This is a genomic window from Methylobacterium brachiatum, from assembly GCF_020523825.1.
Classification (GTDB): Bacteria; Pseudomonadota; Alphaproteobacteria; order Rhizobiales; family Beijerinckiaceae; genus Methylobacterium; species Methylobacterium brachiatum.
Genome location: NZ_JAJALK010000005.1, coordinates 56,373 through 166,198 on the forward strand (window position 1 = coordinate 56,373; position 109,826 = coordinate 166,198).

Here is a 109,826-nt window from a genome sequence, read left to right on the forward strand (position 1 = left end):
GCCTTGATCCGGACGATTGGAAGCCGATGCCGACCATCGGTTCAGGCGCCCGCGAGATCCGTATCAGGGAGCCGGATGGCGCGTTCCGGGTGATCTACGTGGCGAAATTCCCCGGCGCAGTGGTCGTCCTGCATTGCTTCCGCAAGACGACCCAAAAAACGGCTCTTGCCGATATCGCCACGGCCAAACGCCGCTACGCCGACTTCGTGAAGGAGTTACAACGATGACCGAAAGATATTTCGACAGCGTCTGGGACGCGATCGAAGATACGCCGGCGGAGGCCGCGCATATGCGCCTCCGCTCGCAACTGATGATGGCCCTGCGCAATCACATCGAGCAATCCGGCCTGAACCAGTCCCAGGCGGCGAAAGTCTTGGGCGTCACGCAGCCGCGCGTCTCGGACCTGATGCGTGGCAAGATCGACCTGTTCGCGATCGACACGCTGGTCGCGATGCTCGCCGCGGCCGGACTCCAGGTTGAGCTGCGCATCGCCGCGGCGGCCTGATCTCTGATGTCCTTCACACCCTTCGATGCCTCGGAATTCCTCGACAGCGAGGGGGCGATCGCCGAATATCTTGCCGCTGCGCTCGAGGATCCCGATCCCGAGCTGTTCGTGGCGGCACTCGGCGATGTCGCCAAGGCTCGCGGCATGAGCCCGATCGCCCGGGAGGTCGGCCTCGGGCGGGAGAGCCTGTACAAGGCGCTCACCCCGGGCTCGAAGCTGCGCTACGAGACGGTCCGCAAGGTCATGGACTCCCTCGGCGTCAAGCTCACCGTGGCGACGGGCTCTCCGTAAGGATCCTCCGGGAACCGGAACACACCCGTCAGGTGCCGCCGCCGCCAGGCGGTGAGCGCGACCTCGGCGACGGCGGCGTGGTCGTGGGCGTGAATCATGGCGCCGTCGCCGGTGGCGATGGCGCAGTGGCGGGCCGGAAGATGGGACCGGAAGGCGAAGAGCAGCACGTCCCCCGGCCGGGGCACGGAGCCGGCCACCGGCACGAGGTGGCGCATCGCCGCCGCGGTGAGCGGGTCGGTGCCCGGAGGGGCGGATTCCGCCCAGGTGGCGGCGTAGGGCGGCACCGGCTCCGGCTCGGCACCGTAGAGCCCGCGCCAGACCCCGCGCAGCAGCCCGAGGCAGTCGCAGCCGACGCCGCGCAGGGAGGCCTGGTGCCGGTAGGGCGTGCCGAGCCACAGCCGCGCCTCGCCCAGCGCCGCCACGCCGATGTCCCGCGGCATCGCGCTCATCGGAACAGGCTCCCGCCATCGAGGACGGGCTCCGAGCCCGGCACCGCCCGCATCACCGCATCGTTGCCCGGCATGTGCGGAAAGCCCTGAAAGTTCACCGCGTTGGCGAACCGGTCCCGGCATGTGGCGAGCCGCTTGTCGCAGCCGGCGGTGAGGCTGAACGCATCCCCCACCGCCGCCGGTCGGGGCGGGACAGTCCAGAGTTCGAGGAGCGTGCCGAGCTGGAGCCGCACATCGGCCTTGAGCCCGGCATTGGCGCCCTCCGTCCAGGTGAGCGTTCCGCCGGTGAACAGCCCGTCCGCGAAGCCGCCCGCCAGGGTCACGCCCAGGGTCGCGGGTTCGGGCAGGCCGGTGACCCGGCCGGTGGTCCGCCAGGCCGCGAGGTCGACCCGACAGCGCCCGTCTCCGAGATCGGCGCCGCAGGTCGCCCGGAAGGTCCGGCCGCGCTCCGCCCCGAGCCGGTGGGCGAGGCCGCGCAGCTCCGCCACGAAGGCGTCGCCCTCGCGCCGTACCTCGCCGATCGTGCCGACATCGATGAGCAGGCGCGTCTCCGGCTCGGTCCAGTCGACCAGCCAGGTCTCCACCGTCGCGCCGTCGTAGAGGCCGCCGGCGATGTCGGCCTCGGTCAGCCCGAGGGAGCTCAGCGCCCCGGCGACGTCACCCCCGGAGACCGCGAAGCCGGATTCGGCACCGGCCTCGGCGGCCTCCAGCCCGGTGCGGGCGGCGTGGACCAGCCCCGCCAGGGTCAGGTCGCGGTCATGGTCGGTGAAGCCCAGCGCCACGCCGTCCTGCCGACGCAGGGACCAGCAGCGGCACAGGGTGGTGACGCCGCCCGCGAGATGGGCCGCGAAGGCATTTGGGATATCGCGCATCGTCACTCCTCACGGCACGATCTCGACGAGGGGCACCTTCGGGATCTCGCCGGCCGTGAAGGCGGCGAGGTCGATGGTGAGGTCGTCGGTGTCGAAGCGGACCGGCACGTCGAAGGCGAAGCCCGCCGTGACGGCGGCGCCCTGGGGCGGGACATGGCCGGCCGCGAAGGTGACCAGCCCGGTGGCCGGGTCGCACGCGAAGGCGTCGGCGCCGACCTCCCGGCCGGCCACCGCCACCCGGACGCTGCCCGCCACCGGCTTGGCGATGTGCCGGCGATAGGGCGCGAAGCCGGAGCCGTAGGTCTTGATCAGCGGGAAGGACGCGGTGGCGCCGTCGCCGGTGCCGAGCGCCTGGTCGAGGGGGCCGATCGCCCGGCCGGGTGGCCCGGAGCGGAAATCGACCCGGTCGCGGTAGCGGAAGCCGTAGAGCCGGCCGCGCCGCTCCTCGAAGAAGGCCAGCACCGCGTGAAGGGACTCGAGCCCGCGCAGTCCGAACCCGGCATCGTAGCGGCGGCGGGAATCGGCCCAGCGGCCGTTGCGGTGCTCCCGCCCCGAGGCCAGCGTGACGATCTCGGTGAGCCGCTGCGGGCCGCCGCTGCCGCGCAGCGACACGTCGAGGGGAAACAGCACCTCGTGGAAGGCGTCGGCCATGGCGCGATGATCCCGGAGAGGGGGCCGGAGAAGGCACGTCCTCCCGGCCACCGCCGGCCGGAAAGAGTTTTTTCGGAACGGGCGAAACTTCGGAAATGCCGTTCATCGACAACCGGCCGCGACCGGGCGAAGATCATCGAAGACGACGGATGCTCATCCGAAGAACCTGATCTTCTAAAGATCTCAGAAAATCTTGCTGGAGGGTCGTGCGTCGTCGGCGAACCACCGAGGAGCCTTACGATGAGCGCCGTCCCGCAGCCGCTGCACCCCAGTCTCGACATCCGCCGGGTCGCCGGCCGCATCGGCGCGGAGATAAGCGGCGTCGCGCTCTCGGGTGACCTCGACGCCGCGACGGTGGCGGCGATCCGCCAGGCGCTGGTCACCCACAAGGTCGTGTTCTTCCGCGACCAGGATCTCGACGAGGCGGGCCAGGAGGCGTTCGGCCGGCGGCTCGGCGACCTCGTCCCGCACCCGACCGTCCCGTCGCTCGCCGGCACCGCGGGCGTCCTCGACCTCGACGGCAGCCGGGGCGAGCGGGCGAGTTCCTGGCACACGGACGTGACCTTCGTGCCGGCCTATCCGGCGATCTCGATCCTGCGGGCCGTGACCCTGCCGGACTATGGCGGCGACACCCTTTGGGCCAACACGGCGGCGGCCTATGCGGAGCTGCCCGAGCCCCTGCGGGAGCTGGCCGACCGGCTCTGGGCCCTGCATTCGAACGTCTACGATTACGTGGGCGGGCGCGTGAACGCCCCGGAGGCCGGCCGCCAGCGCTACAACGAGGTGTTCACCCGGACCGTCTACGAGACCGAGCACCCGCTGGTGCACGTGCATCCGGAGACGGGCGAGCGCTCGTTGATCGTCGGGCATTTCATCCAGCGCATCCTCGGCCTCACCACCGCGGATTCGCAGCACCTGCTCGCGATCTTCACCGACCACGCGACCCGGCCGGAGAACACGGTGCGCTGGTCCTGGCGGCTCGGCGACGTGGCGATCTGGGACAACCGGGCGACGGTCCACCGGGCCGTGGACGATTACGGCGACCAGCCCCGGGTTGTCCGCCGCGTCACCATCGAGGGCGTCGCCCCCGTCAGCGTCGACGGACGCCGCAGCCGGGCCCGCGAGGCGGCGGCCAGCAAGGCGGCGTGATGGGGCGCTTACGTCGCCCGCTGCCCCCGGGCCACGGCGCGGGCGAGGCTCGCCGTCACCTGGGCTTCGGAGCGGCGGAAGGCGCCGGGGTCCGGGGTGGCGATGTTGACCGTGACGGCGACCGGGCGGGACGCGGCGCCGCCGGCCGCGACGCCGAGTCGGCCGTCCGGGCCGCGGTTGAGCGGTAGGATCGCCTCCGGACCGGCCTCGCCCATCAGGCCGGTGCCGCCGGCCATCGGGAAGTAGGTCGGCGCGGCCACCACACCGCCTGAGGCGAAGGGCTGGACCCGCCCGCCACGGAGCATCGCGCCCCGGGCGAAGCCGGTGTCGCTGCCGGCGCCGGCCCCGAGCACAGCGTTGACCAGGCCGGTGATGCCGGAGCGGATCGGGCCCGAGGCCGCCCGGGCCGCCGCACCGGCCAGCTTGCTGCCAATGGTGCCGAGCACGCCGTCGAGGCTGCGCCCCGAGGCGGTGCCCCGGGTGAGCGCCGCATCCAGGCTGCGGCCGAAATTCTTGGCGAGCCGGTCGAGGGTCTCCAGCTGCTTGATCCGGGCAGCATCCTGCGGATCGGGATCAGCGTCGTTCATCGGACGGCCCTCCTGCATGGTGGGTCTCGGCAGGTGCGAAACCCGGGCTCCCAAAGGGCTCAGCCCTTTGGCGGGGTGTCGGGGCGGAGCCCAACGCGGCTCAGCCGGTCGGGCCCGGATCCGGATAGGCGGCGAGCAGACGCTCGAACGCGTCGCGGCTCAGGGGCTCCGGGCCGCGACGCCGCCCCAGGGCGGCAGCGAATTCGCGGGGCGTGGCCGCCCAGAAGGCGGCCGGGCTCCAGCCGAGCGCGCCGAGCCCGAGCGCCAGGGCGTCATCCCAGGGGAAGGCGGACGGCCGAGCCGGCGCCGACGCAGAACCGTCGGGCACCGGCTCTACCGAGGGTTTGCGGGGCCCGGCGCCTCCCCGAAGGCGGCGGCGAGGACCTCGCCAAGCGCGGTGGAGACCGCCTCCAGGCCGCCGGCCAGGGGCAGGCGTGCCACCGCGTCGTCGTCGAGGGCGTGGCCGCCGCCGCGCAGGGCCGCGCCCAGCAGGGCGATCAGGTCCCGGGCCGAGACCCGGCCGCCGTCGAAGCGCTCGGCCAGGCCGACGAGGTCGCCGGCCTGGAGCGCCCCTTCCAGCTCGGCCAGCGCGCCGAGCGTCAGGCACAGGGTGTAGCGCCGGCCGGCGAGCTGGAGCGGCACCTCGCCGCGGATCCGGTTGGCCATGGCTCAGGCCGCCGTGAAGGCGAGCACGCCCGCCGAGTCGAGGCTGATGTCGAAGGTGACCTCGCCGGCATGGTCGCCCCGGTATTCGAGGCTCGCGATCTGGAACGGCCCCTCCAGGGTCCCGAAAGCCGGCACGACCACCTGGAAGGTCTCGATCGCGCCCTCGAAGAAGATCAGCCGCAGCCGCAGGTCCGAGGCCTGGTCGCGGAACACACCGGAGCCGGCGATCGCGGCCCGGCGCACGCCGGCACCGGCCAGCAGCTCGCGCCAGCGGCCGGTGGAATCGGCGTTAGTGACGTCCACGGTCTCGGCGTTGAGGGTGATCTGCCGGGTGCGCAGGCCCGCCACCGCCAGAAAGCCGCCCGCGCCGTCGCCGGCCCGGAGCAGCAGGTCCTTGCCCTTCTGTGCGCCCATCGGGCCCTCCTCTCACTGGGTTTCGGTGACGGCCTCGAGCGTCAGGGTGGCGCGGGCCTCGCCGGTGCGGGCGTCGCGGGTCGCCTTGATCGCCCGCACCCGCAGGGTGACGAGGCGGCAGCCCTGGAGCGGCAGGGCGGCGTCCGTGAGGAGCGCGGCCATGCGCGCGGCGGCATCGAGCGCGGTGCGGACCGAGCCGGGCTTGGCGATCACCGCGATGGCGTGGCTGTGGCGATGGCGCTCGGCGCCGTCGACGGAATCGTCCAGGATCTCGGCCTCGCCGAACAGGGCGTAGACCGGCAGAGAGCCCCGGGGCGGCTCGTCGTGGAGCCGGACCTTGCCGCCGAGCAGGGCCGCGAGGGCGGCGTCGCCGGAAAAGCGGGCGATCAGGCCGGCCCGCAGGGCCAGGAGCGGGCTCGGGTCGCTCACGACGCGCTCTCCCGGGCCAGTTCCTCGACATGGCAGACCAGGTCGCGGCCCTTCGCGTCGGGCTCGCTGACCGCGCGGATCGCGAAGCGGCGGGGGCCGGCGGCGAGCCGCATGGTCGGGTCGAGGGCGACCCGGGCGCGCAGGGTGACGCGATATCCGGGCAGCGTGTCGGTCCGGCCGCCCTCCGGGCGGTCGGCGAGGCCGGACGGGGCGATCGCGCCCCACAGGACCGGGCCGGCCACGTAGCGGCGCAGCACGCCGCCGAACCCGTCAGGCTGCTCCAGGGGGCGTTCGAGGACGAAGCGGCGGCGCCGGGCGCCGAGCGGCGGATGATGCGGGTTGGTCGCCATCGGCGAAGCTCCGGTCGGGCGCCATCGGAGGGGAAGCCGGCTCACAGGCGCATCCGGCGGAAGGGCGCGGCGAGGTCGGCGGCGTCGGTGCGGGCGGCATCGGGCTCGTCACCGCGATGCTCGTAGCGGGCGGCGGCGAGCCGCAGGATCGCGAGCCGGAGCGGCGCCGGCAGCGGCGGCCCGTCGCCCCCGAACCCGGCCGCGACCTCGATCAGGATCGTGCGGCCGGCCGGGTCCGGCACCGCGGGGTCGATCAGCAGGCCCGGCGCCTCGATCGGGTCGGGTCCGAGCCGGACGAGGCCGGCGGCGAGCGTGGTGACGCCCGTGGCGTCGGACAGCCCGGCGCGGACCAAAGCCACCAGCGGGCTCAGCGGCAGGGCCAGCCGGCCGTTCGCGGGCCAAGCATCGAGGGCGATCCGGTAGCGGCCCGGCACCAGGATCCGGCGGGCCTCGATCTCCAGGCTCGCCCGGGCGGCGGTGATCAGGGCCGCGAGCAAGTCATCCTCGGTTCCGCCGTCGTCGGAATCGAGCCGCAGATAGGTGCGCAGCTCCGCCACGCTCACCGGCTCGACCACGGCCTCGTCGGCGCGTATCGGGATCATCGCGTTGCCCCCTTGCTGGATGTCTCGAATGCCGGTCCCGAAGCGCCGCCGGGCGGCCCTCACCGTCCTGGCGGCGGCCCTGTCGCTCGCGGGCCGTCCGGCCGGCGCGATCGTGGGCGGCGCGGAGGCGCCGGCCGGCGGGGCCGTGATGGTCCTGTCGTCGAATGGCGGCGTCTGCACCGGCCTGGTGCTCGCCCCCGATACGGTGCTGACCGCCGGCCATTGCGTCGTCGCCGGGCGGGAGCACCGGGTCCATTTTCGCGATGACGCGGGGGCGCCGGTCCTGGTCGAGGTCTCGGGCCGCGCGATCCATCCGGGCTACGATGCCGGCGCTGCCTCCGGCCGGCGCAAATCCATCGACCTCGCGCTCCTGCGCACCGCGACGCCGCTGCCGTTGCGCTTCGCCCCGGTCACCTTGAGCGCCGCCCTCCCCCGGGCCGGCGAGCGCCTGACCCTGGCGGGCTACGGCGCGGCCAGAGCGGGCGACCCGCGCTCGACCGGCACCTATCGCAGCGTCGGCCTGCCGGTGATCGAGCCGTACGGGCCGAGCCGCATCCTGGTCTGGCTCAAGGGCGACGCGGCCGGCGGCTGCCAGGGCGATTCCGGCGGCCCGATCACCGGCCCGGACGGTGCCGTGCTGGCGCTCGCCGCCTGGATCAGCGGGACCTGCGGCGGCCTCACCCAGGGGGTTCTGGTGGGGCCCCAGCGCGGCTGGATCGACCGGGTTCTGGATGGATGGGGCCGCGGCGCGCGCTGGGGCGGCTGACGGGCCGTCACCGGGTGAGGCGATGGCGAGAGCGCAGCCGAATGATGGTCCATCCCGCTCCGGGTCGCTTCACGCACGCCGCCATGGCGAGCGCAGAGACGGAAGACCCGTCAAACAGGCCGTTCGGGCCGTCTTCTCCCCCAGCATCGCCCCGCCGGTTCGGAACCGCAGCTTGGCCGGGTCATTGCCTTGCTCTAGGCTCCCTCAGCGCCGCGCCCTCGCCGCTGCGTCCCCCCTTGCGCCGTGAGCGCCCCCGGAGTGTCCGATGTCCCGTCGCCCGATGCGCAAGGCCGGCCCCCGTGAGCGTCTGCGCGGCCTGGGGCTCGGAGCCGGGCTTCTCGGCGGCGCCCTGCTCGGCGCCCTGGCCGGCCTCATGCCGGCCCCGGCGGCGGCGGTGATCAACGGCACCACCACGCGCGATCCCGACGGCGCGCGCAGCTTCGCGGTCCGCATCGAGAGCACGGAGGGCGAGATCTGCTCGGGCACCCTGATCGCCCAGGATCTCGTGCTCACCGCCGCCCATTGCGTGATGCGGCCGGCCGGCTACACGATCATCAGCGTCGACCGGGGCTTCCGCCAGCGCCGCACCCAGGTCATCGCCGCGACCATGCACCCGGATTTCGTGCCCGGCACGACGCCCGAGGACCAGCCCGGCGTCGACCTGGCCCTGCTCAAGCTCGAGGCGCCGCTCGGCGCCGACTACGTCCCGCTCGATCCCCGCGGCGCCGCCTCGATCGATACCGGTGCGGCGGTGGACATCGCCGGCTTCGGCGTCGTGGCCGAGAACCGGCGCGACACGGCCCGCACCCTGCGGCTCGCGCATCTCGTGTCGATCGGCTCGCTGCAGGTCGCCAACCGGGTGACCGTGGTGACCGACCGGCGGCGCATGGCCGAGACCTCGGGCGCCGGCGCGTGCCTGGGTGATTCCGGCGGCCCGATCCTGGTCGGCGGCCCCGGCGGCTACCGGATCGTCGGCGTGGTCAGCTGGTCGAGCGGCGCCCTGCAGCAGGGGGCCCGCCGGACCGCCTGCGGCGGCTTCACCGCGGTGACCCCGGTGGCCGAGCATACCGGCTGGATCGCAACCCGGTCGGCGGAACTCTCGCGGATCCCGGTCGGCGAGGCCCTGCCCCGGGGCAACCGCTCCGACTGGATGGCCAAGCCCGGCCGGCGTCGCTGAGCCGCGCCCGAAGGCCGTCGGGACGAGACGACGCGCCCGGACGTGTCGGCGCCGCTCGGAACACCGGACCCGCTGTCGCGTTTGTGCAACGCAATCGCGTTAGGCGAAGATTCGCGGCCGTATCGGCATGTTCGCGACCGTCCGCACGCAAATTTACGGAGCAGATTTCATGGCTGAGACCGGCAAGGGCAATACCGTCCGCTCGCACAAGACCCGTAACAACACCGACTCGAACGCCAAGCAGGTCTCGGTCGAGGCGCTGAACGCCCGGCTGGCGGACGGCATCGACCTCGCCCTGGCCATCAAGCAGGCGCACTGGAATCTGAAGGGTCCGCAGTTCATCGGCATCCACGAGATGCTCGACGGCTTCCGCACCGAGCTCGACGACTTCAACGACAAGGTCGCGGAGCGCGCGGTGCAGCTCGGCGCCACGGCGTTCGGCTCGACCCAGGCGGTCGCCGCGAAGACCAAGCTGCCGGCCTACCCGACCGACATCTACGCCATCGCCGACCACGTCGCGGCGCTGATCGACAGCTACGCCGCCTACGCCAACGCGGTGCGCGAGAACATCGACGAGACCGACGAGGCCGGCGATGACGGCACGTCCGACCTGTTCACCGAGATCTCGCGGGCGGTCGACAAGCACCTCTGGTTCCTCGAGGCCCACGTCCAGGAGCCGACCGGCACCCTGCGCGACGGTAACGAAGGCCGCTGAGCCCAGCTCGCCGACCTCTGGTCTGAAGCGTTCGAACATCGATCGCCCTCCCCGCTCGCGGGGAGGGCGATCGCGTTTTGATAGGTCGTTTCCCCAAGGGCTTGAGAGTTTTCTCGCCGCCCGCTGCACCTCCCCGTCATCCCGGGGCCGCGAAGCGGAGCCCGGGATCCAGACACGTCGGTGCAGCATGGTCCTGCACCGTCCGCGGTTCTGGGTTCCGGGTTCGCCTGCGGCGTCCCGGAATGACAGGGTGATTTGGAGCCTCTCTGAGCGCTCTTGCGCCGTCTGAAGACGGGAAGCCGGCCCGGACGTCAGAGGCGACCGGGCCGACGCCCGAAAACCAGCCTCACCCGAACTTCAGCACCTTGATCGCGTCGAAATCCTGTACCCCGCCGCCGACGCGCTTGGTGACGTAGAAGAGCACGTAGGGCTTGGCCGAGTACGGGTCGCGCAGCACTCGCAGGCCGGTGCGGTCGACCACGAGATAGCCCCGGCGGAAATCGCCGAAGGCCACCGACAGGCTGCCTGCCGCGATCTCGGGCATCGCCTCCGCCTCGGTCACGGGGAAGCCGATCAGCGTCGCGGAGCGGTCGGCGGTGAGCGGCGGGTGCCAGAGGTAATTGCCCTGCGCGTCCTTGAACTTGCGGATCGCGCTCTGGGTGCGCCGGCTCATCACGAAGCCGGCATTCTGGCGGTAGGCGGCCCGCAGGGCGTAGACCAGATCGAACAGCACGTCGGACGGGTTGCTCTGCGGGAACGCCCCGGCCGCGCCGGTGGCGACGAAGCCGAGCTTGCCCGGGACCCAGGCGGCGTTGGCCACCGTGTCGTAGCTCAGGAAGCCGCGCGGGCGGCTGGCGCCGTCCCCGGTGACGAAGGCCACCCCCTCCTGCTCGGCGAAGGCCATCTCGACCTCGGCCGAGAGCCAGGCGTCGAGATCGACGACCGCATCGTCCAGCAGCGTCTGGGTCGCGGCCGGCATGGCGTAGAGCTCCATGGCCGGGAAGGCGATCTCGGCGAGCACCGGCCCGTCGGTGCCGGGGCGCGGCGCGGTCTCGGCGACCCAGCCGGTCGCCGGAGCGCCGACCGAGGCGGCGCGCTTGTACTGGGCGCCGGAGATCTGCTGCACGCTGGCGATGGCCCGGATCGGCGAGACCTGCGCGAGCCGGGCCAGCACGGTCCGCTCCAGGGTCTGCGGCACCAGGTAGCCGCCATCCGGCCCCGATCCGGCCGACAGGGCCTTGGCCTCCAGGCGCTTCAGCCCCGCGCTCTCGCCGGCCCGGACATAGAGGTCGAAGGCTGCCTTGTGCTCCTGCGCAGCCCCGTCCTCCCGGGGGCCCGGCTGGCCGAGCGGCGGCCGGGCGCGGTCGAGGCTGATCCGGTCGAGCCGGGTCCGGGCAGCGTCGAGCGCCGCGTCGATCCGGGCGAGCTTCTCCTCGGTGAGCACGTCGGCGCCGAGCCGGCCCTCGATCTGGGCGATCCGGCTGTCATTGGTCTCCTTGAAGGCCTCGAACGCGGTGGCGAGTTCGTCGAGCGCCGGCTGGACCGGCTCGGCCCCGGGCCGGCCGGCCTTGTTCTCCAGGCCGGGCAGCGCGCCTTTGGTCTCCGGGGCGGGGCTCGACGGGGCGACGGCATGGGACATCATCGGGCAACCTCGTGGCTGGGGTGGGTGAAGCGGGACCGGACCGCCGGCTTCAGGCCGGCGGTGGGTTTGGGGGCGATCCTCCGGGCGAGCCCGCGGATCTCCTCGGCGGACGGCACGCGATCCGGGCTAGCCCGGGCCCCCGGCTGCAGCGGGAAGGTCACCAGGGAGATCTCCCAGAGGTCGATCCGCTGGAGCCGGCGCTCCCCGCCCGCGCCCTTGCGCGCCAGCAGGGTGCGGAAGCCGATCGACAGCCCGTCGAGGCCGCCGCCGCGCAGCAGCGCGTCGACCTCCCGGGCGCGCTGGACCGCGAGGTTGAGCTGCCCCTCGGCGAACAGGCCGCGGGCATCCTCGCGCAGGGACAGCCAGCGCCCGATCGGCTCGGCCGGATCGTGCTGGAACAGCAGCCGCACCCCCGCGGCCCCCCTTCGCGCCAGGCTCGCCGCAAAAGCCCCCGGCACCACCACGTCGCGGCCGAGATCGGGCACGCCGAACACGCTGGCGTAGCCGGAGAAATGGCCATCCATCGGGAGAATCCTCGGTCGGTTTTTATTTGGACAGGGGCGGAGCGCCGGAGCGGCCTGACGGGCGTGGGCGGGATGATTCAGCGGCCCGAAGCGAGGCCTGTCCGGACATCACACGCCCCCTCGCGAGGCGGTTACGATGTTCACGCGGCGCGCTCCGCCAGGCGCGCCGGCCCCCTCTCCCGTGCGGGAGAGGGGGCCGGCGCCTCGATCGGAACCATGCGAGGCCGATGATCCTCACCCGCCCGCTTCCGGCTCCGGCGGGTAGCCCACCGCCGCGCGCTTCTCGGCGACCGACAGGAACCCGGCGGCCTCGACCCGCCGCCACAGGGATTCCCGCTCCCCCGCCAGGGCCTCGATCCGGTCGAGGTCGGGCTCCAGGTCCACCAGGCCGAAGGCGGGTTCCAGCCAGCCGGCCAGCGCCTGGGCGGTGCGGGCGGCGAGCGGGATCAGGGTCTGGCGGTAGAGCGCCCGGTTGGCCTCGGCGTAATTCGCGTGGGTGCTGTCGCCCGGCAGGCCGAGCAGCAGGGGCGGCACCCCGAAGGCCAGGGCGATCTCCCGGGCGGCCGCGTTCTTGGCCTCGACGAAATCCATGTCCCTCGGCGACAGGGCGAGGGGCTTCCAGTCGAGGCCGCCTTCCAGCAGCAGCGGCCGGCCGGCATTGGCGGCGCCCTGGTAATTGGCCTCCAGCTCGGCCTTCAGCCGGTCGAATTGCGGCTCGGTGAGCGCCGCCCCGGCGAAGACCAGCGCCCCCGACGGCCGGGCGGCGTTGTCCAGCAGCGCCTTGTTCCAGGCGCTGGCGGCGTTGTGGATGTCCAGCGCGGTGGCGGCCGCCTCGATCGGGGCGAGGCCGGCATAATCGTCGTCCGGATGGAACAGGGACAGCGCCAGGATCGGCGCCACCTCGGGCGCACCCGGGGCCGGCAGGTCGAACCGGCGGCTGGTCCCCCCGACCGTGTAGACATAGGCCGCCGGCCAGCCGTCCGGGCCGGGCAGCATCCGCATCCGCCCCGGCCGCAGGGCCTGCAGGGCGGCGATCCGCCCGTCGAGGCTCACCGCTTCCAGGTAGCCGGTGCCGCCGAGCAGGAGGTCGGCATAGACGGTCTCCAGGAGGCGCGTGCCGCTCTCGCGCGGGTTCGGCCGGGCGAGGAGCGCGAGCAGGTCACCCGCCCGCGCGGCGCCGGGCCCGGTGGCGGTGAGCGGCAGGCTCGCGGCGCCCTCGGCGACCAGCCGGATGGCCCGGTGCACGATCGGGTTGCCCTGGTAGCCGGCCCGGGCCAGCGCCGCCGGATCCCGGGGCGTCCAGCTGGCCCGGCCGTCCGCGTAGAGCGCGAAGGCCGGGGCGGCCTTGGTGACGAGATCCGGCCCAGCCGGACGGGTGGCCCGGCGCGCGACCCGCGCCAGCCGATCGAGGAGGTTCGCCATGCCTGTCCGGTCCTGCGCGAGAGCGCCCGCCGCGGAAATGGACGCCGGTTCGGCGCCAGCGAGCGTTTTGTGTGAACGGCTGAGAGCCGGGCCCGACGGCTGCGCGAACGGGTCCGGTCAGGGATGCGCGGCATCGATCCGCCCGCCGGAGCCGCGCCCGGGCCGCGCATTCATCGACGCCGTTAGGGAAGCCGAGTTGTGCTGAGCCGTTCGGTCGGTGCGGCGGATACACCGCACCCGGCGTCACGCCGTGGCGACACCGCTACAGCCACGGACCGCCGATTCATGTATGCAGGATACAGTGCGTTCCAGAGACCACGAACCGACTCCCGGCGCGCTTCCCGCAGAGGCGCGCCGTATTGTTTTGCGGATGCGGTGCCGCTCGCGGAGGCTTCTCCGTCGCGGGCAAACCTATTCCACCAGGATGACGGGAGAGACCGGGCATCCCGATCTCGGACCTCTGGAAGAACTTGGGTCCGGTCGCGGTCAGGCCCGCTCGACCGCGCGATTGACCGAACCGGCGACGTCCCGGGCGCAGCGGAGGACAGTGGCACGGTCGGTCTCGTTCGTGATCGCGTGCCAGAGGCGCAGCAGTTCCACCGTGGCGCTCAGGTCGGTGCGGATCGTCGGGGGGCCGAAGAAGTCGCCCACCGGGCAACCGAGGGACTCAGCGATCAGCCGCAGGCGCCGATGGGCGCCGTCGGGCAGACAGTTCTCAGGATCAAGATCCGAGTCCACGGGCCGCCCTCCGATGTACGGCCAATCATAACAGCCACCCCGCGTGTATGCAATTTAAGGATGAAGGCGCATCTCACTTTCCCGTGTGGTGCCGCACGCGTGACCGTCAAAGCCGGCGGATCCGCGGTTCGCGCGCGCCGTCGAGGAGCAGATGCGTCACCGCCCAGACCAGGGCGTCGAGCCGGTCGGGCGAGGCGCCGCTCGACAGGCCGTCCGGGCCGAAATCGCACAGCTCGTCCTCCAGGGCCGGGAACGGCCCGACATGGTGGACCAGGCCCTGCGCGTAGAGCAGCGAGACCGGCTCGGCGCGCAGGTACTTGCCCCGCATGGCGCGGACCGGGGTGACCGGCACCGCCGGGTCGCACTGGGCCAGCACCGCGGCGGCCATCTCGCCGCCCTGGTTGACCTCGACCACCAGGGCGTCGGCCCCGAGCCGGTGATAGAGCGCCAGCGCGGCCCCGGCCCAGGCCTGGGGGCTCGCCCGGGACAGGCTGGCATCGGCCAGCACGTAGGCCCGGGCGCCGGCCCGCCCGGCCGCCACGATCCCGCAGGCATCCGAGCGCGCCCCCGAGGTCGCGGGCGGGTCCACCGCCACCACGATCCGGGCGAGTTCCGGTGCGGCGGCGACCCGGCCGGCTTCCAGGGCGGCGCGATCCCACAGGGCGTCGTCCCGGTCGGCGATCAGCTCGCCGTCGAGTTCCTGGCGGCCCAGCCGCGTGCCGGCATAGCGCCCGACCACCAGCTCCAGGAAATCCGGGGCGAGGTGCCGGGCGTTGTCGTGGGTGCGGGCGCGGCTGACCACGGTGCGCGGGTCGGCGAGCAGGCGCCGGATCAGCGGCACCGGCCGCGGTGTCGTCGTGACGAGGTTGCGCGGGCGAGCGCCCAGCCGCAGCCCGAATTGCAGCATGTCGAAGGCGGCCTCGGGCCGGCGCCACTTGGCGGCCTCGTCGCACCAGGCGGCGCCGAATTGCGGGCCGCGCAGCGCGTCGGGCTCCTCCGCCGAGAAGGCCAGCGCCACCGCGCCGTTGTCCCAGGCCAGCCGGCGCAGGCTCGGCGACCAGCGCGGGCGCGCCCGTCCCCGCGCCGGCAGGTTGAGCAGGCCGGACGGGCCCTCGACCATCACGTCGCGCACGTCGAGATGGGTCTCGCCGACGAGCGCGATGCGCCCGACCGGCTCGGGCGTGAAGGCCGGATCGCCCCGGGCCAGGGCATCGACCCATTCGGCGCCGGTGCGGGTCTTGCCGCTGCCGCGGCCGCCGATCACCGCCCACGTCGTCCAGGATTCGGTCCGGGCGGTCCCGGTATCGGCCGGCGGAAGCTGGTCGGGCCGGGCCTGGTGCAGCCAGTCGTCCGCGAGGGCGCAGACCAGCGGGGCCGGCAGGGTCGCGAGAAAATCAGGCAGCCGTCCGGCCGCGGACAAAGCCAGCATAGCGGCGCGCGATTTCCGCGCGGAGTGCCGGCAGGTCGGGCTCGGTGTCGCCATCCCCGCCCTCCCGCCCGTCGTCCGGGGCCATCTCGTCGAGCAGCCGCTTGAGGCCGCCGAGGTCGCGCAGCACCCGGGCGGAATCGAGCACCGCCGCCCCCTCCCCGTTCAGGGCGGCGTCGAAGGCGGCGATCTGCCGGGCGATATGGGCGCGCAGATGCGCCCGCAGGGTCGGCGGGTCCGCCGCCGCCTCCGGATCGAGACGGCCGGGCTCGGCACCCACATCCGGTTCGGGGCGGGCGACGCCGCAGCCGGCCAGGAGCCGGTCGGCGGCGGCGCGCCCGACGCCCGCAGCCTCGGCCACGTCGCCGGGATCGTTCCGTGTGTCGCTCAGGAGCCGCGCGAGGGCCGCCCGACGGGTCTCCGGCCAGCGCGCGGCGATGTCATGCCGCCGGCGGCGCGGCCGCAGCCAGCCGGACCGGGCGTTCCAGCTGAGGATCGTGGCCGGCTTGACGCCGGTGCGGGCGCTGATCGCGGCGACCGACAGCTCGGTCTCGCGCAGGAGCTGCTCGACCGCGGCGCGCTGCTCCGGCGGGAGTGGATCGAGAGACCGCATCGCCGCCGCTCCGCATACGTATCGACCGTGCCTGGTATGTACCCGAGCAGCGCGCCGGTGTCAACCTAAAAATTCCTATTCTTGGATTTTAGGCGGATCTCTTCCGCGCGTGCGCGATGCCTTACCCCTCCCAATGGGCCACGCCGCCATGGCCGGAGCAGGTGCCGCGGCGGGTGTGGCTGAAGCTCCAGGTGTCGTCCCGGCACTTGGCCGTGGCCCCGGCCGGCTTGGCGCCGTCGCGGGTCTTGGCCGGGCGGTGGACCTCGGAGCCGTCATGGCTGCGATAATGGCCGTGCCGGTCGAGGATCGATTCGTCGGGCTCGCGGTAGTCCCGGGCTGAGGCCCCACCGGCGAGGCCGAGGAGCACGGCCCCGGCGAGCGCGAGCCGGGCAAGGCCCGTGCAGATGGGACCCATCACCGGGCGGCACCGCATGTGCCGAAATTGTCACGCGCGGCGCCGTTCGGGCTGGTCGCCTCGCCCGGCGCCCGGGAGGTCGCGCGCGCCGCGGTACCGTCCGCCAACGCATGGCTCGCACCGCCCGGGACGGCGCCCCCCGGGCCGTCGCCGCCCGCGCGGGCGGCGGCACCGCCGGCCGTGGGCAGCAGGACGGCCACGAACGGGATCGGTCTCACGGCGCCACCTCAAGGTTGTGTTGATTGGCATCAAGCACAACCCAAGCGGGGCCGTCACGCGCTATTTCAGGTTAGGATTAAGGCTCATCGCGGTTGCGGCCCGGCCGCCCGGCGAAGGCCCCGGCAGCAATGCGCGGGCCTGCCGTCCGGCCCCGCCGAGATGAAGTGGCCGACTCTCCAGGCAAACTGCAAAGCTCGGCCCGGAATCCGAAATCGTCCTGCGTATTGCGCATGGATTCGGCGGTCTTCGTGGGGAGTCCCGCAAAAAAACCGGGCTTGCTTGGGCTGTGTTCGGAGCGCTAACCAGAGGCAGCCGCGCGTCGGCAACGCGATCGAACGGGAATACGGGGGCGAAGTGTTCGTTCTGGTGCTGGCGACCCTGGCGGGTGGCATCCTGACATCTGTGTGCGCGTGGCCCTGGCTCGGCCTCGGCGCGCTGCTCCTGGCCCCGTTCGGGGCCGGCAGCGCGGCGGTGTTCGCCGGACTCCTGCTCGCCGCCCTGCGGAGCCGGCGTTCCGCCGGCACGCACAAGCCGGTCCTGGGCACGCCGCCCGAGGCGCCCGCCACCATCGCCAACGACACGCTGTCGGCTCACCGCCGACGGGCGTGACCCGCCTCCGGGCGGGCGCGGCCGGAAACCGGCCGCCCTGCTCCACGGCAGAGGCCGGGCGCGATCCCCTGCGGCCGCCGCACCCCGCCTTCCGAATGCCGGCAGCCGCCGTTCAGGACCGGACGCTAAGGCCCGCCGGCGCCCGGCGCCGCCGCGACGGTCGGGATCCGGCCGGGTCCGCGGAAGAGCGCCAGGCCGATCACGTGCCGGACCAGGGTCGCGAGACCCAGCGCCAGGAAGCCGGCACTGCCGGTCAGGACCACGCGCTCGATCCCGTCCGTGTGGATGATGTGGTCCGGCACCTCGACGCATTGGAGGAAGATCTCGGCCATCAGGCCCAGCACCAGCAGGGCGAGGCCGACATGATGGCAGAGCGCGTCGAGGGCGGCCTCGTAGTCCGGTTCTTCCGTCGGCAGGCCGCCCAGCAGATGGCTGACGCCCGCCCGCTCCTCCAGGACGACACCCCAACCGATCAGGATCACGCCCATCCCCTCGATGATGTGCCCGGCCTCCTGGATCGATTCGTGGTGCCCGAAACCCGCCCCCCACAGCAACGATACGACCTCGTAGAGGGCCAAGGTCAGCGGCATCAGGATCACGACGTTGAACGCGACGATCGACCAGCGGCTGAGAAGCATCGTCGCCAGCATCGTGTGGAATCTCTTCGCCCAGGACATCGATGAAACGACCCGCCCCTCGGCACAGGCCTGGGTGTAATCGGAGATGTGCAGGAAGGATCGCGCCCGACCAAAGTCAACGGGCGCGCGAAACTTGGGACGCGCGCGCCTGTGATTGAGACGGAGCGGCGCGGTCGCCGGTGCCGATCGCCCCGAGATGGGTCATGCCGAAGCCGGCCCGGTATTTGAGGCCGTAGCCGAGGGCGCGGTCGAAGCCGATATGGGCGGCCCAGATCAGGCCCGCCGCCAGGATCTCCGGCGCCTGTGCGAGCACGCCCCAGGCCACACAGGCCGCGGGCAGACCGTACCAGTGGCCGGCATTGTAGAGGGCCGCCCCGGCCGCACGCCCGGCGCCGTAGCCGAGCAGGGTCAGGTCGGGGGCGAAGAACAGCAGCGCGAACGGCCACCAGCCCGCCTCCAGGCGGCCATACGTCACCGATGCGGCGACGAGGACGAGCAGGCCTTCGAGGCGCAGCAGCTGCCGCGGCGCCCCCGTCACCGTTCCGGTCATCGCGTGTTCTCCTGAGGGAATGCCGTGAGACTCGCCCATTCATCGCTGCATGGCGAGACAGGATTTCCGCATGCTATTCCCTCACAAATGAATACCCCGGACTGGACCCTGCTGCGCTCCTTCCTAGCGGTGGTCGAGATGCGCTCGCTGTCGGCGGCCGCCACCCGCACCGGCGCGACCCAGCCGACCCTGAGCCGCCATATCCGTGCGCTGGAGACGGCGCTCGGCGTCACCCTGTTCACCCGCACGGCGCGGGGGCTCGAACCGACCGAGGCGGCCCTGGGCCTGATCGACGACGCGCGCGCCATGGGCGAAGCCGCCGATGCCCTGGCGCGCAAGGCGCGAGGGCGGGCGCAGGGCCTGAGCGGGACCGTGCGCATCACCGCCTCGGTAATCGTCGCCAACCTGCTGCTGCCACCGATCCTGGCGGCCTTGCGGGCGGACGAGCCGCGCATCGAGATCGAGCTCGTCGCCTCGGATCAGCCCCAGAACCTGCTGCGCCGGGATGCCGACATCGCGATCCGCATGTTCGACCCGACCCAGAACGCCCTGATCGCCCGCAGGCTCGGGGAGGCGCCGCTCGGGCTGTTCGGCGCACAGAGCTATTTCGCCCGTCGCGGCCGGCCCCGCACCGTGGCCGACCTGGCCGAGCACGACGTCCTCGGTTTCGATCGCAGCGACGCGCTGCTGCGGGCCTATGCCGCCCACGGTCTCCGGGCGGCGCGCACGGATTTCCCGATCCGCTGCGACGACCAGATGGTCTACTGGAACCTGATGCTGGCCGGGGCCGGCCTCGGCTTCGCGCAGGTGCTGCTGGCGGGGCGCCACCCCGAGCTGGAGCGGGCGGAGATCGGCCTGACCCTCGCGCCGCTGCCGGTCTGGCTGGTTCTGCACGAGGAGGTGCGCGGCAACGCCCGGATCCGCCGGGTCGCCGATCGCCTCACCGAGGCGCTCGGCGCCCTGCTGCGCGGCGCCTGACGGGGATCGCGGCGGATCCCCGCCTCACGCCGGCTGGCGCAGCACCGGGGCGAGGCCGAAGCGGATGATCTCGTGGGGGAGCCGGTCGAGCGGCAGGACCTTGGCGGCAGCGCCGCGCTCGATCGCCTCCTTGGGCATGCCGAACACCACGCAGCTCTCCTCGTCCTGCGCCACCGTGAGCGCGCCGGCCCGGCGCATCTCCAGGAGGCCGTTGGCGCCGTCGTCGCCCATCCCGGTCATCAGGATGCCGAGGGCGTTGGCGCCGGCGCATTGCGCGGCGGCGCGGAACAGCACGTCCACGGAGGGGCGGTGGCGCGAGACCAGCGGGCCGTCCTTCACCGCCACGGTGTAGTGGTTGCCGCTGCGCTGGAGCAGCAGGTGACGCCCGCCCGGAGCGATCAGGGCCCGACCGGGGGCGACCGCATCGCCGTCCTCGGCCTCCTTGACCGCGATGGCGCAGAGCCCGTCCAGCCGCCGGGCGAAGGCGGCGGTGAAGTATTCGGGCATGTGCTGGACGATGACCAGGCCCGGGCAATCGACCGGCAGCACCTCCAGCACGTCGCGCAGGGATTCGGTCCCGCCCGTGGAGGCGCCGATGCAGACGATCGGGTCGGTCCCGGCCACGCTGCGGATGCGGGTCGTGGGCGGCAGCACGGCGTCGGCGGTCAGCTTCGCCTCGACCGCCCGGAGCGGCGGCCGGCTCGGGCGCAGCTTCGCCCCGGCCGCGGCCCGCACGGCGTCGCAGACCCGGACGGAGGATTCCATCAGGAACTGTCGGGTATCCACCCGGGGCTTGGGCAGGACGTCCACCGCCCCCGCCTCCAGCACCTCGAACAGGCTCCGGGAGCCCTGGTCGGTGAGCGTCGAGCAGATGATCACCGGGATCGGCCGCTGCGCCATGATCTTGCGCAGGAAGGTCAGCCCGTCCATCCGGGGCATCTCGAGGTCGAGGATGATGACGTCCGGCACCTCCTCGTGAATGCGCCGGGCCGCGATGAACGGATCGGCCGCCGTGCCGAGCACGGTGATGTCGGGGGCCGCGTCCAGGATGCCCACCAGGGTCTGCCGGACCGAGGCGGAATCGTCCACGATCAGCACGCGGATCGGCGGCTTGCGCGTCATCCGATGGCGCCCTCGACCCGGGTGAAGATCGTCGAGGAGACCTGCGCCAGGCCCGGCACACCGGCCCCGGCCATCGATTCCGAATGGCCGACCACCAGGAAGCCGCCGGGCCGCAGATGCGTGGCGAGCCGGGACAGGACCGCCCGCTGGGTGTCCTTGTCGAAATAGATCAGGACGTTGCGACAGAAGATGATGTCCACGTCGCGATCGACCGGATACTGGGCATTCATCAGGTTCAGGTGCTTGAAGCGCACCCGGGCGCGCAGCTCCGGGACGATCCGTCCGACCTTCCAGGCCGGGTTGCGGGCCTGCATCACGTAGCGTCGGCGGAAATGCTGCGGCACCGCCTGCAGCACGTCCTCCGGGTAGATGCCGTCCGCGGCGACCCGCAGGACCTCCGTGGAGACGTCGGTGCCGAGGATCGCGTAGTCGAGCGCGTGCCCGGCCATCGCCATGTCGTGCAGCACCATCGCGAGCGTGTAGGCCTCCGCCCCCGTCGAGGCGGCGGCGCTCCACAGCTTGAGCCGCGCCTGGGTGATGCCGTTCCGGCGCAGCATCGGGATCAGCTCGTCCCGGAGCTGGTCGAAATGCGCCGGCTCGCGGAAGAAGTCGGTCTTGTTGGTGGTGACGCAATCGATGATGTGGACGAATTCCTCGGCGAGGTGACCCTCCTCGAAGACGTGCCGGCCGTATTCCGTCAGCGTCTCGATCTCGAGCGCGCGCATGCGCTTGCGCAGCCGTCCCTCCACCATGGTGCGCTTGGCCGGCGGGATCTGGATCCCGACGCGTTCCTGGATCAGGTCGGCGACCGTCTCGAAATGGCGGTCTTTGAGGCGCGGCATGAAATCGGTCCTTGCGCGGCGATCAGGCCGCGAGCGACGGCATCAGAAGGGCGGGGTCGTCGCCCGCCATCAGCGCCTGCAGATCGAACACCACCACGAAGGCCTCGCCCTTGCGGCCGATGCCGGCGATGTAGGTCGAGCGCCAGCGGCCCCCGACATCGGGGGCGGGCTCCAGCTCGGCGCTGTCGAGCTCGGTCACCTCGATGACCCGGTCGGCCACGAAGCCGACCCGCATCGCCCGCTCGCCCATGGCGATGTTGAGCAGGATGATCCGCGTCGCCGGGGTCACCGGAATCGCCGGCAGCCCGAGCTTGGTGCGCAGGTCGACCACCGGGTAGCTCTGGCCGCGCACGTCGATCATGCCGACCAAGAACGGCGGCGCGTGCGGCAGGGCCGCGGGCGGGCGGTAATCCAGGATCTCATGCACGGATTCGATGTCGATCCCGAAGATCTCGCGATCGAGGCCGAGGGTCAGGTATTGCCACACGCTGGACATGCTGGTCTCCGGCTGGGCCGGCTGCCGGTCGCGTCCCGCCCGAACCGGGGGGCACGGGCCATCGCCGCGGCAGCATAGGGATCGGTGATTTCAGGGAGAGACACCGCGCGGGGAACGCCCGCGCGGTGCGGGGCCGCTCAGGCGGCGCGGATGAAGTCGGCGTCGCGGGAATCGCCCTCACCCATGTCGAGGGCGAAGCCGCCGCCGCCGCCGCCGCCGCCGGCCAGGGTGCGGCGGCCGGCGCGGGTCTTGTCGGCGGGCCTGACGCTCGCCTTGGCCGGGGCTCCCATCCGGGCCGCCGTCGCCCGCAGCTGCGTCGCCGCCACGTCGAGGCGCGACTCCGTCTCGTCGAGGCGGAAATACGCGATGGTGGCCTGGAGTCGCTCGGCCTGGGTGGCCAGCTCCTCGGAGGTGGCCGAGACCTGCTGGGACGCGCTGGCGTTCTGCTGGGTCACCTTGTCGAGCTGCTGGATCGCCAGGTTGATCTGCGCCGAGCCGACATCCTGCTCGCGGCAGGCCGCCGAGATCTCCTCCACCAGCAGCGCGGTCTTGCGGATGTCGGGCACCAGCCGCCCGAGCATCTCGCCGGCCTGCTGGGCCGCCTTGACCGTGTCGGAGGACAGCGTACCGATCTCGGCCGCGGCCGCCTGGCTGCGCTCGGCGAGCTTGCGCACCTCCGAGGCGACCACCGCGAAGCCGCGGCCGTGCTCGCCGGCGCGCGCCGCCTCCACGGCGGCGTTCAGCGCCAGCAGGTCGGTCTGGCGGGCGATCTCCTGCACGATGGTGATCTTCTGGGCAATGGTCTGCATCGCGTCCACCGCCCGGCCGACGGCGGCGCCGCTGGCCTCGGCGTCCTGGGCGGACTGCCGGGCGATCGCCTCGGTCTGGCTGGCATTCTCGGCGTTCTGCTTCACGTTGGCGGCCATCTCCTCGACCGAGGCCGAGGCCTCTTCCGTGGAGGCCGCCTGCTCGGTGGAGCCCTGCGACAGCTGCTCGGCAGAGGAGGACAGCTCCTGCGAGCCCGCCGACACGTTGCTCGAGGCGAGGATGACCTGGCCCACCACCTCGCGCAGCTTCAGGTTCATCGCCTGGACGGCGCGCAGCAGGTCGGCGATCTCGTCGCGACCGGACGTGACCACGTCCTGCTTCAGGTCGCCGGCGGCGACGCGGCTCGCCGCATCGACGGCCCGCTGCAGGCCCCGGGAGATCGAGAGCGACAGCCAGATCGCCATGGCGAGCCCGATCGCCACCGCGCCGGCGATGACGCCGATCAGGAGCAGGCGGGCGGTCTCGTAGGCGGCCTGCGTCTCGCGAACGAAGGTCTGGGCCAGGCTCTCCTCGTAGGCGCGCAGCTTCGCGGCCTCGTTGATGACCGCCGTCCGCGCCTGGGTGAACGGCCCCACGAGGATCTGCATTGCCTTGGCGTCGGTGTTGGCCAGGCCGAGGGCGAAGATGCGCTCACCGATCGGCTCCCAGGCCTTGATCGCGACGGTGACCGCCCGGGCCCCGTCAAGGAAGCCGGCGGCGCGGCCGGCCTCGGTGAGGCGGGCGAGATCCTGGTCGAGCTGGCGGCGATGCTCCTGATACTCGGCGGCGAACTTCGCCAGCAGCGCGTCGTCGCTGATCATCACCTCGCGGTAGATTTCGGCCAGGAGATGCGTCACCCGCAGGTCGATGGCGTCGATGAGGCGGCGGTTCTCGTTGGACAGGTCCGGCCGGGCGGCCAGCTCCTCGATCCGGGTCGTCACGACGTTGTAGGCGGCCAGCTGCTCGCCGCCGACCAGCGCGATGGCGGTGTTGTTGCCGTTCTTGACGGCGAAGTCCGTGCCCTTGGCCACGATCTCGGCCAGCCGATCCCAGCCGTCCTTCAAGGGCTGGACCCGGGCCCGCTCCTCCGGCGAGGTCTGCTCCAGGAACTCCTTCAGGAGGGCCCGGAACCGCTCGTCCTGGGCCTTGATGTCGGCCGCGACCTGGGCCCGCCCGGCATCGGCCGGGTCGAGCATCGCCCGGGCGTAGAGGCGCGCCGTGTCGACCGTCATGGTCTCGAACCGGAGGGCGCGCTGGACCTGCGCGAACGGGCCGGCCGCGAAGGCCTGCATCCGCGCGTTCGAGGCGCCCAGCCCCGCGATGGCGAGATACCCGGCTCCGCCCAGCAGGGCGAGCATCAGGCCGAAACTCAGGGCCAATTTGGCCCGGATCGTGAAACGCATGGGTCTGACCTGTTCAGGGGGCTCAATCTGTCCGCGCGGGGCGATCCCCGCGCGGGGAACTGTCTTGCTCAAGCGGCGCGGATGAAATCGGCGTCGCGGGCGTCACCCTCGCCCATGTCGAGGGCGAAGCCGCCGCTCGGGGTCGCGGCCGCCCGGGCGCCGCGGGCCTTGAGCCGGGCCGGACCGGCCGCCGGGGTGCCCATCCGGGTCGCCGTCGCCCGCAGCTGCGCGGTCGGATCCACGGCCGCGTCGTCGACGCGGAAATACGCGATGGTGGCCTGGAGCCGCTCGGCCTGGGTGGCCAGTTCCTCGGAGGTGGCCGAGACCTGCTGGGAGGCGCTGGCGTTCTGCTGGGTCACCTTGTCGAGCTGCTGGATCGCCAGGTTGATCTGTGCCGAGCCGACATCCTGCTCCCGGCAGGCCGCCGAGATCTCCTCCACCAGCAGCGCGGTCTTGCGGATGTCGGGCACCAGCCGCCCGAGCATCTCGCCGGCCTGCTGGGCCGCCTTGACCGTGTCGGAGGACAGCGTGCCGATCTCGGCCGCCGCCGCCTGGCTGCGCTCGGCGAGCTTGCGCACCTCCGAGGCGACCACCGCGAAGCCGCGACCGTGCTCGCCGGCGCGCGCCGCCTCCACGGCGGCGTTCAGCGCCAGCAGGTCGGTCTGGCGGGCGATCTCCTGCACGATGGTGATCTTCTGGGCAATGGTCTGCATCGCGTCCACCGCCCGTCCCACCGCGGCGCCGCTGGCCTCGGCATCCTGGGCCGATTGCCGGGCGATCGCCTCGGTCTGGCTGGCATTCTCGGCGTTCTGCTTCACGTTGGCGGCCATCTCCTCGACCGAGGCGGAAGCCTCTTCCGTGGAGGCCGCCTGCTCGGTCGAGCCCTGCGACAGCTGCTCGGCCGAGGCCGACAGCTCCTGCGAGCCCGCCGAGACGTTGCCGGCGGCGGTGGCGGCCTCGGTCACCACGGCGCGGAGCTTGGCCAGCATCTGCTCCAGGGCGGTGCCGAGGACGTCCTTGTCGGACAGGCGCTTGGCCTCGATGGTCAGGTCACCCGCGGCGATCGACTGCGCGACCTTGGCCAGAACCTGCAGGTTCTAGGTGGTGGCGCGCAGGTTGGCCTGGACCTCGCTGCTGAGGCCGCCGAAATCCTTCGACAGGGTCTTGGTGAAATCGCCGATCGAGACGGCGACCAGCACCTCCGAGATCTCCCGGAAGGCCTGCTCCACCGCCTGGGCGGTGCCCTGGATCCGGCCGACCTCGTCGAGGCGCCCGGTCTCGAACGGCGTGGCCAGGGTCGCCAGGCGGGTGCTGATCGCGGTCACGGGCTTCGCCACGGTGCGCACCAGCAGCAGACCGATGGCGACGGCGATCACCAGGTTGGCGACGATGCCGAGCAGGATCATCTGCGTGGTCGTGTCGAAGGCGGCGTTCTGCGCGTCCTGGCGGGTGCGCATCAGCGTGTTCTCGACATTGACCAAGTCGGCGATCTCGGCGCGCAGGCCGTCCATGGCCTCCTTGCCGGCGCCGGCGATCTCGGTCTGGCGCGCGGCCTCGCGGGTCTCGGGATTGGCCATCCCGGCGATGCCCTTCTCGGCGACGCCGGTGTGCCAGGCCTCGGCCTGCTTGCGGATCTTCTCGAGCCGCTCCTGCTGGGCCGGGTTGTCGGAGGTCAGCTCCTTGGCCTGCCGCCAGGCGGTGTTGAAGCTCTCCCAGCCCTTCTGGTAGGGCGCCAGGAACTTGGCGTCCCCGGACAGCAGGAAGCCGCGATAGCCGGTCTCCTGGTTGACCATGCCGGCGAGCGAGCGGTCGGCGGCGTCGATCACCTTGATGGTGTGGTCGGTCCAGTTCACCGACTGCCGGATCTCCGAGGATTTCCAGTAGACCACGCCGTTGATGCCGAGGCCGACGAGAAGCATCAACGTGAAGGCCAGGAACAGCTTTCGCGGTATCGAGATGTTGTCGAGCAAGTTCATGGTCTTATCCTTCACGTCGATGGAGCGGGCGGGGATCTCGATCGGGAGCACCCTGCGGCTGGTGTGGTCCGGGCGGGCCCGGAGGGCGGTTTGATCCGAGGACGCACCCCAGGGGGCGGGACGCTCGGCTTGGGGACGCTCAGGCGGCGCGGATGAAGTCGGCGTCGCGGGAATCGCCCTCGCCCATGTCGAGGGCGAAGCCGCTGCCCGCCGCCAGGGTGGGCCGGCCGACGCGGGCCTTGGCGGAAGTCTTGTCGGCGGCCTTGGCCGACGTGCCCATCCGGGCCGCCGTCGCCCGCAGCTGCGCCGCCGCACCCGTGCCTGCATCCGCCGCGCCGAGGCGGAAATAGGCGATGGTCGCCTGCAGCCGCTCCGCTTGCGTGGCGAGCTCGTCCGAGGTCGCCGAGACCTGCTCGGATGCGCTGGCGTTCTGCTGGGTCACCTTGTCGAGCTGCTGGATCGCCTGATTGATCTGCGCCGAGCCGACATCCTGCTCGCGGCACGCCGCCGAGATCTCCTCCACCAGCAGCGCGGTCTTGCGGATGTCGGGTACCAGACGCCCGAGCATCTCGCCGGCCTGCTGGGCCGCCTTGACCGTGTCGGAGGACAGCGTGCCGATCTCGGCCGCCGCCGCCTGGCTGCGCTCGGCGAGCTTGCGCACCTCCGAGGCGACCACCGCGAAGCCGCGGCCGTGCTCGCCGGCCCGGGCCGCCTCCACGGCGGCGTTCAGCGCCAGCAGGTCGGTCTGCCGGGCGATCTCCTGCACGATGGTGATCTTCTGGGCGATGGTCTGCATCGCGTCCACCGCCCGGCCGACGGCGGCGCCGCTGGCCTCGGCATCCTGGGCCGACTGCCGGGCGATCGCCTCGGTCTGGCTGGCATTCTCGGCGTTCTGCTTCACGTTGGCGGCCATCTCCTCGACCGAGGCCGAGGCCTCTTCCGTGGAGGCCGCCTGCTCGCTGGAGCCCTGCGACAGCTGTTCGGCCGAGGCCGACAGCTCCTGCGAGCCCGCCGAGACGTTGCCGGCGGCGGTGGCGGCCTCGGTCACCACGGCCCGGAGCCGGCTCAGCATCGTCTGAAGGGCGAGACCCATCGTGTCCTTGTCGGACAGCGGCTTGGCCTCGACGGTCAGGTCGCCCCCCGCGATCGCGTTGGCGAGGGCGGCGGTCTCCCTCAGGTTGTCGGTCATCCGGTTCATGGCGGTCACCAGATCGCCGACCTCGTCGTTCGAGGTCACGGCGATCTTTTGGTCCAGGTCACCGGCCGAGACGGCCTCGGCGAGCGACACGGCCCGGGCCAATCCCCGGGAGATCGAGACCGCGAGCCAGCCGGCGATGCCGAGGCCGAGGAGCAGCGCGCCCGCCAAGGTCGCGAGCATCAGCGTCTGGCTGTCCTGCGACGCCGTCTTCGAGCGCTCGACCGCCTCCGCCATCTGACGGCCCTGGTAATCGGTCAGGAGGTCGAAGGCCTTGTTGGTCGCCACGGACGCGACGCTGTACTCGCCTGCCACGAGCTCGATCGCGTGGATGGGCGCGCCCGGCTCGATCGTGGCAAGGGCCTTCTGGAACGAGGCGAACCAGGTCTCGAAGCTCTGCCGGACCGCCTCGGTGGGAACTTTCGCGGCGGCGCCGACCCGGAGCAGGTTCTCCAGGCCGCGGGCGATCTCATCGCGCATCTGCTTGGTCGCGGTCACATGCTCCTCGAGCCGGGCAACGCTGACCGCGCCGGTGGCGGCCTGTAGCCGGCCCCAGGCCCGTTCGAGGGGGATCTGGAACGCCATCACCGCCTTCATCAGATCGAGGGCGTTCGCGTCGGCCTTGGTTGTGAGCGCCGCCAGCTCCGTGCGCAGGACGGCGATGGCGGGACGACCCACGCCCACGATCTCGGACCAGGCCCGGGCGTTGGCGTTCATCTTGGCCAGCTCGACGATCTTGTTGCCCAGGGCAACCTGCGTCTCGTATTTCTGGTCGAGGTCCTGGACGAGCTGGCCGGCCTCCCCGGTCAAGGGACTGGCCTTGATCTTGGCGATGGCTTCCTGGGCGCGCTTGCGCATGTCGAGGGCGCGCTTGAGGGAATCGGCGATCTGGGCGTCGTTCACGGTGATCACCGCCGTGCGGAGGTTGGCGGTGCTGCGGATGGCGTTGGCCTTGGCCTCCAGCATCTGGGCTTGCGTCGCCGCGCGGTCGCGGAGGAACGCTAGGCTCCTGTCGGATTCCATCAGGCCCCGATAGCCGACGCCGCCGGCCAGACCGGCGAGCACGAGCATCGCGCCGAACCCGGCGGCCAGCTTGGCCTTGATTGAAATCCGCATATTCTCGACTCCTAAAATTAATTTAAAATTGCTGGCATGTCTGGAATAATGACAAAATCTTCGGCAGATTTCACAATGGAGCGAATGTATTCAGGCCGCCATGACGTGCCGATCTTCGGCGCCGGCTGGCGGCTCTCCAGGGCGACCGCGGTCACCTCGAACACCTTGTCGGCCACCAGCGCGACCAGGGTCGGGTCGCCGTCGAGTTCGAGCTCGATCACCACGAAGCGGGTATCCGGGGTCGCGGCGGTGATCGGCATGCCGAAGCGCTCGCGAATATCGGCCAGCGGCACGACGTTGCCGCGCACGTTGACCACGTGGCCGAGATGCGGCCGCGCCCCGGCGACCCGGGTGGTCGGGATCGGGTCGATGATCTCGCGCACCATCCCGGCCCCGAGCGCGAAGGTCTCGGTGCCGATGCGCATCATCACGGCCTGGAGGGCGTGGCCCTGCTCGATGGCTTCGACGAAATCGGTCATCACGCCACCTCACGGAATTCGCGCAGCCCGTCCGCGGCGGCGCCGATCTGCCCGCCGGCCATCAGCTGGGCCGGGTCGATGATGAGCGCCGCGGTGCCGTCACCGAGGATCGTGGCGCCCGAGAAGGTCGTGACGTCGGCGTGCAGCTTCGACAGCGACTTGATCACCGTCTGGTGGTTGCCGAGGATCTGGTCGGCCACGAGCCCGAACCGGGTCTCGCCCACCGACACGATGATCACCTTCTGGTAGGGGTCCGGCTCGCCGGCCGCCTCGAACAGGCTGCGTAGGCGCAGGAACGGCACGAGGTCGCCGCGGATGTTGAGGAAGTCCCGGCCGCGCTCGCCGCGCCCGCTCTCGGGCAGCTCGACGCATTCCTCCACGGCCGAGAGCGGCAGCACGTAGCGCCCCTCCCCGACCCGGATCAGCAGGCCCTCGATGATCGCCAGCGTCAGCGGCAGGCGCAGCACGATGGCGGTGCCCGCCCCCGGCTCGGTGGTGATGTCGATCGAGCCGCGCAGGCCCTCGATGGTCTTCTTGACCACGTCCATGCCGACGCCGCGGCCCGAGAGCGCGGAGATCTGCTGCGCCGTGGAGAAGCCCGGCGCGAACAGGAACTGGTAGACCTGCTGGTCGGTGAGCGGGGTGCCGGGCGCGACGAGCCCGCGCTCCTCGGCCTTGGCCCGGATGCGCGTCACGTCGAGCCCGGCGCCGTCGTCGCGCACGGTCACGAGGACCTGGGCGCCGACATGCTCGGCGGAGAGCGTGATGCGCCCGGTGGCGTTCTTGCCGGAGGCGCTGCGCCGGGCCGGGTCCTCGATGCCGTGGTCGATGGCGTTGCGGATCAGGTGCACCAGCGGATCGGCCAGCCGCTCGATCACGGTCTTGTCGAGCTCGGTCTCCTCGCCGTCGGTGACGAAGGTGACCGGCTTGCCGAGATCCCCCGACAGGTCGTGGACCAGGCGCCGGAACCGGCTGAACAGGGCGCCGATCGGCACCATGCGGATGCTCATGGTGGTGTCGCGCAACTGCGCCGAGAGCCGCTCGATCTCCTCCGCGATGGTCTGGAGCCCGCCATCGGCGTGCAGGCCGGCGAGCTGGCTCAGCCGGGCCTGGGCGATGACCAGCTCGCCGACCCGGTCGAGCAGCTCGTCGAGCCGCTCGGCCTCGACCCGCATGGTGCTGGACCCGCGCGGCTCGGTGCTGCGGGCCGGGCCCTTGCGCTCGGCCTCGGGCGGCTTCGCGGCGGGCGCGGGTGCAGGCTCGACGGCCGGTGTGGCAACGGATCGGGCGGGGGCCGGGGCAGGAGCCGGCATCGGCACCGGAACGGGCGCGGGCGAAGGATCCAGGACGGGTTCGGCGGCGGGCTCGGGCGCGTCCAGCGGCGCCAGGGTCAGCACCATGTCGTCGCGCACGAACAGGAAGACGTCCTCGATCGCCGCGCGGGTTGCGGCCCCGCGGAGCGTGACATCCCAGCCGAGCGCCAGGCTCTCCGGGTCGAGGCCGGCGAGGTCCGGCAGGTCCGCGACGCGCGGCACAACCGTGCAGGGGCCGAGCTCGCGCAGCTCGTCGAGCAGGGCCAGCGGGTTCGTGCCGTTGCGCAGCACGTCCGGGGCGAAGGCGATCCCAATCCGCCAGCCCTCGGGCGCGGCATCCGGGCTCGGCCCTTCGGCCGCCAGCTCGGTCTCGGGCGCCTCCTTCGCGCGCCTGATCAGGCGCTCGAGCTCGGCCAGGATCGCCTCGCCGATCACCGGGGCGGTGGCGTCGGGATCCTCGATCAGCGTGCGGATATAGTCCTTGGCCGAGAGCGACACGTTGACCAGGTCGGCGCTGGTCGGGACCTCGCCGCGGCGGACGAGGTCGAAGGCGGTCTCGAAATCGTGCGTGAAGGCGGCGACCCGGTCGAAGCCGAACATCGCCCCCGATCCCTTGATCGTGTGCAGGGCCCGGAACGCGGTGTCGATCAGCGCCGAATCGTCCGGCCGGTCGCCGAGGTCGAGCAGCGTCGTCTCCAGCCGATCGAGAAGCTCGTTGGCCTCGGCCAGAAATACCGCGCGCGGATCGTGATCAGTCATCGTCGAGCGGATCCCGTTGCACCGTCTTTCGAGGAACCGGGGCAATTCCGCACCCGGCCCGGTCGCCGACCCGAGGCTAGATCTCGCGATCCTGCCGGCTGACGCCCGATCGACCGAAGACTCGGTCCATCACACAGGAATGACACTACCTTAAAATCGTTAAAAAGTGAAGACCTGATCTGAGTTAAAAGTTTTTCCGTCCCGATTTTTTCAGACTCCGGATCCATTCCAGTCTGGAAAAGATGCTATAAATTACCGCTTACTCACTATTTTTCCAACATATATTTCCGTCAATGTCTACTAATTGCATAAGACCAACGATTTTCCTTAATGTATTGGATAACTCCCCAGGACCTTTTGTTGAATGCACCTGATGTTCTGCAAAGGCCGCCTCCGGATCAGAACAGATCCACCCCGGCCAGGGGATCATCATCCGCGTCCGGCGCCGGCGCCGCGGTGCCGAGCAGGCGGCGGGACAGCCGCTCCCGGACCTCGCCCAGGGTGCAGCCGGCGATCAGCGCCTCGGCCCAGTCGCGCTCCGCCTCGGCACGGCCGCCCGGCTCGGCCTGCAGGGCGCGCAGGATCCCCTGCAGATTCTGCATGCGCTGCTTGGCGAGATCCTGGAACTGCATGGCCACGATCGCGCCCGAGACGTCCTGGGTGATCGCCTCGGTGGTCTGCACGGTCTGGCTCAGCACGCCGGCGAACCGCGAGCTCTGCTCGACCAAGGCCTGCATCACCACGCGGACCCGGGCGTCGGCGTTGCGGCTCTCCTCCGACATGTCGATGGTGGCGATGTCGTGCAGGAGCGCGTGGCTGCTGCGCAGGCCGCCCGCGATCGAGCCGATCTGCTGCTTGATCACCCCGGACAGGGCGTTGATCGCGCCGGCCAGGCTGCGGACCTCGTCGGCCACCACCGCGAAGGCCCGCCCGGCCTCCCCGGCCCGGGCGGCCTCGATCTTGGCGTTCAAGGCCAGCAGGTTGGTCTGCCGGTTGATCTTCTCGATCTCGGCGACGCTGCCGTCCACCGAGGACAATTCGCCCAGCACGCCGTTCAGCGCGCCCTCCATGGTCGCGCCGCGGGACGACATGAAGCCGATCTTGTCGTTGAGCATCGCGAGGATCTCGCCGAGCGCCGTGGCGACCTCGGCGAGAGGCCGCTCGGTCCCGTCGATCCGCACCGACTGGATCGCCGTCACCAGCCCCTGCACGATCTCCGACTGGCCGCGTGTGGTCGTGGCGATGCGCTGGAACCGGTCCGACAGGCCGTGGACGTCGGTCTCGACATCGGCCGAGATGATCCCGAGCTCGTCGATCAGGGCGTCGAGAGTCTTGCGCTGGACCTCGGACAGGCCGAGCCGGGCCTGGATCACATCCGCGGCCCCGAGCGGGGGCACCGGCGCGGCGGGCGCGGCGGGCGCCTCCCGGTCGAGGTCGAGCGCCGCGAGCGAATCCGATGCATCCTCGTGATCCGACCTCAGATTCGCACGCCCCCAGAAGGCCATCGATAGATATTCCTTGGACTCTGTCAGATCTTGCCGGGGACAGGCTCGAACGCACGATTGTGAACCCCCGGTGCCTAGGCCAGTCATCTGAATGAACAGTTATGACCGAGGCAATATGCGCGCTCGATCACACGGTTTATGTGACCCAGACCATGCGACGATTGCGGATATATTTCGGTCCTCGAATATCAATGCTTTCTGCGGACGTGGGTCGAAATGCCATCGAATACCAGCAAGAGTCGATTTCCATACCGCCGAAGTCACCGAACAATTTTTACAATACAAAATTGCACATCGGGCACGCCATGGCAGTTTTCAACAGGAAACCCGGGATCAAGGTTCGGGCAAGCTCGGTCGCTATGGTCAGCTCAAGGGAAACTTAACGGCCGCGAATCTTAAAGAGATCGCCTGCAGCCAATCTGGCCGTTCAACCGCAACGGATTCCTCATGGCCGAACCCGCCACCCTCACCCTGCCGCCGGAATGCACGCTCCGGACGGCGCAGGCCCTCCAGGCCGACCTGCTGGCGGCACTCGAGGGCGCGCCCGGCCTCCTGCTGGATTGCGCGGCGGTCGAGAAGGTCGACGTCACCTTCGTCCAGCTCGTGGTCGCGGCCGCCAAGTCGGCCGGCGCGCGCGGCGCCACCCTCGACCTGACCAACCCGCCCGACGCGGTCGCGGCGGCCTTCCGGCGCGCCGGCTTCACGCCGCACGCCCCGTTCGCGGCGGATTCCGCCTCAGCCCTCTGACCTCAGCACCGGATTCCCTTCATGGCCACCGTACTTGCCGTCGACGATTCGCCCAGCATCCGCCAGATGATCAAGATCGTGCTGGGCCCCGCCGGCCACACGGTGATCGAGGCCGAGGACGGCGCCGAAGGCCTCGCCAAGGCCAAGGCCGAGACGATCAACCTGGTGATCACCGACCTCAACATGCCGGTGATGAACGGCATCGAGATGATCAAGCAGCTGCGCACGGTGCCGTCCTGCGCGGGCGTGCCGATCCTGTTCCTGAGCACCGAGTCGGACGACAGCATCAAGCAGCAGGCGAAATTCGCCGGCGCCACCGGCTGGATCACCAAGCCGTTCAAGCCGGAGCAGCTCCTGGCGGTGGTCTCGAAGCTGATCCGGGCCTGAAGTCGGACCGCCCCGGCGGGTTCACGCAGCGCGGGACCGGTTCGGGGGGCCCTCTCCCGTGGGGGCTGAAAGGTATTCACCTCGGCCCGCGCAGGGCGCAACGTGCGACCTCTCCTGCGAGAGAGGGTTGGGGGTGAGGGACCCTGTCTGCCCGGAGAGGCACCGTCCCTCCCCCCTCACGGGAGAAGCCCCCCCGCATCACGCGGTGAAAGAATTCGGCATCCGCGCGCCCGCATCGAAGATCGGACGCGGCGCAGCCCGACGGCCCGATATTCGCGCCTCTATCGGCGCCGAGGAGCGCACCATCGGGACGGGATATCCTGTCGAACAGGAGATGATCTGTAACCGAACGTACGAACCCCACACCGACGCGCCAAAACGCCCTCAAACCCGGTCTTTCCGTCTAAATCCGCACAGACGTGTGGATGAGCACCGCAGCGGCAACGTGGGACCGGAACGGGACCCCCACCGGCACGTTGACCGGCGCCATCAGGATACGAGAACGGCGTCTCACACAGTTCGGCACAGCGGGTCGGGTACAGAATGGGCGGTCAGCCACCAGGGTCCGGAACGGCTGCGTCGCAGGCGATGGACCCCGCGGGGGATCCGGGCCGAGGGGCGTCGGAAGCGGGGTCCATCGCGTTGAGCGACAGCTTCCGGCGCTTCGCCGACGTGGTGCCGCTGATGCTGTGGCGCTCCGACGAGCACGGCCACGCGGTCCACCACAACGAGTGCTGGCTCGACTTCACCGGGCGCCCGCTCGAGGAGGAGCTGCGCCTCGGCTGGCGCAGTGGGCTGCACCCCGAGGATTTCGAGCGCCATGCCCGGATCGTCGCCGAGGCCTTCGCCGCGCGGGCGCCGTTCACCGTGGAATTCCGCCTGAAGCGGCATGACGGCGTCTACCGCTGGCTGCTCGACACCGCCCGCCCGCTGGTCGAGGACGGCCGGTTCCAGGGCTATCTCGGATCCTGCTTCGACATCACCGACCGCAAGCATGCCGAGGAGCATATCGAGCAGGCGCTGGCCGAGAAGGAGGCGCTGCTGGCCGAGGTCTACCACCGGGTGCGCAACAACCTGCAGGTGATGGTCAGCCTGATCGGCCTCTACGGGCGCGCCGCCCCGGACCCGTGCCGCGGCAGCTTCGAGGCGCTGGGCCAGCGGGTGCGGGCGATCGCGCTGGTGCAGCAGCACCTGCACGAGGCGCCCCATATCGCGTCGATCGACCTGCACGATTACCTGCACCGTCTGGCCTCGGGTCTCGGGCAGCTCCGGCGCGCCGGGCGGATCAGCGTCCAGGTCGGCGGCTCCGGGACCGGGCTGGTCGAGCCGCGCACCGCCAACGCGCTCGGCATGATCGTCGCCGAGATCGTGGCCGAGTGCCTCGACGCCACCGCCGAGCACGTCGCCTGCTCCATCGCCATCGAGATCGACTCCGCCGCGGGGCATCCGCTGCGGGTCTCGATCGTCTCCGGGGTGAGCGAGATGGCGGCTACCGGCCGGTCCAACGTGCCCAATCTCGGGCCGCGCCTGATCGCCGCCTACGCCGCCCAGGCCGAGATCCAGGTGACCGGCGATGCCAGCACCGCCGCGCCCCTGGTCCTGACCCTGCCGCCGACGCAGCCGCCGGAGGCGTGATCTCCGGCGCCGCGCCCCCTGGCGATTTGCGATGGAGTCGCCAGATTTTCGCCAGGGCTCTATAGCGACCCCGGCCCACCCCAAATCCGGTCCCTCATGGTTCCCCCGATCGACACCATCGTCGAGAATTTCGCCTTCATCGACGATTGGGAAGAGCGTTACCGCTACCTCATCGAGCTCGGGCGCGCCCTGCCGCCCCCGGACCCGGAGCTCCATGCCGAGGCCAACAAGGTCCAGGGCTGCGCCAGCCAGGTCTGGATCGACCTCGACGTCGACCGCTCGGATTCGGAGCCCCGCCTGCGCATGCGCGGCGACAGCGACGCCCATATCGTGCGTGGGCTGGTGGCGCTGATGATCGCCCTGTTCGACGGCAAGCCGTTGCGCGAGGCCGCCGAGACCGACGCCTTCGCGCTCTACACCAAGCTGGGCCTGGGCGAGCACCTGACCCCGCAGCGCTCCAACGGCGTCCGCGCCATGGCCGACCGGGTGCACCGCGACGCGGTGCGGTTCCTGCAGGTCGAGGGATAGGGCGCCGTCGGTTTCGCGACGGCGCCCCGCCCGACGCGTTAGATCGCCGCCGCGGGGTCGGTCTCGTCGCCGTCCGGCGTGGGGCGGCGGGTCCGGGGGCGGCGGTCGAGGAGGGAGCGTCCCAGCGCACGCAGCGGCGCGGTCAGCCGCCGGGCATCCTCGGCACGCTCCATGAGGCGCTCGCCGTTGCGGATCTCCTTGTCGAGCTTGGCCATGGTCCGGGCGAGCGCAGGGTCGTCATCCTCGAGCCAGACCTGCGTCACGCGGGCGAAGGCGATCACGACGCCCTGGAGCTTGAGCTGGCCCAGCGGGCCCTCGGTGTCGATCCCGGCCGCCGCCAGCATGTAGCGGTGGGAGTTCAGCATCACGCTGTTCAGCGCCAGCATCGACAGCGGCTCGCCGCGCAACGCGTAGGCGATCCGGCGCAAAGCTGGCTTGTAGGGCGTCATCGCGTCGAGCCGGCTCATCAGAACGTCGAACAGGCGCTCGCGGGTCGGCTCCTCTTCGAGGCCCGAGATGTCCCCTTCGAGGACCTTCCGGTCGATGATCCGGGTGAGGCCGCCCAGAACCGCGCCCTTCGAGGGGAACAGGTCGCGCAACTCGGCGAGCGTCAGGCCGGCCTCGCGGGCGATGTCGCCGATCTCGATGTCGTTCCAGGGCTGCTCGGCGGCCAGCCGCATCAGGGCCTCGACCGCGGCCTCGCGGGGCGGCAGCTTGGGCGGGCTCTCGGCCTGCGCAGCGGCGTCCTGGGCCGTGTCGGCCTGGCTCGTGTCGTCCGGCACGGCACCGGCACCCTTGCGGGTGCGCTTCGACGGGGCTCTGGTCTCGGTCATGGGTCTGTCGCCCGCTCCTGTCGGTCGTCGGCTCTCATGTAGGAAAGGCGGCGGCGATGGGCAGGGCCGTCGCGCGGCGATGCCGCACGGATGTCAGCCGGCGAGCTCGGCCGCCCGGCGCCGGGCCGCCGCCACGGCCGCGCGCAGGAGCGGCGCCAGGCCGTCCGGCCGCATCAGCACGTCGAGGGCCGCCGCCGTGGTCCCGCCCGGGGAGGTGACGTTGCGGCGCAGCTCCGCCGCCTCTTCGGGGCTCGCCTCCAGCAGCGCGCCGGCGCCCGAGACGGTGGCCCGGGCCAGGGCCTGCGCCACCGAAGGCTCGAGCCCCTCGGCGATCCCAGCATCGGCCAGGGCCTCGACCAGCAGGAAGACATAGGCCGGCCCGGAGCCCGAGACCGCGGTCACGGCGTCGATCTGCGCCTCGTCGGCGAGCCAGGCCACGGTGCCGTTGGCGGCGAACAGGGCGTCGGCCGCGTCGCGCTGCGCCGGCGTCACCTCCGCATTCGCGCAGGCGCCGGTGGCACCCCGGCCGATGCTCGCCGGCAGGTTCGGCATGGCCCGGACCACGGCGCGGGCCCGGGGCAGCCGGGCGCGCAGATCCGCGATGGTCTTGCCCGCCAGGATCGAGACCAGCAGCGTGTCGGGGCCGACGAGCCGGTCGAGGCCGGGGGCTGCCGCCTCCAGGCCCTGCGGCTTGATCGCCAGGACCAGCACCGCCCCGGGCTCGGGCTCCGCCGGGTTCAGCCGGATGCCGTGCCGGGCGCAGAGATCCACGATCGGGCGGGCGGGCACCGGGTCGATGATCGTGGTGGCGCGGGGGTCGAGGCCCGCCTCGAGCCAGCCCGCCAGCATCGCGCCGCCCATCTTGCCGGCCCCGGCGAGAACCAGGGAGGCGGGCATCCGCGCCGGGGTCGCGGCCGCCGTCACGCCTCGCCTTCGGTCTCGAACAGCACGGCGTCCAGCGCCTCGCGGGCGCTCTTGCCGGCCCAGAGCACGAACTGGAACGCCTGGAAGTAGCGCTCGCAGGCATCCACGGCGGTCTTCATCATGGTGGCGCATTGCGGATGGGTCGGCACCGCGCCGCCGGCCAGCAGCAGCGCGTGGCGGAACATCACCACGCTGTCGCTCGACCACAGGTCGAAATGGCCGATCCAGAGCTGCTCGTTGATCATCGCGATCAGCCGCAGCACCTCGGTCCGCTGCCGCTCCGGCACCTTCAGGTCGAAGGCGCAGGCCACGTGCAGGGCCTCGACGTCCTCGATCCAGGTGAAGGCCACATGGTAGTCGGTCCAGCGGCCGGGGCTGGTGATCGACATCTCGTCGGTCTCGGCCCGGTCGAAGATCCAGTCGCGCAGGGACGCCAAACGCTCGACGACGTCGAGCGGATGCTCGTTCCGGTCAGGGTCGTGGAAGTCGACGTGGAGAAGCGGCATGACGATCCAAAAGGACGGCCCGGAATCGACCCGGACCGACGTGACGGGGACGCGAGAAGAGTGCGAGAACACTCCGAGAACTTGATACGACCGGCGAAGACAGGCCGGGGTTGACGCGATCGACTGTCGAAGCTCTGCGGACATCGCCCCGCAGCCGCCGAATCACCCTATGCCTGACTATAGACCGGCCGTGACTCGCGACACAAAGTGCAGGTCACGCTCGGTGAACAGGAAACGAAATCATCGGCTGCGCTTCCTGTGCAAAAGCCTGAAGCGTTGCCGTCCGGACTCAGACGGCCTCGCTGAGCCCCGCGGCCCCGGCCCCGGCGCTGCCCTCCCGGGCCTCCAGGGCGGCCACACGGGCGGCGAGCGCCTCGTTCTGGGCGCGGAGATTGGTCACCATATCGCGCAGCACGTCGAGTTCCTCGCGGGAGGCGATGTCGAGGTCGCGGACGAGGCGCTCGACCTGCGCCTTGACCACCGTCTCGGCCTCGCGGCGCACGCCCTGGGCGGCGCCGGCCGCATCGGTCATCAGGCGAGCGAGATCGTCGAACAGTCGGTTCGAGGGGGGCATCGTGGTCTCCCGGATCGGCCGGCTGCCGTTCGGCGGCCTGACTGCGCGATTCAGGGTGACGAGATAGGAATCCGCGGGGTGCGGAGCAACGCCCGAAACGCGGTCCGGACACGGAAGCGGGGCCCGAAGGCCCCGCCCGTCGCAATCACATGCGGCGCATCATCCGACGGTGCATCATCTTGCGGTGCATGTGCCGGTGCATCATCCGGCGCTCCATGCGCCGATGCATCATGCGGCGCTCCATCGGGGTCAGGCGGACCTGCGTCACAGCGTCGGGCGCCGTGATGCCCGAAGGGAGGCCAGGGGCGGCGCTGGCGGGCTGGACGAGGGCGGCACCGCCCAGCGAGGCCAGCACGGCGAAGGCGAAGGTCAGTTTCCTCACGAGGAGACTCCAATGTTCTGATCTCCGGGCATGACGCCCGGTTCATCCTCCCAAACGGGAGGTTCGGAGAGTCGTCTCGTGCCGGTGAGGGCACGGCGGGCCCGCGAGGACCCGCCGCCATCAACTTCTGGGTTAGAGATTCGTTTCCTCGAACGCCTTCACCCATTCGGCGCAGATGCCGGACCGGACGATGTCGTCGCGGGTGAACTCGACCACGGGGATCGGCATCATCCGGCTCTTGATCAGGTGCATGACCGTGCGCAGGCCGGAGGTCTCGCGCAGGTCGGTCTGGGAGACGTCGCCGTTGATGATGACCTGGCAATCGTCGCCGATCCGGGTCAGGAACATCTTGATCTCGGCCGTGGTGGTGTTCTGCGCCTCGTCGAGGATCACCAGGCAGTTCTTGAAGGTGCGCCCGCGCATCACCTCGAACGGCACGATCTCGATGTCGCCGGTCTTGAGGGCGATCTCGAAGGCGGCCTGGCCCATCCGCTCCTTCATGGCCTCGGTGAGCGGGGCGACCCAGGGGGCGATCTTCTCCTCGAGGGTGCCCGGGAAGAAGCCCAGCGAGCGGCCTGAGGGCACGTTCGGGCGGGTGATCACGACCTTGGAGATGCGGCGCTGGCGGAGCTGGTCGGCGGCGCGGGTCCCGGCGATGTAGGTCTTTCCGGTGCCGGCGGGGCCGAGGACGATCACCTGGGGGGAGCTGGCCAGGGCGTCGAGATACTCGGCCTGGCGGTCGGTGAGCGGTTGGATCGGGCTGAGGTTGCGCTCTTCGTCGAAGCGGGTGCGATGAATACGGGGCGTGCGGTCTTCAACCAGTTCAAGTCGTGTGCGGCGTCTCTTCATGGATCAACACTCCAACGGGACTTGCCAACCTGGATCTGTCGATGAACTGCCGTTTACCTTGTTGCTCCCGGATTTATTCTATTACGCAACTAATTCCGGCGCCATGCCGAAGGTTCCACCCCGTGCTATTCGCCTGTGGAGAGCGTCACGCCGCCTCGCCCGGGGTCGAATACGCAGTGCAAGCGTCGCACCAACGCGATTCGCACCCGACGATTGCGCGGCGGGTGTGACTAGGGGGTGACGGTTGATGCTGCGGCGCGGAAAAAGCCGTCCGGCTGGCAAGGCTGCATCAGGCCGAGGGCCGGGTACACGGGGCGACGCGGCATCCTGCACGACCGCGATCCTCTCCGCCCGCACGGGCGAAGCCGGCCGACCCTGCCGCCCTGAAACGTCCGGGCTTGATCGGCGGGACTGACTTCATCCGGGCTGGATGAAGCTGTCGAGAACCATTTTCCGGCCGGCTTTATCGAAGTCAACGGTGAGCTTGTTGCCGTCGACGCCGGCGACGGTCCCGGGGCCGAACTTCATGTGGAAGACCCGCTGGCCGTCCTGGAACGCGGAGGGCGCGCCGGTCGACTTGGCGATCAGCTCGCCCTCGATCTGGCGCGGCCCGCCGGACCGGCCGCCCGGGGCGCTGCCGAAGCCGGACCGGTTGCCGGAGCCCGCGGCGGTGTTGGCCTGGGCGCGCTGCCAGCCGGGCGTGCCGTAGCTCGAGCCGAACGGCGTCGGGTTGCGGTCGAACCGCGAGGCGCCGGCCGAGAAATGCGCGGGCGCCTCGACCACGTCGACGGCCGATTCCGGCAATTCGTCGATGAACCGGGACGGGATGGTCGAGGACCACAGGCCGTGGATCCGCCGGTTGACCGCAAACGACAGCTTGGCGCGCTTGCGCGCCCGGGTCAGACCGACATGGGCGAGGCGCCGCTCTTCTTCCAACCCGGCCCGGCCGCTCTCGTCGAGCGCCCGCTGGTTGGGGAACAGGCCGTCCTCCCAGCCGGGCAGGAACACGGTGTCGAATTCCAGCCCCTTGGCGGCGTGGAGCGTCATCAGCGAGACCCGCTCGGCGCCCTCGGCCTCGGAGGCCTCCATCACCAGGGAGACGTGCTCCAGGAAGGCCGCCATGTCGGGGAATTCCTCCATCGAGCGGACGAATTCCTTGAGGTTCTCCAGGCGGCCGGCGGCGTCGGCGGACCGGTCCTTCTGCCACATCTCGGTGTAGCCGGATTCCTCCAGGATGGTCTGGGCGACTTCGCTATGCGGCTGCGTCTCGATGAGGCGGGCCCAGCGGGAGAAGCTCTCGGTCAGCGCCCGCAGGGTCGCCCGGACCCGGGGCTTGAGCTCGTCGGTCTCGCACAGGCGCTGGGCGGCGATCAGCAGCGGCAGGCGGTTGGCGCGGCCGTAGGTGTGGAGCTGCTGCAGGGTGGCGTCGCCCAGGCCGCGCTTGGGCGTGTTCACGATCCGCTCGAAGGCGAGGTCGTCGCTGACATTCATGGTGACGCGCAGGTAGGCCAGCGCGTCGCGGATCTCGGCGCGCTCGTAGAAGCGCGGGCCGCCGATCACCCGGTAGGGCAGGCCGAGCTGGACGAAGCGATCCTCGATCTCGCGCATCTGCGCCGAGATCCGCACCAGCACGGCGATCTCCGAGAGCGGGTGCTGCTTGGCCTGCAGGGATTCGATCGCCTCGGCGAGCTGGCGCGCCTCCTCCTCGGAATCCCAGGCGCCGGTCACGGTGACGCGCTCGCCCGGCTCGTCCTCGGTGCGCAGGGTCTTGCCCAGCCGGCTCTCGTTCTTGGCGATCAGGCCCGAGGCGGCAGCCAGGATATGGCCGGTGGAGCGGTAGTTGCGCTCCAGGCGCACCACCACGGCGCCCGGGAAATCGTGCTCGAAGCGCAGGATGTTGTCGACCTCGGCGCCGCGCCAGCCGTAGATCGACTGGTCGTCGTCGCCCACGCAGGCGATGTTTTTTCGCGATTGCGCGAGCAGCCTGAGCCACAGGTACTGGGCGACGTTGGTGTCCTGGTACTCGTCCACCAGGATGTAGCGGAACCGGTCCTGGTAATTGGCCAGGATGTCCGGGTTCTCACGCCAGAGCTTGAGGCAAAGTAGCAAAAGATCGCCGAAATCGACGGCGTTGAGCGTCGCGAGTCGGGCCTGGTAGGCGGCGTAGAGCGCGCCGCCCTTGCCGAACGCGAAGGAGGTCGCCTCGCCCGGCGGGACCTGCTCGGGGCCGAGGCCGCGATTCTTCCAGCCGTCGATCGTGTGGGCCAGGGCCCGGGCCGGCCAGCGCTTCTCGTCGATGTTCTGGTCGGCGATCACCTGCTTCATCAGGCGCAGCTGGTCGTCGGTGCCGAGGATGGTGAAGTCCGACTTCAGCCCGACCAGCTCGGCATGGCGCCGCAGGATCTTGGTGCCGATGGCGTGGAACGTGCCGAGCCAGGGCATGCCCTCGCCGGCCGGGCCGATCAGCGCGCCGATCCGGTGCTTCATCTCCCGGGCGGCCTTGTTGGTGAAGGTCACCGACAGGATGTCGTAGGGGCGGGCGCGGCCGGTGGCGATCAGATGGGCGATCCGGGTGGTCAGGACCCGGGTCTTGCCGGTGCCGGCCCCGGCCAGAACCAGCACCGGACCCTCCGTCGCCTCGACGGCGCGGCGCTGCTCGGGGTTGAGCCCTTCCAGATAGCTGGCGGCGTCCCGCCGGAGGGCGCCCATGGCGCGGGCGGCGATGGAGGTCGGAGCGCCGTCCCCGGCGGGCTGCGCGTGCGGGCCATTCTGCATTCCGCTTCCCTGGACCAAATCGCGAACGGCGTCGAGGGTGTTCGGGGCGGGGCGGCCCTCTGGCGCCGTCCGGGACTTATCGTGCTATGGCCGGTCGCAGGTTGCCCAGGGGGGCACGCGACGGCGGGGCATCACGGTGCCGCGACCGCGCGGGGTGGTTCGCGGAACGGTGAGCGTGCGTGATCTTCTGACCGCGCTGGCGGGCGCCGTCATCCTGGTTCTCGTCGCGGCGCTGGCCGTCCCGCCCGTCATCGATTGGCAGGCCCAGCGCGGCCTCGTCGACCGGGCGCTCGCCCGGTCCCTGGACGTTCCGGTCCGGACCGACGGCCGAATCGAGGTGCGGCTCCTGCCCTCGCCGCGGCTGCGCATCGACCGGCTGCATATCGGCACCGACCCGAACCGGCCGACCCTGGATGCCCGCTTCGTCAAGGCCGAGGTCGCGCTGGCGCCGCTGCTGAAGGGCGAGTTCCGCTTCACCGAGACGCGGGTGGGCCGCGCCGAGATCAAGCTCCCGGTGGCGGCGAGCGACGCCGTGCGGATCCCCTCCGACCTCGGCGAGGCCCTGCGGGCCCGCGACTTCGCCATCGAGGACCTGCACGTCCAGCAATTCCTCGTGACCACGCAGGTGCCGGCCACCGGCCGGACCGACCAGCTCTATGTCCAGGACCTGCACCTGCAGACCCCCGCTCTGATCGGGCCGTGGCGGGTGGAGGGCACGAGCGGCGGCGTCCCGTTCCGGGCGGTCAGCGGCACGCCGGGGGCCGACGGGCGGCTCGCCGTGAAGATCGCGGGCGGGGGCGACGCGCATCCGCGCTTCGAGGCGGATGCGCGCCTCGGCCTCGTGCCCAACGATGCCGACGGGACGACGCTGATCGAATCCGAGGGCTCGGCCCGCCTCGTGGTCGGGCCGCCGACCCAGGCGGCCGGCCCCTATCTGCCGTTCTCGCTGGGCGGGACGTTCAAGGCCCGCGGCGCGCAGGTGCGGTTCGAGGGTGTCGAACTCGCGATCGATCCGGGCGGGCGCGCCCTGCGGTTCGCCGGCACCGGCCGGCTCGATCTGCGCCAATGGCGCGCCAGCCTGAACCTGGAGGGCCGCCGCCTCGACCTCGACGCCTTCCTGACCTCGCCCGAGGGCCAGAACCTGATCGCCCGCGGCGTCCCGGATCTCGGGCGCGGCCTGCCGGCGATGCTCGACCTCGATCTCGCGGTGGGCAGCCTGGTGCTCGGCGGCGAGGAATGGTCGAACCTGGCGCTCGCCGGCACCGTCGAGCGCACGGGCGGCCTGCTGCTGCGCCGCCTGTCCGCGGTCGGCCCCGGCGACGCGGCCTTGAATGTCACCGGCCAGATCGAGGCGGCACCGTTCCGCCTCACCGGCCCGGTGGCGCTGAATGCCCCCGATTCCGAGCCGCTCGGGCGCTATCTCCGCCGGCTCGGCCTGGAGGGGCCGCTGACCGCGCTCCTCGACGGGCGCCGGATCGAGGCGGCGGCCGACCTGTCCGCGGCGGCCTCCAGCCTGTCCCTGCGCAACCTGCGCCTCGGCCTCGGGCCGGCGCGCATCACCGGCAATGCCCGCTACACCGCCGCGGAGGCGGGCGCGCGCGGGCGCTTCGACGCCCAGATCCGCGCCAGCGGCATCGACATCGCCGCCCTGCCGCCTCTGGGCACCACCCTCGGCAGCCTGCGCGACCACGACCTCGCCCTGACCCTCGAGGCCAAGGACGTGCGCTACGGCCCGGCCGGCTCGGGCAACGGCACGATCGCGGCGAGCATCCAGTCGGACGGGTCGAGCCTGGTGGTCGACAGCCTCGACGTGGCGGACCTGGCGGGGGCGAGCGCGAAACTGTCCGGGCGGATCGGCGCGGACGGGACCGGCCGCGTCTCCGGGCGGCTGAAGGCCCCGGTGGCGGCGCCGCTGCTCGGCCTGCTCGAGCGGGTCTGGCTCGGCGAGATCCGCCTGCTGCCCGCCTTCCTGCGCGAGGCGCCCCTCGACCTCGCCGTCACCCTGGACCGGGAGGGCGGCGCGGCCGACGCCCTGCGCAGCCAGGCCCGGGGCAATGCCGGCGGCGGCACCCTCGACCTGACGCTCGCGAGCCGCGGGACGCGGATCGAGGGCGGCACCGCCACGCTCACCGCACCCCGGGCCGGCATCTGGTTCGGGCGCACCGACATCGCCGGCCTGCAGCAGCCCGCCGAGCTGCATCTGAGCGCCGAGCGGCCGGAGGCCGACACCCTCGCGCTGACCGTCAACGGCACGATCGCCGGCCTCAAGCTCGCCACCGCCCGGCCGATCCTGGTCGGCGCCGACGCGCTGCCGAATGCCGGCGCGATCCGGGCCGACACCGCCGACCTCGCCCCGTTCCTGACCCTGGCCGGCGCCGCCCGGCTGAGCCCCGGCGCCTGGCCGGCCGACCTGACCTTCGTGCTGGCCAAGGATGCCGGCGACATCGCCGCCGACACGACCGGCAGGATCGCCGGCACCGCCTTGAGCGGCAAGGTTCTGCGGGCGCCGGGCGGAGCGCTCCGGGGACGCCTCAGCCTCGACCGCCTGTCGGTGCCGCAACTGGCCACAGCTCTGCTGCTGCCGCCGGACCCGGCCAAGGCAGACCGCTTCGGGCCCGCGCCGCAGCCCATCGCGCCGTTCGCCCTCGATGCCCGGGTCGCGAGCCTCGATCTCGGCCGCGGCCTCACCGCCACGGAGGCGAACGTGGCCCTCGGCCTGGCCGACGGCGCCCTGACCCTGCGCAACCTCACGGCCAAGCTCGGCGGCGGGCGGATCGCCGGCTCGGCCACGCTCACCCGGCGAGGGACCGAGGCATCGGTCTCCGGCGAGGGCGCGCTCGACGACGTCGCGCTCGCCACCCTGGCGGGGTCCAGCCCGATCGGCGGGCGCCTGACCGCGTCCCTGCGCTTCTCCACCCAGGCGGAGACCGCCCCGGGCCTCGCCGATACCCTGTCCGGCAGCGGCAGCCTCACGCTCAAGGATTTGAGCGTGCCGCAGGCCGACCCGTCGGCCCTCGGCCGTGCCCTCGCCCGAGCGGTGGAGATCGACGATCCCCTGCGCGAAGGGCGGCTCCAGGCCCTGGTGGCCGAGGAACTCGCCAAGGGCGGCGCGCAGGCGAAGGCGCCGGCGAGCAGCCCGGCCACCATCGTCGGCGGGATCCTGCGGGCCGGCCCCCTCGACTTCGATTTCGGGGCCGCCCGCTGGTCCGGCACCCTCGGCTACGACCTGCGCGGCAACCGCCTCGATGCCCGCGGATTCCTGTCCGGCGGCCCGGTTCCCCGGGGCTGGAGCGCTGGCGCGCCCTCCGTCCAGCTCGGCTTTACGGGCTCCCTCGGAGCGCCCGAGCGCGTCCTCGATGTCAGCGCCCTGTCGAGCGGGCTCGCCGCCTTCGTGCTCCAGCGCGAGCTGGAGACCATCGAGCTGACCGAGGCCGACCAGGTCGAGCGCCAGCGCCGCCGGGCCCGGATCGAGATGGACCGCGCCCGCGCCGCGGCCCTCAAGGCCGCCGCCGAGAAGGCGGCCGCCGAGGAAGCCGCCCGGCAGACCCGGGCGCGGGCGCAGAGCGAGGGCACGGCCGAGGGGCAGCCGGGCGCCCCGGAGGCCGCGCAGCCCCAGGGTCGGCCCTGATCGCGCCATCGGACGTTTTGGCCCGGATCGCCGGTCCCCGCCTCGGAACGGCGAAGCGCGGCGGCAACCCCACTCTCTCCCGTCATCCCTAGCGAATTTAGGGAACACGGTCCGGATGGCTCTCGGCTGAAAGAGACGTCTGTCCGAGGCCGACACGCGCTTCCCTCCCCCCTCTGCGGGGGAGGGTGGCCCCCGAAGGGGGTCGGGAAGGGGGAGCGACGCGGCAGAACAGGGCTTTGCCCGTCATGCCGGTCGCGCCCTCTGCTGAACCCGGGCTCCCCTCTCCCGACCCGGCCTGACGGCCGGCCCACCCTCCCCCGCAGAGGGGGGAGGGAGGCGCGCTTGGGGTTGGCCTTGATTCTCGTCCGGCAGCGATGTGGGAACATCGTAGCCCCCATCCCGAGGCGCCGGAGCGCAGCGGAGGCCTCGAAGGAGCCTCCAGCCAACCGCGCGATCCCTGGAGGGCTCGCTCGAGGCCGCTGCGGGGCACCGCAGGATGAGGCAAGGGGGTGGGAAGGGCCGATCAGACGGGACGCAAGGCCCCCGGTGCCGACCGCTTATCCGCCCCTCGACGCTCCCTACGCCCGCCCCACCGCCATCAGCGCGAAGGCGTAGATCAGCGCCACCTCCTCCAGCCGGTCGAAGCGGCCGGCGGCGCCGCCGTGGCCGGCTTCCATGTTGATGCGCAGGAGGATCGGGCCGCCGCCGGTCATGGTGGCGCGCAGGCGGGCGACCCATTTCGCCGGCTCCCAGTAGGTCACCCGCGGGTCGGTGAGGCCGCCGAGCGCGAGGATCGCCGGGTAGTCCTTGGCGGCGACGTTGTCGTAGGGCGAGTACGACAGGATCGTCTCGAAGGCCGCAACGCTCTCGGCCGGATTGCCCCATTCGGGCCATTCCGGCGGGGTGAGCGGCAGTTCCGCGTCCAGCATGGTGTTGAGCACGTCCACGAACGGCACGTCGGCGACGATGCCGGCGAACAGCTCCGGGGCCAGGTTGGCGACCGCGCCCATCAGCATGCCGCCGGCCGATCCCCCGTGGGCGACGATGCGCTTCTCCGCCGTGTAGCCGGCCGCGATCAGCGCCCGCCCGCAGGCGATGAAATCCGTGAAGGTGTTGGGCTTCTTCTCGCGCTTGCCGTCGAGATACCAGCGCCAGCCCTTCTCGGTGCCGCCGCGGACATGCGCGATGGCGTAGACGAAGCCGCGATCGACCAGGCTCAGCAGGTTGGTCCGGAAGCCCGCCGGCATCATCGTCCCGTAGGAGCCGTAGCCGTAGAGCAGGAGCGGCGCGGAGCCGTCGAGCGCAAGGTCCCGGCGGTGCAGGAGCGAGATCGGTACCCGCTCGCCGTCCGGCGCGGTGGCGAACAGCCGGCGGGTGACGTAGGCGGCCGGATCATGCCCGCTCGGGACGTGCTGGCGCTTGCGCAGGGTCCGGTCGCGGCTGTCGCAGGCGTAATCCCAGGTCTCGGACGGGGTTGTCATGGACGAGTAGACGAAGCGGATCGTCGCCGTGTCGAATTCGTGCCCGCCCCGCAGGCCCAGCGCGTAGGCCTCCTCGGGGAAGGCGACGCTGTGCTCGGACTCGTCGGCGAGATCGCGCACGATGATCCGCGGCCGGGCGTTCTCGACTTCGAGGCGGATCAGGTGGCCGGCCAGCAGGTGCAGGTGGCGGATCATCACCCCGGGCCGGTGGGGCACGAGGTCGGTCCAGTTCGCCCGGCCGGGATCGTCCAGGGGGGCGGTGACGATCTTGAAGTCCTCGGCGCCGTCCGCGTTGGTCCGGATGTAGAGCCGGTCGCCGCGATGCTCGACGTCGTAGATCAGCAGCGGCTCGCGGGGCTGGACCAGCCTCAAGGAGCCCGAGGGCGCGTGCCGGTCGAGGAGCCGGATTTCGGAGGTCTCGTGGTCGCTCGCGGTCACGTCCAGGAAGGCGCCGGACTGAGTGCGGCCGATATGGACGAAGTAGCCGGCATCCGGCTCGGTGTAGAGGGTCTCGTCGGCCGATTGCGCGGTGCCGAGGCGGTGGCGCATGACCTTGGCGGGTCGGTGATTGGCGTCGAGGGCCACGTACCAGAAGCTGTGCCCGTCCGCGGCCCAGACGGCCTCGCCGGAGGTCGCCTCGACCCGGTCCTCGAGGTCGAGGCCGGTAGCGAGGTCGCGGACCTTGATCGTGTAGAGTTCCGAGCCCTTGGTGTCGGCGCTCCAGGCGAGCAACCGATGGTCGTCGGAATGGACCGCGGCGGCGATCTCGAAGAACGGCAGGCCCTCGCCCTCGCGGTCGCCGTCGATCAGGATCGTCTCGTCCGGGTCGGGGCCTGACTCCGGCACGTTCGGCGACGTGGACGGCCGCCGGCAGACCAGCGGGTGCTGCCCGCCCTCGCGGTGGCGGGTGTAATAGGCATAGGGCCCGTCGGGATCGGGCACGCCGCTCTCGTCCTCCTGGATGCGGCCGCGCATCTCGGAGACCAGCGCCTTGCGCAGGTCGGCGCTGCTGGCGAGCGCGACTTCCGCGTAGGCGTTCTCGGCCTTGAGGTAGGCGGCGATGTCCTCGGGGAGTGCGGCCGGGTCCTTGAGGACCGCCTGCCAGTTCTCCGCCTTCAACCACGCGTAGTCGTCGACGATCTCCCGTCCGTGGACGCTGAAGCGCCGCGGCCGGGGTTCGGCCACCGGCGCTTCGGTCCGGTGAGCATCAAAGCCGCGCCCGATCTCCGTCATCGTATCTCCCGCCGGGTCCTGTCCGCCCGGTCCGGGCGCCCGGTCCTGGCATGTGTCGCGCCCGGGGCCGCGACGCAAGCCGCCGCGACGCCGGAGCCGGCCGCTGCCAACTTTAAGTTCGATCGAAGCAAGAGCGCATCTACTTCTGGATGGAAAATCTGATCCAATAGTGTCCGGGATCGGACGGATCGAACAGAACTTGGTAATCTCATTCGATCTTGTGGCCTAAAACTTCTTGTTGTACCTTGGTACAAGGGATCGATTGGTGCACGCGCGGCTTGGGGCCAGCACGTTCGCGTCGTGTACCCGTACGTCCCGGCGTGTGATCAGAAACACGCACGAAACTGTCATTGCGCTGGCGAATACAGAGCCTCGCAATACATCGGGGGTATCATGATAAGCGAAAACGGGAAACCCTTAGATCTTGTCGGCGCGACGGCCGAGGTCGTGGCTGCCTATGTGCGTAACAATTCCATTCCGGTGAGCGAGCTCCGCCCGCTGTTCGGCAACGTCTACGCGGCCCTGAAGCGCGTCGCCGAGAGCCATCCGGTCACGGTGTCGGAGCCGGCCGTGCCGGTTGAGGCGTCGGTGACGCCGGATCACATCGTTTGTCTGGAGGACGGCCGGAAGTTCAAGTCGCTCAAGCGGCATCTCCGGGCGATGTACAACATGAGCCCCGAGCAATACCGCGCGAAGTGGAATTTGCCCGCCGACTACCCGATGGTCGCGCCGAATTACGCCAAGACCCGCTCCGAGCTCGCCAAGGCGATCGGGCTGGGCCGGACCGACGCGCTGCGCGACGCCGCCTGAGCCGGACCGGCCCAGACCTTCGGCACAACCGGGGGATACGGGCGAGGGATACGGAACCGATGTCGGACGTTGGGTTTTGATCGCTCGTTTGTGCGATGCGGTCGAGACCCCGTCCGGCGCCGAGGTGCTGTGCATGAACGCGTTTCCCGACCCGCGGGATGGTGATCCTGCGAAAGATCTCGAGCGGATGAACACCCTTCTCTCCGAATGGGCCGCGCGGTCCGCCACCGACAGCGCCGCCCTGATCGATCGCTTCGAAGAATTGGGCTACCCGGTCCGCGGCAAGTCCGAGGACGAGATCGCCGAGATCCTGCGCCAGCCACCGACTCGACCGCGCCGGACCTGATTCTTCTGTTAGGCAAAAAGTCCTTGACTTCGTGGGGGTGTCCTGCAAGGGTCGCGGCCGGTCGAGCCTGCGTACCATGGTGGGAACAAATCATGAACAAAAACTCGAGGGCCGGACGGGCCAGGGCGGGGGCGAGGCGGGGCGCACCGGAGCCGGTCGCCCTGCCGGCGGAGGCCACGCGCCTGCTGGTGCGGCTCGGCGAGGCCGGGGCCTACGCGCGGCCCGATCCGCTGACCGAGGACGGGCTGCTGGTCCGGCGCGGCGGCGACGGGGTCTCGGTGGGCAGCGGGCGTTTCGCGCAGGCCGCCGGGCGGGCGCTGGTCGAGGCCGACCTCGCCGCCTGGGATCCCACGGGCACCCGGCTGACGATCGGGCCGGCCGGGCAGGCGCGGCTGCGACGCAGGCAGGCCCCGGACGGGATGGCCTATCGCGCCCAGCACCAGGATCTGACCGTGATCGACGGCGGCGGCGCGGAGCCGGCCATCCGGAACGCGTCCGAAAATCCCCTGGCCTGGATGGTCCGGCGCCGGAACCCGGACGGCACGCCGCTGATCGATCCGGCCGCGTTCGAGGCCGGCGAGCGGCTGCGCCGGGACATGACGAAGGCGGCGATGCTGCCCCGGATGGGGTCCGACCTCGGCGCGCCCCGGGTCGATGGCGGCGGCGCCCGCGATCCGGCCGCCGCGGCCGACCAGGTGATCGCGGCCCGCCAGCGGGTACGCGGCGCCCTTGACGCGGTCGGCAGCGACCTGTCGGGCCTGCTGATCGACCTCTGCGGCTTCCTCAAGGGCCTGGAGCGGATCGAGGCCGAGCGCCGCTGGCCGGCCCGCTCCGCCAAGGTCGTGGCCCGCATCGCCCTGGGGCGCCTGGCCGAGCATTACGGCCTGGCCCGCGAGGCGACCGGGCCGGATCACGGGCGGTTGCGGCTGTGGCGGGCGTGAGAGCAGAGAGCCGCCGGGGGCGCCCATCGCGCCCTCACCCCGGCAGATCGCGGGCTCTCGGTCGCCCTTCCGACCTCGATCGGGCCAGAGGCTCGGGTGCCGCACAGGCGATCAAGGTCTGACCGGTTCACGAAGTCCGGGGTGCCGGCGCCCCCCCGAACGCCGGTCGTCCCGGGATGAGGCCGAGGGCGGGACAGACCCGGCCGGAACGGCGCGTTTCCGTCGGAGCGCGCCGTCGCCCGCCTCAGGCGGCCTGGATGTCCCGCAGGAAGCTATCGACCTCCTGCCGGACCTTCTGGGACTGGGTCGCCAGCTGGGAGGCCGCGTGCAGCACCTGGGTCGCGGCGCTGCCGGTCTCGCTGGACGAGGCCAAGACCTGGACCACGTTGGCCGACACGTCCCGGGTGCCCCGGGCCGCCTCGCCGGCATTGCGCGAGATCTCGCTGGTCGCCGCGGTCTGCTGCACCACCGTCGAGGCGATCGCCCCGCTGATCTCGTTCACCGCCGCGATGGTGCGGGCGATCTGCTCGATCGCGTCCGCGGCCTGGCCCGTGGCGGACTGGATCGCGGCGATCTGGCCGCCGATCTCCTCCGTGGCGCGGGCCGTCTGGCCGGCGAGCTCCTTCACCTCGGCCGCCACCACGGCGAAACCGCGCCCCGCGTCGCCGGCGCGCGCCGCCTCGATGGTCGCGTTGAGCGCAAGCAGGTTGGTCTGCCCGGCGATCCCGGAGATCATCGTCACCGCGGCGCCGATCTGCTCGGCGGCCACCCGCAGGCTGGCCATGGCGGCGTTGGTCGCCTGCGCCTCATGGGCGGCGGCACCCGCGACCTCGTTGGAGCGGATCACCTGCCGCTCGATTTCCTGCAGCGACGCGACCATCTCCTCGGCGGCCGCCGCAACGGTCTGGACGTTGGTCGAGGCCTGCTCGGCGGCGGCGCTGGAGGCCACCGCCTGGGTGTTGGTGTCGTCGGCGACCTGGGTCATCGAGCGCGCCGTGGCGTCGAGCTCCGTGGCGGCCCCGGTGACCACCTCGAGCGAGGCCGCGACGTTCTGCTGGAAAGCCCTGACCAATTGGTCGACCCGCTCGACCCGGCTGAGCCGGGCGGCCTGCTCGGCGGCCTGGGCGGCCTCCAGCTCGGCCCGGGCGATGGCGTTCTGGCGGAACACGTCCACCGCCTTGGCCATCTCGCGCATCTCGTCACGCACCTTCGGCTGCGGCACCGCCACGTTGGTGTCGCCCTCGGCCAGGCGCTTCATCGCGTTGGTCATGCCGACGATCGGCCGGATGATGCTGCGGGCGATCAGGAAGGCCAGCGCGCCGCCGAGCACCACCGCCAGGGTGATCAGGCCGATCTGGATGCGCCGGGCGTTCTCCACCGACGCGGTGGTCGCCTCGGTGAGCTCGTTCACGGCGACGAAGATCTTGTCGCGCGCGGTCTCGCCGACCCGTTCGATCGACGCCGCGAACGGCTTGATGCCCGTCTCGAACGCGTCATTGGCGACGCTCATCGCGCCGTCCCAGGCCGTCAAGGTCGCCGCGTAGGCGTCCAGCCCCTCGGCGACCGCCTTGATCTCCGGCGCGACGATCGCGCCGCCCTCCACCGCGCCGAAGGCCTTCAGGGCGCCGCGCGCCTGCTCGACCGCCGCCAGGAACCCGGCCCGATCCTCGGCCGAAAGCCGCATGGTGAAGCGCGCGGCCTCGAGCCGGGCCCGCAGGATGGTGTTCTCGATCTTCTGAACGCGATCGGACATCGCGGCGCTCGTGCGCTCGCGAACCGCGACGACCAGCGCGTCCAAGGCGCGGGCGAGCGCGTCACCGGCCTTGAACATGTTCGTCCGGGTCTCGTTCACGCGCAGGCCGGCCGTCGCGAGCCGCTCCAGCCCCGGCTTCAGGGCGCGTGCATCGTCGCGCATCTGCCCATAGAGCGGACGGCGCTCGGTATGCATGGCCCGCGCGAAATGCATCTCGCTCGTCTCCTCGATGGCGCGCCGCGACTGCTCCATCGCGGTGATCTGCTCGGCGCTCGGGGCGAGGCGGTAATGCTCTGCGGCGCCGGTCAGGCGGGCCGCCAGGCTGTTGATCGTGAGAATCGACCGTACGCCGACGTCGAACCGAGCGCGCATCTCGTATTGGTCGGTGATGAAGCTCTGTTGATAGAGCGAATACGCACCGATGCCGCCGGCAATCAGCACGAGCATGGCGAAGCCGGCATAGAGCCGGTGGCGAATTCCCAACTTCACGGGTGGACGACTTTCCAAAGAGCATGCCCGCATCGGGCACGACGCCGATAAAAGTCGGATCGATGACACTATTGTGTCAGCATTCGCACCTCAACCTCAGGTATTTTCAAAGTTGTTATTGTTTTAATATTGGACTTTACCTTACAGTCGCGCACAGGACGCAAGAGTAAAGATTCGCGGCGGTCGGATGGGGGCAATCCGCCCGGCCAATTCAGAGCTCGCTCGACACTTTTGAATTCACGATCATATCCAACGTATTTTCATAGTAATCCTATTTTATACCCGCTGAGATCAAGTTTCCGCGGACGATGCCGAGCTGACAGGGCTCCTCGGACCAACAACCAAGAGTCTATCATCTCCTGGGATCCCGATGCCCTGCGCAGACAGCCGCTCGTCGGAGACCCGAAGCGCCGTCCGGCCGCCGGCGTTCGGACCGATGCTCCGAGGCCCGGATTTCGGCCCGGGAAGCCCGGTTGGGAGATTCCAGGCTAAGCCCGCACGACCGATTCGGCGCGCGTCTGTCGGGCGGGCGACGGGCCGGGGGCAGACGTGGCGACGAGGATGTGCGCGCGACGACGCGCGTCAGGCCACGCGATTCGCCAGGGCCTCGCGCATCAGGCTGGCGACCATCCCGTCCTGGAACTGCTCGCGCTGGATGAACAGCGCGTCCGGAACCAGCACCGAGGCGTCCTGCTCCGGCGGGTCGACCGGATCGCTGGAGAGGACGATGCGCAGGCCCGGGCGCAGAGCCCGCGCCTCGACCGCGAGCTGCGCGCAACACAGGCCGCCCTGCAGGGCCGCGTCCACCACCATCACGTCCACGGGCAGCCCGAGGGCCAGGACCGTCATGGCGTCGACGCCCCGGTCGCAGGCGGTCACCTGATAGCCCAGCATCCGGATCTCGGCGGAAATCTCGTCGCGCCAGCGCTTGTGACGGCCGACGACCAGCACCTGGATCCGGTAACAAACGCCCTGGGGCAGCCTGCCGGAGGCCGTCTCGACGTCGGTTGTGGGCATCGTCCGCACTCGACCTCGCTCTGGCTTTGCGATGCATCATGCTAAGCCGGGAACTCAGTCGCGCGCAAGCCTTCGTGCGCAGGCCTTGGGCCGCGAAGGCGCCGCATTCCGCGCCGCTGTTGCCCAAAGCGCATGCAGCCCGAAGCGTGGTCATAGCGTAGGCTTGCGGTTGACGGCGCCGGGGTCGCGCGGGCAACACCGGGCCGCCGCGGGAGGCCCCGCGCGCTGCCGGAGCTTGAGCCGATGTCGTCCGCGAAATCCCCTCCCGTCTCTCCGCTGGCGCCCGCTACGGTGCCGGAGCTGCCGCCGCTGCCGGGCGTGCGGATCGCCACCGCCCAGGCCGGCATCCGCTACAGCGGCCGCACCGACGTGCTCTACGTCGATCTCGCCCCCGGCACCCGGGCGGCCGGGGTGTTCACCCGCTCGAAATGTCCCTCGGCGCCGGTGGATTGGTGCCGCGAGGCCCTGTCGCACGGCGCAGCCCGGGCCGTGGTGGTCAATTCGGGCAACGCCAACGCCTTCACGGGCCGGCTCGGCCGGGAGGCCGTCGCCAAGACCGTGCAGATCGCCGCGCAGGCCGCCGGCTGCAGCGACCGGGAGGTCTACGTCGCCTCCACGGGCGTGATCGGCGAGCCGCTGCCGGCTGAGCGATTCGAGGGCGTGCTGGCCGATTGCGCCGCCCGGGCCACGGACGGGCCGGCCGCCTGGGCCGAGGCCGCCCGGGCGATCATGACCACCGACACCTTCCCCAAGCTCGCGACCCGCACCGCCGAGATCGACGGCGTGCGCGTCACCATCAACGGCATCGCCAAGGGCGCCGGCATGATCGCCCCCGACATGGCGACGATGCTGGCCTTCGTGTTCACCGACGCCGCCCTGCCCCAGGCGGCGCTCCAGGCCCTGCTCGCGGCCGGCACCCAGACCAGCTTCAACTGCGTGACGGTGGACGGCGACACCTCGACCTCCGACACCCTGCTGCTGTTCTCCACCGCCAAGGCCGGCAATGCCGAGATCGCCGACGCGGCCGACCCGCGTCTCGCCGGCTTCAAGGCGGCGCTCGACAGCCTGCTGATCGAGCTCGCGCAGCTCGTCGCCAAGGATGGCGAGGGCGCGCGCAAGTTCGTCACCGTGCGGGTCACCGGGGCTGAGAGCGACGCCTCCGCCCACCGGATCGCCATGTCGATCGCCAACTCGCCGCTGGTGAAGACCGCGGTGGCCGGCGAGGACGCCAATTGGGGCCGGGTGGTGATGGCGGTCGGCAAGGCCGGCGAGCCCGCCGACCGGGATCGCCTGGCGATCTGGTTCGGCGACGTGCGCGTGGCCTTCCAGGGTGCCCGCGACCCGGATTACAGCGAGGACGCCGCCAGCGCGGTCATGCGCGAGCCCGAGATCGGGATCCGGGTCGATCTCGGCCTGGGCGAGGGTCAGGCCCGCGTCTGGACCTGCGACCTGACCAAGGCCTACATCGAGATCAACGGGGATTACCGCTCGTGAGGGCGCGCCTCGCCGGCCTGCTCCTGCTGGCCCTGCTGCCCGCCGGCGCGCAGGCCGACGATTCGGCGTGCAAGCGGCACATCAGCGTCGTCGGGCGCGCCGCGGAGACGCGGGCGCCGGACTTCGCCGAGATCACCATCGGGATCGAGGCCCGGGGCGCGACCCCGGCCGCGGCCCTCGACGCCGCCTCGAAGGCGGTGGCCGGGGTCTCGGCGCAGGCGCGCGCTTTGGGTGTGCCGACCGCCGATATCGGCACCGCCGCGGTGACGCTCCAGGCCGGCTCGCGCAGCGTGACCCGGCCGGGGGGCTTGATCACCGAGGAGCCCGACGGCTACCGGGCCGGCAACGCGGTGACCGTCCGCCTCGCCGACATGGACCGCCTCGGCGACCTGCTGCGCCAGGCCCTCGATTCGGGCGCGAACCGGATCGACGGGGTCAGCTTCGGCCTGCGCGATCCCGACACCGCCGAATCGGCGCTCCAGGTCGCGGCCGCCCGGGATGCCCGGAGCCGGGCCGAGGCCCTGGCCGAGGCGGTGGGTGCCAAGCTCGGGCCGCTCTGCACCCTGGGCAACCCGGGCGCCGCGGTCCCGCCGCCGCCGGTCTACAGCCGCGCGCTGGCGGCCCCGATGGCCGCCAAGGGCCGGCGCGTCCCGATCGAGGCCGGCACGATCCAGCTCTCCTCCGAGGTCTCGGCCAGCTTCGCGGTGGCGCCGTGAGCCAGCCGCTGCGCCTGTTGCTCGTGGTCGCCGTGGCGCTGGTCGATGTCGACGGCCGCGTCCTGGTGAGCGAGCGCCCGGCGGGCAAGCAGCTCGCCGGCCTGTGGGAATTTCCCGGCGGCAAGGTCGAGGCCGGCGAGCGCCCGGAGGAGACCCTGATCCGGGAGCTGTCCGAGGAGCTCGGCATCCGGGTCGAGGAGCCGTGCCTGGCGCCCCTGACCTTCGCGAGCCACGCCTATCCCGACTTCCACCTGCTGATGCCGCTCTACGTCTGCCGCCGCTGGTCGGGCACGCCGCGCCCGATGGAGGGCCAGGCGCTCAAATGGGTCCGCCCCAAGGCCCTGCGCGACCTCGCCATGCCCCCGGCGGACGCGCCGCTGATCCCGTTCCTGGTCGAGCTGCTGGGGAGCTGATCGGAGCCTGGAGCGGAGGGCTATCGCCGTCCTTGCACGCCGCAAATCGGTGACGGCGTAGGATACCCGGTCCGTACAGGGCACGCGCCTCCTCCCCCTTTGCGGGCTGCTGGCTACACAGATTTGCGAAGACCCGGCGCCGGGACGGGGCGCGGGTCCCCTCTCCCGCACGGGAGAGGGGGCACGTCGCGCCGCTTCGCCGGCGGCGGTGCTCAGCGGAGATATATGAACCTCGTAGCCCGCGAGGGGGGAAGGGAGAGGCGCCCATGACGGGCTGCCGCCCTCATCCGCTAACGGGGGGCGGAGTGGGGAACATGCCGCCCCTTCGGGGATATCGGGGCGGCGGCACCCGAAACCTCACAGCGCCAGAATCCCCTCCACCGCCTCCTGCACGGCGAGCGCTTCGGCGAGGGTGGCGAGGTGGTGGGGCTCGCCGCGCGTCATGCGGACGACGCCCGCGAGCTGGCGGCGCAGCGCGATCGGGCGCACCTCCGCGTTGGGGAGCGCATCGGGAGCCGGGGTGAAGCGGCCGTCCGGGCCGCGGCGCTCGGCGATGGCCCAGTCGCGCAGGCGGATGGCGCCGGCATCGCCCTCCAGCGTCCAGGTGTTGTGGTCGTCTTCGGCGACGCCGCCGACCCGGCCGGTCAGGGTCACGGGAATGCCGCCGGCCCTCAGCGTCACGTCGATCGCCCGCTCGGAGCGGCCGGCCTCCGGGAAGGCGACCGTGCCGGCGAGCCCGTCCATCGGCCCGCACAGGCGGCGGGCGAGGAACAGGAAGTGCGAGACGACCTCGCGGGTGAAGCCGCCCTCGGCCCGGGCGTCGAGCCAGCGCGCCGCGTCGGCTTGCCAGGGGCGCGGCCAGCGGGCGAAGGCCACCGCGATGCTGAGCCGGCGAGGCGTCCCGACCGCGCCCTCGGCGATCCAGCGCTCCAGCGCCGCGACGCCGGGCGACGAGGCGAACGGGAAATTCACCGCCCCGGCCGCCCTGGCCTCGGCCACGAAGGCGCGGGCGTCGGCAAGGTCGATCGCCAGGGGCTTCTCGCAGAAGACGGTCCGGCCGGCGGCCAGCGCCGCGCGGGCGTAGCCGAGATGCGAGGCCGGCGGCGAGGCGACGTAGACGCAGGCGCTCGCCGCCACGACGGCGTCGGAACCGGCAACCTGCGGCACCGCCGGGAAGGCGGCGCCGACCCGGGCCAGGGCCTCCGGGGACGGGTCCCACAGGGCGGCGACCCGGACCGGCGAATCCGACGCGCCGTGGAGCGCGCCGATCAGGCGCTCGCCCATGATGCCGGCGCCGATGATCCCGAGGGCGAGCGGCTGGTCGGTTGTGGTCATCCCGGTTCCCTGTGTGACGGCGCCCGGTCAGGCCCGGCCCCGACGGGCGTCGAGGCTGACCGGGCCGGCCCCGAAGGCCGCGACCTGAAGCAAGCCGCCCGCCACGGCGAGGTTCTTGAGGAAGTGGAACATCTGGTTCGGGTCCGCCAGGGCCGTGTGGAAGGTCAGGGCGGTGGCCACCGCGAATCCCGCGAGCGCCAGGGCGACGAGCCGGGTCCGGTAGCCGGCAATCAGCAGCAGGCCGCCCAGGACCTCCACCAGGGCGGCGGCCGCGAACGACACCTCCGGCAGCGGCAGGCCGGCGGCCCGGATGGTGGCGAGCGTCGCGGCCGGGGCGGCGAGCTTGCCGATTCCGCTCACCAGGAACAGCGCGCTCATCAGGACCCGGCCGGTCACCGGCAGCAGGGCGGTGGCGGAGGCGATCGGGGTGGCCATGGCAATACTCCGGTTCAACGTGGGATGTCTTGCGAGGATCAGGCCGCGCCCGGCCGCGCGAGGCCGCGGACCCAGTCGGCCGCGAGGCTGACATCAGCCTGCGACAGGCCGTGGCCGACCGGCAGGATCCGGTGTTCGACCGCCGCGCCGGCGGCTGTGAGCTGCCGGGCCAGCCGGCCGGCATTCTCGGCCGGGACGATCGGGTCCATCGCCCCGGAGAGCATCAGCACCGGCTTGCCCGCGAGGTTGGCGGCGGGCGGCTCGGCCAGCGGCACCATCGGCCGGATCAGCACCGCGCCCGCCAGCACCTCCGGGTGCAGCATCAGCAGCGCGGCGGCGATGTTGGCGCCGTTCGAGAAGCCGAGGGCCAGCGGCGCGGCCAGGCCGAAGCGCGCCCGCGCCGCGGCCACGAAGGCCGCGAGATCCGCGGTGCGGCGGCGCAGGTCGGCCTCGTCGAACACCCCCTCGGCCAGCCGCCGGAAGAAGCGCGGCATGCCGTTCTCCGACACCGCCCCGCGGGGCGACAGCAGGGCGGCGCCCGGGGCCACGATCCGGCCGAGCGGCAGGAGATCGTGCTCGTTGCCGCCGGTCCCGTGCAGGAGCAGCAGCGGCCGCGCCTCGGTGGCGCCGGGCTCGAAGTGATGGATCAGGCCGAGGGCATTGGGCGTGCGGACGTCTTGGGTCATGGCGACCTCGCTGAAGAGTATCCTCGCATCTCCGCCCCGTTCGTCCGGGGCGGAGATCTGGTTCAGGCGACCTTCGGCAGCACCGCCTCGATCTGGGCCCGGTGCGGCTCCAGCCCGGCGGGCAGCTTCAGGGCGGTGCCGAGGGCATCCATCGGCTCGTCCACGGCGAAGCCGGGGGCGTCGGTGGCGATCTCGAACAGCACGCCGCCGGGCTCGCGGAAGTAGACCGACCGGAAATACTGGCGGTCCCGCTGCTCGGTGACCTGGAGGCCGAGCCCGGCGAGCTTGTCCGCCATCGCGGCCTGCGCGGCATCGTCCGCCGCCCGGAACGCGATGTGGTGGACCGAGCCCGCCCCCTGACGGCCGGGCAGGAAGCCGCCGACCGCCCGGAGGGTCACGAAGCTGCCGAGCGCCGCGCTGCCGGCGAACCGGATCAGGTTGCCCTCGCGGGCCTCCTCGCGCAGGCCCAGCACCTCCGTGAGGATCGCGGACGTGGCCTCGGCCCTCTCCAGGAGGAGCGTGACCCCGTGCAGGCCGCGGATCGCGTGCTCGGCCGGAACCTCGGCCGAGGCCCAGGCGGCCTCCGCCTCGGCGCCGTCGACGCCGACGAGCGCCAGCATCATCCCGTCCGGGTCGCGGAACCGCAGGGTCGGCGCACCGAACACCTGGACCAGCGGCTCGTGGGCGACGCCCTTCTCGATCAGCCGGTGGGTCCACCAGCCGATCGCGCCGCGGGGCACCCGGAACGCGGTCTCCTGGGTCTCGCCGATCCCGACCCGGCCGGGGGCCGCATGCGCGATCGGGAAGAAGGTCAGGATCGTGCCGGGCTGCCCGGCCGCGTCGCCGTAATACAGGTGGTAGGTGCCCGGATCGTCGAAGTTGACGGTCTTCTTCACCAGCCGCTGGCCGAGCACGCGGGTGTGGAAGTCGAGGTTGCGGAGGGCCGGGCCGGAAAAGGCCGTGACGTGGTGGAGGCCGGACTGCACCATGACGCTATCTCCCGAGAAGCCGCCCTGCGTTGCGCGGGGCGTTTGCGATGACGGCAATCTGGCCCTTGCGAAGGCGCCTTAAAATAGAAACGATGGAAACCCATCGTTTCTGGAATGCGACTCATGCGGCTCCCCGATTTCGAGGCCTGGGCGGTCTTCGCCAAGGTGGTGGAGGTCGGCTCCTTCGGCCGGGCCGCGGAGGATCTGGGCCTGTCGAAGGGCACCGTCTCGAAGGCGGTCGGCCGGCTGGAGGCGCGGATCGGTGCGCGGCTGTTCAACCGCACCTCGCGCAAGCTCGCCCTGACGGAGGCCGGCCACGCCGCCAAGGCCAGCGCCGCCCGGATTCTGGCGGAGGGCGAGGCCGCGGAGGCGCTGGCCATCGCGGGCGCCGCCGAGCCGCGCGGCCTCGTTCGCCTGGCTGCGCCGATGACCTTCGGGGTGATGCATGTCGCGCCGCTCCTGCCGGATTTCCTGCGGCAGCACCCGGCCGTCTCGGTAGACCTGCACCTGTCGGATGCGGTGGTCGACCTCGTGGGCGGCGGCTTCGATATCGGGCTGCGGATCGCGGCCCTGCCGGATTCCTCGTTGCGCGCCCGGCGGCTCTGCGCGATCCGGCGCTCGCTGGTGGCGACGCCCGCCTATCTCGACCGGCACGGACGGCCCGACCATCCGGACGACCTCGCCCGCCACGCCTGCCTGGGCTACGCCTACCTGCCGACGCCCGACCGCTGGCGGTTCATCGAAGACTCGGGCGCCGAGGCCGTGATCGTGCCGGGCGGGCCGCTGCGCGCGAACAACGCCGAGGCGCTGGCGCCGGCGCTCCGGGCCGGCCTCGGCCTCGCCCTGCAGCCCGATTTCATGATCTGGGACGACCTCGAAGCCGGGCGCCTCGAGCGGGTCCTGCCCGGCTGGTCGCCGCCGCCGATCGCGCTCCACCTCGTGACGCCCCCCGGCGACCCGCGGCCGGCCCGGATCACGGCGCTGGTCGGCTATCTCGGGCAGAGGCTCGCCCAGGCACCCTGGGCCGGGACGGCACCGCACCAGCCGAGCCGGATGGCGGCCCGGCCCGGGGCGTGAATGTCGGAATCGTACAAAACTTACCCTGTGGATGATTTTATACAAATATTCTTGACTTGCATGATCGTATCTGGCGTGGTCGATAAAGCTTAGATACCCTTGTGTCCTTGAGGGTTTCGACGTCTGTCAGCGGCCCATCTATGCCCGGTCCCGGCGCCCCTCAGGTTGTGTGTGGGCGCTCTATCCGGGCCGGTGCGCGTGCGACCGACGACGGGACCGTCTCGAAGGCCGGCCCGCCGTTGCGCGTGTTCGCAGCCGCCCGATGAGGCCGGCCATGCGGGCCCCGCGGAGCGCGGTTCGGCCTGTTCCCCGAGCCCGCCCGCGATTCAGGCATTGGCCTTGCGATTGCACGCGCGGCTTCCGGTGCCGGGCGATCCGATCCTGTCCCTGAGGCCCTGATGTCCCCTGCGGCACACCTTCGACCCGCGCCCGACCGGCTCGTCCACAAGACAGTGGCAGCCGCCGTCGCCGAGTCGCTGCGGCAGCGGATCCTGACCGGCGAGTTCCCAGCCGGCACCCAGCTGCGCCAGGACGCGCTGGCGGAGGAGTTCGGGATCAGCCGGATCCCGATCCGGGAGGCCCTGCTGCAGCTTGAGGCCACCGGCCTGATCAAGATCATGCCGCATCGCGGCGCCGTGGTCTCGGGCCTGTCGGTGGAGGAGGTGGAGGACATCTTCACCCTCCGGGTCCAGCTCGAGCCGGAATTGCTGGCCCTCTCGGCGCGGCGCCTGTCGCAGGCGGATTTCGAGGCGCTGCACGGCCTCACCGAGGATTACAGCGCCGCCCTGGCGGCCGGCGAGATCCTGCGCTGGGGCGAGCTGAACCGGCGTTTCCACCTCGATCTGCTGCAGCACGCCGAGCGCCCGCGCTCGCTGAGCATCGTCGCCGGCCTGCTGCAGGATTGCGACCGCCCGACCCGGCTCCAGCTCTCGGCCTCCGGGGACGTCGCCCGCGCCGACCGGGAGCACCGGGAGATCCTGGCCCTGTGCGAGGCCGGAAAGATCGACAAGGCCGCCGACCTCCTGCGCCGCCATATCGAGAACGCGGCGCAATCGCTGATCGCGATCTACCGGCGCGCGCTCAGCGGGTGAACCGGCGGGTGCGACCCACCCCGCGGATATCCCCGCCCCTCACTCCCCCTTGTCGGTCCGCCGCACGAGGCGGCCGGGCAGGCCGGTCAGGTGGTCCTTCATCGCCAGCACCTTCTGGACCTTCGAGCCGAGGGTGAGGAGCTGGACCAGGCGCTCGGTGTCGAGCCGGCGCACGTCGGCGTACCAGCCGGCGAACAGCTCGAACAGGTCGTGCATCTCCCGCAGCCGGGCCTGGGCGTGGCGCTCCGCCTCGGTTCCGGCCTCGACCATCAGCAGCTCGCGCAGCAGGGTCAGGGTCGGGTCGATCTCGCGCTTCTTGCGCTCCTCGACCAGGGTGCGGACGATCTGCCAGATGTCCTCCGGGGTGGCGAAATAGTCCCGCCGATCCCCGGGCATGTGCTGGAGCCGCACGAGGTTCCAGGCCTGCAGCTCCTTGAGCCCCATGCTGACATTGGAGCGCGAGACGCCCAGCCGCTCGACGATCTCGTCGGCGTTGAGCGGCCGCTCGGCCACGAACAGCAGGGCGTAGATCTGCCCCACCGTCCGGTTGATGCCCCAGCGCGAGCCCATCTCGCCGAAATGCAGCACGAAGGTCTGGATCAGGGGAGGCAGGTGCACGGCGGCGATCCGTCGAACGGTTTGGGCCCCCGGGAAAGCGGGGGGCGTTGCCGGCTTATCAGCTCTTGAGCCAGAACCGGAGGAGCGTCGCCACGGCGCCGAGGCCGAGGATGCTCCCGGCCCAGATCGCGGCGAACCAGGCGAGCCGTTTCCACAGGGGGAGCGGGGTTGCAGGCGCCATCAGTGATACCCGTGCGCGTCGACTTTGCCGCGGAACACCCAGTAGGAATACGCGGTGTAGATCAGGATGATCGGGACCAGGATCGCGGCGCCGACCAGCATGAAGATCTGGCTCGCCTCGGGGGCGGCGGCCTGCCAGATCGTGATCCGGCCGGGCACCACGTCCGGGAAGATGCTGATCCCGAGCCCCAGGAACGACAGGGCGAACAGGCCGAGCGCGATCAGGAACGGCGCCCGCTCGCCCCCGTCCCGCAGGGTCCGCCACAGGGCGTAGGCGGCGAGCGCCACGAGCAGGGGCACCTGCGCCGAGACCAGGACGTTCGGCATCGCCAGCCAGCGCTCGAAGTAGCGCCCCTGCAGGAACGGCGTCGCGGCGCTGACCAGCGCGATCGCCGCCACCGTGGCGCGCGTCAGGCGCTGCGCCAGCCGGCGGGCCTGGAGCTGGAGCAGCCCTTCGGTGCGCATCACCAGCCAGGTCGCCCCGAGCAGCGCGTAGGCGACCACGAGGCTCGCGCCGACCAGCAGGCTGAACGGCGTCAGCCAGTCCCACCAGCCGCCGGCATAGGCCCGACCCTCGACCGCGATGCCCTGCAGGAGCGCGCCGAGCGCGATCCCCTGGGCGAGCGCCGCCACCACCGAGCCGCCCGTGAAGGCGACGTCCCAGGCCGCCCGGTGCCGGGGATCGCGCCAGCGGAACTCGAAGGCGACGCCCCGGAAGATCAGCCCGAGCAGCATGGCGATGATCGGCGCGTAGAGCGCCGGCAGGATCACCGCGTAGGCCAGCGGGAAGGCCGCGAACAGGCCGCCGCCGCCCAGAACCAGCCAGGTCTCGTTGCCGTCCCAGACCGGGGCGACCGAGTTCATCGCGGTGTCGCGCTCCGGCCCCGGCCGCAGGGCCGGGAACAGGATGCCGATGCCGAGATCGAAACCGTCCATGACGATGTAGGCGAAGACCGCGAAGGCGATCACGAAGGCCCAGATCACGGTGAGATCGACACTGTAGAGCATGGCTGCCTCACTCGGCCGGCTGGAGGGCGCGGTCGGGATCGACCGACGGGGCGGGGGTGATGCCGGCGGTGCGGATCGGCGCGCCGGGCTCGATCCCGGTCTCGCCGGCATGGGGCGGCTGGGCCATCAGGCGCAGGATGTAGAACACCCCCATGGCAAACACCGAGAAGTAGATCACCACGAAGGCGGTGAGCGAGGCGGCCACCGCCGGGCCGTGGAGCGGCGAAGCCGATTGCGCGGTCCGCAGCAGGCCGTAGACCGTGTAGGGCTGGCGCCCGACCTCGGTGGTGATCCAGCCGGCCAGCACCGCCACGAACCCGGCCGGCCCCATGGCGACGGCGAAGCGGTGTAGCGGGCTCCACCGGTAGAGCGCCCCGCGCCAGCGCGCGAGCAGGCTCAGGGTCCCGAGCAGCAGCATCAGCATGCCGAGCCCGACCATGACGCGGAACGACCAGAACACGATCGGCACCGGCGGCCAGTCCGTGCGCGGCAGGCTGTCGAGGCCGGCGAGCGGCGCGTCGAAGCTGTGCTTGAGCACGAGCGAGGACAGCTTCGGGATCTCCACCGCGTAGCGGATCGTGCCGGCCTCCTGGTCGGGCAGGCCGAACAGGACCAGGGGCGCCCCGTCCGGATGGCTCTGGAAGTGGCCCTCCATGGCCATAACCTTGGCGGGCTGGTGCTCGAGGGTGTTGAGCCCGTGGGCGTCGCCCGCGAGAATCTGGACCGGCGCCACCAGGGCGGCCATCCACATCGCCATCGAGAACATGGTCCGCGCCGCCGGGTTGGCCCGGTCGCGCAGCAGGTGCCAGGCGCCGACCGCGCCGACCACGAGCGCCGTGGTCAGGTAGGCCGCCAGCACCATGTGGACGAGGCGGTACGGGAAGGACGGGTTGAACACGATCGCCCACCAGTCCAGCGGCACGAATTGGCCCGCGGCGTTGGTGCCGTAGCCCATCGGCGTCTGCATCCAGGAATTCACCGACAGGATCCAGAAGGCCGAGAAGAAGGTCCCGAACGCCACCATCAGGGTCGCGGCGAAGTGCAGGCGCGGCCCGACCTTGCTCATCCCGAACAGCATCACCCCGAGGAAGCCGGCCTCCAGGAAGAAGGCCGACAGCACCTCGTAGGCCATCATCGGGCCGAGCACCGGCCCGGTCTTGTCGGAGAAGACCGACCAGTTGGTGCCGAACTGGTAGGACATCACCAGGCCGGAGACGACGCCCATGGCGAAGGCGATGGCGAAGATCTTCAGCCAGTACTTGAACAGGTCCATGAAGACCTGTCGGCCAGTGGCGAGCCACAGGCCCTCCAGCACGGCGAGGAAGCTCGCCAGACCGATCGAGAAGGCCGGGAACACGATGTGGAACGCCACCGTGAAGCCGAACTGGATGCGGGCGAGGATCAGGGGGTCGAGGGTGTCGAGCACGACGAATCTCCGGCTCGGGATCTGTGCCTTGACGTATATCAATTTCAGAAATTTCTGAAAAGCCGAAACTGGCTGAACCTGTGCCGGGGCTGGCCTGGGCCTGGACGCGCGCGGCCGGACACGGCAGGCTCGGGCCGATTCCCCGAACGGCCGGGACCTTGCAGGCATGGCGCCCGCCCGCTTGCCGCCGCGCCGCGCGGCGCGCCGTTCCCCGGACACCACGAGACCCGTCGCCCATGGCCGAACCCGTTGCCGCTGCCGCCCTCGACACGCCCGTCGACCTCGCCGCCCTCCTCTCGGAGCGCATCCGCGGCATCGGCACGAGCCAGATCGGCCTGGTGGCGGATCGCGGCCGGGACGATCCCGATGTGGTCAAGCTCTGGATCGGCGAGGGCGACCTGCCGACGCCGCCCTTCATCGTCGAGGCGGCGCACCGGGCGATGCAGGCCGGGCATACCCGCTACACCACCTCGCTCGGCCTGCCGGCCCTGCGGGCGGCGCTCGGCGCCTATCACGCCCGGCACTGGGGCGTGGACGTCCCGGCGGATCGGTTCGCCGTCACGGCCGGGGGCATGAACGCGATCATGCAGGCCGCGCAGGCGCTGCTGGAGCCGGGCGACGAGATCCTCATCCCCGCCCCGGCCTGGCCGAACCTCGCCGAGGCGGTCCGCATCACCGGCGGCGTGCCGGTGACGGTGCCCTACCGGATCCAGCCCGACGGGCGCTTCACGCTGCCGCTCTCCGACATCGAGGCGGCCCTGACCCCGCGCACCCGGGTGATCATGGTCAACTCGCCGTCGAACCCGACCGGCTGGACCATGCCGCTCGCCGAGATGACGGCGCTGCGCGACCTCGCCCGCGCGCGCGGCCTGTGGATCCTCTCCGACGAGGTCTACGCGCACTTCACCTACGGCAACCAGATCGCCCCGTCCTTCCTGCAGATCTGCACGGAGGACGACCGCCTGATCGTCACCAACACCTTCTCGAAGAACTGGGCGATGACCGGCTGGCGCGCCGGCTGGGTGATCTTCCCCCGGGGCCTGGCGCCGACCTTCGCCAAGCTCGGCCAGTACAGCACCACCTCGATCCCGACCTTCATCCAGCACGCCTGCATCGCGGCCCTCGACGAGGGCGACGGCTTCATCCGCACCATGGTCGACCGCTGCGCCGAGGCCCGGGCGATCCTGGTGGAGGGGCTGGCCCGCCTGCCGGGCGTGACGGTGGCGCCGCCGGACGGCGCCTTCTACCTCATGCCCCGGATCGCCGGAGACGAGCCGAGCCTCGACCTCGCCTACCGCCTGCTGCGCGACGCCAAGGTCGGCGTCGCCCCGGGCACCGCCTTCGGGCCCGCGGGCGAAGGCCTGATCCGCCTCTGCTTCGCCATCAGCCCGGAGCTGGCCCGAGAGGCGGTGCGGCGGTTGTCGGGGGTGTTGGGGACGGGTTCGGCATTGAGCGCCTGAACCACCACGCCTGCCCTCCCCCCTCTGCGGGGGAGGGTGGGCCTCGCGTCAGCGAGGGTCGGGAGAGGGGAACCAGGGTTCCGGGAGAGGCAGATCGGGCGTACGGGCCGGAGTTCTTTCCTGCACCGTCGCTCCCCTCTCCCGACCCCCTTCGGGGGCCACCCTCCCCCGCAGAGGGGGGAGGGAAAGCCGCGCGTGTCTCAAACGCCGCTGGCCCTCACGTCAAAAACCCTCACCGCCCCCAGCGCAACACCAGCGCATCGTTGCGCCGGGCCAGCTCGATCAGCGCCGCGCGGGTGTCGGGATGGAGCGGCTGGAGCGGCAGGCGGGCGGTCTCGTGGGCGATGATGCCGCCCTCGGCCATCAGCGCCTTGCAGGCGAGCAGGCCGCATTGCCGGTTCTCGTGGTTGATCAGCGGCAGCCAACGCGCGTAGGCGTCGAGCGCGTCGTTCCGGCGGCCGGCCGCGTAGGCGTCGGTGATCTGGCGGATGCCGTCCGGATAGGCGCCGCCGGTCATCGCCCCGGTGGCGCCGGCATCGAGATCGGCCATCAGGGTGATCGCCTCCTCGCCGTCCCAGGGGCCGACAACCGCATCGCCGCCGAGCGCGATCAGCTCGCGCAGCTTGCCCGCCGCCCCGGGGGTCTCGATCTTGAAGTAGGAGACGTTCTCGATCTCCCGGGCCATGCGGGCCAGGAACGCGGCCGAGAGCGGCGTGCCCGCCACCGGCGCGTCCTGGATCATGATCGGGATCGAGATCGCGTCCGAGACGCCGCGGAAGAAATCGTAGATGCCGAGTTCCGGCACCCGGATCGTGGCGCCGTGATAGGGCGGCATGACCATCACCATGGCGGCGCCGGCTGCTTCAGCCCGGCGCGAGCGCTCGGCGCAGACCTGCGTGGCGAAATGCGTGGTCGTCACGATCACCGGCACCTGGCCGGCGACGTGGTCGAGCACCGCGTGCATCACGGTCTCGCGCTCGGCGTCGGTGAGGACGAACTGCTCGGAAAAGTTCGCCAGGATGCAGATGCCGTGGCTGCCGGCGTCGATCATGAAGTCGATCGCCCGGCGCTGCCCGTCGAGATCGAGGGCGCCCGAGGCGTCGAACACCGTGGGGGCGACCGGGAAGACGCCCCGGTAGGGCTGGGCGGGCGAGCTCATGCGCGATCCTCCGCCGGGGCGGGCCGCGCGCCCCGGCTCACAGGAAGAGACCGGTCCGGGCCGCTCCGGGGCCACGCGGCCACCCCGGAGCGGCGACACGCCGGCACTGTGCCGAAGGATCATCCGAGATCAACGCCCGTCCCGGCGCGGGCTCGACAAAAGCCGCGATGTGTTTGCGCGGCGCCGGCCCGGGTGCCGCAAGCCTTACGCCGACAGGATCAGCAGGATGAGCTTGCTCACCACGGAGCCGACATTCACGAACCCGTGCTCGACATCGACCCGGATCGTCGCCGTGTCGCCGCCCTCCAGGGTGATAACTTCCCGGGTCGTGTGGATCTCCAGGCGTCCCGACAGGATATGGAAGATCTCGCGGGTTCCGGCCTTGTGGGCGGCGAAGCGGATCGCCGTGGCGCCGGCCCGCCGCGGCCTCGGAAAATTTTCTCCCCCATCCACAGCTTGAGGGCCCGATCGACGCTCGGTCCCCGCTCCGCCATCCCGGGGCCGCGCGGCGGGTCCGGGGGGGCGGAAAGGCCGGCCCGCTCAGAGCCTTGCGGCGCCGGCGGCCCGTGTTCGGGCACGTCCGGGCCGGAAACCGCGCGGGCCGGTGCGGAGAACGGATCGGCCCGAAATCCGGCGCCTCCGGAAAGACCCTGCTCCCGGGCGAAACCCCGCCTCGGCGCGGCGTAGGCGCCGCCGGGGCCGCTTGGTATAGGAGTTCAGGCCTGACGCCGGCGGTAACGGGCCGGCCCCGAAGCACCCGATCATCCAGCCCTGGAGTTCCCCGTGATGCGTCTTGTCTCCGCCGCCCGCGTGGCCGTCTTCGCCGCAGCGGCGCTTCTCATGGGCGCGCCGGCGCGGGCCGACGACCTCGACGCGATCCGGGCCGCCAAGACCCTGCGGATCGGCACCGAGGGGACCTACGCGCCGTTCAGCTTCCACGACGCCTCCGGGGCGCTGGCCGGGTTCGACGTGGAGATCGGCCGCAAGGTGGCCGAGAAGCTGGGCGTCACGCCCCAGTTCGTCGAGGGCAAGTGGGACGGCCTGATCGCCGGGCTCGATGCCAAGCGCTACGACGTGGTGATCAACCAGGTCAGCATCACCAAGGAGCGCCAGGCGAAGTTCGACTTCTCCGAGCCCTATATCCGCTCCCGGGCCGTGCTGATCACCCGGGCCGACAACGGCACGATCAAGTCCTTCGCCGACCTGAAGGGCAAGAAGTCCGCGCAGAGCCTGAGCAGCAACTTCGCCCGGCTGGCCACCGAGGCCGGGGCCGAGCCGGTCGGCACCGACGGGTTCGACCAGTCGATCCAGCTGGTCGTCACCGGCCGCGCCGACGCCACCGTCAACGACAACCTGTCCTTCCTCGACTTCCACAAGAAGCAGCCGAACGCCCCCGTGAAGATCGTCGCCCAGAAGGACGACGCCGACGCCTCCGGCATCCTCCTGCGCAAGAACAACCCCGCCCTGAAGGCGGCGATCGACAAGGCGCTCGCCGAGATCAAGGCCGACGGCAGCTACGCGGCGATCGCGCAGACGTATTTCGGGGCGGACGTTTCGCGGTAGATAGCCGCCCTCCCCCCTCCGGTCCGCGCAGGCCGCGACGCGCCCCCTCTCCCGTGCGGGAGAGGGTTGGGATGAGGGACCCGGTTTCTCCGGAGAGGTCGCATCCCTCACCCTATCCCTCTCCCGCACGGGAGAGGGGACCCGCACCTCGTCCGGAAAGGTATGAGCCCGTCAGCCCCCGCCGGGCGGGTTCGGTCACCGAACCGCATTCCCCTCAAGGCGCGGGTGATCCGAAACCAACCCGAAAAATCCCCCGCGCGATCCGCGGCGCAAAGCCGTATAGACCGTCGCCCGATCCCGCAGGAAACACCGACCCGTGCCGCACTGGCCCGACCTCATGCTCCAGTCGCTCGGGCCGCTGCTCGCAGCCTGTCTCCGGTTCACCGTGCCGCTGACGCTGATCGCCTTCGCGCTCGGGCTGAGCCTCGCGCTGGTGATCGCCCTCGCGCGCCTGTTCGGGCCCCGGCCGCTGGCGGCGCTCGCCTGGACCTATGTCTGGATCTTCCGGGGCACGCCGCTCCTCGTGCAGCTGTTCGTGATCTTCTACGGCCTGCCGAGCGTCGGCATCCTGATCGACGCGTTCCCGGCGGCGGTGATCGGCTTCACCCTCAATATCGGCGCCTACGCGTCCGAGATCGTGCGCGCCGCCATCGCGTCGATCCCGAAGGGGCAGTGGGAGGCCGCCTACGCCACCGGCATGACCCCGGCCCAGGCCATGCGGCGCACGATCCTGCCCCAGGCGGCCCGGGTGGCGGTGCCGTCCCTGTCCAACACCTTCATCGCCCTGGTGAAGGACACCTCGCTCGCCGCCGCGATCACCGTGCCGGAGATGTTCCAGGCGGCCCAGCGCATCGTCGCGGTCACCTACGAGCCGCTGATCCTCTACGTCGAGGCGGCGCTCATCTACCTCGTGCTCTGCTCCGCCCTGTCCTGGCTCCAGAGCGGGCTGGAGCGGCGGCTCGGGCGTTACGGCGGCTACCTGGAGGCCCGGGCATGATCGCCCTCCAGAAAATCGAAAAACGCTTCGGCGACAACCCGATCCTGCGCGGCGTCGACCTGACGGTGCCGGAGGGCAAGGTGACGGCGCTGATCGGCCCGTCGGGCTCGGGCAAGTCGACGTTGCTGCGCTGCGTGAACCTGCTGGAGATCCCGCAGGCCGGCACGCTGGTGCTGGGCGACCAGCGGCTCGACTTCCGGCCCGGCGCGCCGCCGGCCCGGCGGGACGTGCTCGCGGTGCGCCGCCAGACCGGCATGGTGTTCCAGAACTTCCAGCTGTTTCCCCACCGCACGGTGATCGAGAACATCACCGAGGGGCTGATCACCGTGGGCAAATGGCCCAAGGAGGCGGCCCGGGTCCGGGCGCTGGAGCTGCTCGACCGGGTCGGCCTCGCCCAGAAGGCCGAGGCCTGGCCGGCGAGCCTCTCCGGTGGCCAGCAGCAGCGCGTGGCGATCGCCCGGGCGCTGGCCCCCTCCCCGCGCCTGCTGCTCTGTGACGAGCCGACCTCGGCGCTCGATCCCGAGCTCGCCGCCGAGGTGGTGGACGTGCTGGCCGGCCTCGCCCGCGAGGGCATGACCATGCTGATGGCGACCCACGACCTGCGCCTCGCCCGCCGGGTCGCCGACGCGGTGGTGCTCCTCGACGGCGGCACCGTCGTGGAGCAGGGACCGCCGGCCGAGCTGTTCGCTCGGCCCGCCGATCCGCGCACCCGGCGCTTCGTCCAGACGCTGCTCGGCGAGGTCGGCGCCTGAGGCTCAGCCGGACAGGCAGCGCAGGCTCAACAGGTCGTCGAGGGTGAGCGCGGTGCCGAAGACCAGGGGCCGCCAGGCCGGCATCGTCGCCAGGACCAAGGCCGCCCCGAGGACGAGCCAGGGGACGAATGCCGGCAGGGCGGCGCGCTGAAGCCTCACGCCGCCCGCTCCCGGCGGCCGGCCCGGACCAGCAGCCAGCCCACGATCAGCATGGCGAGGCCCCAGAGCAGGAAGCCGGAATCCCAGAACACCCACTGGTCCCGGGGCATCGTCTCGTTGACGTGGTGCACCCCAAGGATCTGGTGGTCGATCACGCCCTCGACGGTGTTGAACAGACCCCAGCCCATGAGCAGCGAGCCGGCCAGCAGCTTGTTCGACCAGGACAGGTGCCCGCGATGCGCCGCGCGCCAGAGGATGAACAGCCCGAGCACCACGAACACGTAGGTGGCGCTGTGGAAGATTCCGTCCCAGCGGGTGTTCAGCTCGAGATTGGGAATGGAATCGACCGGGTACCAGCTGCTCAGCATGTGATGCCATTGCAGGACCTGGTGCAGCACGATCCCGTCGAAGAACCCGCCGAGCCCCAGCCCGAACAGGATGCCGGCGCTCAGCGGGAACGCGCGGGTCTCGGATACGGCCGTTCTCATGGCGATCTCTCGGCGCGGGGATTGGACAACGGCCCCTGTTTCATAACCCGTCATTGCGAGCGCAGCGAAGCAAGCCAGTGCGGCGCGCGTTCTCCAACCGTAGCGTATCCCTCGGTTGCTTCGCTGCGCTCGCAATGACGGCGCGGTTCATCACGCGGTCTTGGATTCGACTTGGGTCACGCGCGCCGCGTCGTCGACCGTGGAGACCAGCCGCAGATAAACCCCGAGGCCGGCCAGAAACACCGCCAGCCCGAGCCAGGTCGCCGTCGATGCAAAGCCCGGCCCGGCGATGGCGAGCGCTCCGCTATGCCCGGCCATCAGGTCGGCGGCCGCCAGCAGCACGCCGACGCAGCTCTCGCCGACCAGGAAGCCCGAGGCCAGGAGCACGCCGCGGCGGCGGGCGGCGCCCAGCACCGCCTCCCGCCGGGGGCCGCGGACCCGGCCGCGCAGCCGGCGCTCGGCGATCCAGCCGAGGATGCCGCCGATCGCGATGGTCATCTCGACCGACAGCGGCAGGTACATGCCGATCCCGACCGTGAGCGCCGGGAAGGTGAGGTTGCGCCGCCGCAGCCAGGCCTCCACGGCCACCAGCACCACACCGAGCCCGGCGCCGATCAGCACCATCGTCCAGGGCAGCGCGCCCTCGGTGATGCCCTTGGCGATCTGGGTCATCAGCGCGGCCTGGGGCGCCGCCATGGCGCTTGCCGGATCGAGCCCCTCGCGCGAGGGCGCGCCGATGAAGCCGTAGGCCTGGTAGAGCAGCTCGAGCAGCGGCGCGATCACCAGCGAGCCGACCGAGACCCCGATGATCAGCGCGACCTGCTGGTGCCAGGGGGTGGCGCCGACCACCTGCCCGGTCTTGAGGTCCTGCAGATTGTCGTTGGCGATCGACGCGGTGGTGACGATGACCGCCGTGAGCAGCAGCGCCATGGCGGTGACGAACCGGTCGCCGTCCGGCCCGCCGACCTGGCCGAGGAACAGCGGCAGGAGCAGCGCGGTCGCCATGGTGGTGAGGATCCCGATCCCCGAGATCGGGCTCGACGAGGATCCGAGCAGCCCCGCGAGGTAGCCGCAGGCGGCGGCCATCAGGAAGCCGAACAGGACCGTGAACAGGGTCGCGGCGAGCGCCAGGGCGATCATGGTCCCGCCGAGCCCGGCCGGCCCGGCGAAGGCGCCGAACAGGAGCGCCAGCGGCACGCACAGGGCGAGCGCCCCGGCCCCGACCCAGGCGATCGGCAGGTCACGCTCCTCGCGCGGGTGATCGGAGCCCAGGCTGCTGCCGGTGGTCGACAGGGCGGTGCGGATGCTGGCCGCGATCGGCCGGGCGAGCGAGGCCACCGTCCAGAGGCCGCCCACCGCGATGATGCCGGCCCCCATCAGCCGCACCTGCTCGGACCAGACCGCCTCGGCGGCCTGCCCGGCGGTCTTGCCCGCATCGGGCGCGAGCGCGGTCAGGATCGGCACCGCGATGCCCCAGGCGATCACGACGCCGGTGAGCAGGGCGAGGCACGCCCCGATGCCGACCAGGTAGCCGACGCCGACCAACGCCAGGGAGAACCCGGTGCCGGTGCGGAAGGCGGCGCCGCCGAGGCTGATCGCGCCGGAGAGCCCGTCGCCCAGCAGCTTCAGCCCGGTCGTGGCGAGCCCGATCGTGCCGGCGACTCCCGCCGCCGCCAGCAGGTCGCGCAGGCCGTGGCCGCCGGCATCCTCCTGGCCGGTCTTCAGGACCTCGGCGGCGGCCACACCTTCGGGGTACGGCAGGTCGCTGCCGGAGACGAGCGCCCGGCGCAGGGGGATCGAGAAGGCCACGCCGAGCAGGCCGCCCAGCGCGCAGACCGCCGTGGTCTGCCAGAACGGGAAGCCGCTCCAATGCCCGATCAGCACGAGGCCGGGCAGCGCCAGCACGACGTTGCACAGGGTGCCGGCGGCCGAGGCCTGGGTCTGGACGATGTTGTTCTCGAGGATGCCGGCCCCGCCCATCAGCCGGAACGCGCCCATCGAGATCATGGCGGCCGGGATCGACGACGAGAACGTCATCCCGGTCTTCAGGCCCATGTAGAGGTTGGCGGCCATGAAGATGACCGTGATCGCCGCCCCGAGCACGATGCCGCGCAGGGTCAGTTCCGCGTGGTGGCCCAGGGCCGCCGGCGTCGTCGTGTTGCGGACGTCCATCGTGCACTCGTGATGTCGTCTCGCAAACCACCCGGATCCGGAAACCTATCCCGCCTGCGGCGTTGCGACGGGTTCACGGAGCGGGGGACCGGGACTCGTGCCCGGGCCGGACGACGATCGAGCGGTGCGCTCACGAATGCGCGTCAAATGCGGGCCGCCTGGATCGGCGGCGCCATTCCCTCCTTCGCAGGACCAAGTTCTGTAGTCGGCCCGGCTCGCTCGGCGAATGCCGCTGCCGGGTCAGGCTCTTGCCGATGCGCTCAGGATCGGGGCGGCTTCAGCGCGACACGGCCGGGCTGGTCCGGCTCGCCGGCTCGGCTCGCCGGGCCCGGACCACGAGCAGGCCGGCGATGGCCGTGAGGACCAGGGCGCCCTGGATTCCCAGCGCCTCCCAGCTGCCGTTGAAGCCGATATCCGCCACGAAGCCCGGCACGCCGTCATCATGCACGGCGACCAGCCCCTGCTCCTGCAATTCCTGGATCGCGGCCCCGACGAGCTTCAGCCCCATCACGAACAGGAACGCCGAGGTCAGCACGAAGATCGGCCGCAGCGGCAGGCGCAGCGCGAGCCATTGCATCGCCGCGTACAGGGCGATCAGCGCGAGCGCCGCCGCGCCGAGCCCGCCGAACAGCGACCCGTCCCAGCCGCCGGCGGTTCGGGCGAGCGCGTGCAGGAACAGCACCGTCTCCGCCCCTTCGCGGAACACGGCCAGGAAGGCGATGCCGGCCAGGGACAGCACGGTCCCGGCCCCGAGCGCCTGCCCGGCCAGGCGGTTGAGGTCCGCCTGCCAGGCCTTCGGATCCTGCCGCAGGAACAGCCAGCCGCTCATGTAGAACATCAGGGCGGCGGCCAGCAGCATGACGCCGGCCTCGATCAGGTCGTTGTGGTTGCCGTCGTAATAGGTCTCGAACACCCAGGCCATGCCGAGACTGGCCAGCACCGCGGCCCCGGCGCCGAGATAGATCGGGGCGATCCGGTGACCGGCATCGGCCCGCCGCATGAAGGCGGCCAGCGCGGCGACCACCAGCAAAGCTTCGAGCCCCTCCCTGAACAGGATCGTGAAGGCCTGGACGAACGTCGATCCATTATCCATGAGAGACCTCTGCTGTTCTTGCGGATCATACGAAACGCGCGCCGAACTTCTAGCGCTATGTTTTTCATTGCTTCTAAGAAGCATCGGGACGCGGCATCGCCGCTCTCGTCGTGACCGCCGCCTTCGGGACCGGATATCGACCGTCGCGGCGGCGAGGTCGAGGGCGGCACCTGCGTGCGGCGTCCGCCCTCCTCCCGGGCGGCCCGCGCGGTGGACCCGACCGGCGCCCGGTTTGTGAGCGTCCCCGAGCGCGTGTTACGCCTTGCGGAACGGCCGGTTCCACAACCATCGGCTGTGCGAGACGCGACGGATACGCCTCCATGGACGACCCGACCGACGCATCACCGGGCTCCGCGCCGGCTTCCGGCACAGGGAGCGCGGCGTGATCTCGATCTCGGGCCTGCCGGCCTTCCTGCTCTACGTCGTGACGGCCGGGGGCCTGATCGGCCTCTATCTGCTCGTCTATACCCTCGCCACCGCCCACAACGAGCTCGCGCTGATCCGCCGGGACGTGGCGGCGGCCGCGGTGGCCCTCGGCTTCAGCCTGGTCGGCTTCGCGTTGCCGCTCGCGGTGGCGATCTACAACGCCCAATCGATCCTCGATTGCATCGTCTGGGGCCTCGTCGCCCTCGTCGTGCAGATCCTGATCTACTGGCTCGTGCGCCTCGCGGTGCCCGATCTCTCCCAGCGCATCGAGGACGGGCGGATGGCCGCCGCCGTGCTCCTGGGCGCGGCCTCCTTCGCGGGCGGCCTCGTCAACGCCGCCTCGATGACCGCCTGACATGGCGGAGGCGCGCCCGGTCGGGGCCGGGGAAGACCCCGCCGAGAGAAGCCGCCGCAAGCGCTCGGCCGCCATCTCCCTGGTCCTGGTCACGGGGGCGGGCGCCGCGGCGCTGGGGCTGGGCTGGCTCGATCCCTCCCAGAAGGAGGAGGACGCCCTCGTCTACGACAGCCTCGCCGCCTGCATCGGCCAGGGGCTGCGCACGGAGGATGCCTGCACGACCGATTACGCGGCGGCCCAGTCGGCCTATGCCGCCACCGCGCCGCGCTACGCCACCGCGGAGGCGTGCCGGGCGCATCACGGTGCCGCTGGCTGCGTGGCCGGGGAGACGATCGCCCCGGACGCGGCCGGATCCTTCGTGCCCCTGATGGCCGGCTACATGATCGGGCGCACGCTGGAGCAGGGCCTGCCGGCCCAGCCGCTCTACCGGCACGCGGAGGAGATTCCGGCCGCCGGCGGAAGCGGCGGTGGGGGCGGCGGCTATTGCACCGGTTCGGGCGGCCGGGTCTACGCGTCGGCGGGCCGCCCGGCGACCCGCGTCGCCTCCAGCGTGGCGCGCACGACCGCGTCCGCGCCCCGGATGGTCTCCCAGGGCGGGTTCGGGGCGACCGGGCGGGCGATCGCGTCCGCGGGCAGCCGTTCGGACGGGTTCGGGGGCGGCTGATGCGCCGGGTGTCCCTGCCGGAACGGCCCGATTGGCGCGATCACGCGGCCCGGGCCGGCTTCACCTTCCACACCTTCGACGACGAACCCTACTGGGACGAGAGCGCCTATTACGCCTTCACCCTGGCCGAGATCGAGGACGACATCGAGGGGCCGACCCGGGAGCTCCACGCCCTCTGCCTCGCCTTCGTCGAGCGGGCCGTGACGGATGGCGCGATCCTCGCCTCCCTGGCGATCCCCGAACTGGCCTGGGACGCCATCGCGGACAGTTTCCGGCGGCGCGACCCGTCCCTCTACGGACGGATGGATCTTCGCTACGGCGGCGCCGGGAGCGGGCCGGCCAAGCTCCTCGAATACAATGCCGACACGCCGACCGCACTCTACGAGAGCGCGGTGTTCCAGTGGCTCTGGCTGGAGGATGGGCTGGCCCGCGGAATCCTGCCCGCGGGAACGGACCAGTTCAACGCGCTCCACGAGCGGCTGATCGCACGCCTCGCCGCGATGGGGCTCCCCGGCACCCTTTCCTTCACCTGCTATCCCGACGCGCCAGAGGACCGGGGCACGGTGGCCTACCTCCAGGACTGCGCCGTGCAGGCCGGGCTCGCCGCCCCGTTCGTGCCGCTGGAGGCGATCGGCCTGTCCGAGGACGGGCACTTCCTCGACGGCGGCGGCCGGCCCCTCGCCGCCCTGTTCAAGCTCTATCCCTGGGAGTGGATGTTCGGCGACGCCTTCGGGGCGGCGGTCGGCGCCACGCCGACCCGCTTCGTGGAGCCGCCCTGGAAGGCCGTGCTGTCCAACAAGGGCCTGCTCGCCCATCTCTGGGCGATGGCGCCCGGCCATCCGAACCTGCTCCCGGCCTATTTCGAGGCCGACCCCGCCAAGGCGGCGCTGGGCAAATCCTTCGTGCGCAAGCCGCTCGTCTCGCGCGAGGGCGCCAACATCCTGCTCGTGCGCGACGGCGTGCTCCTGGAGCGCGACGCGGGCCCCTACGGCCGCGAAGGCTTCGTGCGGCAGGCGCTGGCCGAGCTTCCGGTCTTCGCCGGCCGCCATGCCCTGGTGGGGAGCTGGATCGTCGGCGACGAGCCCGCTGGCCTGTGCATGCGCGAGGGCCCGTCCCGCATCACCACCGACCGGGCGCGGTTCGTACCCCACGTGATCGACGGCTGAGGGCCGCCTGCGCGCGACGGCGCGGGCGGCCCGATCCTTCGCCGGGGTCGCTAGGCCCGCGTCTCCGTCCAGGGCCGCAACGGCCCGGGGATGCGGAAATCCTCCGGCGTGGCGAAGTCGGAGGCGGCGCCCCGCATGGTTCGCGCGGGCCGCGCGAAGCCGCTTCGGTCGCTGTAATCGAAGGCGCCGGGCCGCGAGAGGCGCTTCTGGCCGATCAGCCCCTGCGCACAGACCACGTCGAGGACGGTGACGCCCGCGACCGCGGCGGTGGCGGCGGCGAGGTTGGACTGCTTCGGGTTGTCGTCCTCGAAGCCGGTCGCCAAGGTGGCGAGATCGAGGGCGTCGCCGCCGACGCGGGCCAGGATCCAGGGGGTCGGATCGTGGCTCATGAGGATCGCGACGCCGGTCGCCACCTCGCGGACGCCGTAGGCCTGCACCAGGGTCTCGCGGCCCTTGAGCCCCAGCGCCCGGCACAGGCCGTGCGCGGCGGTCAGTTCCAGGAGGCCCAGCCCGATCGAGAACCAGCCGAGGCCCCGGGCCAGCTCGTCGTGGCGGGTATAGGCGCCGCCGCCGGGGGCACCGCGGGGGGCGGTGCGGGGAGCCGGGGGTTGATGCGTGCTGTTGCTCATGGCCGGATCACCACCTTGATGCAGCCGTCCTGCTTGTCGCGGAACACCCGATACATTTCCGGGCCGTCCTCCAGCCCGATCGTGTGGGTGATGACGAAGGACGGATCGATCTGGCCGTCCTCGATCCGCTTGAGCAGGTCGGGGGTCCAGCGGTTGACGTGGGTCTGGCCGGTGCGGACCGTCAGGCCCTTGTTCATCAGGGCGCCGATCGGGAACTTGTCGATCAGGCCGCCATACACGCCGGGGACCGAGAGCACGCCGGCCGGGCGGCAGACCATGATCATCTGGCGCAGCACGTGGGCGCGGTCGGTCTCCAGCAGCATCGCCTGCTTGGCCCGGTCGTAGACGGCGTCCACGGCGCCCATGGCGTGCGCCTCGAGCCCGACCGCGTCGATGCACTTCTCCGGGCCCCGGCCGTCGGTCATGTCGTTGAGGCGGCCGACGATGTTGGGTTCCGCGTCGTAGTCGATCACCTCGGCACCGCCGGCCTCGGCCATCTGCAGGCGCTCGGGCACGCGGTCGATCGCGATCACGCGCTTGGCCCCGAGGAGCAGCGCCGAGCGGATCGCCATCTGGCCGACCGCGCCGCAGCCCCAGATCGCCACCGTGTCGGTCGGCTGGATGTCGCACTGGACCGCGCCCTGCCAGCCGGTCGGGAACACGTCCGAGAGGAACAGCAGCTTCTCGTCCGAGATGCCCTCGGGGACCTTGATGTGGGTCGAGTCCGCGAACGGCACGCGCAGGAACTCGGCCTGGCCGCCCGCATAGCCGCCGGTCAGGTGGGTGTAGCCGAACAGGCCGGCGGTCGTGTGCCCGAACGCGGTGTCGCCCAGCGCCTTGTTGCGGTTCGAGCGCTCGCACACCGAGAAATTGCCGCGCCGGCACTGCTCGCACTGGCCGCAGGTGATGGTGAACGGGACGACGATCCGGTCGCCGACCTTGAGCGCCTTGTTGTCCTTGCCGACCTCGACGACCTCGCCCATGGCCTCGTGGCCCAGCACGTCGCCCGACTTCATGCCCGGCATGAAGTGATCGTAGAGGTGGAGGTCCGAACCGCAGATCGCGCAGCTCGTCACCTTGATGATGGCGTCGCGGCCATCCTCGATCTCCGGATCCGGGACCGTGTCGCAGCGAACGTCACGGGTGCCGTGCCAGACGAGTGCCTTCATGGGAGCGATGTTCCGGCTGTCATTCCACGGGTGGTTGTCCGGAGACCAACCAACACTCGGGAGGATTGTTCTGTCCGCACGGCAAAACGGCGCTCCGGGGCCGGCACGCGGGCCGACCGCCGGAACGCCGCGGGCTCAGCCGATCTGTTCGGACTGGGCGGCGCTGTCGGGACGGGCCGGGCCGAGCACCGGCTCCTGACCCATCGGCTGGTTCTGGACGATGCTGTATTCGCCCTTGCCGTCGAGCGACGGGCCCTGGGTCCAGCGGCCTTCGGGCGGCGGCGAGCCGTCGGCCGAGGACGAGAAGAAGTTGTAGTTGAACTTCTGGTTCTCCTTCTCCTGCGGGAAGGAGTTCGGGATCGGCAGGTTGCCCTGATGGCCGCCCAGCTCCTCGATCACCGCCAGCCATTGCTGCTGGTGCATCGTGTCGCGCGCGATCAGGAAGCTCCACATGTCGCGCATGCCGGCATCGTTGGTCGCGTTGTAGAGGCGCACGGCCAGGACCCGGCCGGTGCTCTCGGCGGCGACATTGCAGTACATGTCGGCCGCGATGTTGCCGCTGGCGTAGATGTGGCTCATGTCGAAGGGCAGGCCGTCGGAATTGCCCGGGAAGGCCGCCATGCCGGTGGACAGCAGCGTCTTGTGCAGCATGCCCTCGGCGATGTGGCGCGGATTCTCGCCGCCCATCACGGCCCCGACGATCGCGTCGGCGGCGCCGGCCTCCTGCACCTTCGTGGGGGCGGTCTCGAGGTTCATCGCCACCGCGGTGGCGAGCATCTCGATATGGCCCAGCTCTTCCGTGGCGGTGTTGAGCAGCATGTCGCGATACTTCGTGGTCGGCGCACGATTGCCCCAGGCCTGGAAGAAGTACTGCATACACACGCGGATCTCGCCCTCGATCCCGCCGATCGCCTGCTGAAGCATGCGCGCGTAGATCGGATCGGGCTTGTCGACCTTCACGGGGTATTGGAGGCGCTTGTCGAGGTAATACATGCTGTCGGGTCCTTGCTGGAGGCACGGCACGGGAGTTCACCGCGCGCGCTTTCAGGGACGCGATGGCCCGTCAGGGCATCCCGCCTTGCTCCTCGACCAACCGCGCTTCGGGCTATTGGTTCAGTATTCTTTAAGTTCGGCAGGCGATTTTCAGCCTAGTTCGCCCACAAAATGGCGCGAAAACCAAACTATGTTAATCGACGGCACGCCCAAGCTTCCGAGACGGACAGCCAAGATAAACCTATGTTGCGATCGATCTTCCGGTGACCTTGGTGGCACGGAGGAAACCCGAACTTTTGCTGGCAAAGGGGATCCGGCCACCGTGCAGCGCCGGGTCTTGCAGTGACGGGCCTAGCGTCCCGCGGTGATCGCGCGCCAGGGCGGCGTGACCGGGCCGGACGCGCGGCTTGATCAGGAATGCGGCCGTCTGCGGCCGCGCGGCCCGGCGGGGACCGAGGCGGGCCCGCGGCTTTCGGTGAGCAGCTTGCGCCAGCGGGTCAGGCGCTCCGGGTCCAGCCGGCCGTCCGCGATGGCGGCCTGCACGGCGCAGCCCGGCTCATGCGCGTGGGTGCAGTCCCGGAAGCGGCAGGACGGGGCGAGCTCGGTGATCTCGGCGAACAGGGTCGCGATGCCGTCGGCGGCGTCGCTGACCTGGAGCGTGCGCATGCCCGGCGTGTCGATGACCCAGCCGCCGCCCGCGATGGCGTGCAGCGACCGCGCGGTGGTGGTGTGGCGCCCCTTCGCGTCGTGCTCGCGGATGCCGCCGGTCTGCTGGGGCGCGTCCCGGCCCGGGCCGGTCAGGGTATTGACCAGGGTCGATTTGCCGACCCCCGACGAGCCGACCAGCGCGATGGTCTGCCCGACGCCGCACCACGGGGCCAGGAGGCCCGCCGCCTCCGGGACGCGGGGATTGACGGCCAGCACGGTCAGCCCGCGCTGCAGGGCGGCGGCCTGGCGCTCGAAGGTGCCCGGATCGGCGGTCATGTCCGCCTTGGTGAGCAGGATGACCGGATCGGCGCCCCCCTGGTTGGCCAGCGCCAGGTAGCGCTCCAGCCGGGCCGGGTTGAAATCGGCGTTGCAGGAGGTGACCACGAACAGGGTGTCGACATTGGCCGCGGCGGCCTGAAGGGTCGCGCTGCCCTCGACGCGCCGTTCCAGGACGGTCTTGCGGTCCAGCCGGCGCTGCACGGTCAGGGTCTCGGGATCGACCAGGACCCAATCGCCCACCGCGAACGCGCTGGTCTTCGTATGGATCGGGAGCGCCAGCTCGACGGGGCCGGCGGAGGACAGGGCGGTCAGGCGCGCGCGGTGGACTGTGGCGATCCGCATGGCCGCCAGCGCAGCCTCCTGGGGCTCGCGCTGCTCCTCGAAGAACGCAGACCATCCCAGGCCTGTCGGCGACATCGCAGGGACGGGGGCGGGATGATCGATCACCGCGTTGCCCATGGCACGGCCCCGCGCGGATAGCCAGGGCGCGCGGCGGACCGTCCTCGAAACGGCGGCCGGGTCGGCTCCCCGGGCGAGCGGCCCGCGCCCGGCGCGTGAAGGCGCCGGATCGATGCCGGCCGGTCCCGCGTTTCCCGGGACGGCTCATCGCCCCGGAGGATCCTCGTGGGACTCACTGCTTTCGTCTTCTTCGTCGTGCCCTGGATGCTGGTCGCGGCCTGGCTGTTCCGGTCGTCGAATTCCGCCATCCGCATGGGCCTGCCGGCGACGCCCTGGCGCCCGCTCACCGATTTCCCCCCGCCGGTGCGCGACCAGCGGACGATGGTCGACACCAGCACGGTGCCGAAGGGCGCGGCCGGGCATACCGCCGACGACAAGCACCGTCCGTTCGAGACGCCGTAGACGGCCGCTCGGTCGCGATCACCGGCAAGGGACGCCCCCTCGTCCCGGCGCGCCCGCACCGGCGGCCCCCAGGGTTTCGGAGCGTCAGCGCCCGATGCCGCGGGCTCCGTATCCCGCGGCACCACAGGCCATCCCGGTTCGGAGCCGAGGGCGATAACGGAGCGCGACCGGCCCCATCCCCGGTGGGAGCCACGATGTTCACACATCGCTGCCGGACGAGGCCCAAGGCCAAGCGCGTCTCTTGCAGCCGAGAACCGTCCGGACCGCGTTCTGTGAACCCGCTCCCCCACCCGGGCGAGCGAACCCGCGCTTTATGCGGTCGGGAAGGGAGAACCGCCCCCCGTCGCCCAGGACCCCGCGCGGAAATCGAAAATCGCGCGATCAGCCCAGACTCTCCAGCAGATGCAGGGCGAAGCTGCCGCCCTCGGCCTGCCAGAGGCCGCGCGGCTGCCAGCCGCTCTGGATCGCCAGGGCCTGGAACGCCGCCGGGGTGTATTTGTGGGACGTGTCGGTCCGGACGTGCTCGGCGGCCGTGAAGGCGATGCTCGCCCCGCCCAGCCGGTAGGTTGCCGGCCGGTGTGCCACGAGATGCGCCTCGACCCGCAGCGGATCGGGGCAGAGCGTGATCGCGTGCCGGAAATTGGCGAGGTCGAAATCGGCCCCGAGCTCGCGGTTGAGCCGGACCAGGATGTTGCGGTGGAACGCCGCCATCAGCCCGTCGGCGGCGCCATAGGCGCGCTGCAGCCGCTCGGGTTCGGTGGTGGCGTCGGCCCCCACCAGGAACAGGCTCGGCCCGAGGGTCGCCCGGGCCCGTTCCAGGAACAGGGCGGCCTCCAGGGGCGCGAAGTTGCCGATGCTGGTGCCGGGATAGAAGCCCAGGATTCCGCCCGGCCCCGCCGTGACCGGAAGCTGCACCGGCTTCGAGTAATCGGCGCAGACCGGCACCATGGCGATGCCGGGATAATCCGGCGCCAGGCGGCGGATCGCGCCCTCCAGGTATTCCCCCGAGATGTCGATCGCCACGTAGGCGGCCGGCTCGGTCAGGGCGTCGAGCAGCGTGCGGATCTTGCGGCTCGCGCCGCTGCCGAACTCCACCACGGTCACCCCCGGCGCCACCCGGGCCGCGAGCTCCGCGGCGACCCGGGGCAGCAGCGTCATCTCCTCCCGGGTCGGGTAGTAATCGGGATTGTGGCAGATCCGGTCGAACAGGTCGGAGCCGGTCTCGTCCCAGAGATACTTGCCCGGCAGGGTTTTGGGCTCGGCCGTCAGGCCCGCCAGGGCGTCGCGCAGGAATTCCTGCTGCGCATCGGGGATATCGGCCGGGGCGCTCACGGCCGGGTCACCGTGACGACGACCAGGGCGAGGCGCTCGACATCGGCGTAGACCGCGTTCGCCAGTTCCTCGCCGTACTCGTCCGGGTCGAATTCCCGGTAGGTCCAGTCCAGCCCGGCCCGGCCGCAGGCCTCGGCGACGGCGTCGCGGAACGGGTCCGCCCCCTCGACGATCGCCGCGCCGGTGAACATCACGAGGCTGCCCCCGGGGGCGAGCCGCTCGATCGCCTGCTCGACCACCGCCAACGGCAGGCCGGCGCCCAGCGGGCCGCCGCCGTGCCGGTAGGCCCGGGCCGCGGGATCGACCATGAAGGGCGGGTTCGACACGATCAGGTCGAAGGCGCCCTCGACGTCGCGCAGCATGTCGCTGTGCCGGGCCTCGACGCCGTCGGTGCCGGCGAGCCGGGCGTTGACCCGGGCGGCCCGCAGGGCGGCGGGGTTGATGTCGACCAGCACCACCTCGGCCCCCGGCGACCGCTTGGCGATGCAGATCCCGGCCGCACCCGAGCCGCAGCCGAGATCGACCGCCCGGCGTACCGGGGTCTTGCGCGCCGCCAGATGGGCCAGCACCGCGCCGACGAAGCGCATCGTGTCGGGCCCGAAGAACACCGCGTCGGTCGCGCTCGGCGGGTAGGAGGAATGGGCGAACAGCTCGTCGTCGAGGCTGGAGAACCGGACGGTGGGGCGCAGGAGCCCGCCGTCTTCGACCACCGCCCCGGCCTCCCGCATCAGCGCCAGGAGCGGCGCCGGCAGGATCTCCGCCCGGAACGGCCTGGACCAGCCGACCACGTCGCGCAGGTTGCGCGCCTCGGCGTTCTGCGATCGGGCGTTGACGATGGCGTGGGTGGCGGGCGTCACGGTGGTGAAATTGTAGCCGGCTTCACGGAGTGCATGGCCGAGAGCCAGCAAAGCGTCCGTGTTGTCCGGAAAGGGCTCGGCCACGGGATCGGATCGCGTCATCGGGCTGTCCTCGAGGGTCCCTTCGGCGGCCCGTCGCAGAAAGCGGCGGCGCGCAGGCCCGATCCGGCGAAGGGATGCCCTCCGCCCACCTTGAGGCCCGGGGGCCGGACGGCGATGCGGCGGCGTGCGCCGCGGGGAAGCTGCATGGGAGCGCCGGGTCGGGTCGCCGGGGGCGGCAGGGGCGGACGCACCGCAGCCGGGATCGGCGCCGGCAACGTCCAGAGGTGAATGCCCGGAAAACCGGATCGCTCCGGCATTGTTCCCGAATTTGCCGCAGATCAGGCGCTCGTAACTTATGTTATTCGGGCGATCATTTGCCTCGAATACTGATGGATCGGCGATCGACGCCCGGCCCCCGGCCGGCCGGGATAGCGGCGCTTCTGCCACCCTCGCGCCGTCGTGATCGTCCGGCCCTCCGTCGTTAACCAACTGATTACCGTGCGAACCTAGCGCAAGCACCAGAAACGGCGCATCCGCGCCGGCTGAGCGCGACCGATGATTGCCGCCGACACCGTATTGACCTGGTATGACCTCGCCGGGACCCATCTCGACATCTTTGGATCCCTGGGCCTGACGCTCGGCTTTATTGCCGGCCTCATGCCGCGCCGCGCGTGGATGCTTGGCGGCTCGGCGGCCTGCGCCGCCTGCTTCGGCGCGCATTACCTGACCCTCGGCGCGCTCACCGGCACCGCGATGTGCGCCATCTCGGTGGTGCAGAGCCTCGTCTCCCTGACCTGCCTCGGCGCGCCGAACCGGAACGTCTGGGTCCATCCCCTGTTCGCCGCCACCACGCTGATCGCGGCCTGGCTGACGATCACCACCTGGAACGGCACACCCTCGGCCTGCGCGGCGCTCGGCGCCCTGCTGGCGACCGCCGCCCGCCTCAACGCCGCGCCGCAGACGATGCGCCTGCTGTTCCTGGGCGCCTCCCTGTGCTGGGCCGGCCACAACCTCCTGGTCGGCTCGGTCTTCGGGCTGACCTGCGACCTCCTCACCATCCTGGGCCTCGGGATCGCCCTGTGGCGCGCGCTGCCACCCCGTCCGGTCACCGCGCCCGGCTATCTCCAGGCCTGAGCGTACGCGATCGGGCACGCGATCGGGTCTGCGTCGATCCATCCGGGAAACCCTTCGACCTCCGGCGGTTGCCTGACTTTCCGGCCGTGACGCCGGGGCGACCGGGAGGATCGGATCTTGGCAGAGGCGACCTATCCGCCGCTCGACGTGCTGAAGCCGGTCGCCGAGGGCGTCTGGATCGTCGATAGCGGCCCCCTGCAGATCCTCGGCATGCCGCTCCCGGTGCGGATGACCGTGATCCGGCTCGGCGACGGCAGCCTGTGGCTGCACTCGCCGACGCGCTACGACGCGGATCTGCACCGCGCGATCGCGGCGCTGGGGCCGATCCGCCACCTCGTCGCGCCCAACATCGCGCATTGGACCTTCTTGAAGGATTGGCAGACGCATTGCCCGGAGGCCCTGACCTGGGCGGCGCCGAACCTGCGCCAGCGCGGCCAGGTGCGCCGCTCCGGCCTGAAGATCGACCGCGAGCTTGCCGATGCGTCGCCGCCCGAATGGGACGCGGATCTACGCCAGATCGTGGTTCCGGGCGGGCTCGGCTTCCGGGAGGTCGCGTTCTTCCACGGGCGCAGCCGGACCCTGGTGCTGACCGACCTGGTGCTCAACCTGGAAGCGGCGAAGATGCCGGCGCTCCTGCGCCCCGTGTTGCACATGGCCGGCATGACCGCGCCGGACGGGAAGCCGCCGCCCTATCTGCGCCTCGTGATCAAGCTGCGCCGGGCCGCGGCGGCACGGGCCGCGGCGGATCTTGTCGCGCTCAATCCCGCCGTCGTCATCTTCGCCCACGGGCTGTGGTTCGCCCAGGGCGGCACCGAGCGTCTGCGGCGCTCGTTGCGCTGGCTCGGCGATTTCAGCTGATCAGGCCCCCTCCCCGGCCGGATCCGGCGCCTCGGAGCCGTCCAGGGACTTGGCCAACTCCATCAGCACCTCCTCGACCATGGGCGGCCACGGCACCTTCTCCTCGTCGAGGAGACGCGCCGCCCCGACCAGGGCGTTGATCTGCTCCTCGTAGACCGGCCGCTGGACCAGCTGCGCGTACCGCACCCGAGCGGCCAGGGCGGTCGCGAGGCGCTGGACCTCGGCGATCCGTGCGTTCGACGCGCCGGCGCCATCCCGGTTGCCCATCCCTCACCCCTCTCGGATCCGCGCAGGGCCTAGATAGGCCCCAGGAACGGGGCGCGGGGCAATCCCGGTTCCGCTCGCCCAGTCCGCTCAGCCCGACCGGCGCACCGCATCGACCCGCCCGGACGCGGCGTCGGCGAGGAGCTTGCGCTTGCCGGACCTGTGGCGGACGAAATCGTCGAGCGGCTTGCAGGCCGGCAGAGCGGGCGGGCCCTTCTGCGCGGGCAGGGTCGGCGCGTCCGGCGGGGGCGCGTCCTCGGGCAGCTCGACCCGCTGGCTCACCAGGAACGCGTCCAGATCGATGAGACGGTGGCGCAACCGGCGGATGTCGTTCTCGACGCCGTTCAATTGGACCAGCAGGTCGGAGACGGTTCCCTCGCGGGCCGCGATGGCGGACTGGATCCCGGCGCGCTCGTTCAGCAGCACGGCCTTGACGGTCGGATTCATGAGGCGTCCCCGGAGCATGACGCCACCAGGGACACGCCGTCCCGCGTCAACGCCAAGCCTCAATTGGGAGGAGGCGCTACGCCGGATGGCGAGGCCGTGCGGGCCCGCACCGGCCTGCCGCGCAACCCGTATCCTGGCCGGGATGCCCGACCCCGACGCGGAACTTTCGGTCCGTATCTGCGTCAGTTCTACGCAGACAAAAAGCGCCGGGAGGTTATCATGCGCGCGCCCTTGAAGATCGCCACGCTCGTCGTTCTGGCCTTGGGAACGCAGCCGGGCTGGGCCCAATCCGTCAGCCAGACGGGCACCGGCGGCGGCCCGACCACAGCCGCGAAGGCACCGCACACCGCCGCAACCGGGCAGACGGTGCCCAACCCGAGCGCGCTCGGCCCCAACGAGACCGGCAGCATCGAGCGGCGCAACCCGGCCGAGCAGCGCAACGACGCGATCACCCGCGGAATCTGCATCGGCTGCACGAACCGGTAGCCCGCCGGATCGTGGCGCGGGCCGTCAGCTCTCGGCCTGCAGGCTCTTGATGATGCGGCCGGCGATCTTGCGCACGGCCTCGTCGTCCCGGCCCTCGCCCTCGGCCCGATCCCACAGGTGGTCGAGGCTGCGGTCGAGCTCGTCCAGAAGCTCCGGATGGCGCTGGGCCAGGAAGCGGATCGTCCCGAACAGCAGGTGTTCGGTCGCCATCTCGTGACGCCTTGCGTCGGCAACCTGATCCATGGGGTTCGCGCTCGTATCGGTCATGGCACGCAAACGATCCGCACGGAGCGCGGTTCAGCGGCGCCCGCGCGGTGCGACGCCGCGGCCCGCCCGGGATCGCTCTGGGTCCGGATGGCGCAGCCCGGAACCGCGCCCCGCGGGGCGCGGTTTGACCGCCTTACAGGGAGGATACTGATGGTCGACGCTGCGCAGATTCAGGAACATGCCGAGGTTCTCGGCTCGGACGGCACCCATGTCGGCACGGTCGATCACATCGATAAAGGCGAGATCAAGCTGACCAAGACCGACGCGGCGGCGGGCGGCCTGCACCATTACATCCCGCTCGACTTCGTGCGGGCGGTCGAGGGCGGCAAGGTCCATCTCGACCGGCCGGCCGAGGAGGTGAAGCGGGAGTGGTCGACCTCCTGACCCGCCCCGTCAGCGCCGCAGGCCGCCGATCCAGGCGGTGAGCGGCTCGACGAACGCCGCCCAGGTCCGGGCCCAGACGGTTCCGGACCGGCCCCCGTCCGGGGGCCCGGCGGCCATCAGCGATGCCACGAAGGCGTCTTCCTGCGCCTTGCATTCGTCGAGGGCGTTGCGTTCGTCCCCGGCCCGGCTCTGGCCGGGCGGCTGGTGCGCGTAGGCCTCGCGCAGGCAGCGGTGCCAGGCCAGTTCGAGCGCCCGCGGCTCGGTCGGCGCAGCCGCCATCGCGGCCGACCCGACGTCGACCAGGACGAACATCGCGAGGAGGCTGAGCACGGGCATGCGCATGCCGCCTCTATGCCTGATTCGGCCGCCTCCTGCCTAGAACGAACGAGCAACAGGTCCGGTGCCGAACGCCGCTTTGATCGAGCCCGGCACCGAGTGGTTGATGTCGCGCCCAATCGTTCAACCGAGGGGCGCGGGGACGGCTTTCCCGGTCCTGGCCGCGGAACTGCAACAGCCTCCCGGCCCCGTCCCCTGTATGCGGAAGCGGCCGGGGCGGTGGTGCGGGGCGCGGGATGGACAAGCGGGTGCTGACCCTGGTGCGGATCGTGGCCTGGATCCTGGTGGCGGCAATCGTCGCCATCACGCTGGTGCCGATCGGATTGCGCCCGGTGGTGACGGCGGATCCCGGCATCGAGCGGGCAGCCGCCTACGCGCTCACCTTCCTGCTCCTGACCTTCGGCTACCCGCGCCGCTGGCCCTGGATCCTGCTCGCGGCCGTGCTCCTGGCCGGCGGTCTGGAAGCCGGACAGACCTTGACCGGCACGCGTCACGGCCGCGTCGACGACTTCCTGGTGAAGGCGGCTTCCGCCGTCGCGGGCGGCCTCGTCGGGCTCGTCCTGGCGGCCTGGACGGCCCGGCGCCTGCCGGCGCGCGCCGGTGGCTGAGCCGGAAACCGCCGAGCTTCCGGCGCGTTATCGTTCCGGACTCTCATGCGAGGTGCTGCCATGTTCGGCGCGGGCAAGCTCACGGGGCGGTTCTGGTTTCGGAGAACGTGGACGGGCAAGCTGGTCCTGCTCGTCGAGGAAGAGAAGCCGCGGTGGTTCAGCCGCAAACATCTGACCAAGCTGCGATGGCGCGATGCCCGGCTCCTCGATCTGGCCGAGGCGCCGATGCGCACGCTGATGACCCTGGAACGCACCTATCGGGCGGAATACGGGTCCGGCGGCTCGGCGCTGCAGGCGGCCGTGCCGTCCCTCGGGCGCGGGGCGATCGCGACGCCGATCGGGCGGCCGGCCAGCGCCTGAGCGGCGCCGACAAAAAAGGGCGCGGGCCGAGCGTGAAGGGCAGACTCGGCCCGCCTGCCGTTCGGCTTCGTACCCCTCGAAGCCGCAGCGACGCCTTCAGAGACCACGCCAGCGTTAAGACTTCCTGAACGAAGCCGCCCCGCTGCGGGCCGGCGTCCGCACCCTGCGCCGCCCCCCGATCTGCCGCGCCGGCGTCACCAATTTATGTTGGTATTCAACAGATATATCGGTCGATAACAGAGGCGATCACTTGTTTTTGCCCAGGCAGGTGCTTGACTGGCGGCAGACAGAGCGGTGTTCATCGCGCAGTCCCCCATCGAGAGCCGCCCATGGAAGACGAAGCCGGGTTTCCGCAAGACGATCACGCCGACGTCATCGCGCTGACCGCCGACATCGTGTCGGCTTACGTGTCCAACAACTCCGTCCCGATGCTCGAACTGCCGACCCTGCTGTCGCGTGTTCACGAGGCCCTGGCCGCGCTGGGCCAGACGGGCGCTCCGGCCGAGCCGGAAGCCAAGAAGCTCACCCCCGGCCAGGTCCGGAAGTCGATCACGCCCGACGCGCTGATCAGCTTCATCGACGGCAAGCCGTACAAGACCTTGAAGCGGCACCTCACGGGACACGGCCTGACCATCGAGGCGTACCGGGAGCGCTTCGGCCTGCCGCACGATTATCCGACCACGGCGGCCAATTACTCGGCCATGCGGGCGGAATTCGCCCGGACCGCCGGCCTCGGCCACAAGCGCCGGAAGCCAGCCCAGACAGCGGCGGCCGAGCCCGCGGATTCCGTCGAGGCGCCGGCCAGGCGCGCCCGGAAGCCCGCTTAGAGCCGCTCACAAAACTCCCGCCGCACCGTCGCGTGCGAAGGGAGGGCTCCCGGGAACCGGGAGCTTTGTGAGGTGCCCTCAGGCCCCAGCCCCGGGCGCGATCGATCGCGGCCTTCACGGCACGCGCGATCGCGCTCGAATTCCGAAACCAGCGACAAATCGGAAGTCTTCATTCCCCGGCGCCTTCCGATCATCGGGCTTTCGCGTTAGATCGGCTGGCCAAGATCGGCGTTCGAACCGACAGGCTGCGAGGAAACCCGAGATGATCCGCACGCGATGCGCCGCGGCGACGCTCTGATGCCGTCCCGGATCGATCCGGGCGCGTGCGACCGGGTCGCGCCGTCCGGCGAATGCTCCGCAGCAGCCTGCCCCTTCGACGTCGACATCCCCGTCGCCGGAGCGCCGAACCGGCGCTCCCGGAGCCCGCGCCTGCACCCGTGAGCGGCCCGGAGACGGCCGCCGCCGAGGAGGATCACCATGGCCGAGTCTGAGATCGAGCGGTCGGCAATGCGGCGCATCGGGTGGCGGCTCGTGCCGTTCCTGATCCTCGCCTATTTCGTGTCCTTCCTGGACCGGGTGAATGTCGGCTTCGCCGCCATCCAGATGAACCACGATGTCGGGCTGACCGCGACCGTGTTCGGCTGGGGCGCCGGGATCTTCTTCCTCGGCTATTTCCTGATGGAGGTGCCCAGCAACCTGATGCTGGAGCGCTTCGGGGCGCGGATCTGGATCGCCCGGATCATGGCGACCTGGGGCGTCATCTCCATGGCCATGGCGCTGGTGCAGGGGCCGTGGTCGTTCATCGGCCTGCGCTTCCTGCTCGGCGTCGCCGAGGCCGGGTTCTTCCCGGGCGTGATCCTGTACCTGACCTACTGGTTCCCCTCGGCCTACCGGGCGCGGATCGTCGGCATCTTCATGATCTCGATCCCGATCTCGTCATTCCTGGGCTCGCCGATCTCCGGGGCTCTGCTCGGCCTGAACGGCCTGGGGCTCGCGGGCTGGCAATGGCTGTTCATCCTGGAGGGCCTGCCCGCCGTCCTGATGGCCGGGGCCGTGCTGTGGTTCCTGCCCGACGGGCCGCGGCACGCGACGTGGCTGCCCCCGGCCGAGCGGGACTGGCTGGATGCGCGCCTGCGGGAGGAATCCGCCCGGAACGCCGCGCGCACCGGCGGGACGGGGTCCCCCTCGCTCGGGACGATGCTGCGCGACCGGCGCCTGATCCTGTTCGCGGCGATCTATTTCGGCTCGACCGCCAGCAGCTACGGCCTGACCTTCTGGACGCCGCAGATCGTCAAGAGCTACGGCCTGACCAATTTCGAGACTGGCCTCCTGAACAGCATCCCCTACGGCGTCGCCTCCGTGGCGATGATCCTGTGGGGCCGGCACAGCGACCAGGTCGGCGAGCGGCGCTGGCACCTGGCGATCCCGTTCCTGGTCCTGGCCGCCGGGCTCGCGGGCGGCACCATTCTGACCGGCATCCTGCCGCTGGTCGGCGCGCTGACCGTGGCGGCGGTGGGCGTCTACATGCTCAAGGGGCCGTTCTGGGCCCTGGCCACCGAGGAGCTTCCGCCGGCCGCGGCCGCCGCCAGCATCGCGGCGATCAACGCCGTGGGCAATCTCGGCGGCTTCCTCGGCCCCTACCTGATCGGCGCGATCAAGGACGGCACCGGCAGCTTCACCCTGGCCCTGACGCCGCTGATCCTGTTCGCCCTGATCTCGGCCGGGCTGTCGCTCGTGCCGGGCCGGGGGCGCACGGCAGCGCCCGCGCCGAGGGCCGCGCCGGCCCGCTGAGGCCCACCTGGTACCCGGCCTGGTTCCGCGGCGGCCGGCGCAAGGCGGGGTTCGCACCCGGTCCTGGCATCGGACGCCCCTTCCGCTGCCGAACGTGGGACGGCCAGATCTGCGCCGGTCCGCTTCCACGACCGTTCGGAAGGGAAGCGGACCTTGGGGCAGTGATCGGGCCGGTGTTCAGGCGGCGCGGACGCTTTCGAGGAAGCGGGCGACCTCGGTACCGAGATGCTCGGACTGGCGCGACATCTCGGAGGCCGCCGACAGGACCTGACCGGCCGCCGCCCCCGTCTCCTCCGACGCCTGTGCCACGCTGGCGATGTTGCCGGTCACCGCATTGGTGCCGGACGAGGCCTGCGCCACGTTGCGGACGATCTCCTGCGTCGCCGCGCCCTGCTGCTCCACCGCCGCGGCGATCGAGGTCGCCATGCTGTCGATCTCGCGGATCCGCCCGGTGATGCCGCCGATCGCCGTCACGGCCTGAGCGGTGACACCCTGCACCTCGCTGATCTGGCGGCCGATCTCATCGGTCGCCTTGGCGGTCTGCCCCGCGAGCGCCTTCACTTCGCTCGCCACCACCGCGAAGCCGCGGCCCGCTTCTCCGGCCCGGGCTGCCTCGATCGTGGCGTTGAGCGCCAGGAGGTTGGTCTGGCTGGCGATGGTGGAGATCATGCCCACCATGTCGCCGATGCGGGCCGAGGTGGCCTGTAGCGCCTGGACCAACTGCACCGTCTGGTCGGCCTCGCCCACCGCCGACTGGGCCATTCGAGCCGAGCCGGAGACCTGCCGGCTTATTTCCTGGACCGACGAGCCCAGCTCCTCGGCGGCCGCCGCCACGGTGTTGACGTTCGCGGCCGCCTCTTCCGCGGCTGCGGCCACGGTGGTGGATTGGGAAGCCGTCTCGGTTGCCGTGGCGGTCATCTGCTGGGCGGTGGCCTGGAGTTCGGTAGCGGAGGACGAGACCATCCCGACGATGCCGCCGACCGCGCGCTCGAAGCCATCGGCCAGCTCGACCATGGTGCGCTTGCGCTCGGCCGCCGCGGCCGCATCGGCGCGCCGCTTGACCTCGGCTTCCTCCAGGGCCTTGCGGGCGACCATGGCTTTGATGCCCTCGACCGCCTTGCCCACCGCGCCGATCTCGTCGCCGCGGGCCGCTTCCTTGATGTCCGCGTCGATCTCGCCGCGGGCCATGCGCTGGAGCACGCCGACGAGGCCGCCGAGCGGGCGGGCGACCTGCACGACGATCGTGTAGACGCCGTAGGCGATGCTGAGCGCCGCGAGACCGAGCGCGGTCAGCAAGGCCAGGCGCGACCAGCCCGCGGTGGTCTCGGAGCGCTGGAATTCCGCCTCCGCCTCACGGACCTGCAACGTGGTCAGCTTGCCGAGCGTCGCGGCGGCGGCCTGCATGCTCGTCAGCAGATCCGCATACGGGGTCTCGAAATCTGAAGCCCCGCCGGCGGCGAGACGCTTGAGGATTTCGGCCGCGATGATGCCGTTTCGGTCGATCCGCCCCTGCAGGTCCTTCGCGAGGGCCTCCTCTTCCGGGGTCAGGAAGGTCGCCAGATAGGCCGACCACTGTGTATGCAGGTTCGCGAGGTCCCGCTCGATCCGCTCCTTGGCCTGGGCCGGCTCGATCTGCTTGCTGCGCAGCCTGCGCGCGACGTCGACCATGTCGTCATAGGCATCGCGGATGATGCTGAATTGTCGAAGACAGACCACACGATCGTCGAACACGGTTTTGAGGCTTTGATGGCTCCAATGGAGCGCGAAATTGCCCAACCCCGCAGTCGCAAGCAGGAGCAGGCCGATGCCACCGAGCAAGGTCACGAGCCTAAATTTGATCGTCATCTTCATTCGGCCGTTCTTTCAGTTGCTGAGATCCGAATATGCTGAGATCCGAGCCCGGATAGCGCCCTCGATCAAAGTCGACCAAACTTTGTGCAAACCAATTAAAATTTAATCCGGAAAAACTGATATTTGTTGCGCTAAAAAGGTGGTCAAGCAATTGTGATTATCAGTACAGACGAAACGCCATGTCGTATGTCCCGGTCTTAAGCCGCGTTATTTCAACCAGAAGGCGATCCGGCCGGTGCGACGCCCGCGGATTGCCGGGGACCTGAAGATCCGACCACGCGTTCACGGGCCGAGACAGCGCCCCTGTTCGACGGTCTCGGGGCACAGGCGTCGCGCCCGCTTCGGCGCAAAGTGGCAATGGCTGGTTGCCACCCGCGCGGGGACCTGCATGGTCAAGGTGATCGGGTTGAGATGCCGGAGCTCGCGGGAGACCGGAGCCGGCCGAAGATCCGACGCGTGCCCGGCGGCGCGCGAAACCGTGGAGTGGCTGGCGTGCGTGCTGGGTCCCGATTGTCCGAGCGCTGGTTCAACCTGGCCCTCTGGCTCGTCGCGCTGCTGTTCGCGTGGTTCCTGATCGGGCTGGGCTCCCTGGTCGTCGGCGACCTGCCTCAGGTGGAGCAGCGCTACACGCTGGAGCAATTCCTCGAAACCGACCCGGCCCGGGCGTCGAGCGAGACGCTCAAGCAGGTCCGCCGGGAGATGGACGACACGCGGCGCCGGATCGAGCAGGATCAGCTCGCCCTCGAGGCGGCCCAGGGGGCGACCGAGGGCGCCCGCGAGACCTTCGCCAACTGGTTGAAGACCCGGGACGCGACCCAGCGGGTCGACCAGGATCCCGGCCTGATCGCGCGCACGCAGCGGCTCGACGCGCTCAAGGAGGCCGAGCGAGCGGTCGAGGACCGGCTGACCGCGCTGGCCCAGACGCAGGCCGACCTGTCCGAGCGGGAACGGGAGCAGGCCCGCGCGGAGAGCGCCCTGCGCGCCGCGGCCCAGGAGAAGCTCGACGCGGCCGAGCGCGGCCAGGAATTGCGGGTGTTCGGCTACCGGCTCGCCCTGACCCTGCCGCTGCTGGTGCTCGCCGGATCGCTGCTGCTCAAGCGGCGCACCACGCGCAACTGGCCGTTCGTCTGGGGCTTCGCCTTCGCGGCCGCCTTCGCGTTCTTCGTCGAGCTGGTCCCGTACATGCCGAGCTACGGCGGCTACGTGCAGTACGGCGTCGGCGTGGTCGTGACCCTGGTCGGCGGGCGGGCGGCGATCAACGCCCTGCACGCCTACAGGGAACGCCAGGCGCAGGTCGAGGCGCGGCCCAACGAGGAGCGCCGCACCGAGATCGCCACCGATCAGGCTCTCGCCCGGCTCGCCAAGAAGGTCTGCCCGGGCTGCGAGCGGCCGGTCGCTCTCGGCGATCCGAGCACGAATTTCTGCCCCCATTGCGGGCTCGGCCTGTTCGAGGATTGCCCGGCCTGCACGCAGCGCAAGAGCACCTTCGAGCGGTTCTGCCACGCCTGCGGCACCCCGGGCGCCGGCGCGGTGCTGCCGGCCGCGTAGCGCGAAGCCCTCACTCGACGGCGGCCGGGGTCGGCCGTCCGGCCACCCGGCTCAGCACGCGCCCGAGCTGCTCGGCGGAATAGGGCTTGTGCAGCAGCTCGAAGCCGTGGGTGCCCTCCTGGGCCAGGACGTGGCTGTAGCCGGAGGTCAGCAGCACCGGCAGGGCCGGGAAGCGGCGCGCGAGCTCCTGGGCGAGCGCCAGGCCGCCCATGCCGGGCATGACCACGTCCGAGAACACCACCTCGAACCCGCCGCCATCCTCGCCGAGCCGCTCGAGTGCCGCCTCGGCGTTGACCGCCCAGACGGTCTCGTAGCCGAGATCCTGCAGGATCTGGGTGGCGAACTGGCCGACCTCGACATTGTCCTCGACCACCAGCACCCGCTGCCCCGCGCCGAGCGGCGAGAGCGGCACCGCGGCGCCGTCGGTCGCGTCGGCCCCGCGATCGACCTCGACCTGCGGGAGATACAGGGTGAAGGTCGCCCCCTGCCCCGGGGCGCTGGTGACGTCGACGTTGCCGCCCGATTGCTTGGCGAAGCCGAACACCTGGCTGAGGCCGAGGCCGGTGCCCTTGCCGACCTCCTTGGTGGTGAAGAACGGCTCGAACAGGCGGCCGAGGTCGGCCTCGGCGATCCCCGCGCCGGTATCGGTCAGCGACACCGCCGCGAAGGCGCTGTCCGCCCCGGCATGGCCGCGGATCGCCGGCATGGTGCGCCCGCCAGCCAGCCGCAGGGTCAGCGTCCCCTCCCCGTCCATGGCGTCCCGGGCGTTGACCGCCATGTTCACCAGGGCGGTCTCGAACTGGCTGACATCGGCCCGGATGTAGCAGGGCTCGTCCGGCACCTCGGCGATGACCCGGATCCGGGCGCCGATCACCGTGTCGAGCATCTCGGCGATGCCGCGGACCTTCTGGCCGACATGGAACACCTCGGGCTTGAGCGCCTGCCGGCGCGCGAAGGCGAGGAGCTGGCCGGTGAGCTTGGCGGCGCGGTCGACCGTGTCGGAGACCGCATCGAGGTAGCGGGCCTTGCGCGCCTCCGGCAGGTCGGGCCGGCGCAGGAAGTCCACCGACGAGCGGATGATGGTCAGCAGGTTGTTGAAGTCGTGCGCGACGCCGCCGGTGAGCTGGCCGACCGCCTCCATCTTCTGCGACTGGCGCAGGGCGTCCTCGGCCCGCATCAGCTCGCTCGTCCGCTCGGCGACGCGCTGCTCCAGCGTGTCGGTCAGCGTGCGCAGCATCATGATGGCGCGGTCGCGCTCGGCCTCGACGGCCCGGCGGTCCTCGACGTTGATCAGCACGCCCGGGAAGCTCAGCGGCGTCCCGTCGGGCCCGAGATCGACCCGGCCATTGGCCTCGATCCAGTAGTATTTCCCGTCGGTGCGCCGCACCCGGTACTGGTGCGCGTAGGCGCCGCCGCGGCCGATCACCTCGTTGATCGCCGCGATCAGGCCCTGGCGGTCCTCCGGATGGACCGTGGCGATCACCTGCTCCAGGCTGAGCCCGACCCGCCCGAGGGCCGGATCCAGGCCGAAGCTGCGGGCGAAGGCCTCGTCCACGGTGAACGTGTCGGCCTGCAGATCCCAGACCCAGGTGCCGATGATCGCGCCGGCCGACAGGGCGAGCTGGATGCGGTCGGCATAGAGCTGGGCCAGCGCCTGACTCGCCTTCAGCTGCTGCTCGGCCAGCACGCGCTCGGTGGTCTCGACCACGACGGCGATGACTCCGGCCGGCTGCCCCGCCTCGTCGAGCACCGGCGAGTAGTCGAGGTTCATCCAGACCTGCTCGGGCCGGCCGTAGCGGTGCAGGGTGAGTTCCTGGTCCTTGTAGGACAGCGTGCCGCCGGCGAGCCCCACCCGCATGACGTGGTCGTTGAAGTCGGCCACCTCGGGCCAGCCCTCGCGGACCTTCGAGCCGAGCAGGTGCGGGTGCCGCCCGCCCGCGAAGGCCGAGTAGGCATCGTTGTAGATCATGATGCCGTCCGGCCCCCAGAGCAGCACGATCGGCACTGGCGACAGCAGCAGGGTGCTGACCGCGGAGCGCAGGCTCTGGGACCAGCCGGTGATCGGGCCGAGGGGCGTGGACGACCAATCGTAGCCCCGGACGATCGCGCCGAGCTCGCCGCCCCCGGGAAGGATTGCAGCCGGCATGCTCATCGCCTGCCCGGACCGCGCGGTCGCGCGGCGGCCACCTGCCCGGCCGGACGGGGCCCACGGGCCGTCGCCCGCGATGCGGGCTTCGGCAAGATCGATACGGGTCCGTGCATAGCCATGGCAGCGGCATCGCCCGTGAGGATAAGTGTTACAAGCATCCGGTCAGCCGTGCCCGCATGTTTTCGTCCAGAGAAGCCGGTCTGAGCCCTGCCTGCCACAGTGCCGATCGACGGCGCCGGACGGGACGGGGATCGACGGATGCCTGAGGCGAACGCGGATCCAGGCATTTCGGTCGCAAAACCGGCCGGATGTTCGGCACGAGGACTGCGCCCTTGGGGAACGACGCACGGCCTGAACCGTCTTCCCTCCACGGCGGCCGCGCTTGCTGGCCGCCGGGCGCGTTCATAGATGCCGGCGATGAGCCTGATCCCCTTCGATAACAGCTACGCCCGCCTGCCGGAGCGTTTCTACGCCCTGCGAGCGCCGACCCCGGTGGCGGCGCCGCGGCTGATCCGGCTCAACCGGGCGCTGGCCGAGGATCTCGGCCTCGACCCGGACTGGCTCGCCGGGCCCGAGGGGGTGGCGGCGCTCGCCGGCAACCGGATGCCGGAGGGGGCGACGCCGCTGGCGGCGGCCTATGCCGGGCACCAGTTCGGCCAGTTCGTGCCGCAGCTCGGGGACGGCCGGGCGATCCTGCTCGGCGAGGTGCTCGACCGGACGGGGCAGCGTCGCGACATCCAGCTGAAGGGCTCCGGCCCGACACCGTTCTCCCGGCGGGGCGACGGCCGCGCGGCGCTCGGGCCGGTGCTGCGCGAGTACCTCGTCAGCGAGGCGATGGCGGCGCTCGGCATCCCGACCACGCGCGCGCTCGCCGCCGTGGCGACCGGCGAGGCGGTGGCGCGCGAGACGCTACTGCCGGGGGCCGTGCTGACCCGCGTGGCGGCGAGCCACATCCGGGTCGGGACCTTCCAGTTCTTCTCGGCCCGGGGCGACGTCGAGGGCCTGCGGGCGCTCGCCGACCACGTGATCGCCCGGCACTATCCCGAGGCGGCCGGCGCCGAGAAGCCGTACCGGGCGCTGCTCGAGGGCGTCGTCGCCCGCCAGGCCGCGCTGGTGGCGCGCTGGCTGCTCGTCGGCTTCGTCCATGGGGTGATGAACACCGACAACATGTCGGTGGCCGGCGAGACGATCGATTACGGGCCCTGCGCCTTCCTGGATGTCTACGACCCCCGGACGGTGTTCAGCTCGATCGACCGGAACGGGCGCTACGCCTACGGCGAGCAACCGCGCATCGCCCTGTGGAACCTGACGCGCCTGGCCGAGACCCTGCTGCCGCTCCTGGCTGCGGACGAGACCGAGGCGGTCGCCGAGGCCGAGGCGGCGCTCACCGGCTACGCGCCGCGCTTCGAGGCCGCCTATCACGGCGGGCTCAATGCCAAGCTGGGGCTGACCGATATCCGGGACGGCGATCCGGCCCTGGCCGGCGACCTTCTCAAGCGGATGGCCGAGAACCAGGCGGACTTCACCCTGACCTTCCGGACCCTCTGCGCCGCCGCCGCGCAGCCGGAGGCCGACGCCGCCGTGCGCGACCTGTTCGTGGATCCGACCGCCTACGACGCCTGGGCCTCGGGCTGGCGCGAGCGGCTCGCCCGGGAGGCCCGCGACCCCGCCACGACCGCCGCGGCGATGCGCCGGGTCAACCCGGCCTTCATCCCGCGCAACCATCGCGTCGAGGCGATGATCGCCGCGGCGGTGGAGCACGACGATGTCGCGCCGTTCGAAGAGCTTCTGGCGGTGCTGTCCAAGCCCTACGACGACCAGCCCGCCATGGCGCGCTATTCTGAGCCGCCTGAGGGCGGCGGGGTCGGCTACCGGACGTTCTGCGGCACGTGACCGGCTCGCAAGCACGGCCCGAGCCTCACGGGGGTGTCTTTCGATCGATGGCCTTCGGTCTGCGATGAGTCGAGTGCCGGGCCGGTCGCGGACCGGCTCGCTGCCCAGGATGCGGCGCCGGGCTCCCCGCCCGTTCCCGTGGCCTTGCACCCGGGACCGAACCTCTAGCGTTGCGGCCAGGCATAGATCTCGTGCACGCTGTCCTTGTGCCGGAACCAGTGCACCCGCGTCGCGGGGTTGAAGCCGTGATCCTGATAGGAGGCGGCGATCACCGAGACGAGCGCCTGCGCCGCGCGCCGGTCCGGGATCTCGTAGGCGAGAAGACGCGGAGGATCCCCACCCGCCGGGGTCCGGTCGCGAAGAAAGATCGAGTAAGTCTTCATCCCCATCACACCTGGCTCGACATGATGCATGAGAGCAGATGTCGAACCTGACGCAATGGTTCATCGGCTGCGGCGATCAAGGTTAACGAATTTTAAGAGAAATTCTGATATTTTATTTACCTGGCTGCCGGTGTGGACCTCCCCGGATGCGCGACGGGCCGGAACGACTGGACGACGACGACGCTCTGGATTCCCTTCCTAGAATGGTCTACCTGCCGGCCCGGGGCGGTACGTGCCGTCCTGGGGCGTGGAAACCCCTTGTTTGACGGTTTGGTGCCGGCCGAGACGGCACCCGAATCCTTGACCGCGCGGTCGGGGAGCCTGCGACGCATGTCCAGGTGTTCCGGCGCTAAAGGTCGTAGGGACCGTTCAAACACGGTTTTCCAACTCCCCGACTATGGGTGGTTGAGGAGGCTTGTCCGCGGGGACGTACCGCAGACACCCGCCTGTCGGGAGGTAGCCCATGGGCTCCGACGATCCCGCGCTGCGCGCCCGCCAATTGGCCGCCTTGCGGGCGGCCTACGACGCCTGCGCGGGGCTGGCCGACGAACGCACCGGCCGCGGCGTCGCGCTCCACGCCCGGGCGCTGCTGGGCCGCATCCTGGTTCTGCTGGGGGAATTGAAGGAGAGCCCCGGGTCCCGGCGCTGAGGCTCGGCCCGAAGCCTGCGGGATGCTACGCTAGCGCGATCGCTCCCGGGTCCGACGATGCGCCACGCCATCCCGAAACAGGTTCGACCGCGCCTTCTCGCCCTGGCCGCGGTGCTCGACGCCTTGCTGTTCGGGCGGGCCGCGGAGTCGGCCGAGCGCCCGAGCTACGGACAGGACCGGCGCGGCCTCTTCCTGGCCTTCCTCAACGCGCCGCAACCCGGCGAGCCGATCGCCCATTCGCCGCGCCTCGGCCTGTCCTTCGGCGGCGAGCCCCGACCGGTGCTGGTCGATACCGGCTCCACCGGCATCGTCGTCTCGGCCGCCCGCATCCCGAATGTCGAGGCCCTGCCGGGCCGCCCCGGTCGCCTGACCTATTCGAGCTCCGGCCGGATCATGATCGGCCGCTGGGTGACCGTGCCGGTGACCCTGTGGGGCGGCGACGGCGCCAGCCTGCCGACGCGGCCGATCCCGGTGCTCGCGGTCGAGCGGATCGCCTGCACCGACAAGGCCCGCCACTGCACCGCCGAGGAGGCGCCGGACCACGTGGCCATGATGGGCATCGGCTTCGGGCGCGAGGAAGACAGCCAGGCCCAGAGCACGCCGGACACCAATCCGCTGCTCAATGCCGAGCCGCCGGGCCCCGGCGCGGTCCATCGCGGCTACGTGGTGACGCGGCGGGGCGTGCATATCGGGCTGACCCGCGCCAACACGCGGGGACGCTTCCGCTTCCTGAAGCTCGACCCGCATCCGCGCGTCGCCGGGGACTGGCTCGGCGTCCCGGTCTGCATCGCGGTGGACGACCGGGAGCCCGGCGCCTGCGGTCGCGCCCTCATCGATACCGGCGTGGCTGGCATGTTCCTGACGCTCCCGCCGGAGCAGGTGGCGGACAGCCTCGACGGGCCCGGCGCGCTCCGGCCCGGGACGCGCCTGCGCTTCCGCTTCGGCGATGCCGCCGGCTACACGATCGCCAGCGGCGACTCCGCCTCGCCGCTGGCGCCCGAGCGCATCGTCCTGAACACGACAAGGCCGCACCCCTTCGTCAACACCGGGCTGCGCCTGCTCAACGGCTTCGACGTCCTGTACGACGCCGATGGCGGATACTACGCCTTCCGCGGCCGTCCGACCGGCCGCGCGGATTAGGAGCCCCCATGCTGCGCAGCGCCCGCCTCGGCCTCCTGCTCCTCGTGCCGACCGCCGGCTTCGCGGCGGATTGCACGCAGGCGCCCAACCAGATGGAGGCCAATGCCTGCGCGGCCCAGAGCTTCGCTGAGGCCGATGCCGAGCTGAACCGGCGCTACGCGGCCTTGCGCGACAAGCTCGACGGCAACGGCCGGCACAATCTCGTCGCCGCCCAGCGGGCCTGGATCGCCTTCCGCGACCGCGAATGCGACCTGCGCACCGGCTACGACGCCACCGCGCCGGAGGCCAACGGGACGATCATGCCCCTGCTCCAGGCCGCCTGCCGGACGCAGCTGACCCGCCGGCGCAGCGACGACCTGGCCGCGCAGATCAAGTGCCCGGGCGGCGACCTCGCCTGCACGCCCTGAGCCCCCTGGCTCAGATCACCTCGTAGGCGAACAGGAACGCGACGCCGGTGATCCCCACCAGGCCGAGCAGGAAGAAATTGTCGGCCACCTGCTCGAGGAACCGGCTGAGGCGCGGCCGGGCCTCGAGCCGGGTCGACAGGTAGGACAGGATGGCGCTCAGCAGGAACAGCACGGCGACGATGCCGCTGAAGACGTCGACCTGGCTCGGGCCGGAATAGTGCTCCAGAAGCTTCACCAGGCCGATCAGCGTGGTGCTGATCCCGATCATCGTGCTCGCGGTCGGGAGGATGTGGCGGGCCTTCTCGGGCGCCTTCGCGCCGCCTTCCCCGGCAGGTTCGCTCACCGCTGGTTCCCCCACCCAAACGGCCCGGCGCGGGACGCAAAGCCGCGCGTCATCGACCGGACCCGGACCTCCGGTATGACCGGGACCGATTGATAACCGGTATGCGCATCTCGCTTCGTCCGCCGGATTTTGCCACGGTCCGGGGCGTTCCCCCGGCCGGAGATGCCCCGATCATGCGAAGGCTTGCCCCAGCCGTCTGCCTTCTCCTCGCCGGATCGGCCTGGATCGGCGCGCGTGCCGCCGAAGAGCCCGCGACGGGCGGCGCGGCCGACGCAGCCCGGTCCGCGCCGCACCGCGTCGTCTTCGCCTGCCCCGGCAATCAACGTCTGATTGCGACCTTCCGGACCGTATCCGCCCAGGCGCAAGCCGTGGTCGAGCCGCCGGCCGGCCCGAGCGTCACGCTGCCGATCCAGCTCAGCGGCTCGGGCTTCCGCTACGCCGACGCGACCCACGAATTGCGCGGCAAGGGCCAGACCGTGACCTGGACCGACGCGTCCCAGCCTCCGCTCGTGTGCACCGCGCCCCCGCTTGGCGCCGCACCGCGATAGCGGGCCGGCGGAAAGGCCTTGCGTATCAGCACTCAGCTTGCCGCGTGACTTGCGTCGAGGCTCACGGCGCGAACCAATCTGGTTCGGATGCACTATCTACAGGGCGTATGACTGAATTTGCGTTTAATCCCGATTTAATTTGAGCGGATCGGTATTTACCGGGCCTCACCAAATGTGGATAATAGAGATACCCAACATGGATCGCGCTTCAAAATAAATATACTGCACCATATTGATATAGGCAGACGCAATGGAATCCGAAGATGCGAAGCTTGCGATTATAATAAACTGCTACAATTATGAAGAATACGTCCGTCATTCGATCGCGAGCGTGCTGGCGCAAGATACGTCGCAGTGCGAGGTCCTCGTCATCGACGACGGATCGACGGATCGCTCCTGGGAGGCGATCCAGACATTCGGCGTCCGATCCTTCCGGAAGGAGAATGGCGGCCAGGTGAGCGCCTGCCGATACGGCGTCGCGAAGACGAAAGCGCCGTTCATCTTGTTTCTGGACGCGGATGACGAACTCGTACCGGGCGCGATACAGACGATCATCCGGCACCTCGACGCGAACGTCGCGAAGATTCAGTTTCCTCTTCTACGGATCGACGACGCCGGATCCGATCTGGGCTCGGCCTTCCCGAAGCTCGCGAATGCCCGCGATCGCGCCTCCTTCGTCGCATCCGTCGAGAAGGCCGGCACCTACATCTCGCCCCCGACTTCCGGCAACGTGTTCCGCAGGGACCTGTGCGCGCTTCTGGATGACGCGCATTACGATTCCGCGGTGGACGGCGTCATGCTGCTGGCCGCGCCGTTCTACGGCGACATCATCAGTCTCGCCGAGCCGCTCGGCCGCTATCGCCTGCACAGCAAGAACAAGTCCGGGACCAACCAGCTGCCGACGCCGCCGCTGCTGCGGCGACAGCAGAAACGGTTCGCCGACCGGGTTTCCCACCTCAAACAGGCGCTGAACAACCAGGGCGTTGCCCGCGATATCGGCAATCCGACCGATATGTACGTCTATCTCCGCTACGGCAATTATTGCGATATCTTGGATCACAAGCGCATCACCTGGACGACCTTCGTTCGCACCGTCACTGCCCTTCCGGCCTGGTATGGTCCGGCACGGCGCGTCTCGGTCGTCCTGTTTCTGCTGGCGAGCATCGTCCTGCCGGTCCACACGGTCCGATCGATCCTGGAGGCGCGCCTGACCCGGACCTGGAAACCGGTGGTGGCGCGCCTGCGCACGCTGGGCATGGCCCGGTCCGGCTGACGCCGCACCGCCCGGTCATCGGCGCCACCGATGGCGGCGGACAACGCGCCATGACCAGCATGGCTCGATTGAAAGCTGTATCCGAGCATCGGATACTCACGCTATAGTCGTTCTCAGCCTAGTTTTTCCGGTCAGGCCGAACCAGGCTTGGATATGCGGCTCGGCACCACGTCGCTTCGCGAGACCATTAAAGCTCAAAGTCTGGGCGCGGCCCGAACTATGCTTCCTGGCCGTCCGGGGGCATCATGATCTGCATGTGGGACGCGCGACGAATCTTCGATCGGGGGACCAGGCTCGGGATCGGCCCGGGGGCGGGCGGCGCGGCCCCCGACGATCCCGCGGCGCGTGCCGGCCTTCGGCGGCCCGTTAGGATGGGCGCGTCTCCTTCCCGGCCGCGCGACGTGGTCGTCATCGGTGCGGGCGTCATCGGCCTGTCCGCAGCGCTGGCCCTGCGCGCCCGGGGCCTGTCGGTCACGGTGCTCGACCGCGAGGGCCCGGCGGCCGGGGCGAGCGCCGGCAATGCCGGGGCCTTCGCGTTCTCCGACATCCTGCCGCTGGCCTCGCCGGGCATCCTCCGGAAGGCGCCGCGCTGGCTGCTCGACCCGCTCGGGCCGCTCTCGGTGCCGCCGGCCTACGCGCCCCGGATCCTGCCCTGGATGCTGCGCTTCTGGCGGGCCTGCGCGCCCGAGCGGGTCCGCCGGGCGACGGACGCCCAGACCGCGCTCATGGATGTTTCGCGGGCTGCGCTGGAACCGTTTCTCGACGCCACGGGCACCCGGGCGATGCTGCGCAAGGACGGCAACCTCCAGGTCTACGAGGGGCAGGCCGAATTCGAGGCCGCGCTGCCGGGCTGGCAGGTGCGGGCCGATCACGGCATCGCCTTCACGCATCTCGACGCCGCCGGCATGGCGGCGCTCCAGCCCGGCCTGTCGCCGCGCTTCACGCACGGGACGTTCACCCCCGGCTGGTTCTCGATCGCCGACCCGAAGGATTACGTGCTCGCCCTGGCCGAGCGCCTGCGCGCGGAGGGCGGCACGATCGAGCGCGCCGCCGTGACGGCGCTCCGGCCCGCGGAGGACGGGGTCACCCTCGTGACGGAGGCCGGGACCCGGCGGGCCGCGCAGGTCGTGGTCGCGGCGGGGGCGTTCTCGCACCGGATCGCCCGCAGCCTCGGCGAGCGGATCCCGCTGGAGACCGAGCGCGGCTACAACACGACCCTGCCCATGGGCGCCCTCGACCTGCGCACACAGGTGACCTTCGGCGGCCACGGCTTCGTGGTCACCCGCCTGTCCTCCGGCATCCGGGTCGGCGGCGCGGTGGAGCTCGGCGGTCTCGACCGGCCGCCGGATTTCCGGCGCTCGGCGGCGATGCTGCGCAAGGCGAAGGCCTTCCTGCCGGGCCTGGACACCGAGGGCGGCCGGCCCTGGATGGGCTTCCGGCCGTCCCTGCCCGATTCCCTGCCGGCGATCGGCCATGCCGCGGCGACCCGCCGGGTCGTCTACGCCTTCGGGCACGGCCATCTCGGGCTCACCCAGTCGGCCGGCACGGCCCGCCTCGTCGCCGACCTCGTCACCGGCGCGGCGCCGGCGATCGACCTCGCGCCGTTCTCGCCCCAGCGCTTCCGATAGGGCTTCCACGATGACGAATCACACCTTCTCGTGCCTCGACGGCCATACCTGTGGCAACCCGGTCCGCCTGGTCTCGGGCGGCGGCCCGATCCTTGAGGGCCAGACCATGCTGGAGAAGCGCGCCCATTTCCTGCGCGCCTTCGACTGGATCCGCACCGGGCTGATGTTCGAGCCCCGGGGCCACGACATGATGTCGGGCGCGATCCTGTATCCGCCGACCCGGCCCGATTGCGACGTGGCGGTGCTGTTCATCGAGACCAGCGGCTGCCTGCCGATGTGCGGCCACGGCACGATCGGCACGGTCACGATGGCGATCGAGAACGGCCTGGTCAGCCCGCGGGAGCCGGGCAAGCTCGCCATCGACGCCCCCGCCGGCCGGGTGGAGGTGACCTATCGGCAGGAGGGCCGCTTCGTGGAGGAGGTGCGGCTGCGCAACGTGCCGGCCTTCCTGCACGCCGAAGGGCTGACCGCCCAGGTCGAGGGGTTCGGCGAGATCGTGGTGGACGTCGCTTACGGCGGCAACTTCTACGCGATCGTCGAGCCGCAAAAAAACTTCCGGGACATGGCCGACCATTCCGCCGGCGCGCTCATCGCCCTGTCGCCGCGCCTGCGGGCGGCGCTCAACGCCCAATACGACTTCGTCCATCCGGAGCATCCGGAGATCCGGGGCCTGTCCCACATCCTCTGGACCGGCGCACCGCGCCATCCCGAGGCCCAGGCCCGCAACGCCGTGTTCTACGGCGACAAGGCGATCGACCGCTCGCCCTGCGGCACCGGCACCTCGGCCCGGATGGCGCAGCTCGCCGCCAAAGGCCGGCTGAAGGTCGGTGACGCCTTCGTGCACGAATCGATCATCGGCTCGCTGTTCCACGGCCGGGTCGAGGCCGCGACCACGGTGGCCGGCAAGCCCGCGATCGTGCCCTCGGTGGCCGGCTGGGCGCGCCAGACCGGGATCAACACGATCTTCATCGACGACCGCGATCCGTTCGCCCATGGGTTCGTGGTGGCGTAGCGCGTCCGTCGCCCGGATGCGCGTCCGGCCTCACTGGGTCAGGGTGCGCAGCTCGCCGCGGGCGAGGCCGGCCAGGGTCCGGCCGAGCAGCCACAGGATCACCAGCGTCGCCAGCCCCAGGAGCGCCAGGGCGACGCCGTCGGCGAGCGCGCCCGGCCGCGCCGCCGCGATGCGCAGGGACGCGACCGCGGCGGCGGCGAGCGGGAAGCTCACCGCCCACCAGGCGACCCGGAACGGGCAGGCCTGGACGAGCCGGGCGAGCTTGGGCAGCAGCACCGCCAGCAGGAACAGCGTGACGGTGTAGAGCGCCTCCGCGAACAGGTCGATCGTCCCGGTGGTCGCCACGTAGGTCGAGAACCCGACCGCGAAGGGGGCGATCAGGATCAGCAGAGCCGGCTGCAGCGCCACCGGAAGCGGCGCCTCGAACAGCAGCCGCGACAGGATCAGCGTGAACAGCGGCACCGCGAAGAACAGGCCGACCGCGAGCCCGAACATCATGACCGCGTGCATCGGCGGCAGGCCAAGCCCCGGCAGGGCGAGCGGCACGTCGAGCAGGCCGACCACCGGGACGATCCAGGCCGGCGTCGCGTGCGCCGCCTGCTGGCGCTCGCTCAGCCAGCGGGTCACGATCAGCCAGGCGAACACGGTCATGCCGACGGCGCCCAGGACCCACAGGATTTGCGCGGCGAGGAGGTTCGCCCGCGCCAGCGGGATGGGCAGGAGCAGCAGGCTGATCAGCGGAGTCCCGAACAGGTTGCCGGCGATCGGATGGACGAACTCGGCGCGCACCGCCTGCGGGGCGATGGCGGCCTTCACGGCATAGCCCGCCGCGATCGCCACGAAGGCGGCCAGCGCCGCCCATCCCAGGATGTCGGCGATCCAGGCCGGCGCCGCGTAGCGGGCCTGGGCCAGGCTCCAGGCGACGCTGAGGCCGGTCAGGCCCATCACGGCGGCGAACAGGCCGACCGGCAGCACTTCGAGCTGCCGCCAGCCCGCCGGGGTGGCCGGCGGGGCCTCGGGGGCCTTGTGCGCGGTCAGGGCGGCCTCGGAGGGTTCCGCGATCCGCTCGGCCCGGTCGACCACATCCAGCATCGGCTGACTCCCTTTCCAGGCCGGCCGCCCCGTCGGGTGCCGGCCGTCACGGGGGCGCGCAAGACGGCGCGTGCCCCCTCCCCGCCCGAGCGCTCGGACGGTCCCGCAAACCGCCGCCGTCAGGCCGCGGAGAGCTTGGTGTTGGCGATCGGCAGGGCGCGGATCCGCTGGCCGGTCAGGGCCGCGATAGCGTTCAGCACGGCGGGCGGCACGCCGGGCAGGCCCGGCTCGCCGACGCCGCCCATCGGGGCGCCGCTCTCGACGATACGCACATGGACCGCCGGCATGTGCTCCCGGCGCAGGATCGGGTAGGTGTCGAAGTTCTGCGCCTGGCGCACGCCGTCGCGGTAGACGATCTGCTCGAACAGCACCGAGGAGAGGCCCAGGGCGGCGGCCGACTCGACCTGCGCCCGCACGATCGCCGGGTTGACCACGCTGCCGGGATCGAACGCGATCCACAGGGTGTGGACCCGGGCCTCACCGCCCTCGACCGAGACCTCGGCGATCGTGGCCGTCTCCGATCCGAAGGGCGAGGCCATGGCGAGGCCGCGGGCGCGCATGCCGCCCTCGGCCGCATAGGGGCCGCGCCGCCAGCCGCCGGACATCTCGGCCACCGCCGCCAGCAGCGCCAGGTGGCGCGGGCTGTCCTTGAGGAGCGCCTGGCGCAGCGCGAACGGGTCCTGGCCGCCTGCCTGCGCGATCTCGTCGAGGAAGCTCTCGTAGAACGCGTCGTTCATCGAATGGCCGACGGAACGCCAGAACGCGATCGTGACCGGGTGGGCGAGCTTGGTGAAGGTCATCCGCCGGTTCGGGATGGCGTAGGGCTTCTCGACGATCCCCTCCACGGCCGAGGAATCGACCGGGTTCTTGAACAGCGCGCCGAAATAGCGCCCGATCGGCCCCTCGCCGACGGTGCGGACCTCGATGGCGCTGGGCCGCCCCTGGGCGTCCAGGGCGGCGCGGAAGCGGCTGTAGCTGAGCGGGCGCAGGGCGTCGGAGCGGAACTCCTCCTCGCGCGACCACAGCACCTTCACCGGGCGCCGGGTCGCCTGCGCGAGGCGGATCGCCTGCGGGAACGGGTTGCCGGGCCCGTAGGCGAAGTGGCGGC

116 protein-coding genes and 2 pseudogenes (2 of these 118 cut by a window edge) are annotated in these 109,826 nt (G+C 71.3%); 47 read left to right on the plus strand and 71 right to left on the minus strand.

The genetic code is table 11. The features are described 5' to 3' along the window. The 3 genes in view from LGR69_RS12995 to LGR69_RS13005 are tightly spaced (at most 6 nt apart) and all read left to right on the plus strand, a layout consistent with a single transcriptional unit that may run on beyond the window. A protein-coding gene (locus LGR69_RS12995; protein WP_122161433.1) for a type II toxin-antitoxin system RelE/ParE family toxin crosses the window boundary here: on the plus strand, nt 1-227 show its 3' portion. 115 nt of this gene lie to the left of the window's left edge; only the last 227 of its 342 coding nucleotides appear in the window; its start codon lies off the left edge, out of view; it ends in the stop codon at nt 225-227. Continuing rightward, on the plus strand, nt 224-505 hold the full coding sequence (locus LGR69_RS13000; RefSeq protein WP_122161434.1) for a helix-turn-helix domain-containing protein: 282 nt from the start codon (nt 224-226) through the stop codon (nt 503-505). Before LGR69_RS12995 ends, LGR69_RS13000 begins: the two co-directional genes overlap by 4 nt. A gap of 6 nt (nt 506-511) precedes the next feature. Beyond that, nucleotides 512-796 (plus strand): addiction module antidote protein, encoded by a 285-nt coding sequence (locus tag LGR69_RS13005; protein ID WP_230366271.1) that lies wholly within the window; start codon nt 512-514, stop codon nt 794-796. Here the strand turns inward: LGR69_RS13005 and LGR69_RS13010 are convergent. Genes LGR69_RS13010 through LGR69_RS13020 form a run of 3 tightly spaced genes read right to left on the minus strand, consistent with a single transcriptional unit; the run spans nt 727 to nt 2,768 of the window. Further along, nucleotides 727-1,245 carry an NlpC/P60 family protein gene (locus LGR69_RS13010; RefSeq protein WP_230366272.1) on the minus strand — a complete coding sequence of 173 codons (519 nt, stop codon included), beginning with the start codon at nt 1,243-1,245 and terminating at the stop codon, nt 727-729. The genes LGR69_RS13005 and LGR69_RS13010 overlap by 70 nt on opposite strands. After that, nucleotides 1,242-2,117: a DUF2163 domain-containing protein gene (locus LGR69_RS13015; RefSeq protein WP_230366273.1), complete on the minus strand. Its 876-nt coding sequence runs from the start codon at nt 2,115-2,117 to the stop codon at nt 1,242-1,244. The genes LGR69_RS13010 and LGR69_RS13015 overlap by 4 nt, the downstream gene beginning before the upstream one ends. A 9-nt stretch (nt 2,118-2,126) precedes the next feature. Beyond that, on the minus strand, nt 2,127-2,768 hold the full coding sequence (locus LGR69_RS13020) for a DUF2460 domain-containing protein (RefSeq protein ID WP_230366274.1): 642 nt from the start codon (nt 2,766-2,768) through the stop codon (nt 2,127-2,129). A 240-nt stretch (nt 2,769-3,008) separates the two neighbouring features. Here LGR69_RS13020 and LGR69_RS13025 point away from each other — a divergent pair, with 240 nt between their 5' ends. Next, entirely contained in the window at nt 3,009-3,917 is a 909-nt protein-coding gene (locus LGR69_RS13025) for a TauD/TfdA dioxygenase family protein (RefSeq protein ID WP_230366275.1), read from the plus strand. An 8-nt stretch (nt 3,918-3,925) separates the two neighbouring features. Here LGR69_RS13025 and LGR69_RS13030 read toward each other — a convergent pair whose 3' ends face one another. The 7 genes from LGR69_RS13030 to LGR69_RS13060 all read right to left on the minus strand — a co-directional run bounded on the left by LGR69_RS13030 (nt 3,926) and on the right by LGR69_RS13060 (nt 6,965). After that, nucleotides 3,926-4,504 (minus strand): phage tail tape measure protein, encoded by a 579-nt coding sequence (locus LGR69_RS13030; protein WP_230366276.1) that lies wholly within the window; start codon nt 4,502-4,504, stop codon nt 3,926-3,928. A 100-nt stretch (nt 4,505-4,604) separates the two neighbouring features. Continuing rightward, nucleotides 4,605-4,832, minus strand: a complete 228-nt coding sequence (locus tag LGR69_RS13035; protein ID WP_091863876.1) for a phage tail assembly chaperone — start codon at nt 4,830-4,832, stop codon at nt 4,605-4,607. Between the two features lie 5 nt (nt 4,833-4,837). After that, nucleotides 4,838-5,170, minus strand: a complete 333-nt coding sequence (locus LGR69_RS13040) for a gene transfer agent family protein (protein WP_122161440.1) — start codon at nt 5,168-5,170, stop codon at nt 4,838-4,840. A 3-nt stretch (nt 5,171-5,173) separates the two neighbouring features. After that, entirely contained in the window at nt 5,174-5,584 is a 411-nt protein-coding gene (locus tag LGR69_RS13045; RefSeq protein WP_007565805.1) for a phage major tail protein, TP901-1 family, read from the minus strand. 12 nt (nt 5,585-5,596) lie between these two features. Then, nucleotides 5,597-6,013: a DUF3168 domain-containing protein gene (locus LGR69_RS13050; RefSeq protein ID WP_230366277.1), complete on the minus strand. Its 417-nt coding sequence runs from the start codon at nt 6,011-6,013 to the stop codon at nt 5,597-5,599. Beyond that, nucleotides 6,010-6,363: a head-tail adaptor protein gene (locus LGR69_RS13055; RefSeq protein WP_007565809.1), complete on the minus strand. Its 354-nt coding sequence runs from the start codon at nt 6,361-6,363 to the stop codon at nt 6,010-6,012. The genes LGR69_RS13050 and LGR69_RS13055 overlap by 4 nt, the downstream gene beginning before the upstream one ends. Nucleotides 6,364-6,404: 41 nt before the next feature. Continuing rightward, a complete protein-coding gene (locus LGR69_RS13060; RefSeq protein WP_230366278.1) occupies nt 6,405-6,965 on the minus strand; it encodes a head-tail connector protein in 561 nt (186 codons plus the stop codon). 28 nt (nt 6,966-6,993) lie between these two features. On the opposite strand from LGR69_RS13060, the gene LGR69_RS13065 reads away from it, so the two are divergent. The 3 genes from LGR69_RS13065 (at nt 6,994) to dps (ending at nt 9,623) form a co-directional block, all read left to right on the plus strand. After that, entirely contained in the window at nt 6,994-7,731 is a 738-nt protein-coding gene (locus LGR69_RS13065; RefSeq protein ID WP_230366279.1) for a S1 family peptidase, read from the plus strand. Nucleotides 7,732-7,996: 265 nt separating this feature from the next. Next, nucleotides 7,997-8,908, plus strand: coding sequence for a S1 family peptidase (locus tag LGR69_RS13070; RefSeq protein WP_230366280.1), 912 nt, complete (start codon nt 7,997-7,999; stop codon nt 8,906-8,908). 169 nt (nt 8,909-9,077) lie between these two features. Continuing rightward, nucleotides 9,078-9,623, plus strand: coding sequence for a DNA starvation/stationary phase protection protein Dps (gene dps / locus LGR69_RS13075; protein ID WP_007565817.1), 546 nt, complete (start codon nt 9,078-9,080; stop codon nt 9,621-9,623). Between the two features lie 346 nt (nt 9,624-9,969). On the opposite strand, the gene LGR69_RS13080 is transcribed toward dps, so the two are convergent. From LGR69_RS13080 to LGR69_RS13115, 8 genes are all read right to left on the minus strand, one after another. Then, entirely contained in the window at nt 9,970-11,262 is a 1,293-nt protein-coding gene (locus tag LGR69_RS13080) for a phage major capsid protein (protein WP_230366516.1), read from the minus strand. Beyond that, nucleotides 11,262-11,789: an HK97 family phage prohead protease gene (locus LGR69_RS13085; protein WP_230366281.1), complete on the minus strand. Its 528-nt coding sequence runs from the start codon at nt 11,787-11,789 to the stop codon at nt 11,262-11,264. The genes LGR69_RS13080 and LGR69_RS13085 overlap by 1 nt, the downstream gene beginning before the upstream one ends. Nucleotides 11,790-12,023: 234 nt before the next feature. Beyond that, entirely contained in the window at nt 12,024-13,211 is a 1,188-nt protein-coding gene (locus LGR69_RS13090) for a phage portal protein (protein WP_230366282.1), read from the minus strand. A 486-nt stretch (nt 13,212-13,697) separates the two neighbouring features. Further along, nucleotides 13,698-13,949: a hypothetical protein gene (locus LGR69_RS13095; RefSeq protein ID WP_007565824.1), complete on the minus strand. Its 252-nt coding sequence runs from the start codon at nt 13,947-13,949 to the stop codon at nt 13,698-13,700. 106 nt (nt 13,950-14,055) lie between these two features. Then, nucleotides 14,056-15,378 carry a DNA-packaging protein gene (locus LGR69_RS13100; protein ID WP_230366283.1) on the minus strand — a complete coding sequence of 441 codons (1,323 nt, stop codon included), beginning with the start codon at nt 15,376-15,378 and terminating at the stop codon, nt 14,056-14,058. Next, a complete protein-coding gene (locus LGR69_RS13105; protein ID WP_091865237.1) occupies nt 15,344-15,988 on the minus strand; it encodes a hypothetical protein in 645 nt (214 codons plus the stop codon). Before LGR69_RS13105 ends, LGR69_RS13100 begins: the two co-directional genes overlap by 35 nt. A 121-nt stretch (nt 15,989-16,109) precedes the next feature. Further along, nucleotides 16,110-16,403, minus strand: a complete 294-nt coding sequence (locus tag LGR69_RS13110; protein WP_091865245.1) for a DUF3761 domain-containing protein — start codon at nt 16,401-16,403, stop codon at nt 16,110-16,112. Further along, nucleotides 16,403-16,621 carry a hypothetical protein gene (locus LGR69_RS13115; RefSeq protein ID WP_139221077.1) on the minus strand — a complete coding sequence of 73 codons (219 nt, stop codon included), beginning with the start codon at nt 16,619-16,621 and terminating at the stop codon, nt 16,403-16,405. Before LGR69_RS13115 ends, LGR69_RS13110 begins: the two co-directional genes overlap by 1 nt. Before the next feature lie 355 nt (nt 16,622-16,976). Here LGR69_RS13115 and LGR69_RS13120 point away from each other — a divergent pair, with 355 nt between their 5' ends. Next, nucleotides 16,977-17,231 (plus strand): hypothetical protein, encoded by a 255-nt coding sequence (locus LGR69_RS13120; protein ID WP_091865233.1) that lies wholly within the window; start codon nt 16,977-16,979, stop codon nt 17,229-17,231. A 125-nt stretch (nt 17,232-17,356) separates the two neighbouring features. Here LGR69_RS13120 and LGR69_RS13125 read toward each other — a convergent pair whose 3' ends face one another. Both LGR69_RS13125 and LGR69_RS13130 read right to left on the minus strand, forming a co-directional pair. Continuing rightward, a complete protein-coding gene (locus LGR69_RS13125; protein ID WP_230366284.1) occupies nt 17,357-17,881 on the minus strand; it encodes a hypothetical protein in 525 nt (174 codons plus the stop codon). 103 nt (nt 17,882-17,984) lie between these two features. Further along, the gene (locus tag LGR69_RS13130) at nt 17,985-18,419 is read right to left on the minus strand and encodes a DUF4260 family protein (protein WP_122161472.1); all 435 of its coding nucleotides are present in this window, start codon (nt 18,417-18,419) and stop codon (nt 17,985-17,987) included. Between the two features lie 87 nt (nt 18,420-18,506). Here LGR69_RS13130 and LGR69_RS13135 point away from each other — a divergent pair, with 87 nt between their 5' ends. Then, the gene (locus tag LGR69_RS13135) at nt 18,507-19,397 is read left to right on the plus strand and encodes a LysR family transcriptional regulator (RefSeq protein WP_230366285.1); all 891 of its coding nucleotides are present in this window, start codon (nt 18,507-18,509) and stop codon (nt 19,395-19,397) included. Nucleotides 19,398-19,421: 24 nt separating this feature from the next. Here the strand turns inward: LGR69_RS13135 and LGR69_RS13140 are convergent, their stop codons facing one another. The 10 genes and pseudogenes from LGR69_RS13140 to LGR69_RS32035 all read right to left on the minus strand — a co-directional run bounded on the left by LGR69_RS13140 (nt 19,422) and on the right by LGR69_RS32035 (nt 32,410). After that, a complete protein-coding gene (locus LGR69_RS13140; RefSeq protein WP_007569475.1) occupies nt 19,422-20,519 on the minus strand; it encodes a protein-glutamate methylesterase/protein-glutamine glutaminase in 1,098 nt (365 codons plus the stop codon). Further along, a complete protein-coding gene (locus tag LGR69_RS13145) occupies nt 20,516-21,361 on the minus strand; it encodes a CheR family methyltransferase (RefSeq protein WP_091865227.1) in 846 nt (281 codons plus the stop codon). Before LGR69_RS13145 ends, LGR69_RS13140 begins: the two co-directional genes overlap by 4 nt. 22 nt (nt 21,362-21,383) lie before the next feature. Further along, nucleotides 21,384-21,857, minus strand: coding sequence for a chemotaxis protein CheW (locus LGR69_RS13150; RefSeq protein ID WP_007569473.1), 474 nt, complete (start codon nt 21,855-21,857; stop codon nt 21,384-21,386). Nucleotides 21,858-21,994: 137 nt separating this feature from the next. Continuing rightward, nucleotides 21,995-24,067 carry a HAMP domain-containing methyl-accepting chemotaxis protein gene (locus tag LGR69_RS13155; protein WP_230366286.1) on the minus strand — a complete coding sequence of 691 codons (2,073 nt, stop codon included), beginning with the start codon at nt 24,065-24,067 and terminating at the stop codon, nt 21,995-21,997. 68 nt (nt 24,068-24,135) lie between these two features. Then, a pseudogene (locus LGR69_RS13160) lies at nt 24,136-25,143 on the minus strand (methyl-accepting chemotaxis protein); the annotation flags it as partial. Nucleotides 25,144-25,164: 21 nt separating this feature from the next. Beyond that, complete coding sequence (locus tag LGR69_RS32190) at nt 25,165-26,043, minus strand: CHASE3 domain-containing protein (RefSeq protein ID WP_370881361.1); 879 nt, start codon at nt 26,041-26,043, stop codon at nt 25,165-25,167. Between the two features lie 139 nt (nt 26,044-26,182). Beyond that, nucleotides 26,183-28,354, minus strand: a complete 2,172-nt coding sequence (locus LGR69_RS13170) for a HAMP domain-containing methyl-accepting chemotaxis protein (protein ID WP_230366287.1) — start codon at nt 28,352-28,354, stop codon at nt 26,183-26,185. Between the two features lie 17 nt (nt 28,355-28,371). Next, nucleotides 28,372-28,833, minus strand: coding sequence for a chemotaxis protein CheW (locus tag LGR69_RS13175; protein ID WP_230366288.1), 462 nt, complete (start codon nt 28,831-28,833; stop codon nt 28,372-28,374). Continuing rightward, the gene (locus LGR69_RS13180; protein WP_230366289.1) at nt 28,833-30,905 is read right to left on the minus strand and encodes a chemotaxis protein CheA; all 2,073 of its coding nucleotides are present in this window, start codon (nt 30,903-30,905) and stop codon (nt 28,833-28,835) included. The genes LGR69_RS13175 and LGR69_RS13180 overlap by 1 nt, the downstream gene beginning before the upstream one ends. Nucleotides 30,906-31,303: 398 nt before the next feature. Beyond that, nucleotides 31,304-32,410, minus strand: a complete 1,107-nt coding sequence (locus LGR69_RS32035; protein WP_307354832.1) for a methyl-accepting chemotaxis protein — start codon at nt 32,408-32,410, stop codon at nt 31,304-31,306. A gap of 447 nt (nt 32,411-32,857) precedes the next feature. Here LGR69_RS32035 and LGR69_RS13190 point away from each other — a divergent pair, with 447 nt between their 5' ends. From LGR69_RS13190 to LGR69_RS13205, 4 genes are all read left to right on the plus strand, one after another. Next, complete coding sequence (locus LGR69_RS13190) at nt 32,858-33,157, plus strand: STAS domain-containing protein (protein ID WP_091865217.1); 300 nt, start codon at nt 32,858-32,860, stop codon at nt 33,155-33,157. A gap of 21 nt (nt 33,158-33,178) precedes the next feature. Next, nucleotides 33,179-33,544 (plus strand): response regulator, encoded by a 366-nt coding sequence (locus LGR69_RS13195; RefSeq protein ID WP_230366290.1) that lies wholly within the window; start codon nt 33,179-33,181, stop codon nt 33,542-33,544. Between the two features lie 543 nt (nt 33,545-34,087). Beyond that, the gene (locus tag LGR69_RS13200; protein ID WP_370881362.1) at nt 34,088-35,179 is read left to right on the plus strand and encodes a sensor histidine kinase; all 1,092 of its coding nucleotides are present in this window, start codon (nt 34,088-34,090) and stop codon (nt 35,177-35,179) included. A 96-nt stretch (nt 35,180-35,275) separates the two neighbouring features. Next, nucleotides 35,276-35,707, plus strand: coding sequence for a SufE family protein (locus tag LGR69_RS13205; protein WP_039904580.1), 432 nt, complete (start codon nt 35,276-35,278; stop codon nt 35,705-35,707). Nucleotides 35,708-35,745: 38 nt separating this feature from the next. Here LGR69_RS13205 and LGR69_RS13210 read toward each other — a convergent pair whose 3' ends face one another. The 7 genes from LGR69_RS13210 to LGR69_RS13240 form a co-directional block, all read right to left on the minus strand. Next, nucleotides 35,746-36,540, minus strand: a complete 795-nt coding sequence (locus LGR69_RS13210; RefSeq protein WP_230366292.1) for a TetR/AcrR family transcriptional regulator — start codon at nt 36,538-36,540, stop codon at nt 35,746-35,748. A 93-nt stretch (nt 36,541-36,633) separates the two neighbouring features. Continuing rightward, entirely contained in the window at nt 36,634-37,437 is an 804-nt protein-coding gene (gene proC, locus LGR69_RS13215; protein WP_230366517.1) for a pyrroline-5-carboxylate reductase, read from the minus strand. A gap of 23 nt (nt 37,438-37,460) precedes the next feature. After that, nucleotides 37,461-37,970: a type III secretion system chaperone family protein gene (locus tag LGR69_RS13220; protein WP_007569163.1), complete on the minus strand. Its 510-nt coding sequence runs from the start codon at nt 37,968-37,970 to the stop codon at nt 37,461-37,463. A gap of 289 nt (nt 37,971-38,259) precedes the next feature. Then, the gene (locus tag LGR69_RS13225) at nt 38,260-38,544 is read right to left on the minus strand and encodes an accessory factor UbiK family protein (RefSeq protein ID WP_007569164.1); all 285 of its coding nucleotides are present in this window, start codon (nt 38,542-38,544) and stop codon (nt 38,260-38,262) included. A 145-nt stretch (nt 38,545-38,689) separates the two neighbouring features. After that, nucleotides 38,690-38,926 (minus strand): hypothetical protein, encoded by a 237-nt coding sequence (locus LGR69_RS13230; protein ID WP_007569165.1) that lies wholly within the window; start codon nt 38,924-38,926, stop codon nt 38,690-38,692. A 132-nt stretch (nt 38,927-39,058) separates the two neighbouring features. Then, entirely contained in the window at nt 39,059-39,775 is a 717-nt protein-coding gene (locus LGR69_RS13235; RefSeq protein ID WP_007569167.1) for a PhoH family protein, read from the minus strand. Nucleotides 39,776-40,192: 417 nt separating this feature from the next. Next, complete coding sequence (locus tag LGR69_RS13240; protein ID WP_007569169.1) at nt 40,193-42,550, minus strand: ATP-dependent helicase; 2,358 nt, start codon at nt 42,548-42,550, stop codon at nt 40,193-40,195. 175 nt (nt 42,551-42,725) lie between these two features. On the opposite strand from LGR69_RS13240, the gene LGR69_RS13245 reads away from it, so the two are divergent. Beyond that, complete coding sequence (locus LGR69_RS13245) at nt 42,726-46,178, plus strand: AsmA family protein (protein WP_230366293.1); 3,453 nt, start codon at nt 42,726-42,728, stop codon at nt 46,176-46,178. A 578-nt stretch (nt 46,179-46,756) separates the two neighbouring features. Here LGR69_RS13245 and LGR69_RS13250 read toward each other — a convergent pair. Next, nucleotides 46,757-48,892: a S9 family peptidase gene (locus LGR69_RS13250; protein WP_230366294.1), complete on the minus strand. Its 2,136-nt coding sequence runs from the start codon at nt 48,890-48,892 to the stop codon at nt 46,757-46,759. A gap of 393 nt (nt 48,893-49,285) precedes the next feature. Here LGR69_RS13250 and LGR69_RS13255 point away from each other — a divergent pair, with 393 nt between their 5' ends. The 3 genes from LGR69_RS13255 (at nt 49,286) to LGR69_RS13265 (ending at nt 50,989) form a co-directional block, all read left to right on the plus strand. Beyond that, nucleotides 49,286-49,702, plus strand: coding sequence for a Ros/MucR family transcriptional regulator (locus LGR69_RS13255; protein WP_230366295.1), 417 nt, complete (start codon nt 49,286-49,288; stop codon nt 49,700-49,702). Nucleotides 49,703-49,889: 187 nt separating this feature from the next. Continuing rightward, the gene (locus LGR69_RS13260; protein ID WP_307354840.1) at nt 49,890-50,048 is read left to right on the plus strand and encodes a hypothetical protein; all 159 of its coding nucleotides are present in this window, start codon (nt 49,890-49,892) and stop codon (nt 50,046-50,048) included. Between the two features lie 92 nt (nt 50,049-50,140). Further along, the gene (locus tag LGR69_RS13265) at nt 50,141-50,989 is read left to right on the plus strand and encodes a DUF6456 domain-containing protein (protein WP_007569112.1); all 849 of its coding nucleotides are present in this window, start codon (nt 50,141-50,143) and stop codon (nt 50,987-50,989) included. 244 nt (nt 50,990-51,233) lie between these two features. On the opposite strand, the gene LGR69_RS13270 is transcribed toward LGR69_RS13265, so the two are convergent. Further along, nucleotides 51,234-53,264 (minus strand): methyl-accepting chemotaxis protein, encoded by a 2,031-nt coding sequence (locus tag LGR69_RS13270; protein ID WP_122161484.1) that lies wholly within the window; start codon nt 53,262-53,264, stop codon nt 51,234-51,236. 549 nt (nt 53,265-53,813) lie between these two features. Next, complete coding sequence (locus LGR69_RS13275; protein ID WP_007569116.1) at nt 53,814-54,248, minus strand: response regulator; 435 nt, start codon at nt 54,246-54,248, stop codon at nt 53,814-53,816. A 243-nt stretch (nt 54,249-54,491) separates the two neighbouring features. Between LGR69_RS13275 and argJ the strand changes: the two genes are divergently transcribed. From argJ to LGR69_RS13290, 3 genes are read left to right on the plus strand one after another with little or no spacing between them, the layout of a single operon-like run. Continuing rightward, entirely contained in the window at nt 54,492-55,742 is a 1,251-nt protein-coding gene (gene argJ / locus LGR69_RS13280) for a bifunctional glutamate N-acetyltransferase/amino-acid acetyltransferase ArgJ (protein WP_230366296.1), read from the plus strand. Beyond that, nucleotides 55,739-56,458 carry an SIMPL domain-containing protein gene (locus LGR69_RS13285; RefSeq protein WP_230366297.1) on the plus strand — a complete coding sequence of 240 codons (720 nt, stop codon included), beginning with the start codon at nt 55,739-55,741 and terminating at the stop codon, nt 56,456-56,458. Before argJ ends, LGR69_RS13285 begins: the two co-directional genes overlap by 4 nt. Beyond that, nucleotides 56,455-56,871, plus strand: a complete 417-nt coding sequence (locus LGR69_RS13290) for a (deoxy)nucleoside triphosphate pyrophosphohydrolase (RefSeq protein WP_007569123.1) — start codon at nt 56,455-56,457, stop codon at nt 56,869-56,871. Before LGR69_RS13285 ends, LGR69_RS13290 begins: the two co-directional genes overlap by 4 nt. Before the next feature lie 357 nt (nt 56,872-57,228). Here LGR69_RS13290 and LGR69_RS13295 read toward each other — a convergent pair whose 3' ends face one another. The 4 genes from LGR69_RS13295 to LGR69_RS13310 all read right to left on the minus strand — a co-directional run bounded on the left by LGR69_RS13295 (nt 57,229) and on the right by LGR69_RS13310 (nt 60,316). Then, a complete protein-coding gene (locus LGR69_RS13295; RefSeq protein ID WP_230366298.1) occupies nt 57,229-58,206 on the minus strand; it encodes a Gfo/Idh/MocA family protein in 978 nt (325 codons plus the stop codon). A gap of 27 nt (nt 58,207-58,233) precedes the next feature. After that, entirely contained in the window at nt 58,234-58,641 is a 408-nt protein-coding gene (locus LGR69_RS13300) for a DoxX family protein (protein WP_230366299.1), read from the minus strand. Between the two features lie 38 nt (nt 58,642-58,679). Then, nucleotides 58,680-59,327: an alpha/beta hydrolase gene (locus tag LGR69_RS13305; protein ID WP_230366300.1), complete on the minus strand. Its 648-nt coding sequence runs from the start codon at nt 59,325-59,327 to the stop codon at nt 58,680-58,682. Nucleotides 59,328-59,389: 62 nt separating this feature from the next. Further along, nucleotides 59,390-60,316 carry a ring-cleaving dioxygenase gene (locus LGR69_RS13310; protein ID WP_230366301.1) on the minus strand — a complete coding sequence of 309 codons (927 nt, stop codon included), beginning with the start codon at nt 60,314-60,316 and terminating at the stop codon, nt 59,390-59,392. A 123-nt stretch (nt 60,317-60,439) separates the two neighbouring features. On the opposite strand from LGR69_RS13310, the gene LGR69_RS13315 reads away from it, so the two are divergent. Both LGR69_RS13315 and LGR69_RS13320 read left to right on the plus strand, forming a co-directional pair. Beyond that, complete coding sequence (locus LGR69_RS13315; RefSeq protein WP_230366302.1) at nt 60,440-61,393, plus strand: LysR family transcriptional regulator; 954 nt, start codon at nt 60,440-60,442, stop codon at nt 61,391-61,393. Nucleotides 61,394-61,791: 398 nt separating this feature from the next. After that, the gene (locus LGR69_RS13320; RefSeq protein WP_230366303.1) at nt 61,792-62,484 is read left to right on the plus strand and encodes a GntR family transcriptional regulator; all 693 of its coding nucleotides are present in this window, start codon (nt 61,792-61,794) and stop codon (nt 62,482-62,484) included. A gap of 39 nt (nt 62,485-62,523) precedes the next feature. Here the strand turns inward: LGR69_RS13320 and LGR69_RS13325 are convergent, their stop codons facing one another. From LGR69_RS13325 to LGR69_RS13340, 4 genes are read right to left on the minus strand one after another with little or no spacing between them, the layout of a single operon-like run. Beyond that, nucleotides 62,524-63,102, minus strand: a complete 579-nt coding sequence (locus LGR69_RS13325) for a GbsR/MarR family transcriptional regulator (RefSeq protein ID WP_007569136.1) — start codon at nt 63,100-63,102, stop codon at nt 62,524-62,526. Nucleotides 63,103-63,160: 58 nt separating this feature from the next. Beyond that, on the minus strand, nt 63,161-63,283 hold the full coding sequence (locus tag LGR69_RS13330) for a DUF2474 family protein (protein ID WP_007569138.1): 123 nt from the start codon (nt 63,281-63,283) through the stop codon (nt 63,161-63,163). After that, nucleotides 63,283-64,290, minus strand: coding sequence for a cytochrome d ubiquinol oxidase subunit II (cydB, locus tag LGR69_RS13335; protein WP_230366304.1), 1,008 nt, complete (start codon nt 64,288-64,290; stop codon nt 63,283-63,285). The genes LGR69_RS13330 and cydB overlap by 1 nt, the downstream gene beginning before the upstream one ends. A 7-nt stretch (nt 64,291-64,297) precedes the next feature. Beyond that, on the minus strand, nt 64,298-65,716 hold the full coding sequence (locus LGR69_RS13340; RefSeq protein ID WP_230366305.1) for a cytochrome ubiquinol oxidase subunit I: 1,419 nt from the start codon (nt 65,714-65,716) through the stop codon (nt 64,298-64,300). 236 nt (nt 65,717-65,952) lie between these two features. Here LGR69_RS13340 and LGR69_RS13345 point away from each other — a divergent pair, with 236 nt between their 5' ends. Next, nucleotides 65,953-67,176, plus strand: a complete 1,224-nt coding sequence (locus LGR69_RS13345) for a pyridoxal phosphate-dependent aminotransferase (protein ID WP_230366306.1) — start codon at nt 65,953-65,955, stop codon at nt 67,174-67,176. Between the two features lie 232 nt (nt 67,177-67,408). Here the strand turns inward: LGR69_RS13345 and LGR69_RS13350 are convergent, their stop codons facing one another. Next, entirely contained in the window at nt 67,409-68,335 is a 927-nt protein-coding gene (locus LGR69_RS13350; RefSeq protein ID WP_230366307.1) for a dihydrodipicolinate synthase family protein, read from the minus strand. A gap of 204 nt (nt 68,336-68,539) precedes the next feature. Continuing rightward, entirely contained in the window at nt 68,540-68,788 is a 249-nt protein-coding gene (locus LGR69_RS13355; protein ID WP_230366308.1) for a cupin domain-containing protein, read from the minus strand. Between the two features lie 333 nt (nt 68,789-69,121). Between LGR69_RS13355 and LGR69_RS13360 the strand changes: the two genes are divergently transcribed. The 3 genes from LGR69_RS13360 (at nt 69,122) to LGR69_RS13370 (ending at nt 71,647) form a co-directional block, all read left to right on the plus strand. Beyond that, nucleotides 69,122-69,898, plus strand: coding sequence for an amino acid ABC transporter substrate-binding protein (locus tag LGR69_RS13360; protein WP_230366309.1), 777 nt, complete (start codon nt 69,122-69,124; stop codon nt 69,896-69,898). A gap of 316 nt (nt 69,899-70,214) precedes the next feature. Further along, nucleotides 70,215-70,895, plus strand: a complete 681-nt coding sequence (locus LGR69_RS13365) for an amino acid ABC transporter permease (protein WP_050733667.1) — start codon at nt 70,215-70,217, stop codon at nt 70,893-70,895. Next, nucleotides 70,892-71,647 (plus strand): amino acid ABC transporter ATP-binding protein, encoded by a 756-nt coding sequence (locus tag LGR69_RS13370; protein ID WP_230366310.1) that lies wholly within the window; start codon nt 70,892-70,894, stop codon nt 71,645-71,647. Before LGR69_RS13365 ends, LGR69_RS13370 begins: the two co-directional genes overlap by 4 nt. A 3-nt stretch (nt 71,648-71,650) precedes the next feature. Here LGR69_RS13370 and LGR69_RS13375 read toward each other — a convergent pair whose 3' ends face one another. From LGR69_RS13375 to LGR69_RS13390, 4 genes are all read right to left on the minus strand, one after another. Continuing rightward, entirely contained in the window at nt 71,651-71,806 is a 156-nt protein-coding gene (locus LGR69_RS13375) for a hypothetical protein (RefSeq protein ID WP_007564628.1), read from the minus strand. After that, nucleotides 71,803-72,294 carry a DUF2243 domain-containing protein gene (locus LGR69_RS13380; RefSeq protein WP_007564627.1) on the minus strand — a complete coding sequence of 164 codons (492 nt, stop codon included), beginning with the start codon at nt 72,292-72,294 and terminating at the stop codon, nt 71,803-71,805. Before LGR69_RS13380 ends, LGR69_RS13375 begins: the two co-directional genes overlap by 4 nt. 150 nt (nt 72,295-72,444) lie before the next feature. After that, nucleotides 72,445-74,466, minus strand: coding sequence for an OPT family oligopeptide transporter (locus LGR69_RS13385; RefSeq protein WP_230366311.1), 2,022 nt, complete (start codon nt 74,464-74,466; stop codon nt 72,445-72,447). Between the two features lie 277 nt (nt 74,467-74,743). Beyond that, nucleotides 74,744-75,559, minus strand: a complete 816-nt coding sequence (locus LGR69_RS13390) for an FTR1 family iron permease (RefSeq protein WP_007564625.1) — start codon at nt 75,557-75,559, stop codon at nt 74,744-74,746. 382 nt (nt 75,560-75,941) lie between these two features. Between LGR69_RS13390 and LGR69_RS13395 the strand changes: the two genes are divergently transcribed. From LGR69_RS13395 to LGR69_RS13405, 3 genes are read left to right on the plus strand one after another with little or no spacing between them, the layout of a single operon-like run. Next, nucleotides 75,942-76,340, plus strand: a complete 399-nt coding sequence (locus LGR69_RS13395) for a DUF350 domain-containing protein (protein ID WP_230366312.1) — start codon at nt 75,942-75,944, stop codon at nt 76,338-76,340. 1 nt (nt 76,341) lies between these two features. Continuing rightward, nucleotides 76,342-77,004 (plus strand): DUF1190 domain-containing protein, encoded by a 663-nt coding sequence (locus tag LGR69_RS13400; RefSeq protein ID WP_230366313.1) that lies wholly within the window; start codon nt 76,342-76,344, stop codon nt 77,002-77,004. Beyond that, complete coding sequence (locus LGR69_RS13405) at nt 77,004-78,170, plus strand: glutathionylspermidine synthase family protein (protein WP_230366314.1); 1,167 nt, start codon at nt 77,004-77,006, stop codon at nt 78,168-78,170. The genes LGR69_RS13400 and LGR69_RS13405 overlap by 1 nt, the downstream gene beginning before the upstream one ends. Nucleotides 78,171-78,220: 50 nt before the next feature. Here LGR69_RS13405 and LGR69_RS13410 read toward each other — a convergent pair whose 3' ends face one another. The 4 genes from LGR69_RS13410 to rsgA all read right to left on the minus strand — a co-directional run bounded on the left by LGR69_RS13410 (nt 78,221) and on the right by rsgA (nt 82,407). Further along, nucleotides 78,221-78,799 carry a cyclase dehydrase gene (locus LGR69_RS13410; protein ID WP_122161501.1) on the minus strand — a complete coding sequence of 193 codons (579 nt, stop codon included), beginning with the start codon at nt 78,797-78,799 and terminating at the stop codon, nt 78,221-78,223. After that, entirely contained in the window at nt 78,796-79,968 is a 1,173-nt protein-coding gene (locus tag LGR69_RS13415) for a zinc-dependent alcohol dehydrogenase (RefSeq protein ID WP_007564619.1), read from the minus strand. Before LGR69_RS13415 ends, LGR69_RS13410 begins: the two co-directional genes overlap by 4 nt. Nucleotides 79,969-80,103: 135 nt before the next feature. Beyond that, the gene (locus LGR69_RS13420; RefSeq protein WP_007564618.1) at nt 80,104-80,961 is read right to left on the minus strand and encodes a manganese catalase family protein; all 858 of its coding nucleotides are present in this window, start codon (nt 80,959-80,961) and stop codon (nt 80,104-80,106) included. A gap of 411 nt (nt 80,962-81,372) precedes the next feature. Then, complete coding sequence (gene rsgA, locus LGR69_RS13425) at nt 81,373-82,407, minus strand: ribosome small subunit-dependent GTPase A (protein ID WP_230366315.1); 1,035 nt, start codon at nt 82,405-82,407, stop codon at nt 81,373-81,375. A gap of 165 nt (nt 82,408-82,572) precedes the next feature. Here rsgA and LGR69_RS13430 point away from each other — a divergent pair, with 165 nt between their 5' ends. Then, the gene (locus LGR69_RS13430; RefSeq protein WP_007564616.1) at nt 82,573-82,809 is read left to right on the plus strand and encodes a hypothetical protein; all 237 of its coding nucleotides are present in this window, start codon (nt 82,573-82,575) and stop codon (nt 82,807-82,809) included. Between the two features lie 381 nt (nt 82,810-83,190). Here LGR69_RS13430 and egtD read toward each other — a convergent pair whose 3' ends face one another. Together egtD and LGR69_RS13440 are read right to left on the minus strand one after the other, a co-directional pair. Then, entirely contained in the window at nt 83,191-84,141 is a 951-nt protein-coding gene (gene egtD, locus LGR69_RS13435) for an L-histidine N(alpha)-methyltransferase (RefSeq protein ID WP_230366316.1), read from the minus strand. Further along, nucleotides 84,138-85,100, minus strand: a complete 963-nt coding sequence (locus LGR69_RS13440; RefSeq protein WP_230366317.1) for a methyltransferase — start codon at nt 85,098-85,100, stop codon at nt 84,138-84,140. Before LGR69_RS13440 ends, egtD begins: the two co-directional genes overlap by 4 nt. A 495-nt stretch (nt 85,101-85,595) precedes the next feature. Here LGR69_RS13440 and LGR69_RS13445 point away from each other — a divergent pair, with 495 nt between their 5' ends. Next, entirely contained in the window at nt 85,596-86,174 is a 579-nt protein-coding gene (locus LGR69_RS13445; protein ID WP_230366318.1) for a YgjV family protein, read from the plus strand. Nucleotides 86,175-86,291: 117 nt separating this feature from the next. Continuing rightward, entirely contained in the window at nt 86,292-87,032 is a 741-nt protein-coding gene (locus tag LGR69_RS13450; RefSeq protein WP_230366319.1) for a DUF4336 domain-containing protein, read from the plus strand. Here the strand turns inward: LGR69_RS13450 and LGR69_RS13455 are convergent, their stop codons facing one another. Further along, nucleotides 87,033-87,299, minus strand: a complete 267-nt coding sequence (locus LGR69_RS13455) for a hypothetical protein (RefSeq protein ID WP_091860678.1) — start codon at nt 87,297-87,299, stop codon at nt 87,033-87,035. An 87-nt stretch (nt 87,300-87,386) separates the two neighbouring features. Beyond that, nucleotides 87,387-87,743 (minus strand): hypothetical protein, encoded by a 357-nt coding sequence (locus LGR69_RS13460; RefSeq protein WP_230366320.1) that lies wholly within the window; start codon nt 87,741-87,743, stop codon nt 87,387-87,389. A 219-nt stretch (nt 87,744-87,962) separates the two neighbouring features. Between LGR69_RS13460 and LGR69_RS13465 the strand changes: the two genes are divergently transcribed. Beyond that, complete coding sequence (locus LGR69_RS13465) at nt 87,963-88,229, plus strand: hypothetical protein (RefSeq protein ID WP_007564605.1); 267 nt, start codon at nt 87,963-87,965, stop codon at nt 88,227-88,229. A gap of 24 nt (nt 88,230-88,253) precedes the next feature. Here LGR69_RS13465 and LGR69_RS13470 read toward each other — a convergent pair whose 3' ends face one another. After that, nucleotides 88,254-88,496 (minus strand): hypothetical protein, encoded by a 243-nt coding sequence (locus LGR69_RS13470; RefSeq protein WP_230366321.1) that lies wholly within the window; start codon nt 88,494-88,496, stop codon nt 88,254-88,256. A gap of 150 nt (nt 88,497-88,646) precedes the next feature. Here LGR69_RS13470 and LGR69_RS13475 point away from each other — a divergent pair, with 150 nt between their 5' ends. Beyond that, on the plus strand, nt 88,647-88,880 hold the full coding sequence (locus tag LGR69_RS13475) for a DUF2171 domain-containing protein (protein ID WP_050733686.1): 234 nt from the start codon (nt 88,647-88,649) through the stop codon (nt 88,878-88,880). 9 nt (nt 88,881-88,889) lie between these two features. On the opposite strand, the gene LGR69_RS13480 is transcribed toward LGR69_RS13475, so the two are convergent. After that, on the minus strand, nt 88,890-89,222 hold the full coding sequence (locus tag LGR69_RS13480; RefSeq protein WP_230366322.1) for a hypothetical protein: 333 nt from the start codon (nt 89,220-89,222) through the stop codon (nt 88,890-88,892). 230 nt (nt 89,223-89,452) lie between these two features. On the opposite strand from LGR69_RS13480, the gene LGR69_RS13485 reads away from it, so the two are divergent. From LGR69_RS13485 to LGR69_RS13500, 4 genes are all read left to right on the plus strand, one after another. Next, entirely contained in the window at nt 89,453-89,824 is a 372-nt protein-coding gene (locus LGR69_RS13485; protein ID WP_208601023.1) for a VanZ family protein, read from the plus strand. 60 nt (nt 89,825-89,884) lie between these two features. Beyond that, complete coding sequence (locus tag LGR69_RS13490) at nt 89,885-90,184, plus strand: hypothetical protein (RefSeq protein WP_091860690.1); 300 nt, start codon at nt 89,885-89,887, stop codon at nt 90,182-90,184. A 329-nt stretch (nt 90,185-90,513) separates the two neighbouring features. Next, nucleotides 90,514-91,011, plus strand: coding sequence for a Ros/MucR family transcriptional regulator (locus LGR69_RS13495; protein WP_007564595.1), 498 nt, complete (start codon nt 90,514-90,516; stop codon nt 91,009-91,011). A 477-nt stretch (nt 91,012-91,488) separates the two neighbouring features. Then, nucleotides 91,489-92,802, plus strand: coding sequence for an MFS transporter (locus LGR69_RS13500; RefSeq protein ID WP_230366323.1), 1,314 nt, complete (start codon nt 91,489-91,491; stop codon nt 92,800-92,802). Nucleotides 92,803-92,979: 177 nt separating this feature from the next. Here LGR69_RS13500 and LGR69_RS13505 read toward each other — a convergent pair whose 3' ends face one another. Next, entirely contained in the window at nt 92,980-94,653 is a 1,674-nt protein-coding gene (locus tag LGR69_RS13505) for a methyl-accepting chemotaxis protein (protein WP_230366324.1), read from the minus strand. Nucleotides 94,654-95,145: 492 nt separating this feature from the next. Here LGR69_RS13505 and LGR69_RS13510 point away from each other — a divergent pair, with 492 nt between their 5' ends. Continuing rightward, on the plus strand, nt 95,146-96,201 hold the full coding sequence (locus LGR69_RS13510; RefSeq protein ID WP_230366325.1) for a zinc ribbon domain-containing protein: 1,056 nt from the start codon (nt 95,146-95,148) through the stop codon (nt 96,199-96,201). Nucleotides 96,202-96,211: 10 nt separating this feature from the next. On the opposite strand, the gene LGR69_RS13515 is transcribed toward LGR69_RS13510, so the two are convergent. Then, nucleotides 96,212-97,909, minus strand: coding sequence for a PAS domain-containing hybrid sensor histidine kinase/response regulator (locus tag LGR69_RS13515; protein WP_370881366.1), 1,698 nt, complete (start codon nt 97,907-97,909; stop codon nt 96,212-96,214). Next, nucleotides 97,898-98,353 (minus strand): annotated as a pseudogene (locus LGR69_RS32195) (PAS domain-containing protein); the annotation flags it as partial. The gene LGR69_RS13515 and the pseudogene LGR69_RS32195, both read right to left, overlap by 12 nt. A gap of 414 nt (nt 98,354-98,767) precedes the next feature. On the opposite strand from LGR69_RS32195, the gene LGR69_RS13520 reads away from it, so the two are divergent. Continuing rightward, a complete protein-coding gene (locus tag LGR69_RS13520; RefSeq protein WP_230366327.1) occupies nt 98,768-100,243 on the plus strand; it encodes a protein adenylyltransferase SelO in 1,476 nt (491 codons plus the stop codon). 164 nt (nt 100,244-100,407) lie between these two features. Here the strand turns inward: LGR69_RS13520 and LGR69_RS13525 are convergent, their stop codons facing one another. After that, complete coding sequence (locus LGR69_RS13525) at nt 100,408-100,632, minus strand: hypothetical protein (protein ID WP_230366328.1); 225 nt, start codon at nt 100,630-100,632, stop codon at nt 100,408-100,410. Between the two features lie 457 nt (nt 100,633-101,089). On the opposite strand from LGR69_RS13525, the gene LGR69_RS13530 reads away from it, so the two are divergent. From LGR69_RS13530 to LGR69_RS13540, 3 genes are read left to right on the plus strand one after another with little or no spacing between them, the layout of a single operon-like run. Continuing rightward, nucleotides 101,090-101,275: a hypothetical protein gene (locus LGR69_RS13530; RefSeq protein ID WP_007564576.1), complete on the plus strand. Its 186-nt coding sequence runs from the start codon at nt 101,090-101,092 to the stop codon at nt 101,273-101,275. Between the two features lie 57 nt (nt 101,276-101,332). Next, nucleotides 101,333-102,415: a hypothetical protein gene (locus tag LGR69_RS13535; RefSeq protein ID WP_230366329.1), complete on the plus strand. Its 1,083-nt coding sequence runs from the start codon at nt 101,333-101,335 to the stop codon at nt 102,413-102,415. Between the two features lie 8 nt (nt 102,416-102,423). Next, nucleotides 102,424-102,822 carry a lysozyme inhibitor LprI family protein gene (locus tag LGR69_RS13540; protein ID WP_007564572.1) on the plus strand — a complete coding sequence of 133 codons (399 nt, stop codon included), beginning with the start codon at nt 102,424-102,426 and terminating at the stop codon, nt 102,820-102,822. A gap of 10 nt (nt 102,823-102,832) precedes the next feature. On the opposite strand, the gene LGR69_RS13545 is transcribed toward LGR69_RS13540, so the two are convergent. Further along, nucleotides 102,833-103,165, minus strand: coding sequence for a hypothetical protein (locus LGR69_RS13545; protein ID WP_007564570.1), 333 nt, complete (start codon nt 103,163-103,165; stop codon nt 102,833-102,835). A gap of 173 nt (nt 103,166-103,338) precedes the next feature. Between LGR69_RS13545 and LGR69_RS13550 the strand changes: the two genes are divergently transcribed. From LGR69_RS13550 to LGR69_RS13565, 4 genes are all read left to right on the plus strand, one after another. Then, complete coding sequence (locus tag LGR69_RS13550) at nt 103,339-103,713, plus strand: MliC family protein (RefSeq protein WP_230366330.1); 375 nt, start codon at nt 103,339-103,341, stop codon at nt 103,711-103,713. A gap of 250 nt (nt 103,714-103,963) precedes the next feature. After that, nucleotides 103,964-104,986 (plus strand): glycosyltransferase family 2 protein, encoded by a 1,023-nt coding sequence (locus LGR69_RS13555; protein ID WP_230366331.1) that lies wholly within the window; start codon nt 103,964-103,966, stop codon nt 104,984-104,986. Nucleotides 104,987-105,357: 371 nt separating this feature from the next. Continuing rightward, nucleotides 105,358-106,614: an NAD(P)/FAD-dependent oxidoreductase gene (locus LGR69_RS13560; RefSeq protein WP_230366332.1), complete on the plus strand. Its 1,257-nt coding sequence runs from the start codon at nt 105,358-105,360 to the stop codon at nt 106,612-106,614. A 10-nt stretch (nt 106,615-106,624) separates the two neighbouring features. Beyond that, nucleotides 106,625-107,626: a 4-hydroxyproline epimerase gene (locus LGR69_RS13565; protein WP_230366333.1), complete on the plus strand. Its 1,002-nt coding sequence runs from the start codon at nt 106,625-106,627 to the stop codon at nt 107,624-107,626. A 30-nt stretch (nt 107,627-107,656) separates the two neighbouring features. Here the strand turns inward: LGR69_RS13565 and LGR69_RS13570 are convergent, their stop codons facing one another. Both LGR69_RS13570 and LGR69_RS13575 read right to left on the minus strand, forming a co-directional pair. Further along, on the minus strand, nt 107,657-108,718 hold the full coding sequence (locus LGR69_RS13570) for an SLAC1 anion channel family protein (protein WP_230366334.1): 1,062 nt from the start codon (nt 108,716-108,718) through the stop codon (nt 107,657-107,659). Between the two features lie 119 nt (nt 108,719-108,837). Beyond that, nucleotides 108,838-109,826: the 3' end of a xanthine dehydrogenase family protein molybdopterin-binding subunit gene (locus LGR69_RS13575; protein WP_230366335.1), read on the minus strand. It continues 1,285 nt past the right edge of the window; only the last 989 of its 2,274 coding nucleotides appear in the window; its start codon lies off the right edge, out of view; the stop codon is at nt 108,838-108,840.

Coding starts and splice junctions, on each gene's coding strand:
- LGR69_RS13000 (WP_122161434.1), top strand. CDS start 224: ATGACCGAAAGATATTTCGACAGCGTCTGGGACGCGATCGAAGATACG.
- LGR69_RS13005 (WP_230366271.1), top strand. CDS start 512: ATGTCCTTCACACCCTTCGATGCCTCGGAATTCCTCGACAGCGAGGGG.
- LGR69_RS13010 (WP_230366272.1), bottom strand. CDS start 1,245: ATGAGCGCGATGCCGCGGGACATCGGCGTGGCGGCGCTGGGCGAGGCG.
- LGR69_RS13015 (WP_230366273.1), bottom strand. CDS start 2,117: ATGCGCGATATCCCAAATGCCTTCGCGGCCCATCTCGCGGGCGGCGTC.
- LGR69_RS13020 (WP_230366274.1), bottom strand. CDS start 2,768: ATGGCCGACGCCTTCCACGAGGTGCTGTTTCCCCTCGACGTGTCGCTG.
- LGR69_RS13025 (WP_230366275.1), top strand. CDS start 3,009: ATGAGCGCCGTCCCGCAGCCGCTGCACCCCAGTCTCGACATCCGCCGG.
- LGR69_RS13030 (WP_230366276.1), bottom strand. CDS start 4,504: ATGAACGACGCTGATCCCGATCCGCAGGATGCTGCCCGGATCAAGCAG.
- LGR69_RS13040 (WP_122161440.1), bottom strand. CDS start 5,170: ATGGCCAACCGGATCCGCGGCGAGGTGCCGCTCCAGCTCGCCGGCCGG.
- LGR69_RS13045 (WP_007565805.1), bottom strand. CDS start 5,584: ATGGGCGCACAGAAGGGCAAGGACCTGCTGCTCCGGGCCGGCGACGGC.
- LGR69_RS13055 (WP_007565809.1), bottom strand. CDS start 6,363: ATGGCGACCAACCCGCATCATCCGCCGCTCGGCGCCCGGCGCCGCCGC.
- LGR69_RS13060 (WP_230366278.1), bottom strand. CDS start 6,965: ATGATCCCGATACGCGCCGACGAGGCCGTGGTCGAGCCGGTGAGCGTG.
- LGR69_RS13065 (WP_230366279.1), top strand. CDS start 6,994: ATGCCGGTCCCGAAGCGCCGCCGGGCGGCCCTCACCGTCCTGGCGGCG.
- LGR69_RS13070 (WP_230366280.1), top strand. CDS start 7,997: ATGTCCCGTCGCCCGATGCGCAAGGCCGGCCCCCGTGAGCGTCTGCGC.
- dps (WP_007565817.1), top strand. CDS start 9,078: ATGGCTGAGACCGGCAAGGGCAATACCGTCCGCTCGCACAAGACCCGT.
- LGR69_RS13080 (WP_230366516.1), bottom strand. CDS start 11,262: ATGTCCCATGCCGTCGCCCCGTCGAGCCCCGCCCCGGAGACCAAAGGC.
- LGR69_RS13085 (WP_230366281.1), bottom strand. CDS start 11,789: ATGGATGGCCATTTCTCCGGCTACGCCAGCGTGTTCGGCGTGCCCGAT.
- LGR69_RS13090 (WP_230366282.1), bottom strand. CDS start 13,211: ATGGCGAACCTCCTCGATCGGCTGGCGCGGGTCGCGCGCCGGGCCACC.
- LGR69_RS13100 (WP_230366283.1), bottom strand. CDS start 15,378: ATGCTGGCTTTGTCCGCGGCCGGACGGCTGCCTGATTTTCTCGCGACC.
- LGR69_RS13105 (WP_091865237.1), bottom strand. CDS start 15,988: ATGCGGTCTCTCGATCCACTCCCGCCGGAGCAGCGCGCCGCGGTCGAG.
- LGR69_RS13110 (WP_091865245.1), bottom strand. CDS start 16,403: ATGGGTCCCATCTGCACGGGCCTTGCCCGGCTCGCGCTCGCCGGGGCC.
- LGR69_RS13125 (WP_230366284.1), bottom strand. CDS start 17,881: ATGCTGGCGACGATGCTTCTCAGCCGCTGGTCGATCGTCGCGTTCAAC.
- LGR69_RS13130 (WP_122161472.1), bottom strand. CDS start 18,419: ATGACCGGAACGGTGACGGGGGCGCCGCGGCAGCTGCTGCGCCTCGAA.
- LGR69_RS13135 (WP_230366285.1), top strand. CDS start 18,507: ATGAATACCCCGGACTGGACCCTGCTGCGCTCCTTCCTAGCGGTGGTC.
- LGR69_RS13140 (WP_007569475.1), bottom strand. CDS start 20,519: ATGACGCGCAAGCCGCCGATCCGCGTGCTGATCGTGGACGATTCCGCC.
- LGR69_RS13145 (WP_091865227.1), bottom strand. CDS start 21,361: ATGCCGCGCCTCAAAGACCGCCATTTCGAGACGGTCGCCGACCTGATC.
- LGR69_RS13150 (WP_007569473.1), bottom strand. CDS start 21,857: ATGTCCAGCGTGTGGCAATACCTGACCCTCGGCCTCGATCGCGAGATC.
- LGR69_RS13155 (WP_230366286.1), bottom strand. CDS start 24,067: ATGCGTTTCACGATCCGGGCCAAATTGGCCCTGAGTTTCGGCCTGATG.
- LGR69_RS32190 (WP_370881361.1), bottom strand. CDS start 26,043: ATGAACTTGCTCGACAACATCTCGATACCGCGAAAGCTGTTCCTGGCC.
- LGR69_RS13170 (WP_230366287.1), bottom strand. CDS start 28,354: ATGCGGATTTCAATCAAGGCCAAGCTGGCCGCCGGGTTCGGCGCGATG.
- LGR69_RS13175 (WP_230366288.1), bottom strand. CDS start 28,833: ATGACCGATTTCGTCGAAGCCATCGAGCAGGGCCACGCCCTCCAGGCC.
- LGR69_RS13180 (WP_230366289.1), bottom strand. CDS start 30,905: ATGACTGATCACGATCCGCGCGCGGTATTTCTGGCCGAGGCCAACGAG.
- LGR69_RS32035 (WP_307354832.1), bottom strand. CDS start 32,410: ATGGCCTTCTGGGGGCGTGCGAATCTGAGGTCGGATCACGAGGATGCA.
- LGR69_RS13190 (WP_091865217.1), top strand. CDS start 32,858: ATGGCCGAACCCGCCACCCTCACCCTGCCGCCGGAATGCACGCTCCGG.
- LGR69_RS13195 (WP_230366290.1), top strand. CDS start 33,179: ATGGCCACCGTACTTGCCGTCGACGATTCGCCCAGCATCCGCCAGATG.
- LGR69_RS13200 (WP_370881362.1), top strand. CDS start 34,088: ATGGGCGGTCAGCCACCAGGGTCCGGAACGGCTGCGTCGCAGGCGATG.
- LGR69_RS13205 (WP_039904580.1), top strand. CDS start 35,276: ATGGTTCCCCCGATCGACACCATCGTCGAGAATTTCGCCTTCATCGAC.
- LGR69_RS13210 (WP_230366292.1), bottom strand. CDS start 36,540: ATGACCGAGACCAGAGCCCCGTCGAAGCGCACCCGCAAGGGTGCCGGT.
- proC (WP_230366517.1), bottom strand. CDS start 37,437: ATGCCCGCCTCCCTGGTTCTCGCCGGGGCCGGCAAGATGGGCGGCGCG.
- LGR69_RS13220 (WP_007569163.1), bottom strand. CDS start 37,970: ATGCCGCTTCTCCACGTCGACTTCCACGACCCTGACCGGAACGAGCAT.
- LGR69_RS13225 (WP_007569164.1), bottom strand. CDS start 38,544: ATGCCCCCCTCGAACCGACTGTTCGACGATCTCGCTCGCCTGATGACC.
- LGR69_RS13235 (WP_007569167.1), bottom strand. CDS start 39,775: ATGAAGAGACGCCGCACACGACTTGAACTGGTTGAAGACCGCACGCCC.
- LGR69_RS13240 (WP_007569169.1), bottom strand. CDS start 42,550: ATGCAGAATGGCCCGCACGCGCAGCCCGCCGGGGACGGCGCTCCGACC.
- LGR69_RS13250 (WP_230366294.1), bottom strand. CDS start 48,892: ATGACGGAGATCGGGCGCGGCTTTGATGCTCACCGGACCGAAGCGCCG.
- LGR69_RS13255 (WP_230366295.1), top strand. CDS start 49,286: ATGATAAGCGAAAACGGGAAACCCTTAGATCTTGTCGGCGCGACGGCC.
- LGR69_RS13260 (WP_307354840.1), top strand. CDS start 49,890: ATGAACACCCTTCTCTCCGAATGGGCCGCGCGGTCCGCCACCGACAGC.
- LGR69_RS13265 (WP_007569112.1), top strand. CDS start 50,141: ATGAACAAAAACTCGAGGGCCGGACGGGCCAGGGCGGGGGCGAGGCGG.
- LGR69_RS13270 (WP_122161484.1), bottom strand. CDS start 53,264: ATGCGGGCATGCTCTTTGGAAAGTCGTCCACCCGTGAAGTTGGGAATT.
- LGR69_RS13275 (WP_007569116.1), bottom strand. CDS start 54,248: ATGCCCACAACCGACGTCGAGACGGCCTCCGGCAGGCTGCCCCAGGGC.
- argJ (WP_230366296.1), top strand. CDS start 54,492: ATGTCGTCCGCGAAATCCCCTCCCGTCTCTCCGCTGGCGCCCGCTACG.
- LGR69_RS13295 (WP_230366298.1), bottom strand. CDS start 58,206: ATGACCACAACCGACCAGCCGCTCGCCCTCGGGATCATCGGCGCCGGC.
- LGR69_RS13300 (WP_230366299.1), bottom strand. CDS start 58,641: ATGGCCACCCCGATCGCCTCCGCCACCGCCCTGCTGCCGGTGACCGGC.
- LGR69_RS13305 (WP_230366300.1), bottom strand. CDS start 59,327: ATGACCCAAGACGTCCGCACGCCCAATGCCCTCGGCCTGATCCATCAC.
- LGR69_RS13310 (WP_230366301.1), bottom strand. CDS start 60,316: ATGGTGCAGTCCGGCCTCCACCACGTCACGGCCTTTTCCGGCCCGGCC.
- LGR69_RS13315 (WP_230366302.1), top strand. CDS start 60,440: ATGCGGCTCCCCGATTTCGAGGCCTGGGCGGTCTTCGCCAAGGTGGTG.
- LGR69_RS13320 (WP_230366303.1), top strand. CDS start 61,792: ATGTCCCCTGCGGCACACCTTCGACCCGCGCCCGACCGGCTCGTCCAC.
- LGR69_RS13330 (WP_007569138.1), bottom strand. CDS start 63,283: ATGGCGCCTGCAACCCCGCTCCCCCTGTGGAAACGGCTCGCCTGGTTC.
- cydB (WP_230366304.1), bottom strand. CDS start 64,290: ATGCTCTACAGTGTCGATCTCACCGTGATCTGGGCCTTCGTGATCGCC.
- LGR69_RS13345 (WP_230366306.1), top strand. CDS start 65,953: ATGGCCGAACCCGTTGCCGCTGCCGCCCTCGACACGCCCGTCGACCTC.
- LGR69_RS13350 (WP_230366307.1), bottom strand. CDS start 68,335: ATGAGCTCGCCCGCCCAGCCCTACCGGGGCGTCTTCCCGGTCGCCCCC.
- LGR69_RS13360 (WP_230366309.1), top strand. CDS start 69,122: ATGCGTCTTGTCTCCGCCGCCCGCGTGGCCGTCTTCGCCGCAGCGGCG.
- LGR69_RS13370 (WP_230366310.1), top strand. CDS start 70,892: ATGATCGCCCTCCAGAAAATCGAAAAACGCTTCGGCGACAACCCGATC.
- LGR69_RS13380 (WP_007564627.1), bottom strand. CDS start 72,294: ATGAGAACGGCCGTATCCGAGACCCGCGCGTTCCCGCTGAGCGCCGGC.
- LGR69_RS13385 (WP_230366311.1), bottom strand. CDS start 74,466: ATGGACGTCCGCAACACGACGACGCCGGCGGCCCTGGGCCACCACGCG.
- LGR69_RS13390 (WP_007564625.1), bottom strand. CDS start 75,559: ATGGATAATGGATCGACGTTCGTCCAGGCCTTCACGATCCTGTTCAGG.
- LGR69_RS13400 (WP_230366313.1), top strand. CDS start 76,342: ATGGCGGAGGCGCGCCCGGTCGGGGCCGGGGAAGACCCCGCCGAGAGA.
- LGR69_RS13405 (WP_230366314.1), top strand. CDS start 77,004: ATGCGCCGGGTGTCCCTGCCGGAACGGCCCGATTGGCGCGATCACGCG.
- LGR69_RS13410 (WP_122161501.1), bottom strand. CDS start 78,799: ATGAGCAACAGCACGCATCAACCCCCGGCTCCCCGCACCGCCCCCCGC.
- LGR69_RS13415 (WP_007564619.1), bottom strand. CDS start 79,968: ATGAAGGCACTCGTCTGGCACGGCACCCGTGACGTTCGCTGCGACACG.
- LGR69_RS13420 (WP_007564618.1), bottom strand. CDS start 80,961: ATGTATTACCTCGACAAGCGCCTCCAATACCCCGTGAAGGTCGACAAG.
- rsgA (WP_230366315.1), bottom strand. CDS start 82,407: ATGGGCAACGCGGTGATCGATCATCCCGCCCCCGTCCCTGCGATGTCG.
- LGR69_RS13440 (WP_230366317.1), bottom strand. CDS start 85,100: ATGACGCGATCCGATCCCGTGGCCGAGCCCTTTCCGGACAACACGGAC.
- LGR69_RS13445 (WP_230366318.1), top strand. CDS start 85,596: ATGATTGCCGCCGACACCGTATTGACCTGGTATGACCTCGCCGGGACC.
- LGR69_RS13455 (WP_091860678.1), bottom strand. CDS start 87,299: ATGGGCAACCGGGATGGCGCCGGCGCGTCGAACGCACGGATCGCCGAG.
- LGR69_RS13460 (WP_230366320.1), bottom strand. CDS start 87,743: ATGAATCCGACCGTCAAGGCCGTGCTGCTGAACGAGCGCGCCGGGATC.
- LGR69_RS13465 (WP_007564605.1), top strand. CDS start 87,963: ATGCGCGCGCCCTTGAAGATCGCCACGCTCGTCGTTCTGGCCTTGGGA.
- LGR69_RS13470 (WP_230366321.1), bottom strand. CDS start 88,496: ATGACCGATACGAGCGCGAACCCCATGGATCAGGTTGCCGACGCAAGG.
- LGR69_RS13475 (WP_050733686.1), top strand. CDS start 88,647: ATGGTCGACGCTGCGCAGATTCAGGAACATGCCGAGGTTCTCGGCTCG.
- LGR69_RS13480 (WP_230366322.1), bottom strand. CDS start 89,222: ATGCGCATGCCCGTGCTCAGCCTCCTCGCGATGTTCGTCCTGGTCGAC.
- LGR69_RS13485 (WP_208601023.1), top strand. CDS start 89,453: ATGGACAAGCGGGTGCTGACCCTGGTGCGGATCGTGGCCTGGATCCTG.
- LGR69_RS13490 (WP_091860690.1), top strand. CDS start 89,885: ATGTTCGGCGCGGGCAAGCTCACGGGGCGGTTCTGGTTTCGGAGAACG.
- LGR69_RS13495 (WP_007564595.1), top strand. CDS start 90,514: ATGGAAGACGAAGCCGGGTTTCCGCAAGACGATCACGCCGACGTCATC.
- LGR69_RS13500 (WP_230366323.1), top strand. CDS start 91,489: ATGGCCGAGTCTGAGATCGAGCGGTCGGCAATGCGGCGCATCGGGTGG.
- LGR69_RS13505 (WP_230366324.1), bottom strand. CDS start 94,653: ATGAAGATGACGATCAAATTTAGGCTCGTGACCTTGCTCGGTGGCATC.
- LGR69_RS13520 (WP_230366327.1), top strand. CDS start 98,768: ATGAGCCTGATCCCCTTCGATAACAGCTACGCCCGCCTGCCGGAGCGT.
- LGR69_RS13525 (WP_230366328.1), bottom strand. CDS start 100,632: ATGGGGATGAAGACTTACTCGATCTTTCTTCGCGACCGGACCCCGGCG.
- LGR69_RS13530 (WP_007564576.1), top strand. CDS start 101,090: ATGGGCTCCGACGATCCCGCGCTGCGCGCCCGCCAATTGGCCGCCTTG.
- LGR69_RS13535 (WP_230366329.1), top strand. CDS start 101,333: ATGCGCCACGCCATCCCGAAACAGGTTCGACCGCGCCTTCTCGCCCTG.
- LGR69_RS13540 (WP_007564572.1), top strand. CDS start 102,424: ATGCTGCGCAGCGCCCGCCTCGGCCTCCTGCTCCTCGTGCCGACCGCC.
- LGR69_RS13550 (WP_230366330.1), top strand. CDS start 103,339: ATGCGAAGGCTTGCCCCAGCCGTCTGCCTTCTCCTCGCCGGATCGGCC.
- LGR69_RS13555 (WP_230366331.1), top strand. CDS start 103,964: ATGGAATCCGAAGATGCGAAGCTTGCGATTATAATAAACTGCTACAAT.
- LGR69_RS13560 (WP_230366332.1), top strand. CDS start 105,358: ATGGGCGCGTCTCCTTCCCGGCCGCGCGACGTGGTCGTCATCGGTGCG.
- LGR69_RS13565 (WP_230366333.1), top strand. CDS start 106,625: ATGACGAATCACACCTTCTCGTGCCTCGACGGCCATACCTGTGGCAAC.
- LGR69_RS13570 (WP_230366334.1), bottom strand. CDS start 108,718: ATGCTGGATGTGGTCGACCGGGCCGAGCGGATCGCGGAACCCTCCGAG.